At 38.9% G+C, this 115343-nt stretch carries 118 protein-coding genes, 1 tRNA gene, 1 pseudogene and 1 other annotated feature (1 of these 121 only partly in view); of the genes and pseudogenes, 21 read left to right on the forward strand and 99 right to left on the reverse strand.

Annotated features, from left to right (window positions below; all coding sequences use genetic code 11):
- Together IGL24_RS12480 and IGL24_RS12485 are read right to left on the reverse strand one after the other, a co-directional pair.
- Positions 1-875 carry the 5' portion of an ABC transporter substrate-binding protein gene (locus tag IGL24_RS12480; RefSeq protein WP_207700205.1) on the reverse strand. 397 nt of this gene lie to the left of the window's left edge, so the window shows 875 of its 1272 coding nt (coding positions 1-875); it begins with the start codon at positions 873-875; its stop codon lies beyond the left edge, outside the window.
- A gap of 14 nt (positions 876-889) precedes the next feature.
- Positions 890-2395 carry an alpha-N-arabinofuranosidase gene (locus IGL24_RS12485; RefSeq protein WP_429968461.1) on the reverse strand — a complete coding sequence of 502 codons (1506 nt, stop codon included), beginning with the start codon at positions 2393-2395 and terminating at the stop codon, positions 890-892.
- Positions 2396-2599: 204 nt separating this feature from the next.
- On the opposite strand from IGL24_RS12485, the gene IGL24_RS12490 reads away from it, so the two are divergent.
- Entirely contained in the window at positions 2600-3490 is an 891-nt protein-coding gene (locus IGL24_RS12490; protein ID WP_019723205.1) for an ArsR/SmtB family transcription factor, read from the forward strand.
- Between the two features lie 227 nt (positions 3491-3717).
- On the opposite strand, the gene nadE is transcribed toward IGL24_RS12490, so the two are convergent.
- The 3 genes from nadE to IGL24_RS12505 form a co-directional block, all read right to left on the reverse strand.
- Entirely contained in the window at positions 3718-4545 is an 828-nt protein-coding gene (gene nadE / locus IGL24_RS12495; RefSeq protein ID WP_207699787.1) for an ammonia-dependent NAD(+) synthetase, read from the reverse strand.
- A gap of 12 nt (positions 4546-4557) precedes the next feature.
- The gene (locus tag IGL24_RS12500; protein WP_206856884.1) at positions 4558-6030 is read right to left on the reverse strand and encodes a nicotinate phosphoribosyltransferase; all 1473 of its coding nucleotides are present in this window, start codon (positions 6028-6030) and stop codon (positions 4558-4560) included.
- A gap of 264 nt (positions 6031-6294) precedes the next feature.
- Positions 6295-6654 carry a DUF1827 family protein gene (locus tag IGL24_RS12505; RefSeq protein WP_206856885.1) on the reverse strand — a complete coding sequence of 120 codons (360 nt, stop codon included), beginning with the start codon at positions 6652-6654 and terminating at the stop codon, positions 6295-6297.
- Between the two features lie 184 nt (positions 6655-6838).
- Between IGL24_RS12505 and IGL24_RS12510 the strand changes: the two genes are divergently transcribed.
- On the forward strand, positions 6839-7591 hold the full coding sequence (locus tag IGL24_RS12510) for a MerR family transcriptional regulator (RefSeq protein WP_207699788.1): 753 nt from the start codon (positions 6839-6841) through the stop codon (positions 7589-7591).
- A 41-nt stretch (positions 7592-7632) separates the two neighbouring features.
- Here IGL24_RS12510 and IGL24_RS12515 read toward each other — a convergent pair whose 3' ends face one another.
- The 7 genes from IGL24_RS12515 to groES all read right to left on the reverse strand — a co-directional run bounded on the left by IGL24_RS12515 (position 7633) and on the right by groES (position 13884).
- Positions 7633-8553 (reverse strand): LacI family DNA-binding transcriptional regulator, encoded by a 921-nt coding sequence (locus IGL24_RS12515; protein ID WP_207114709.1) that lies wholly within the window; start codon positions 8551-8553, stop codon positions 7633-7635.
- 16 nt (positions 8554-8569) lie between these two features.
- The gene (locus IGL24_RS12520) at positions 8570-8842 is read right to left on the reverse strand and encodes a hypothetical protein (RefSeq protein ID WP_206856888.1); all 273 of its coding nucleotides are present in this window, start codon (positions 8840-8842) and stop codon (positions 8570-8572) included.
- A gap of 72 nt (positions 8843-8914) precedes the next feature.
- On the reverse strand, positions 8915-10321 hold the full coding sequence (locus IGL24_RS12525; protein ID WP_206856890.1) for a PTS sugar transporter subunit IIC: 1407 nt from the start codon (positions 10319-10321) through the stop codon (positions 8915-8917).
- Positions 10322-10801: 480 nt separating this feature from the next.
- Positions 10802-11344 carry a type II TA system antitoxin MqsA family protein gene (locus IGL24_RS12530; RefSeq protein ID WP_207114710.1) on the reverse strand — a complete coding sequence of 181 codons (543 nt, stop codon included), beginning with the start codon at positions 11342-11344 and terminating at the stop codon, positions 10802-10804.
- A 4-nt stretch (positions 11345-11348) separates the two neighbouring features.
- Entirely contained in the window at positions 11349-11720 is a 372-nt protein-coding gene (locus tag IGL24_RS12535; RefSeq protein WP_207114711.1) for a hypothetical protein, read from the reverse strand.
- A gap of 217 nt (positions 11721-11937) precedes the next feature.
- Entirely contained in the window at positions 11938-13563 is a 1626-nt protein-coding gene (groL, locus tag IGL24_RS12540; RefSeq protein WP_206856895.1) for a chaperonin GroEL, read from the reverse strand.
- A 36-nt stretch (positions 13564-13599) separates the two neighbouring features.
- Positions 13600-13884, reverse strand: a complete 285-nt coding sequence (gene groES, locus IGL24_RS12545) for a co-chaperone GroES (RefSeq protein WP_206856896.1) — start codon at positions 13882-13884, stop codon at positions 13600-13602.
- Positions 13885-14694: 810 nt separating this feature from the next.
- Here groES and IGL24_RS12550 point away from each other — a divergent pair.
- On the forward strand, positions 14695-15357 hold the full coding sequence (locus IGL24_RS12550) for a CPBP family intramembrane glutamic endopeptidase (RefSeq protein WP_206856898.1): 663 nt from the start codon (positions 14695-14697) through the stop codon (positions 15355-15357).
- Positions 15358-15463: 106 nt separating this feature from the next.
- Here the strand turns inward: IGL24_RS12550 and IGL24_RS12555 are convergent, their stop codons facing one another.
- From IGL24_RS12555 to IGL24_RS12595, 9 genes are all read right to left on the reverse strand, one after another.
- Entirely contained in the window at positions 15464-16273 is an 810-nt protein-coding gene (locus IGL24_RS12555) for an MBL fold metallo-hydrolase (protein ID WP_206856900.1), read from the reverse strand.
- A 54-nt stretch (positions 16274-16327) separates the two neighbouring features.
- Positions 16328-17200 (reverse strand): two-component system regulatory protein YycI, encoded by an 873-nt coding sequence (locus IGL24_RS12560; RefSeq protein WP_206856902.1) that lies wholly within the window; start codon positions 17198-17200, stop codon positions 16328-16330.
- Position 17201: 1 nt separating this feature from the next.
- Complete coding sequence (locus IGL24_RS12565) at positions 17202-18509, reverse strand: YycH family regulatory protein (RefSeq protein WP_206856903.1); 1308 nt, start codon at positions 18507-18509, stop codon at positions 17202-17204.
- Complete coding sequence (gene walK, locus IGL24_RS12570) at positions 18506-20347, reverse strand: cell wall metabolism sensor histidine kinase WalK (RefSeq protein WP_206856904.1); 1842 nt, start codon at positions 20345-20347, stop codon at positions 18506-18508. Before walK ends, IGL24_RS12565 begins: the two co-directional genes overlap by 4 nt.
- A 4-nt stretch (positions 20348-20351) precedes the next feature.
- On the reverse strand, positions 20352-21056 hold the full coding sequence (gene yycF / locus IGL24_RS12575) for a response regulator YycF (protein WP_207114713.1): 705 nt from the start codon (positions 21054-21056) through the stop codon (positions 20352-20354).
- A 244-nt stretch (positions 21057-21300) separates the two neighbouring features.
- Complete coding sequence (locus tag IGL24_RS12580) at positions 21301-22380, reverse strand: DUF1002 domain-containing protein (protein ID WP_206856906.1); 1080 nt, start codon at positions 22378-22380, stop codon at positions 21301-21303.
- Positions 22381-22631: 251 nt separating this feature from the next.
- A complete protein-coding gene (locus IGL24_RS12585; RefSeq protein WP_206856907.1) occupies positions 22632-23702 on the reverse strand; it encodes a hypothetical protein in 1071 nt (356 codons plus the stop codon).
- A 313-nt stretch (positions 23703-24015) separates the two neighbouring features.
- Positions 24016-24873, reverse strand: coding sequence for a DegV family protein (locus tag IGL24_RS12590; protein ID WP_206856909.1), 858 nt, complete (start codon positions 24871-24873; stop codon positions 24016-24018).
- Complete coding sequence (locus IGL24_RS12595; protein WP_207114714.1) at positions 24863-25438, reverse strand: DUF1836 domain-containing protein; 576 nt, start codon at positions 25436-25438, stop codon at positions 24863-24865. Before IGL24_RS12595 ends, IGL24_RS12590 begins: the two co-directional genes overlap by 11 nt.
- A 375-nt stretch (positions 25439-25813) precedes the next feature.
- Here IGL24_RS12595 and IGL24_RS12600 point away from each other — a divergent pair.
- Positions 25814-25886: transfer RNA gene (locus IGL24_RS12600), tRNA-Lys, on the forward strand.
- A gap of 255 nt (positions 25887-26141) precedes the next feature.
- Here the strand turns inward: IGL24_RS12600 and IGL24_RS12605 are convergent.
- From IGL24_RS12605 to IGL24_RS12830, 46 genes are all read right to left on the reverse strand, one after another.
- Entirely contained in the window at positions 26142-27068 is a 927-nt protein-coding gene (locus IGL24_RS12605) for a peptidoglycan recognition protein family protein (RefSeq protein ID WP_429968462.1), read from the reverse strand.
- An 81-nt stretch (positions 27069-27149) separates the two neighbouring features.
- Entirely contained in the window at positions 27150-27407 is a 258-nt protein-coding gene (locus tag IGL24_RS12610) for a holin (RefSeq protein ID WP_301357384.1), read from the reverse strand.
- A 1-nt stretch (position 27408) separates the two neighbouring features.
- Complete coding sequence (locus IGL24_RS12615) at positions 27409-27642, reverse strand: hypothetical protein (RefSeq protein WP_301357385.1); 234 nt, start codon at positions 27640-27642, stop codon at positions 27409-27411.
- A gap of 11 nt (positions 27643-27653) precedes the next feature.
- Positions 27654-27785: an XkdX family protein gene (locus IGL24_RS12620; protein ID WP_301357376.1), complete on the reverse strand. Its 132-nt coding sequence runs from the start codon at positions 27783-27785 to the stop codon at positions 27654-27656.
- Positions 27778-28092 (reverse strand): hypothetical protein, encoded by a 315-nt coding sequence (locus IGL24_RS12625; protein WP_429968463.1) that lies wholly within the window; start codon positions 28090-28092, stop codon positions 27778-27780. The genes IGL24_RS12620 and IGL24_RS12625 overlap by 8 nt, the downstream gene beginning before the upstream one ends.
- Positions 28093-28097: 5 nt before the next feature.
- Positions 28098-29465 carry a hypothetical protein gene (locus tag IGL24_RS12630; RefSeq protein ID WP_429968464.1) on the reverse strand — a complete coding sequence of 456 codons (1368 nt, stop codon included), beginning with the start codon at positions 29463-29465 and terminating at the stop codon, positions 28098-28100.
- A gap of 13 nt (positions 29466-29478) precedes the next feature.
- Positions 29479-29700: a hypothetical protein gene (locus tag IGL24_RS12635; protein ID WP_207699531.1), complete on the reverse strand. Its 222-nt coding sequence runs from the start codon at positions 29698-29700 to the stop codon at positions 29479-29481.
- Positions 29687-30127: a DUF1617 family protein gene (locus tag IGL24_RS12640; RefSeq protein ID WP_207699530.1), complete on the reverse strand. Its 441-nt coding sequence runs from the start codon at positions 30125-30127 to the stop codon at positions 29687-29689. Before IGL24_RS12640 ends, IGL24_RS12635 begins: the two co-directional genes overlap by 14 nt.
- Positions 30124-33297, reverse strand: coding sequence for a phage tail spike protein (locus tag IGL24_RS12645; protein ID WP_429968465.1), 3174 nt, complete (start codon positions 33295-33297; stop codon positions 30124-30126). The genes IGL24_RS12640 and IGL24_RS12645 overlap by 4 nt, the downstream gene beginning before the upstream one ends.
- Entirely contained in the window at positions 33294-34052 is a 759-nt protein-coding gene (locus IGL24_RS12650; protein ID WP_301359733.1) for a phage tail protein, read from the reverse strand. Before IGL24_RS12650 ends, IGL24_RS12645 begins: the two co-directional genes overlap by 4 nt.
- Entirely contained in the window at positions 34049-38845 is a 4797-nt protein-coding gene (locus IGL24_RS12655) for a tape measure protein (RefSeq protein ID WP_429968466.1), read from the reverse strand. The genes IGL24_RS12650 and IGL24_RS12655 overlap by 4 nt, the downstream gene beginning before the upstream one ends.
- The gene (locus IGL24_RS12660) at positions 38832-39413 is read right to left on the reverse strand and encodes a Gp15 family bacteriophage protein (RefSeq protein ID WP_206855051.1); all 582 of its coding nucleotides are present in this window, start codon (positions 39411-39413) and stop codon (positions 38832-38834) included. Before IGL24_RS12660 ends, IGL24_RS12655 begins: the two co-directional genes overlap by 14 nt.
- Before the next feature lie 4 nt (positions 39414-39417).
- A complete protein-coding gene (locus tag IGL24_RS12665) occupies positions 39418-39798 on the reverse strand; it encodes a hypothetical protein (protein WP_242543245.1) in 381 nt (126 codons plus the stop codon).
- Between the two features lie 54 nt (positions 39799-39852).
- Positions 39853-40371: a phage tail tube protein gene (locus IGL24_RS12670; protein WP_023520360.1), complete on the reverse strand. Its 519-nt coding sequence runs from the start codon at positions 40369-40371 to the stop codon at positions 39853-39855.
- Complete coding sequence (locus IGL24_RS12675; RefSeq protein WP_206855055.1) at positions 40372-40770, reverse strand: minor capsid protein; 399 nt, start codon at positions 40768-40770, stop codon at positions 40372-40374.
- Positions 40770-41135, reverse strand: a complete 366-nt coding sequence (locus IGL24_RS12680; protein WP_206855059.1) for a minor capsid protein — start codon at positions 41133-41135, stop codon at positions 40770-40772. The genes IGL24_RS12675 and IGL24_RS12680 overlap by 1 nt, the downstream gene beginning before the upstream one ends.
- The gene (locus IGL24_RS12685) at positions 41135-41470 is read right to left on the reverse strand and encodes a putative minor capsid protein (protein WP_206855061.1); all 336 of its coding nucleotides are present in this window, start codon (positions 41468-41470) and stop codon (positions 41135-41137) included. Before IGL24_RS12685 ends, IGL24_RS12680 begins: the two co-directional genes overlap by 1 nt.
- The gene (locus tag IGL24_RS12690; protein ID WP_429968467.1) at positions 41467-41922 is read right to left on the reverse strand and encodes a hypothetical protein; all 456 of its coding nucleotides are present in this window, start codon (positions 41920-41922) and stop codon (positions 41467-41469) included. The genes IGL24_RS12685 and IGL24_RS12690 overlap by 4 nt, the downstream gene beginning before the upstream one ends.
- Before the next feature lie 29 nt (positions 41923-41951).
- On the reverse strand, positions 41952-42056 hold the full coding sequence (locus IGL24_RS12695) for a HeH/LEM domain-containing protein (RefSeq protein WP_429968468.1): 105 nt from the start codon (positions 42054-42056) through the stop codon (positions 41952-41954).
- A gap of 68 nt (positions 42057-42124) precedes the next feature.
- On the reverse strand, positions 42125-43108 hold the full coding sequence (locus IGL24_RS12700; RefSeq protein WP_429968469.1) for a major capsid protein: 984 nt from the start codon (positions 43106-43108) through the stop codon (positions 42125-42127).
- A gap of 3 nt (positions 43109-43111) precedes the next feature.
- A complete protein-coding gene (locus tag IGL24_RS12705; RefSeq protein ID WP_429968470.1) occupies positions 43112-43711 on the reverse strand; it encodes a phage scaffolding protein in 600 nt (199 codons plus the stop codon).
- 81 nt (positions 43712-43792) lie between these two features.
- Positions 43793-44941: a phage minor capsid protein gene (locus tag IGL24_RS12710; protein WP_429968471.1), complete on the reverse strand. Its 1149-nt coding sequence runs from the start codon at positions 44939-44941 to the stop codon at positions 43793-43795.
- A 4-nt stretch (positions 44942-44945) separates the two neighbouring features.
- The gene (locus IGL24_RS12715) at positions 44946-46511 is read right to left on the reverse strand and encodes a phage portal protein (protein ID WP_429968472.1); all 1566 of its coding nucleotides are present in this window, start codon (positions 46509-46511) and stop codon (positions 44946-44948) included.
- An 11-nt stretch (positions 46512-46522) separates the two neighbouring features.
- Positions 46523-47830 carry a PBSX family phage terminase large subunit gene (locus IGL24_RS12720; protein WP_429968473.1) on the reverse strand — a complete coding sequence of 436 codons (1308 nt, stop codon included), beginning with the start codon at positions 47828-47830 and terminating at the stop codon, positions 46523-46525.
- Positions 47831-47835: 5 nt separating this feature from the next.
- Positions 47836-48546, reverse strand: coding sequence for a phage terminase small subunit (terS, locus tag IGL24_RS12725; protein WP_206854818.1), 711 nt, complete (start codon positions 48544-48546; stop codon positions 47836-47838).
- A gap of 499 nt (positions 48547-49045) precedes the next feature.
- Positions 49046-49516 carry a hypothetical protein gene (locus IGL24_RS12730; protein ID WP_086316263.1) on the reverse strand — a complete coding sequence of 157 codons (471 nt, stop codon included), beginning with the start codon at positions 49514-49516 and terminating at the stop codon, positions 49046-49048.
- Positions 49517-49671: 155 nt separating this feature from the next.
- Positions 49672-49974: a hypothetical protein gene (locus IGL24_RS12735; protein WP_429968474.1), complete on the reverse strand. Its 303-nt coding sequence runs from the start codon at positions 49972-49974 to the stop codon at positions 49672-49674.
- Positions 49975-50053: 79 nt separating this feature from the next.
- A complete protein-coding gene (locus IGL24_RS12740) occupies positions 50054-50377 on the reverse strand; it encodes a hypothetical protein (RefSeq protein WP_429968475.1) in 324 nt (107 codons plus the stop codon).
- A gap of 44 nt (positions 50378-50421) precedes the next feature.
- Positions 50422-50631, reverse strand: coding sequence for a hypothetical protein (locus tag IGL24_RS12745; RefSeq protein ID WP_429968476.1), 210 nt, complete (start codon positions 50629-50631; stop codon positions 50422-50424).
- Positions 50632-50839: 208 nt separating this feature from the next.
- On the reverse strand, positions 50840-51034 hold the full coding sequence (locus tag IGL24_RS12750) for a hypothetical protein (RefSeq protein WP_429968477.1): 195 nt from the start codon (positions 51032-51034) through the stop codon (positions 50840-50842).
- Positions 51035-51232: 198 nt separating this feature from the next.
- On the reverse strand, positions 51233-51805 hold the full coding sequence (locus IGL24_RS12755; RefSeq protein WP_301357794.1) for a hypothetical protein: 573 nt from the start codon (positions 51803-51805) through the stop codon (positions 51233-51235).
- Positions 51806-51821: 16 nt separating this feature from the next.
- Positions 51822-52082 carry a hypothetical protein gene (locus IGL24_RS12760; protein WP_429968478.1) on the reverse strand — a complete coding sequence of 87 codons (261 nt, stop codon included), beginning with the start codon at positions 52080-52082 and terminating at the stop codon, positions 51822-51824.
- The gene (locus IGL24_RS12765) at positions 52082-52537 is read right to left on the reverse strand and encodes a DUF1064 domain-containing protein (RefSeq protein ID WP_429968480.1); all 456 of its coding nucleotides are present in this window, start codon (positions 52535-52537) and stop codon (positions 52082-52084) included. The genes IGL24_RS12760 and IGL24_RS12765 overlap by 1 nt, the downstream gene beginning before the upstream one ends.
- A 142-nt stretch (positions 52538-52679) precedes the next feature.
- Positions 52680-52922 carry a hypothetical protein gene (locus IGL24_RS12770; RefSeq protein WP_429968481.1) on the reverse strand — a complete coding sequence of 81 codons (243 nt, stop codon included), beginning with the start codon at positions 52920-52922 and terminating at the stop codon, positions 52680-52682.
- Positions 52919-53767 (reverse strand): ATP-binding protein, encoded by an 849-nt coding sequence (locus IGL24_RS12775; RefSeq protein ID WP_429968482.1) that lies wholly within the window; start codon positions 53765-53767, stop codon positions 52919-52921. The genes IGL24_RS12770 and IGL24_RS12775 overlap by 4 nt, the downstream gene beginning before the upstream one ends.
- Entirely contained in the window at positions 53767-54555 is a 789-nt protein-coding gene (locus IGL24_RS12780) for a hypothetical protein (RefSeq protein WP_429968483.1), read from the reverse strand. Before IGL24_RS12780 ends, IGL24_RS12775 begins: the two co-directional genes overlap by 1 nt.
- Before the next feature lie 15 nt (positions 54556-54570).
- Entirely contained in the window at positions 54571-55401 is an 831-nt protein-coding gene (locus IGL24_RS12785) for a PD-(D/E)XK nuclease-like domain-containing protein (protein ID WP_429968484.1), read from the reverse strand.
- On the reverse strand, positions 55364-56386 hold the full coding sequence (locus IGL24_RS12790; protein ID WP_429968485.1) for a recombinase RecT: 1023 nt from the start codon (positions 56384-56386) through the stop codon (positions 55364-55366). The genes IGL24_RS12785 and IGL24_RS12790 overlap by 38 nt, the downstream gene beginning before the upstream one ends.
- A 2-nt stretch (positions 56387-56388) precedes the next feature.
- Entirely contained in the window at positions 56389-56580 is a 192-nt protein-coding gene (locus IGL24_RS12795) for a hypothetical protein (protein ID WP_317742729.1), read from the reverse strand.
- Positions 56573-56926, reverse strand: coding sequence for a hypothetical protein (locus IGL24_RS12800; RefSeq protein WP_317742728.1), 354 nt, complete (start codon positions 56924-56926; stop codon positions 56573-56575). The genes IGL24_RS12795 and IGL24_RS12800 overlap by 8 nt, the downstream gene beginning before the upstream one ends.
- A gap of 11 nt (positions 56927-56937) precedes the next feature.
- On the reverse strand, positions 56938-57162 hold the full coding sequence (locus IGL24_RS12805) for a hypothetical protein (RefSeq protein WP_429968486.1): 225 nt from the start codon (positions 57160-57162) through the stop codon (positions 56938-56940).
- Positions 57159-57494, reverse strand: coding sequence for a hypothetical protein (locus tag IGL24_RS12810; protein ID WP_429968487.1), 336 nt, complete (start codon positions 57492-57494; stop codon positions 57159-57161). The genes IGL24_RS12805 and IGL24_RS12810 overlap by 4 nt, the downstream gene beginning before the upstream one ends.
- 97 nt (positions 57495-57591) lie before the next feature.
- The gene (locus IGL24_RS12815) at positions 57592-57759 is read right to left on the reverse strand and encodes a hypothetical protein (protein ID WP_429968488.1); all 168 of its coding nucleotides are present in this window, start codon (positions 57757-57759) and stop codon (positions 57592-57594) included.
- Positions 57734-57991, reverse strand: coding sequence for a helix-turn-helix domain-containing protein (locus IGL24_RS12820; protein WP_429968489.1), 258 nt, complete (start codon positions 57989-57991; stop codon positions 57734-57736). The genes IGL24_RS12815 and IGL24_RS12820 overlap by 26 nt, the downstream gene beginning before the upstream one ends.
- A gap of 64 nt (positions 57992-58055) precedes the next feature.
- Complete coding sequence (locus tag IGL24_RS12825) at positions 58056-58223, reverse strand: antA/AntB antirepressor family protein (RefSeq protein ID WP_429968517.1); 168 nt, start codon at positions 58221-58223, stop codon at positions 58056-58058.
- Between the two features lie 141 nt (positions 58224-58364).
- Positions 58365-58598 (reverse strand): helix-turn-helix transcriptional regulator, encoded by a 234-nt coding sequence (locus tag IGL24_RS12830; RefSeq protein WP_429968490.1) that lies wholly within the window; start codon positions 58596-58598, stop codon positions 58365-58367.
- A 173-nt stretch (positions 58599-58771) separates the two neighbouring features.
- Here IGL24_RS12830 and IGL24_RS12835 point away from each other — a divergent pair, with 173 nt between their 5' ends.
- From IGL24_RS12835 to IGL24_RS12850, 4 genes are all read left to right on the forward strand, one after another.
- Entirely contained in the window at positions 58772-59611 is an 840-nt protein-coding gene (locus tag IGL24_RS12835; RefSeq protein WP_429968491.1) for an XRE family transcriptional regulator, read from the forward strand.
- A gap of 671 nt (positions 59612-60282) precedes the next feature.
- A complete protein-coding gene (locus tag IGL24_RS12840) occupies positions 60283-61845 on the forward strand; it encodes an SIR2 family protein (RefSeq protein ID WP_429968492.1) in 1563 nt (520 codons plus the stop codon).
- A gap of 338 nt (positions 61846-62183) precedes the next feature.
- Entirely contained in the window at positions 62184-63140 is a 957-nt protein-coding gene (locus tag IGL24_RS12845) for an Abi family protein (RefSeq protein ID WP_429968493.1), read from the forward strand.
- Between the two features lie 108 nt (positions 63141-63248).
- Positions 63249-64460: a tyrosine-type recombinase/integrase gene (locus IGL24_RS12850; RefSeq protein ID WP_429968494.1), complete on the forward strand. Its 1212-nt coding sequence runs from the start codon at positions 63249-63251 to the stop codon at positions 64458-64460.
- Between the two features lie 358 nt (positions 64461-64818).
- Here the strand turns inward: IGL24_RS12850 and IGL24_RS12855 are convergent, their stop codons facing one another.
- A complete protein-coding gene (locus tag IGL24_RS12855) occupies positions 64819-65622 on the reverse strand; it encodes an HAD-IIB family hydrolase (protein WP_207114715.1) in 804 nt (267 codons plus the stop codon).
- Between the two features lie 175 nt (positions 65623-65797).
- Here IGL24_RS12855 and IGL24_RS12860 point away from each other — a divergent pair, with 175 nt between their 5' ends.
- Positions 65798-66796, forward strand: a complete 999-nt coding sequence (locus tag IGL24_RS12860; protein WP_207114716.1) for an ROK family transcriptional regulator — start codon at positions 65798-65800, stop codon at positions 66794-66796.
- A gap of 72 nt (positions 66797-66868) precedes the next feature.
- Here IGL24_RS12860 and IGL24_RS12865 read toward each other — a convergent pair whose 3' ends face one another.
- From IGL24_RS12865 to IGL24_RS12880, 4 genes are all read right to left on the reverse strand, one after another.
- Positions 66869-68599, reverse strand: coding sequence for an ABC transporter permease/substrate binding protein (locus tag IGL24_RS12865; protein ID WP_206856457.1), 1731 nt, complete (start codon positions 68597-68599; stop codon positions 66869-66871).
- On the reverse strand, positions 68592-69785 hold the full coding sequence (locus IGL24_RS12870) for a quaternary amine ABC transporter ATP-binding protein (protein ID WP_207114717.1): 1194 nt from the start codon (positions 69783-69785) through the stop codon (positions 68592-68594). Before IGL24_RS12870 ends, IGL24_RS12865 begins: the two co-directional genes overlap by 8 nt.
- A gap of 196 nt (positions 69786-69981) precedes the next feature.
- Complete coding sequence (locus IGL24_RS12875; RefSeq protein WP_206856463.1) at positions 69982-70617, reverse strand: GntR family transcriptional regulator; 636 nt, start codon at positions 70615-70617, stop codon at positions 69982-69984.
- A gap of 229 nt (positions 70618-70846) precedes the next feature.
- Positions 70847-71662 (reverse strand): GH25 family lysozyme, encoded by an 816-nt coding sequence (locus IGL24_RS12880; RefSeq protein ID WP_207114718.1) that lies wholly within the window; start codon positions 71660-71662, stop codon positions 70847-70849.
- A gap of 640 nt (positions 71663-72302) precedes the next feature.
- Here IGL24_RS12880 and nrdH point away from each other — a divergent pair.
- The 3 genes from nrdH to nrdF all read left to right on the forward strand — a co-directional run bounded on the left by nrdH (position 72303) and on the right by nrdF (position 75886).
- On the forward strand, positions 72303-72527 hold the full coding sequence (nrdH, locus tag IGL24_RS12885) for a glutaredoxin-like protein NrdH (protein WP_010734318.1): 225 nt from the start codon (positions 72303-72305) through the stop codon (positions 72525-72527).
- 182 nt (positions 72528-72709) lie between these two features.
- Positions 72710-74869 (forward strand): class 1b ribonucleoside-diphosphate reductase subunit alpha, encoded by a 2160-nt coding sequence (gene nrdE, locus IGL24_RS12890; RefSeq protein ID WP_206856469.1) that lies wholly within the window; start codon positions 72710-72712, stop codon positions 74867-74869.
- 51 nt (positions 74870-74920) lie between these two features.
- Positions 74921-75886 carry a class 1b ribonucleoside-diphosphate reductase subunit beta gene (gene nrdF / locus IGL24_RS12895; protein ID WP_010734316.1) on the forward strand — a complete coding sequence of 322 codons (966 nt, stop codon included), beginning with the start codon at positions 74921-74923 and terminating at the stop codon, positions 75884-75886.
- 75 nt (positions 75887-75961) lie between these two features.
- Here the strand turns inward: nrdF and IGL24_RS12900 are convergent, their stop codons facing one another.
- The 3 genes from IGL24_RS12900 to IGL24_RS12910 are packed head-to-tail and all read right to left on the reverse strand — an operon-like array spanning position 75962 to position 79484.
- Positions 75962-76996 (reverse strand): NAD(P)H-dependent amine dehydrogenase family protein, encoded by a 1035-nt coding sequence (locus IGL24_RS12900; RefSeq protein WP_207114719.1) that lies wholly within the window; start codon positions 76994-76996, stop codon positions 75962-75964.
- A gap of 29 nt (positions 76997-77025) precedes the next feature.
- The gene (gene ald / locus IGL24_RS12905) at positions 77026-78126 is read right to left on the reverse strand and encodes an alanine dehydrogenase (RefSeq protein ID WP_207114720.1); all 1101 of its coding nucleotides are present in this window, start codon (positions 78124-78126) and stop codon (positions 77026-77028) included.
- Positions 78127-78143: 17 nt separating this feature from the next.
- Entirely contained in the window at positions 78144-79484 is a 1341-nt protein-coding gene (locus IGL24_RS12910) for an aminotransferase class III-fold pyridoxal phosphate-dependent enzyme (protein ID WP_207114721.1), read from the reverse strand.
- A gap of 287 nt (positions 79485-79771) precedes the next feature.
- On the opposite strand from IGL24_RS12910, the gene IGL24_RS12915 reads away from it, so the two are divergent.
- Positions 79772-80800 carry an AEC family transporter gene (locus IGL24_RS12915; RefSeq protein WP_206856477.1) on the forward strand — a complete coding sequence of 343 codons (1029 nt, stop codon included), beginning with the start codon at positions 79772-79774 and terminating at the stop codon, positions 80798-80800.
- 40 nt (positions 80801-80840) lie between these two features.
- Positions 80841-81848: an NAD(P)-dependent oxidoreductase gene (locus IGL24_RS12920; RefSeq protein WP_206856479.1), complete on the forward strand. Its 1008-nt coding sequence runs from the start codon at positions 80841-80843 to the stop codon at positions 81846-81848.
- A 270-nt stretch (positions 81849-82118) separates the two neighbouring features.
- On the opposite strand, the gene IGL24_RS12925 is transcribed toward IGL24_RS12920, so the two are convergent.
- Positions 82119-82751 carry an NAD(P)H-binding protein gene (locus tag IGL24_RS12925; RefSeq protein ID WP_206856481.1) on the reverse strand — a complete coding sequence of 211 codons (633 nt, stop codon included), beginning with the start codon at positions 82749-82751 and terminating at the stop codon, positions 82119-82121.
- 170 nt (positions 82752-82921) lie between these two features.
- Between IGL24_RS12925 and IGL24_RS12930 the strand changes: the two genes are divergently transcribed.
- Positions 82922-83830, forward strand: coding sequence for a cation transporter (locus IGL24_RS12930; RefSeq protein ID WP_206856484.1), 909 nt, complete (start codon positions 82922-82924; stop codon positions 83828-83830).
- A gap of 109 nt (positions 83831-83939) precedes the next feature.
- Here IGL24_RS12930 and IGL24_RS12935 read toward each other — a convergent pair whose 3' ends face one another.
- The 4 genes from IGL24_RS12935 to IGL24_RS12950 form a co-directional block, all read right to left on the reverse strand.
- Positions 83940-86957 (reverse strand): polysaccharide lyase 8 family protein, encoded by a 3018-nt coding sequence (locus IGL24_RS12935; protein WP_207699789.1) that lies wholly within the window; start codon positions 86955-86957, stop codon positions 83940-83942.
- A gap of 140 nt (positions 86958-87097) precedes the next feature.
- The gene (locus IGL24_RS12940) at positions 87098-87898 is read right to left on the reverse strand and encodes a PTS system mannose/fructose/sorbose family transporter subunit IID (RefSeq protein ID WP_206856494.1); all 801 of its coding nucleotides are present in this window, start codon (positions 87896-87898) and stop codon (positions 87098-87100) included.
- Complete coding sequence (locus IGL24_RS12945) at positions 87891-88688, reverse strand: PTS mannose/fructose/sorbose/N-acetylgalactosamine transporter subunit IIC (protein ID WP_207114724.1); 798 nt, start codon at positions 88686-88688, stop codon at positions 87891-87893. Before IGL24_RS12945 ends, IGL24_RS12940 begins: the two co-directional genes overlap by 8 nt.
- A 17-nt stretch (positions 88689-88705) precedes the next feature.
- On the reverse strand, positions 88706-89629 hold the full coding sequence (locus tag IGL24_RS12950; RefSeq protein WP_206856499.1) for a PTS mannose/fructose/sorbose transporter subunit IIAB: 924 nt from the start codon (positions 89627-89629) through the stop codon (positions 88706-88708).
- Between the two features lie 218 nt (positions 89630-89847).
- On the opposite strand from IGL24_RS12950, the gene IGL24_RS12955 reads away from it, so the two are divergent.
- The 3 genes from IGL24_RS12955 (at position 89848) to IGL24_RS12965 (ending at position 93806) form a co-directional block, all read left to right on the forward strand.
- Complete coding sequence (locus IGL24_RS12955; RefSeq protein WP_206856501.1) at positions 89848-90555, forward strand: UTRA domain-containing protein; 708 nt, start codon at positions 89848-89850, stop codon at positions 90553-90555.
- A 284-nt stretch (positions 90556-90839) separates the two neighbouring features.
- Positions 90840-92003: a glycoside hydrolase family 88 protein gene (locus IGL24_RS12960; protein ID WP_207699790.1), complete on the forward strand. Its 1164-nt coding sequence runs from the start codon at positions 90840-90842 to the stop codon at positions 92001-92003.
- A 12-nt stretch (positions 92004-92015) separates the two neighbouring features.
- The gene (locus tag IGL24_RS12965) at positions 92016-93806 is read left to right on the forward strand and encodes a glycoside hydrolase family 35 protein (protein ID WP_207699791.1); all 1791 of its coding nucleotides are present in this window, start codon (positions 92016-92018) and stop codon (positions 93804-93806) included.
- Between the two features lie 68 nt (positions 93807-93874).
- Here the strand turns inward: IGL24_RS12965 and IGL24_RS12970 are convergent, their stop codons facing one another.
- The 7 genes from IGL24_RS12970 to IGL24_RS13000 form a co-directional block, all read right to left on the reverse strand.
- On the reverse strand, positions 93875-95011 hold the full coding sequence (locus IGL24_RS12970) for an AI-2E family transporter (protein WP_207114728.1): 1137 nt from the start codon (positions 95009-95011) through the stop codon (positions 93875-93877).
- A 107-nt stretch (positions 95012-95118) separates the two neighbouring features.
- On the reverse strand, positions 95119-95832 hold the full coding sequence (locus tag IGL24_RS12975) for an MgtC/SapB family protein (RefSeq protein WP_206854823.1): 714 nt from the start codon (positions 95830-95832) through the stop codon (positions 95119-95121).
- Positions 95833-95978: 146 nt separating this feature from the next.
- Entirely contained in the window at positions 95979-96680 is a 702-nt protein-coding gene (gene nagB / locus IGL24_RS12980) for a glucosamine-6-phosphate deaminase (protein ID WP_206854826.1), read from the reverse strand.
- Positions 96681-96873: 193 nt separating this feature from the next.
- Entirely contained in the window at positions 96874-98106 is a 1233-nt protein-coding gene (locus IGL24_RS12985; RefSeq protein WP_207115195.1) for a Fic family protein, read from the reverse strand.
- 184 nt (positions 98107-98290) lie between these two features.
- A complete protein-coding gene (locus IGL24_RS12990) occupies positions 98291-99484 on the reverse strand; it encodes an MFS transporter (protein ID WP_207115196.1) in 1194 nt (397 codons plus the stop codon).
- Positions 99485-99564: 80 nt separating this feature from the next.
- Complete coding sequence (locus tag IGL24_RS12995) at positions 99565-100242, reverse strand: TVP38/TMEM64 family protein (RefSeq protein WP_207115197.1); 678 nt, start codon at positions 100240-100242, stop codon at positions 99565-99567.
- A gap of 198 nt (positions 100243-100440) precedes the next feature.
- The gene (locus tag IGL24_RS13000; protein ID WP_207115198.1) at positions 100441-101436 is read right to left on the reverse strand and encodes an Abi family protein; all 996 of its coding nucleotides are present in this window, start codon (positions 101434-101436) and stop codon (positions 100441-100443) included.
- 192 nt (positions 101437-101628) lie between these two features.
- Between IGL24_RS13000 and IGL24_RS13005 the strand changes: the two are divergent.
- Positions 101629-101812: pseudogene (locus tag IGL24_RS13005) on the forward strand (site-specific integrase); the annotation flags it as partial.
- Between the two features lie 88 nt (positions 101813-101900).
- Here the strand turns inward: IGL24_RS13005 and rplL are convergent.
- The 4 genes from rplL to rplK form a co-directional block, all read right to left on the reverse strand.
- Entirely contained in the window at positions 101901-102269 is a 369-nt protein-coding gene (rplL, locus tag IGL24_RS13010) for a 50S ribosomal protein L7/L12 (protein ID WP_010734285.1), read from the reverse strand.
- Between the two features lie 58 nt (positions 102270-102327).
- Positions 102328-102831, reverse strand: coding sequence for a 50S ribosomal protein L10 (gene rplJ / locus IGL24_RS13015; RefSeq protein ID WP_206854838.1), 504 nt, complete (start codon positions 102829-102831; stop codon positions 102328-102330).
- A gap of 169 nt (positions 102832-103000) precedes the next feature.
- Positions 103001-103126 (reverse strand) — a sequence feature (ribosomal protein L10 leader region).
- 79 nt (positions 103127-103205) lie between these two features.
- On the reverse strand, positions 103206-103895 hold the full coding sequence (gene rplA, locus IGL24_RS13020; protein WP_206854840.1) for a 50S ribosomal protein L1: 690 nt from the start codon (positions 103893-103895) through the stop codon (positions 103206-103208).
- Between the two features lie 104 nt (positions 103896-103999).
- Positions 104000-104422: a 50S ribosomal protein L11 gene (gene rplK, locus IGL24_RS13025; protein ID WP_016624597.1), complete on the reverse strand. Its 423-nt coding sequence runs from the start codon at positions 104420-104422 to the stop codon at positions 104000-104002.
- Positions 104423-104737: 315 nt separating this feature from the next.
- Between rplK and sdaAB the strand changes: the two genes are divergently transcribed.
- Entirely contained in the window at positions 104738-105406 is a 669-nt protein-coding gene (gene sdaAB, locus IGL24_RS13030; protein WP_206854842.1) for an L-serine ammonia-lyase, iron-sulfur-dependent subunit beta, read from the forward strand.
- Between the two features lie 15 nt (positions 105407-105421).
- On the forward strand, positions 105422-106294 hold the full coding sequence (gene sdaAA / locus IGL24_RS13035) for an L-serine ammonia-lyase, iron-sulfur-dependent, subunit alpha (RefSeq protein ID WP_207115199.1): 873 nt from the start codon (positions 105422-105424) through the stop codon (positions 106292-106294).
- Positions 106295-106410: 116 nt separating this feature from the next.
- Here sdaAA and IGL24_RS13040 read toward each other — a convergent pair whose 3' ends face one another.
- From IGL24_RS13040 to nusG, 8 genes are all read right to left on the reverse strand, one after another.
- Positions 106411-107721 carry an amidohydrolase gene (locus tag IGL24_RS13040; protein WP_207115200.1) on the reverse strand — a complete coding sequence of 437 codons (1311 nt, stop codon included), beginning with the start codon at positions 107719-107721 and terminating at the stop codon, positions 106411-106413.
- Entirely contained in the window at positions 107718-109442 is a 1725-nt protein-coding gene (locus IGL24_RS13045; protein ID WP_207699793.1) for an adenine deaminase C-terminal domain-containing protein, read from the reverse strand. The genes IGL24_RS13040 and IGL24_RS13045 overlap by 4 nt, the downstream gene beginning before the upstream one ends.
- Positions 109443-109553: 111 nt before the next feature.
- Positions 109554-110615 (reverse strand): extracellular solute-binding protein, encoded by a 1062-nt coding sequence (locus IGL24_RS13050; RefSeq protein WP_207115202.1) that lies wholly within the window; start codon positions 110613-110615, stop codon positions 109554-109556.
- A gap of 22 nt (positions 110616-110637) precedes the next feature.
- Positions 110638-111678 (reverse strand): ATP-binding cassette domain-containing protein, encoded by a 1041-nt coding sequence (locus IGL24_RS13055; RefSeq protein WP_207699794.1) that lies wholly within the window; start codon positions 111676-111678, stop codon positions 110638-110640.
- Positions 111679-111734: 56 nt separating this feature from the next.
- A complete protein-coding gene (locus tag IGL24_RS13060) occupies positions 111735-112514 on the reverse strand; it encodes an ABC transporter permease (RefSeq protein WP_206854857.1) in 780 nt (259 codons plus the stop codon).
- Positions 112507-113343, reverse strand: a complete 837-nt coding sequence (locus IGL24_RS13065) for an ABC transporter permease (RefSeq protein WP_206854860.1) — start codon at positions 113341-113343, stop codon at positions 112507-112509. Before IGL24_RS13065 ends, IGL24_RS13060 begins: the two co-directional genes overlap by 8 nt.
- Positions 113344-113685: 342 nt before the next feature.
- Positions 113686-114576, reverse strand: coding sequence for an alpha/beta fold hydrolase (locus tag IGL24_RS13070; RefSeq protein WP_207699795.1), 891 nt, complete (start codon positions 114574-114576; stop codon positions 113686-113688).
- Positions 114577-114655: 79 nt separating this feature from the next.
- A complete protein-coding gene (gene nusG, locus IGL24_RS13075; protein WP_034687107.1) occupies positions 114656-115201 on the reverse strand; it encodes a transcription termination/antitermination protein NusG in 546 nt (181 codons plus the stop codon).
- Between the last annotated feature and the right edge of the window lie 142 nt (positions 115202-115343).

A 115343-nucleotide genomic window follows, 5' to 3' on the forward strand; every position in this document is an offset into this window, starting at 1 on the left:
AAGTTCGTCACTCCATAATCGATCTCGTTGGCTTTCAAACCATTATTCAACCACGGTCCATTGATGATGATCGACAACTGCCCAGCATTCATCAAATTATCCATTTCTGCTCCTGAAATCGATTCTGGCCCTGCTTTATCAACGTGGATCATTTTTTGGATTGCTTTTAATGTTTCTAAGTTTTCTGGTGAAGCAAACTCAGATCTTGTATAATCATCGCTGACAAGTTTTCCTCCATTTGCCAACATCCAGTTGTAAAGAGGAGCAGTACCATCTTTGTTGAAAACAAAACCTGAAACATTTTTACTACTATCTGTTAGTTGTGGTGCCATTTCTGTCAATTCTGTCCAAGTCGTTGGTGGTGTCGTTTCATCCATACCTGCTTGTTTAAATAGCTCTTTGTTCCAATACATGTACATCCCTTGTACCTGCATCGGGATGAAGTATTGTTGCTCATCGACCGTCCCTAGATCAATGGCGGTGTCTTGAAAGTCTCCTTTATCCACCCCTTCATATTCCCAGAAATCATCAATAGGTTGCACCGCACCATTTTCAACGTATTGCGCAAAATCAGCGTAATTCAGTGCGACAAAATCTGGCGCTTTTCTTGAAGAAATAGCCGTTGGCAATTTTTCATTCAAGTTCGCCCAAGTCATCACGTCCATCTCGATCTTGATATTTTTGTCATTACTTTCATTAAAATCGTTAACGATCTCTTGCAAGATCTCCCCATCAGAAGCAGTAAATCCATTCCAAAAAGTCAAGGTGACATCTCCTTCTTCGTTACTTTGAGATGAAGCACCGCCACCACAAGCACCTAATATTCCAGTCGCAGCTAACAATAATGAACCAATAATGAATTTTTTTCCTCGCATGTTGAATTTCCTCCTTAATTTTTCGGGGTCAAGCTTGTTCGGATCACATTCCATGATAACGGTTTCAATAAACAGTGAAGCTGATTTTCTTTTCGTTCATACGCCTGAGAGGATACTGGTTTGATTTGCTCATTTCCAGCTTGATTGACCGCTTTGATCTCGTGCCCACTCATCTCTGAAAAGTCGATAACTTCCGCAATCTTTAAGTCAGGAAGATGTAGATCCAAGTGCATCTCCTCTTCTCCACGATTCACCGCAAAGATCACCAACTCATTTTTTTCCTCATTGATCACCGCAATGTTTTCTAAATATGGGACTGCGTCAAATTCACTTGTCGCATACGTATCTACAGTGATTTCAGGTCGTAAAGCCACGCCTTGCCCTAATGTAGCAACTTGCATAAATGGATAATAGATCGTTTGTCGCCAAGTTTCACCATCTTCTTCTGTCATGATAGGTGCAATCACGTTGACAAGCTGTGCCAGGCAAGCAATTTTCACCCGATCGGCATGCTTCAATAAGGTGATCAACAAGCAGCCTAACACCAAGGCATCTTCAAAATTATAGTGGTCTTCTAACAATGGCGGAGCAACTTGCCATGGCTTGACTGTTAAATCATGTTCCGCAGAATGGTACCAAATATTCCATTCATCAAAGGATAGATTGATTTGTTTCTTGCTGTGTTTTTTCGCTTTTATCGCATCACACATCGCGACAACACCTGAGATAAATTGATCCATATCCAGTGAACGAGCTAAGTAGTTTCCAAGATCATCCGTAGGGTTGCCATAATATTGATGCAATGACAGATAATCGATTTGGTCATAGGCTTGATCAAGGACTGTTAATTCCCACTCGCCAAATGTCGGCATTTGACTATTGGAACTGCCACATAAAACCACTTCAATCGACTCATCAACAAGTTTCATGGCTTTCGCCGTTTCTTCTGCCAACCTTCCATACTCTTTTGCTGTCTTATGACCGATTTGCCAAGGCCCATCCATTTCATTTCCTAAACACCAAGTCTTGATCGCAAACGGTTCGATTTGTCCATTCGTTTTTCTTTTCTCACTCCAATAAGTACCACCGGGATAATTGCAATATTCGACTAGATTTCTTGCCGCATCTAAACCACGAGTCCCAAGATTGACCGCCATATTGATCTCTGCACCCACTTCTTGACACCATGCAGCAAATTCATGTACACCGACTTGGTTCGTTTCTAAGGAACGCCATGCAAGGTCTAATCTTTTCGGTCGCCCCTCTACAGGTCCCACACTGTCTTCCCAATTGAAGCCAGAAACAAAATTCCCACCCGGGTAACGAATCAGTGGTACAGATAATTCTTTGACTAGCTCCATGACATCTTGGCGAAATCCTTGATCATTTGCAGTAGGATGATCCGGTTGATAGATCCCCCCATATACTGCACGTCCCATATGTTCAATAAACGAGCCATACAAACGACGATCGATTTCCCCTATCTTTTGCCCACGACTAACTGACATTACAGCATCCATGTATTCCCCTCCTTTAATTCATAAGTGAATCATATCTTTCTTTGAAAGCGTTGTCAATAATAATATTGTTAAATACAAAATTATTATTGTATAATAATTAATATATTTATTAATTATAAATATCTATATTATATTTAACTGCTACAAATTAATATTTATGTTAATATAAAACTAAATAAAAAACCTAAGTACGAGGTGTAAACCATGCAACTACAAATCAACGAAGAATCGTTACCGGTCTATGAAGCATTAGCTAGTAAAACAAGGATAAAAATCATCCAGCTGCTTTCAAAGAATAAAATGAATATCAAAGAGCTCGCTCAAGCACTCGGAATCAGTAGTGCCATTACGACGATGCATGTAAAAAAACTTGAGGAAGCGAACATCATCAAATCTGAGAAAATCGGCCAAAAAAAAATCTCCAGCTTACGTGTCGATAAAATCAACATCACGTTTCCAGAAAAAATCTTCAATGCGTTTGACACAAAAGAAACATCGATCCCTATTGGTCATTACACTCGCTATTCAATCGAGCCGACATGCGGTCTGGCAACGATCCATGATTTTATTGGCAAAGTCGATGAACCACGTTACTTTGCCGATCCCCGTCGAATGGATGCACGGATCTTATGGTTTACAAGCGGGTTCGTAGAATATCAAACTCCGAATTTTTTGAACGAAGAAGATACTTTGGAAATGTTAGAATTATCTGTTGAACTTTCTTCTGAATTTCCATTTTCCAATGACAATTGGCCATCTGATATCACATTTAGCTTAAACGGTGTGGAACTAGGTAACTGGACAAGTCCGGGAGATTTCGCAGACATTCGCGGAAAACACACACCTGACTGGTATCCAGATAACTTAAATCAGTATGGATTGTTGAAAACGATCCGCATCACCAAACATTTGACCAATATCAACGGTGAACCTTTATCTGAAATCACAATCAATGACATCCCAAGAAACGAAGATGTCTGGACTTTCCGCATCGAAGTCAAAGAAGACGCAAAAAACGTCGGCGGCTGCACCTTATTTGGCAAAGGCTTCGGCAACTACGACCAAGATATAAAGATGAAGGTGTATTATAGTTGAGGTTGTGAAAAAAGCGTTTTGACCTGAGCAGTAAGATGGAAAATCAGAAAATAGCTTTCCATATTTTTTGATTTTTCATCTTAATGTTGAAGGTCAGCTTTTTGAACACCGTTTATCTAGGTTGTGAGAAAAGCGTTTTAACCTAATCAATTTCAAAAACAAAAAGAAACCGTGATTCCCTTATTCAACAAAGGATTCACGGTTTATTTGATTTTTTTTCACTTCATTTATTTCCAAAAATCATCAAAGATCGAAATTGGTAAATGACGTTTATGTTGTGTTTTATTCCACCATTGTTCGATCTTTTGTTGCGCATCTGTTGGAATTTCTTTTCCTTCCAAATAGTCGTCGATTTCATCATAAGTGACGCCTAATGCGACTTCATCCGCAACCATTGGCTTGCCGTCTTCTAGGTCAGCCGTTGGGATTTTTGTGTATAAATGTTCTGGTGCATTCAAGACTTTCAATAGCGCTTTGCCTTGGCGTTTATTCAAACGGAACAACGGAAGGATATCTGCTCCGCCATCCCCATATTTTGTAAAGAACCCAGTAATGTTTTCAGCTGCATGGTCGGTACCGATCACAGCCCCTGCACGTTGTCCAGCAACCGCATATTGGGTGATCATACGTTGACGTGCTTTGATGTTTCCTTTATTGAAATCACTGATTTCCACACCTGCTTCAGTCAATGCTTGTGTTTGTGCATCAACTGCAGGTTTGATATTTACACGTAATTGGACGTCTGGTTGGATAAATTCTAACGCAGCTTTCGCATCTTCTTCATCCGCCTGTTCGCCATATGGCAACCGTACAGCGATGAATTGGTAACTGTCATCTTTCGTTTCTTCTCGCATTTCTTCCATCGCCAATTGCGCTAAACGTCCAGCTAAAGTAGAGTCTTGTCCGCCACTGATCCCTAATACTAACGTATTTAAGAAGGGATTTTTCTTCAAATATTCTTTCATAAAATCGATACTGACACGAATTTCATTTTGAGGATCGATGACCGATTTCACGCCTAGTTCTTCAATGATTGCTTGTTGTAAATGATTCATCTTCTCTTCCTCCTATAGTTCACTAGTTAATTGTGTGACGCTTTTTTTCATTCGTTCCATGATTGCCATCTTATGATTCCAGCAATCTGTTGATAAATCCACTGGATATTTTTGTGGATTCAAATCACGTTTGTATTCTTCCCAAAGAGAATCTAGGTTTCCTCTAGTATACTCTTTGATTTCTGCTAAAGTCGGTAAGTCATAGACTCTCTTTCCTTCCACAAAAATATCTTGTAAAATTGGCCGAGCAGTAAAGTCACGAACAGTTTTATTGATAAATGTATGTGTGGGATGGAACATGAAAATCTCTTCTTCTTGACGAGGATCTTCATCCCATAATGTCACATAATCACCTTCTGATTTTCCATCAAAATTACGAGTGATACGCCATACTTGTTTCTTACCGGGTGTGGTTACTTTTTCTGCATTGCTGGATAATTTGATCGTATCGATCATTTCGCCTTCTTCATTTTCAATCGATACTAGCTTGAAGACTGCACCTAATGCAGGTTGGTCATAAGCTGTAATCAGCTTCGTCCCAACGCCCCAAACATCGATTTTTGCTTTTTGCATTTTCAAGTTTAGAATAGTCGCTTCATCTAAGTCATTTGAGGCATAGATTTTCGCTTCTGTAAAACCAGCAGCATCTAGTTGTTCTCTGACTCTTTTTGAGATATACGCCATGTCCCCACTATCGATACGCACTCCTTGGAAGTTGATTTTGTCACCAAGTTCTTTCGCCACACGGATCGCACTAGGAACGCCCGATTTCAAGGTATCGTAGGTATCCACTAGAAAAACACAATCTTTATGCGTCTTTGCATACGCCATAAATGCTTCATAGTCATTCCCATAACTTTGAACAAGAGAATGAGCGTGAGTACCGCTTGCCGGAATCCCGAAAATTTTTCCTGCCCGAACATTACTCGTCGCATCAGCACCACCAATGTAAGCTGCCCGAGTACCCCAAACCGCAGCATCCAATTCTTGCGCACGGCGTGTACCAAACTCTAATAATGGATCATCACCGATCACTGATTTGATACGAGCTGCTTTCGTTGCAATCAACGTTTGAAAGTTTACCATATTCAATAATGCTGTTTCCACTAATTGACAATGGGCTAATGGACCTTCTACTTGGATCAACGGTTCATTCGCAAAAACGAGCTCGCCTTCACGAGCTGAACGAACAGTCGCTTTGAATTTGAATTCACGTAAATATGTCAAAAAGCCTTCTGGATATACATCCATCTCACGAAGATACGCAATATCTGTATCAGTAAATGTCAAATTTTCCAAGTAATCTACTAACCGTTCTAGCCCTGCAAAAACAGCGTAACCATGATTGAATGGCATTTCGCGGAAGTAACATTCAAATACTGCATGTTTATCTGCTCTATCTAGTTCCCAGTATGTCTGCATCATGTTGATCTGGTAAAGATCAGTATGTAGCGTCAAACTGTCATCTGAGTAAGTTGTCGTCATCTTTTTATTGCTCCTCTAAGCCAATTTTCATTTCTTATCTATTATAACAAAAAAATACCCTGGTAAAAGAAATCTTGTTTTATTTTGTATAAAGTAAAGAAATAAGACAGAAGGTTGTGAGAAAAGCGCTTTGACCTGAGTAAAAAGATAAATTTAAAAAAAAGCCAAAATCCCAAAAGATTCTACTATCTTGGGATCTCAGCGCTTTACTTTTTATTGTATTCATTTTTGGGGTTATCTAGTAGCTTAGCCATATTTATTTTGCTAGGCGATCGCAGCAATCGCTTGTTCTACAATGACGATGTCCTTATTCGGTCGCTTGAACTTCACCCCTGCTTGTTCTAATTCTTGCTTGACACCTACATGGATATTGACAGATTCTCGTTCTGTTTTCAGTACTTTTTTGATTGCATAATCAATCTCTTGTTTAGAAATTTTCTTTTTCGTATTGATCATTACTAATTGGACTTGATCGAACGTATCAATCAACAAAATTTGCGTACGATCAAGAGAAAACAGTTTATAAAATCGAATGGCAGAATTTCTAAAAAAGAAATCAACGATTTTAGGATAAAAGGTTTTGATATTCAAGTTGCTTGTTATCGGCGTTTCAATCAATTTCATAGTGATCCTCTTCTCTCTTTTTAGCTTAAAATGAATCGCTTTCATAAATGGTTAAAAAAACAATTCCATTTCCCTCTCTTTTGATAATAGTATAACATATAATCAAGCAGATAAAAAAGACGATTTTTTTCTTGACCTTCTCGTTACGTCAAGGATTATGCTAGTTTTGTCAGGAGGGAAAGCAATGGAATACACAATCAAAAAAATGGCGCAGCTTTCAGGAGTGAGCAGTCGGACACTTCGTTTTTATGATGAAATCGATCTCCTCAAACCAAAACGAATCAACTCAGCAGGTTACCGCATCTATGGTTCTAATGAAATCGACCGCCTGCAACAAATTTTATTTTATCGCTCCTTAGATTTTCCATTGAATCAAATTCGAGAATTGTTAGATGATCCTACGTTCGATCATCAACGTGCACTCATCGATCATCAGAGAAAGCTATTGGAAAAACGAGCAGAAATCGATACTCTCCTGGCAACGGTCCAACAAACATTAGCACAATACGATGGAGGAAAAAAAATGACTGATCAAGAAAAATTTGAAGGCTTTAAAAAACAAAAACTAACAGAAAACGAAACAAATTATGGTGAAGAAATCCGCGAGAAGTACGGAGAAGGAACCATCGATAAAGCAAACGAACAATGGCAAAACATGTCGCAAGAAGTGTATCAAGAGATGCAAGCAGTGGAACAACGATTACTAAGTGATTTAACAACTTACCTGTCTGATAAATCTAATCAGGCACTCGCTAAAGAAATTTTTGACGCACATAAAAAATGGTTATTGTTTAGTTGGCCAACCTATCAAGCAGAAGCGCATAAAGGATTAGGTATACTTTATATCTCTGATGAACGATTCACTGAATACTATGATTCTCGCAGTGGCAAAGGCGCAGCGGAAGCATTGAATGAAATCATCCAAGCAAATGCGTAAAAGAAAAAAGACAAATCTTTTTTGAGATTTGTCTTTTTTTACTAACGTTGAATAAAAGTATACGGAATTTTCACCTGTTTAATTGTGCCATTCAAAAACAAACGAAAAGCGGTTTCACCACATTGTTTCAAATGATGGTCGATCGTCGAAAAATTCAACAGTTCACTGATCAGCATATTTTCCCGACCAACTATGGGAATTTTTTTATTTTGATAACTTTGGAGAATCCCAGCCGCTACCGTATCTGAATTCGTAAAAATACCATCGATTCCTCGTTCTTCAAAAAATTTTCCTGCCTGTTTTCCTTGTTCGGTATCGATGCACTGCCAGTAAACATCCGTCTCGTTAAAATCAGGAAAAATCTCTTTACATAGTTTCAACGTGATTTTCGAATTATAACTTAATCGTCCGGTTCTTCCCAAAGTAACACCTAAGCGTTTGACTCCTTGAGTTTTTAAAAAGGTTAACCCATCAGTAATTGATTGTTTTCGATCAATATAGACACTCATAGCCTCTAACCCTTCGATCTTTTCACAAAAGACGATAGGACCGTATTGTTGATAATCAAGCAACAATTCTAAAGGATTCGCTCTTGATGTGATGATCAATCCGTCAAATGCTTTTGCCGCAAACTCTTCCAAATATTGTTGCTCACGTTTTATTTGATAGTTTGTTGGTAATAACGTCACTTTATACCCTTCGCCAAAAGCGACTTCAATGATTCCACTTAATAGCTGATCAAAGTATGGGTGATTGGTGTATGGTAAAATGACACCGATATTTTTTGTTTTTCCAGAACTTAGTTGTCTGGCATTCGCATTCGGTACATAATTTAATTCTTTGATCACTTTCAAGATCTCTGCTCGCTTTGTCTCATCAACATACGGATGTTGATTGATTACACGAGAGACCGTTGAAACAGAATAGCCTGTTCTTTTGGCTATATCGCGGATGTTTGCCATGACTGCTGTTCGCCACCTATACAAAAAGATTTTCTTGTAGATAGTCTACCACAGCTGGCCCACATTCGAAAAATTGATACAACGTTCCTTGATCGTAAAAACTGATTCGTTGACCGCCCCAATAATCATCCTTGGTCAAGCCAGAAATATCTGCTAAATTGATTTTTCTGATTACTGATCGATTAAGACCTTGAAAACTAGATAACACGAGCATGGAATCTTTAAACTCGACAAATGCGTAGAAACATTGATTCTTTAAGCCTTGTGTTGTTTTGATATAGGTATTCATAAGAAGCCCTCCTTTATTTATGCTTTGAGTATACGGTATGAAACGCGTCTCATAGCAAGGAGTTTGCTTCTTTTATTCTTCTGGTTCACCTAGATTAGGATCTAAGCGGTTAGCAGCCAAGATAAATGGTGCCCAAATTAGTGCAGCCACTAAAAGATTGACGATCGTCAAGACGATTGCGCGCCAATCACCAGCTGTTGCTAAAAACCCACTAATGATCGTCGGCATGACCCAAATCACATTTACTACTACCGGACGAACAAGACCGGCCATTGTCGCAAAGTAAGCAATCGTAGCAGTTGCAAGCGGCGCCAAGATGAATGGAATCATCAACAACGGATTCAATACGACTGGTAGCCCAAACATTACTGGTTCATTGATATTGAACAAACCTGGTGCAATCCCTAATTTACCGACCGTTTTGTAATCTGCTCGTTTTGATAAAAATAAGATCATGACAATCAGTACTAATGTTACACCCGCACCACCAGGCCATACAAATGCTTCAAAAGAACCTGCTACCCATTTGAACGGGATCGGTTCATTATTTTGAAAGGCGTTGGTATTTTCGACCATCGCTGTACCATAAAGAGTCTGTAACACTGGCGACATGATATTTGTTCCATGTAATCCAAAGAACCAAAGAACATGAACCAATAATACGATAATAAAGACTGCCCCATAACCTTGCGACAAGTTCATCAAAGGTTTTTGAATCGCTTCAGAAATCCAGTCGATCAATGGTACGCCTGCTGTTTGTCTAAAGACATAATTGATTGTACCTACAACATATAAAGAAACAACTGCTGGAATAATTGCGGCAAAAGCTCGAGCAACTGCCGGTGGAACTGATTCTGGCATTTTGATAATAATTTTTTTACGCATCAATATCGCAAAAATGATGACAGAAATAAAACCAAAGATCATGGCTGTAAATAGACCAGAACCGCCCATGTATTTTCCAAAGTTGAAATAACCCCATGCGCCCATAGAAAGGGTCTGTCCACCATCGGCACCATCAGCAATCACACCACCTGCTGTAGTGATCATGTCCATCGCATCTTGTGACAATTTTTCTGGTAACGTCAAAACAGCTGTGGCAGCATCAGGTAATCCAATAATAAATGCAACTAATGATACGATACTTCCTGATACAGGGTCCACTTCATATGCTTTTGCTAAGTTTGCACCTAAAGACAGTGCGAATACGACAGCCATGATTGCTAGCGTCCCATTCCAAATCAAACCATTGACGCCAATAACCGGTGTAAAGAAAGTCGTAATGGCGTTTCCTTCTCCTAAATACGTATTAGGAAAGTCACGCATAAACGCATTCAGTAACACAGCAATAGCTCCCGCCATCGTTGCCGGCATGGTTCCGATAAACGCATCACGTAAAGCGACTAGATGCTTTTCCGAACCAATTTTCGTGGCAACTGGCAAGATATATCTCTCCATCCATTCCATTAATTTATTCATCTTAATCCTCCTATAATTCAATCTCTATCAATATGAATGCGCATACATTATAATGATATTACAAATATAGCATAACTTTGTGAAATTCGCTAGAGAAATAACAAAAGAAAAGTGATGAGAAATGAATTTTCTGGCATAGATAATATATGCGAAATAAATAGACAAAAAAACTGACAAATTAAAGCGGCATTCTATCGATTTATTACTTAAAAGATTTGTATTAGCTGATAATTATCCCGCATTTAAAATACCAATCGCTTGTGACTTTATAACGAATAATCACAAAAAAAGATCTATCTATTTTCACACAATAGATAAATCTTTTTTTCTTATTATATCTAAAGATTATTTCTCCAGTGATAATCAGACTCGATTTTAAATTCAAATGAGGAAAAATCCTTGTACAGAGTTTTTGCGAATCATTATAAATCATCTCGTCTATATCACAAGATCCACTGTAGAAACTTGCAAATGAAAAATTTAGATAATCTTTTTCTTTTCGTTTACTTGCTCATACCACTTTTCAGCTTCTTCTCTGTGTTTTACATAGTCATCGGCAATCAAATATTTTAATCTTTCTTCTAACCTTTCAGCTACTTCTTTTTTTAATACATGTTTTCTAGTTCTAACTATCGATTTATAAAACGCATAAGGTTCAGCGACTAATCGGAATAATACATCTTGTTGCTCAGATAGAATTTCACCTTTTTCTAGTCTTGAAATAGTTGCATGACTAATTGCTAAAAGTTTACTGAGATCTCTTTGACTAAGACCATAAGTTTTACGAATTGCCTTTATTTCTTTATAAGTCAATAAACCTTTGATTTCACTATATTTTTCATAATCAGATAAATAATTTAAATCATAATTATCAAATGGTTCAAACATTTCTCCGCACTTATCACACTTATAATATGTGTGTGTATTTTTAAAATCTAATTCTTTTACCGTCGTATACTCTACAAGCGTCGTCCTAGTAAAACTTGAATCAATACCACACGCTTCACAAAAATAATTATTCACTTTACTACACCCCTCTCAAATGATAAATACAAGGCATAGTTGCCTCATGAAAAGAAAGACATTTCATTCCTTTATAAGATTTGATTTTTATGTAAAATTCGATTTCATTTATGTACTTCCCAAACTCCCATATATCCCCTGGTGTTCCATTATAATCACATACTGGACCATTCAAAAAATCTTTGTAAGACAAATTATCGCAAAGATACTCAAAAAAGATGGTTGGTGTCCATCCAAAACTTCTCAAGTAATCAATTTTTTGATTTCTTCTTCTGATGAACTGAAAATTTCCTGCGATATACTCTTTTTTTAATTCTTGTAAGAATTTTTCTACTGTGTACTTTTTCTTAACGAGCATCAAATCAGTATTTACCACTCTGAACCTCCTCCACAAGAGATAATTTGTTATCGTACAGTAACATCTTTTCATATATTAAACCATGCATGGTAATATAAAGCAATCCTAAAACCTAAATTTTTGCCCATAAAGATACCAAATTTGTAATAGCCTTGCTTAGCAAAAAAAATCGACCTATTAGAGTCAAGAGCTGACTCTAGCAGGTCGATATAATATGATGTTTTTACCAGTACTCCTACATCATGCCGCCCATCATTGATGGGTCCATTGCAGGTGCAGCAGGTGCTGCTGGTTCTGGTTTGTCTGCAACAACTGCTTCAGTTGTTAACAGTAATGCAGAAACAGATGCTGCATTTTGTAATGCTGAACGAGTTACTTTTGTTGGGTCTACGATTCCGGCTTCCACCATGTTTACCCATTCACCAGTTGCTGCATTGAATCCTGTTCCTAAATCAACATTTTTCAATTTATCAACGATGACTGATCCTTCATAACCAGCATTTTCAGCAATTTGACGAATTGGTTCTTCTAACGCACGAGTAACGATCTTGATTCCTGTTGCTACGTCGCCTTCTGCTTCGATTGCTGCTACTTTGTTGATCACGTTCACTAATGCTGTACCACCACCAGAGACCATACCTTCTTCAACGGCAGCACGAGTAGCGTTCAACGCGTCCTCAATACGTAGTTTCAATTCTTTTAATTCTGTTTCAGTTGCTGCTCCGACTTTCACGACAGCTACTCCGCCAGCAAGTTTTGCTAAGCGTTCTTGTAATTTTTCACGGTCAAAGTCTGAAGTTGTTTCAGCGATTTGGTTTTTGATCAATTGAACACGTGCATCGATGGCTGTTTTATCGCCTGAACCTTCAACGATCGTTGTGTTGTCTTTATCCACAACTACTTTTGAAGCATTCCCTAAGTTTTCGATTGTTGCATCTTTCAATTCTAGCCCTAAATCATCAGTGATCACTGTTCCACCAGTCAAGACAGCAATATCTTCTAACATTGCTTTACGACGGTCACCAAATCCTGGTGCTTTTACAGCGACAACGTTGAATGTACCACGGATTTTGTTCAATACCAATGTTGGTAAAGCTTCTCCGTCTACATCATCGGCAATGATCAATAAAGGTCGTGATTGTTGTAAGATTTGTTCTAATAAAGGTAAGATATCTTGGATATTTGAAATTTTCTTGTCAGTGATCAACAAGTATGGATTTTCTAAAACAGCTTCCATTTTGTCGTTGTCTGTTACCATATATTGTGATAAGTAACCACGGTCAAATTGCATACCTTCTACGACATCTAATTCTGTTTCGATCCCTTTAGATTCTTCGATTGTGATAACACCGTCGTTGCCGACTTTTTCCATTGCATCTGCAATCAAACGACCTACTTGTTCTGAACCAGAAGAAACAGCCGCAACTTGTGCAATTGCTTCTTTTGAATCAACCACAGTTGAGATGTTGTGTAATTCTTCGACTGCTGATTTAGTTGCTAATTCGATCCCACGACGAATACCTAATGGGTTCGCACCAGCTGTTACGTTTTTCAAGCCTTCACGAACAATTGCTTGTGTCAATACAGTCGCAGTTGTTGTACCGTCACCAGCGATATCATTTGTTTTAGATGCAACTTCTGAGACAAGTTTTGCACCCATGTTTTCAAAATGATCTTCTAATTCGATTTCTTTTGCAATTGTCACACCATCGTTTGTGATCAATGGAGAGCCATATGATTTTTCTAAAACGACATTGCGGCCTTTTGGTCCTAATGTCACTTTTACTGTATCCGCTAATTTATCTACACCACGTAACATTGCTGCACGTGCATCTTCTGCAAATTTCAATTCTTTTGCCATTTTTTCGTCACCTCATCAATTATTTTTGTTTCGTAATTACTCAACAATCGCCATGATATCTTTTCCAGAGACGATCAAATATTCTGTTCCTTCGAATTTCACTTCTGTACCGGCATATTTTTCAAACATTACTTGGTCGCCTGCTTTGACAGCTGTAGGAACTTTTTCACCGTTTTCTAGCAAACGTCCCTCACCCACTGCTACAACTGTTCCAGTTTGAGGTTTCTCTTTCGCTGATGAAGCTAAAACGATTCCTCCAACAGTTTTTTCTTCTTCTTGCGCGACTTCAATGATGACGCGATCACCTAATGGTTTTAACACGATAAATCCCTCCGATAACTCTTTTTTTGAATCCATTAGCACTCTATCACATCGAGTGCTAACCTACATTTTTAATAATACTCATTCTCCTATTCATTTGCAAGCTTTTTAAATCATAGAAAAAAATTTTTTTTACTAGGTTGTGAGAAAGCCGTCCAGCTCCAAGTATTAAGGCAAAACGTGGGAAAATAGCTCCCCATATTTTTTCACGTTTTGACTTAATATTGAAGGAGCTGGCTTTCGAACACCGTTTATCAAGGTTGTGAGAAAAGCGTTTTGACCTGAGCAGTAAGCTGGAAAATCAGAAAATAGCTTTTCATATTTTTTGATTTTTCAGCTTAATGTTGAAGGTCAGCTTTGCGAACACCGTTTATCAAGGTTGTGAAAGAAGCGCTCAGCACTGAGTAATAAGACAGAAAAATCGAAAATGGCTTTTTCATTTTTGATTTTTTTGGCTTATTATTGAAGTGTTGCTTCTTGAACACCGTTTATCACAGGTTGTGAGAAAGCCGTCCAGCTCCAAGTATTAAGGCAGAACGCGGGAAAATAGCTTCTCATATTTTTTCAAGTTTTGACTTACTATTGAAGGAGCTGGCTTGGGAACACTGCTGATCAAACTTTTAAAAAACCGATCAGTACTATCTAATCAGAGAAATAATCCGATATGGTATAATGAAAAATAGATAAAGTTTAGTAACATATATTTTCATTGAATCACTAAAGTTCGACGAAAAGTTACTTCACCTATATTTAATTCGAGCAAGGAAGATGACTACACTTGGTTATCCACTTGTCTCAAGGAGGTTTTTTATGTCATTAAAAAAATACAGCTTTTTTAGCATTTTTTGTTACGGTCTAGTATTTGTTTCACCTTTGCTTTTGACATCGGTTGGACTTGTCAATTCAACATCGGGTTTGATCAATGCAACAACGATCACCTATATTTTGGGTGCAGTGATTCTATGGTTCTTATACTACAAGCATAAAGAACCGATTGATATCGAAGCAAAAGTACCTGTCGCTTCTCGCTCAAAAATCTTCCTATATGGAATCATCGGCATCTTTATTGCTCTGATTTTACAAAGTATCGCTGTGATGATCGAGAGTTTCTTTTTTGGAGAAGTGTCTCCATCTGAAAATACGCAAAATATCATTCAATTGATTTTAGACACCCCTGCTTTTATTATCGCCACTACGATAGCAGGACCAATCATGGAAGAATTTGTGTTCCGTCGGAGTATCCTTGGAATCGTCGGCCATTATACAAACTTTTGGGTAGGTGCGGGTGTCAGCTCATTCCTTTTTGCCTTGGCACATAATGATGGGCATTTATTGGTCTACTTCTTTTTAGGATTTTTCTTTAGTTTACAATATCGTTCGACTGGTCGAATCTGGACGCCAATGATCACACACATTGGTATGAACACTTTAGTTGTCTTCGTTCAGCTGGCGATACAAAGAGGTTTGATCTAAGTAACTCTACAAAAACAAAAAAAGCGGTAGATCCGAAATTTCCTTAAAATTTTCGGATCTACCGCTTTTTGTATAGGCGCTGATATTTACCGTTACAGCCTCTTGATTAAATGGAGAATAATTCTGTTGCAGCATCTGGATCCGTATCATACACATCGAAATCGTATCCAACGCCCAGATCTTTTTCTTTAAGAATATTTTCCATCGTCAGATGAGCCAATTCTTTCATATTGTTTTCTTTACTTAAATGTCCTAGATAGATACGTTTTGTACGATCTCCAATGACATCTGTCATGACTAGTGCGCCGTCTTCATTGGATAAATGACCACGATCACCTAAAATACGTTGTTTCAAGTTCCATGGATAAGGACCCATGCGCAACATTTCTAAGTCATGATTGCTTTCCATCAAATAGCCATCGGCATTTTCAATGATTCCTCGCATATGATCACTACAGTAACCTGTATCCGTCAACATCACAAACGAACGATTCTCTTTATGGAAGCGATAGAATTGTGGTGAAGCTGCATCATGAGACACCCCGAAACTTTCGATATCTAAATCACCAAATGTTTGGACTTTTCCCATCTGAAACAGATGCTTTTGTTCGATTGGAACATTCCCGATCATCGGTGCCATGGCTTCCCATGTTTTTTCATTTGCATAGATATCTAAATGGTACTTACGAGCCAAAACACCTACACCGTGGATATGATCCCGATGTTCATGCGTAACAAGGATACCGTCTAATTGATCCGGTGTCCGTCCGATCTGTGCCATCAAGGAAGTAATTTTTTTCCCACTCAGTCCTGCATCTACTAAGAGTCGCTTTTTGTCACTCTCGATGTATAATGAGTTTCCTGAACTCCCACTTGCAAGGATACTGATTTTAAAAGCTGTATTTCCTTCAGCCATTTTACTACTACTTCCCTTCTTACTTTGTAAACTTTTTTCATTATACCTACTTTTTTAATGATCTTCCACCTTTGGGATCGCATTATTTGTAATAATCGTATTACTGAACGCATTGACCGTTTCGATCTGATACGTTTTATCCGGGGTTTCAATTGCGACATACCATACTGGGACATACACATTTTTCTCACGTACTTTCAAAATACGAGAGTAAGCCAACTGACGCCAAAGAATTTTAGAACCTCGGGAGATTTTATTATTTACATACAATGTATTGATAGCTTCTTCTTCTGTATGTAATTCTGTTTTTTCCCGCAATTGTTCAATACTCGATAAGTGGGTTTGTGTAAACTTTGAAATACGATACTCATCCCCCTTTTTTTCGAGCGAGAAAATGATCTTCGCTGTATCATCATAAAATGGTAGCCCTTCATAGGTTTGACTTGCCGTGATTTCAGGAGAATCACCTTCTAACACAGAAAAATTTTTCATGTAAATATACTCGCTGCCAAATAAAACATCTTCTTCATTATCCAAAAAGTCATTGAGTGAGCTCGCCATACGATCTGGATCAAGTGCGTTACTTTCCCCTTCAGAGTCCGTTAATGTTTTAGTCAATATATTATCGTTGATCGAAACCCCACTCTCTAAAAGGCCACGTCGATTGTTTTCTTGACGATGCTTAAATAATGCTTGACTGAGTTCTGTTTCTTCTGCACTTAAATAGTATCCTTGTTTACTTTCTGAAGAAAAATCTCCAGTATAGGTAATATCATCATTTGCTAAACGCTTTTGGATCGTTTCAGTCTGATCCGATCGTATAACTGTATGCTCTTGATTGATTGCTTCATGATAGCTGCTAAACAAAAAGACATTCAATCCTAAAAAGGCGACGAAGAAAATCCATTCAATTTTTTTGAAATCCATATTACTCAGCCTCCTTCTCAGGTAACTTGGCTAACAATTCATTCGCAGAATGCCATTCTCCTTGATATTTCACATACCATTCTGGGAAGAGATCAACGACGCGATTGGTTTCCTCGATATTTTGCCATGTATAACCAACGATGATCAGCTCGATTTTCGATTCTTCCGCTCCTTTATCAATCAGTTCTTGATAGACTTCATCCGTGCTAGGCAACTCGACTTCTTCATCTGAAGGGATAGGAACTTGAATGGTATTTAAGCTTGTTTGGATACTTACTTGGTTACTCGCTTGCTCATTACCGATTTCGATCCCGACTTTCCCTTTGCTGTCTGAACCAAAAACAGGGAAACCTTCCACAAAAATACGATAATCGATTTGATTCTTATTGCGATCGAAATAACGAACATTTCCTAAAGCTCCGCCTAATTTGCTGACATAAGGAAAACTATCCGTAAAAATATTGTTAGGTTCTTCAGTCGTCGGCAACTCACCTCTAAAATCAACGATTTGATTCTCAGAATGGATCGTCATCGTTTCATTGCCATCATAAAAGATCAATTCAGTACTTTCATCATTATTTTTTACCTCATCTGCCTGAGAAAAGAAGGCATTTCGAAAGACCGTATACGGTTGCTGAGATAAAATATAACTGTATTTTTTCAATTTCATTGGTTCTTTAATGCTGTGCTGTGTTTCGATATTTGTTGGTGTGTTGAAGACAGGTGTCCAGTTGACATCCGAAGAATTTAAATCATGTTCTACCACATTCCAATCCATTGATAGACTAGCTTCATAAATCGTTTGTTGATCATAATCGATAAAACTGACTTTGTCTCCTTTTTCATCAAACTGGACACTCGTAAAGTAGACATCTTCGTTTTGAACTTCTCCTAGATCAATGTTCAATCCAAATGCTTTGACATAGCCGCTCAGCAGATATGGAGCATTGTATGAGAATTCGATTCCTTCATTGAGTGCCTTCTTCTGATCGAACTTTTCTTGATCTGCTTCCACGACTTCTGTCAACTTGCCGAAACGTGCGCCTTCGATCAATCCATGGATTCTAGAAATCAAGTTCTCGCTATTCGTTTCTTTCGCTGTCTCTTTTTGGAACCAAGTGAGGTGTAAAGGCAGATAAATTTCTGATGCTTTACGATAGCTTTGTGATTCAACCACTTGTGAAGTGGTCTCCTCCAAGTTGATTGAGGTTTTCCCAGCTGGACTTAGCCAAATCGCATAAGAGAAATATAAGCTTAATGCAACCATCAAGATCAAACCAATTCGTATAAATTTTTCAGAAATCTTCATTCCCACCATTCCTCCTCATACGGTTCATAAGGTAAAGAAATATAGAAGGTTGAACCTTGTCCCTCCTTACTTTCTGCCCAGATTGCGCCACGATGTGCTTTCACTACTTCACGAGAGATCGCTAAACCGAGTCCTGTTCCGCCTTGTGCTCTAGCTCTTGCTTTGTCCACTCGATAAAAACGCTCAAATACACGGTTCAAATCTTTTTTCGGAATACCGAGCCCTTGGTCCGTAATACTTAAAATCACATTGTTATGGGTTTCAAGTAAGCGACAGGTAATGGCGCCTCCATCAGGTGAATATTTGATCGCATTGTTCATGATATTGTCGATGACCTGGATGATTTTATCCGTATCGATCTCGACCCAAAGATCTCGTTGAGTGAACTCTCGACGGATCGTATAATTCTTCTCTTGATTCCCTACCATCATATCAAAACGATCTAACACAAAATTGACGAGTTCATTAAAGTTCACATACTCTAATTGTAACTGGGTATTCCCTGTATCCATACGAGAGAGATTCAGCAAATCGTTGATCATACGGATCATACGGTCGGTTTCATCCAAGGTCACTTTCAAGAAGTTCGGTGCGACTTCTTCGTCCTTCCAAGCGCCCTCACTTAGTGCCTCGATGTAGCTACGCATACTAGTTAATGGCGTACGCAATTCATGCGAGACATTTGAAACGAATTCTCGACGTTCCCGTTCCGTTTTCTCTTGTTCTGTAACGTCATGTAACACTGCAACTAACCCACTGATAAAACCAGATTCTCGTCGGATCATCGAAAAATCGACACGTAAGATCATTTGGTCTGCTTCTCGCGCTCCTGTCGAGCGATCTAAGATCATTTCATTCGGGTCTTCTAAAAGCTTACGTAGCGTGTATTCTTCTTCGATCGCTAATAGTGTCAAGATGGATTGACCGATTGCTTCTTCCTTTTTCAAATCTAATAATGAGACAGCCATATCATTGATCGTAATGATTTTCCCACGACGATCGGTTGCGATAACACCATCCGTCATATGTGACAAGACGCTATCAAGACGATTTCGTTCGGCTTCCATGGTGTCTTGCGCTTCTTCGATCCGTTCTGCTAACTGGTTGAACGTTTCAGCGAGTTGCCCTAATTCATCTTGTCCGTGGACTTTTACCTTGCGGCTATAGTCACCACGAGCAATGCGGATCGCTTGTTCACGCATTTCCCCAATCGGTTGCGTGATCGAACGCGCAACCAAGACAGAAACGATCATTGAAATGAATGCGGCGATCAATGAAGCAGTGAAAAAAATCAACGCTGTATTAGTGATCTCTGAATATTTTTGTTCAATATCACTTTTGACGTAAAGAGCCCCGATAACGGCGTCGCCGGTCGGGGACAAAATGGGTTGGATATTGATATTTACTCGTTTTCCATCGTCGTCTAAGGCGACATATCGTTTGGTTGTAAAATCATTGATATCGACATAGTCATTCTTTTTGCCGACCGAGCCTTGTTCACTGACTTCTGTCGTTGCACGAATGATCCCTCTTTCATCCACGACACGAATCTCGATAATATCGCTTGAGGCACTGGTCTCAATAAAACGTTTGATATTCGTATTGGCGTCATCGATACCTGCGCTGTCATTTCCTTTACGGTTCAGCTCCGGACTGATCGTTGTCGCTAACGTTTCTACTGTTTGGTTCATATCTTTGATAAAGGTATTGATCGTTGAACGTTCCAATCCCCTGATAAAATACGCTCCAATGATTTCAATTGAGATCAGTAAAATCAAAATAAATGTGATCGCTATTTTGAAGTTTACTGATCGAAAAAAACGGACTTTTCCTTTCATCCAATTACTCCTGTTCTTGATTACGCAAGTAGTATCCTACGCCTCGGCGTGTAACTAAATAGCTAGGATGACTTGGATTGTCCTCGATTTTTTCACGTAAACGACGAACGGTCACGTCTACTGTACGGACATCTCCAAAATAATCATATCCCCAAACGGTCTGTAACAAATGCTCCCGTGTCATTACTTGACCAATGTGTTTTGCCAAATAAAATAGAAGTTCAAACTCGCGATGAGTCAATTCGATCGTTTCGCCACGTTTTGTCACCATATAGGCATCGGGATGGATCGTCAAATCACCAATGACCAATTCAGAAGGAGTTACTTCTTCTACTTCTTTGGCAGCAGAAGCCCCACGTCGAAGGTTTGCTTTCACCCGAGCCACTAATTCCCGATTAGAAAATGGTTTGGTCACATAATCGTCTGCTCCAAGTTCTAAACCTAGAACTTTGTCAATCTCAGAATCCTTCGCTGTCACCATGATGATCGGCATGTCAAACGTTTTTCGCACTTCACGAGCCACTTCTAAGCCATCCATTTTTGGCAACATCAAATCTAAGACGATCAAATCAGGTTCCACCTCAGCTACCTTTGCTAAAGCTTCTTCCCCATCATACGCTGTATAAACATCATAGCCTTCTTTTGCTAAATTAAATTTGACGATATCCGAAATCGGTTTTTCGTCGTCGACAACTAGTATTTTTTTCATAAAGAGCCACCTCTTAGTTAGTATTGTCATTCTGTTCCATTATACCGCATTTCTTATCAGGTTTCATCTTTCTTAAAAAATAGCACGTTATTAATAAAAATCTCCTGACAGAAAACATGGATGCGGATAAAAATAAACCGCTAACTCGTTAAAGTTTTAGCGGTTTATTTATGTTTCTGTTATCCATGATCCACATAAGACAGATCAAAATAGTTGTTTCATTCGGGGCAAGATATCCCTTCAATTATTGGGAGTTGCCAGAAAACATGCCAGTGATCGAATCCCATATCCCACTAAAGAATCCTTTGATATTCTCCCAAAGACCTTTTGATCTTTCTTCAATTTGTTTGCGTGCCTCAGTTAAGTCTAATTCTTTCACGAAGTCTTCAAAAATGTTTTTATCTTTCATCTCGCTCATCAATGAAGTGATTTCAGTGACTTGATCGCTTGTCATGACATCTTCTAATCCATTATCTTTCAGTGCTTTTTCAACTGTCGTTTGAATATCTGCTTGTGTCAATTCTTTTCCATCAGCAGTTTTAGCCGCCAATTCTTCTTTTGCTTGCTCTTGTGCTTTGTTTAACGCTTCGTCAGAATAGCCGTCTTTATCTTTGTTTTCTTCTGTGATAGAAGATAAAACATCCATTTCATTTTGAGCGACAGATACTCTATCCTGATTGATGATCCCACCAGATTCTTCAACGATCTTATACACGCCTGCTAAAGCTCCTGAGCCATCGATCGGCACTGCGGATGCGACCGTCAATTTCGCATCAGTGATCCCAGCTGTCAACGCTGCATTTTGATATTGCGCAGCAGTGATTCGTGTGATATTTTCTGGTGTCGCGATATCGACAGTGATTCCTTCACCTTCAGAAAGTGTCTGCATACGGACAGAGCTATAAACTGCCCAGTCTGCGGTAAATCCACCATCAGGGATATAGGTCATTAAATCTGTACCAGATGTCTTATAAATCGGCGTCTCACCTTTGATCCCTAGTTTGTCTAATGTATAAGTTTCTTGTTCTTTCGTTAACGCATTACCGATTGCTACTGCATTGATCTGCAAACGTTCACTCGAACTACTTGATGTTGATGATTCAGAAGAATCAGTAGCAACTGTCGAGTCAACAGTTCCTGAAATCGGGACAATGCTTTGTGTTGTACCTGTCTCAGAAGAGTCCGTTGCGACTGCCGGGTCAACAGTTCCTGAAATTGGAACAATGCTTTGTGTTGTCGCCGTTTCTTCTGCTAATACGATTGGTGTCGCTAGTAAAACTTGGCTTGAGACCAAGAGAGTGGCAATTATTTTTGTTTTTTTCATACATAACCTCCATGTAGCTGTTTTCTGTTTTAAACATTGTACTATAAGGTCTATAAGATAACCTACGCCTCAAGGCTGATTTGAAAAGAATCTTATACTATCTTTTAATATTACTGGTGTTTTTTAACCATTATAACCTTTTTAGCCTTTCTTTCATCGTTCATAAAAAAAGCCCAACCTCCGACTATTTTCGAATGTTGGGCTTTGGACCTCGCCTTCTAGGCTTTTTTTTACTTTTGTATCATTTGATTTTAGTAGCGTAATTGCAATAGGATCGGCGATTGATTTTCTAACACTTTCGATTCAACGAAAATAACTTCTCCTCCGTATCGCATTACTTCGTAAATGATCTCATTCACGATATCTTCGACATAGCCTTCGTCGGTTGAGGAGATATCTAATAATTTGACTTGATGATCGACAATCACTGCCTCTTGGTAGTAATCGTGGTCAACGATCAATTTTTGTCCTTTTCCTTTGATTACTTGTCTATAGATATTGGCTACATCTCGCTCTAAACGTCCTTGATTTTCCATTCCTGCTAAAGTGTACAACAACGTTTCTTTTTGATGACGAATATATTCTTGGATCACCTGATTTGCTTGCTCTCCTATTGCCAACTCATTTTCGCCGCTATCAGCGGTAAAGTTTCCATAGATTTCCCCAACGATCAGTTCATCTTTATGGCAAATCTGCTTATACGCAGCAATATTTTCAGTTGTTCCAGCTAAAATGATTGGCCGTGGCGTACGATTCAAATAAGGTTGCAACTCAGAATCGATCCATTTAAAGAACTCTTTTTTGTAATTCGTTTGTACGCTTCCCATTGAGTTCAATACACGGTCTTTTGTCCAATAGCCTTTATTCCTGATTGGGAAATGCGCATCTTTCACTTCTTGTACTAAAATATGATCGACATATTCTAGTAGACGTGAACAATCCATCCCAATCGTCAACACATAATAGTGATTCATTTTACTTTCGCTTCTTAAGATTTCTTTTGTATGGAAATACTCATCGATAACGTATTGACTCTCCAACACAAATGGTACTTCGATTTGTTCATTGATACTTGGCGAAACAAAATAGACAATACTTCCTCTTTTATGCGTAGGTTGAAAGTCTTCTAGCAATTGATCAATTTTATTAATCATTGTTTTCGCCGCTGTTCCTGCCATTTCTTCCAACTCTAAAATAATCTGTTTTACAAGATTTTTTAACACTAGTTTATATTTTTCAGCACTTTTCTCGTCATTTGGCATCCCTAACATGATCGTCACCGCCGGATTTTCCCTGTGAGCACTTAATTCTACATAATTCATTTTGAAACTCCTTCTTTCTACCTATAAATAAACTGACATAGTGATCAATCGATATGATTCGTATTTCTATGTCTACTTTAATGATATTGGTTAGAGCGATTCTAAGGTCAAGCTACTTTTGAAGAATTTATCATTTGAATCCAAAATTAAGTTTGCCTATAAAAATACCGCCCTCTAGAAATTAGATGCTGATCTAACTTCTAAAGAGCGGGTCTTCATTTGCAATTCTTTTAGTATTCTTTTATTTTTTATCTCTAGTTGTGAACGATAAAAAATAAATCTATTCTTTGACGATTACTTGTCGTTGGTCATCCTATGCTTCAAGTATTTGGATACCGATACCCAATAGACCTGGACCAGTGTGGACGACTAATGCCGGTGAGATTTGTCCAAAATAAATCTCTTGGACATTTGGAAATTCACGTTCAAAACGTGCCTTCATTTCGATTGCTTCTTCTTCTGCATCACCATGTGCAACCGCTAAGTTAAAGACTTTCGCATCTCCGACTACTTCTTTCACATAGGACATCGTTTTCTCTAAACTTTTCTTTCTTCCACGTGCTTTACCTACTGTATAATAGATACCTTCTTCATTACAAGAGATGATTGGGTTCAATTTTAGAGCATTTCCCAAAATTGAAGCAACTAAACCAATACGTCCACCTTTTTGTAGGTATTCAAGTGTTGCTACGTTGAAGAAGACTTTCGTACGTTCTGCTAATGCAACTAATTCATCGATCAGTGTTTCCCATTCCATGCCTTCTTCGATCCATTTCGCGGCTTGGATTGCTGTGAATCCAGCACCGATACCAATATTTTTTGTATCTAACACATGCGTTTGTAGTCCTTCTTGTTCTTGTGCAACAAGACGAACGACATTGTTCGTTCCACTTAAACCACTTGAGATAGTGATTGCGAGTACTTTATCGTAACCATCATCTTTGATTTGATCAAAAATTTTGGTGATTGATTCTCCATCGGGTAAAGATGTGCCTGGAATTTCTTCAGGTAAACGCTTATAAATTTCTTCAGGAGTGATGTCAACTTTATCTGTATATTCTCTATCTTTATAGATGATTTTCAAAGGAATCACATAAATATTGTACATATCAATGATTTCTTGTGGCACATCTGTTCCTGAATCTACTAAAATTGCAATTTTATTCTTCATTTTCTTTCTCCTTTTTTGCCTCTTGTAAATATTCGCTTTCCAGGCTGATGGTTTTTTCCGCTAGTAGCTTCATTGCAAAAGAAATCGTCGCTGAACGAACAGCAACATATTCTAATGGAATTTCTTTATTTAATAATTGTTCATGTTGTTTTCCTTGGGCTAATTGACTAACCATTCGTATCGCATTTTCTTGCTCATCACAAAAAAGATTGTACGCTTCTCGTATCCCAATCGTTTTCCCTTGGAATAAAATCCCTTCTTTAATCTCGGGGATCGTTAAGATTTGTTTGAGCGTCGTGATCGCAATCAAAAATGCCACATGTTGTTTACTGTATTTTTTTTTGACTGGCGCCGGTATCATCCCTAACTTCACATAGTTATTCACCATGGATGAAGTCAGCAAAGGATGTTTTTCTCCTTGGATCACTGGTGAGAGATAGCGATCTACCAATGTTTTCACTTGGTCCATATAAAGCTCTAGGTCGGGAAGCTCTTCCCAATGAGGTAATCGAAAGGATTCGAGATTCTCTCCCCAATCGACTAACTGCTGTCGCATTTTTTCCATTATGAAAGCTCCTTTAATGTTCTCATTAATATCTTATCAAAGTTTCAAAAAACATGCAATCTAGTTTCTTTGACTAGATTATTTAATAACAAGAACTTTCGTTTTTTATAAACGTTAAACAGCTGATATATTAGTTATTTTAAATACAAAAAAGACCCGCCGTAAAACGGCGGGAAAGGAGTAAAAAATGAAAAAGTGTTATGGGTTGTTCCTCTGCAAGAACTTTGTTGGTTGGGATAGTTTTATCTTAGCGGTTATTTATGAATAAACTATGAATGAATTTCTAGGAAGTAGTAAAGTTTTGACGTATTTTTATTATTCGCTTCTTGCAATTTAAAATACTTAGTGCTACTATAATTAAGTACTTTTTCATATGGGCCGTTAGCTCAGTTGGTAGAGCAGCTGACTCTTAATCAGCGGGTCGCGGGTTCGAGCCCCTCACGGCCCATTGGGTGCCAAACCCACGTCACCAGTACACTCTTGGCTACTTCGGTAGTTTGGAAAAGAGTGTGCGTGGTGGCATTTTTTTGTGCTCGGGTATGTTTTTCGGGTATACAACACTAATTTTCATTTATTAGATAACAAGACGATTGAATACGATTCTTTCTGATGAAGAAATGAAATATCGATATTTCATTGAAGTAGATACACAGTTTACGAATTAATTATGATTATGTATTTCCCCTCATAAAGAGGGGCTTTTTTATCGCTTAGGAATAGTCAAAACATACTCTGGAAAACGAATATCCACTGTTTGTCCATTGATTGTATTTCCGTTCGGGTCGTTTGTTCGTCGCAACATCGGAAAGACTCTTTTTCCTGCAAATTTACGGATATCTAGTGTGCCATCCAAACCAAATCGCAGGCCACTAGGTAATCCATATGCTGCATTCACATCATCTCTGATAATACCGGCTGATTTACAACGCCCAATTTCAACATCCGGATTGTCGGCATCCATCCAGAAGACATATCCTTGATTTAAATACGCTGCACCATTGATTGGCACTAACCAAGCACCAATTCGAAAAATACCAAGAGATAGCTCATTAAACACTTCTAACTTCCCTACATAATTACCAACGGTTTTTGGTGGGCTCGCTAAGATAATTTGATCATGTGTCTGCGGTTGATTCTGAACAGTATTTACATTATTGGTCTGATTCACTCGATTTCGAATCGTACCTAGTCTTGAGTACAAGAATGGTCCTGGGCAAACAGTAGCGGCGCCTGGGGCATCTCTATGACCAATGACTGCAACTTTTTTCCCAAGTCGTTTCTCGATATCCTGAATTAAACGGACTAACGAATCGATAGTCTTCTCCGACACTTGCCAATTTGGCGCTCCTGTCGTGTTTGTGCACTCGATCCCAATGGAATAATTATTCGCCTGATTAGCGTGCCAAGCGATCTTATTTTCATCAATGTATGCTCGAATTGTCCCATCTGGACCAATACCATAGTGTGCGGAAGCTTCGACATTTCGCCAGATTTCAGGCATGCTGTTAAAATTTGTCCCCGCTTGATGATGGACCACGACCGTTGTAATTTGTGCATTGGTTCGAGTGCCAGACCATTTTGTTCCAAAGTTTTCAAACTGATATCTTGTTGCTAAACTTGAAATTCCCATCGTAAATTCCTCCAATTTTCTAATAAAAAAGAGTAACCGTTTGGCTACTCTTTTTCTTTATTTATCATTTTTCTTGTTAAGTTATTCATCTAAATGGATGACACTGTTTCCTAAATCAAATAATCCACCAGCGGCTAATCCTGAAACAGCTCCAGCCCATGCGTAGATCGCTAAATCTTGTGGTGCTAGAGTCACTGCGTATAGCACGCCTAACAAAATACCCGCAATCACATTGATCAAGGGTAAGAGTTTGTAATCCTTCATTTGTGTTTTGATTAACCCTGTGACACCGACGACTAGTGGTGTAATAATACTTGAAGCAGCTAAGATTTCAGTCATTTTATTTTCTCTCCTTTCCAATTTGCTTAAAAATAGATCTGATTTGTTCTTCGATAATTGAAAGCCGATTGCTAGATTCTGTCTGATTTTTTTTAAGTTCCTTGATGGTCTCATTCAATTCACTTAGTGTGTGATCCATTTTCGTGAACATCGCATAAAATTTTGCAATACCAAAAATCAATGTAAAAGCCAGTGAAACAATTGCGATCCACTCAGCTATGGTTAATGCCTCCATAAGTCACCTACCTAATCCTCATTCTCTAAAATTATCTTTGACTGTTCCTCTGTGATCGCACCAAGTGCCAGAAACTGATGAACATCATCATCTGTCATCCATCCACGATTGTACCAATCTTGAATTGTCTCAAAATTAAGCATGTTCTTGCCCTCCTTGAGTCAGTTCTCTTACTTGTTGTGACAGTTGAAGATTTTGTAACGTCAGCTGTACCACCGATCGCCCTAAGGAATCTGCTGTTTCTTGCAGCTCTTCGACTTCTTCTGGTGTGGCAGCACTCACCACGTTCCATCGTTGACGATTAAAATCAAAACCAATAACCACCACGTGTGTATCAATAGGTGGTGCGACTTCCGTGTAGGGATGGTATACGGTGCGATCTTCAGGTGTGTATAATGGCCGTAGATCCTGTAAATTCCTTGTGTCATAAATTGCTTTATGTCCGTCCATGGTTTTCATCCTCCTAGATCAGTTATTCGTTGCGCCAACTGATTCATTTTTTCATTTTGTTTCTTTTCTCTTAGTGCAATAGCTTCTCTAGTAAACTCAAATCGTGAATAACGTGCAGGTGTTGTGAATCGCTGCAATGCATACGCATGATACTGAGGGAATGCGTTCACTGGATCTAGTGCTTCTGGGGTTGTGTAAACTCCCTGTGCACGAAAATCATTTACAAACGTCTCTTCAATTTTCAAATCATAAATATCAATTACGTCACCTGCTTTTAGTACACCAGCTGGGAAAAGTACTTGTAGAATGTTGCTGTTGTTGGCATGGAACATTTGATAAGCCGTCTCAAAATAGCCGGTTTGAAGATCGTAATTGTTATAGTTCAGACGAAAACCATTACTCGTACTAGTCGTCCCTGCAAATCTTGTAGGCACTTGATCAGCCGTCAAGCATTCACCATTTAAAAACAAAAAACCAGTATGCGTTCGATGTTGGCGTGTCCCATTAGCCTCCATAAACCGATTACCAGCAACAGACATTGTTGTAAGGCCACCAGGCAGCGTTCGTTGGATGTGACGACCATCATTACTCCTTACAAACCCTGCTGTGGTCAATGTTCCATCCCATAAATTTTTTCTAGGATAGACAGTCGTGAATCGATCCGTCCCATCCTCTGACCATGACCAAGCTTCGCTAATATTCAGTCCTCGCTTCAAAGTCTCTAATTGTTGTTGGGCTTCTCTTATTTCCTTGTTCATAGGATCCAGTTGATCCGCAATTTGTTGCTTTAATTCCTGAGAAATTTCTTGCGCCAGCTGATCTACATCAAAGGAATCAATGGCCAACTCTATGTTTCGAATCCTCTCTTCGAATTCAATAAGATCGTGATCGATCCCCGAGGCTTGTTCTAGAACGAGGTTTCGTAGATCCTCAAATCTTTTAACATAAAACTGCGCCATTTCTTCCAAGTCTTGGTCTAACCAAGACTCTTGGAACTCAGTACTAAATGCCGGATAGTCTAACGATTGACCATTGGAAAATTCCACAAAGACGTAAATCACTACGTCCCCTGTATAGGCATAGATATCATTTGGCAACATCACATTTACTTTTCCAGCTGCGGGATCCACAATTTTGATTGAGCCGTCATCACTTTCAAAAATGACTGACTGTCCTGCAGTCACGAAGTCAAAGCCCAAAATGACATTGGCTTCCGATAGGTCCAAAGGCTCCCCATTAAACTGAAAGTTGATCGTCTTTTTTGCGACACGTTGGTCATAACTGAAGAATTCTGTATTGGTCGTTATAGGAGAAGAACGTTTTTCCGCCGTTTTGTTTAACGTGATCTCACTGGTTACGTAGAGATTTTCCATCGTTCGTCCTCCTTCAAACTTTGTCTTCTAACGCCCACAGTTCTTTCAAAAATTCTTGAATTCCTTCACGGCAAGTTTTTTTGTTTTTTTGGTATAACTCAGGATCTTGAATACTGATACTAGATGAGGTTGAAACGTCTTGATCTCCATCAATCGACGCAGAGAGGTAGACAACCATTTTTTCATCGATCATGACCTGTCCTGCAAATGTGCTGCTTGTTTTAGTCGTTAACATGTTGATTCTCCTCCTTTTCAAATTCATCCATTAGCCGGTCACAAATTTCTGCATCTTCACCAGATAATACACCTTCATAATTGGCTAATGTTTCGCCAAATGCTTCAATTAGTTTGGCATTTACTCCGCCATCAATGACAACTACCTCTGCCAATAAAATATTCATTTCTTTGACATATTCTTGTCTAGTTTCTTTTTTTAACTCATAGCCTGTTTGTGTTTCATTGAGAATCAGCTTTCCTGAAGCGTCTTTTTGTCCATATTTTTCAAAAAGCTCCATCTGTGATTCATGCAGTTCCTTTGCAGCATCTAATAGCGCATTTTTAAGTTTTGAACGTTGCCGATTTTTCCTTGTCCCTTCAATTTTCATATTCGTTAAAAAGCGTATTGCTGCGTTTAGTTCTTCATTTTTAAGAGTAATTCTCATGCTGTTTTCCCCATTCTTTGTTCTAATTTTTGAATGCGTCGTTCCTGGTCCTCAACAATCGCAATCAATTCTTGATTCGTTTTCGTATTCAGATTTACCTGTTTGTTCATGTCGATTCTCAAATAATGATCATCCTCTTCGATAGGTGCTTGAAGAAACGGAACATCTTGTGCAATCATTCCGAACTGCTTCCCACTCGGAATATTGACCTTGGAACTCTGATTTCGATAACCCTGTTTCCACTCAAAATCAACCATGTGAATCCGTTTTGTTTCTTGAATGCCATTGACGATCGTATCTTCGATATTTTCTTTAAGACGGATATCAGATTGATTGGTGATCGACCAACCATTCATGTTCAAATTACCAAACATTTGAATGATCCCACTATTTGCTCTGATTTCAAGAAGGATTATTCCTCCTGTATTTGTTCCGCGCCCTAGAATTAAGCTTGCGCTGTTTCTAGCATGATAGGCAACACAAGGGTTTCCAGCAGAAGTTGTACTTCGTTCAAACCCACCAATATTCGAAGTTGCAGTATTGTAGAATTGTAAAGAAGTACCAGTCAGTTCCATAAAGCGGATATTCGCAGATCGATTAAAGGTCAAGGTGGTTGGTGTCAAACGCAAGGTGTTTCCCATTGAGTTGAACCCTACTTGAATGGCATTAGTAGCTAACTTATCTGCCGAAACAGCTCGTGCTGCAATCGTCGTGGCTGTGACTGCACCTGCTGCAAGTTTGGCGGTTGTTACCGATCCACTGGCCAATTTATCCGCAGTAATTGTGCTACCGGTAATGTGACGAGCGATAATGGCATTTGAAGCAATCCGATCAGCAGTGATGGCATTTGTGGCTATTTGGTTTGCAGTTATTGTATTCGCTGCAATCTGAGCGGCTGTGATCGTGTTTGCTGCAATCTTTGCAGCTGTGACAGCTTCAGCATCTAACTTCACTGTTGTCACTGCATTAGAAGCAATTTTCACTGCAGTGATAGCTCCGGAAGAAATCTCTGTTGCTGTAATTGTTCCAGCAAAGATATGGCTTCCTCGAATGGTATCTGCCGCAATCTGTGTCCCTGTGATCGTTCCTGCCGCAATTTCCGTTGCTGTGATGGTTCGTGCGGCAATCTCATTCGCAGTGACCGCATTCGTGGATATGTGCCTTGTGATAATCGCATTGGTCGCAATCTCGTTCGCAGTGATTGTTTGAGCGTTGATTTCTCTGGCTGTGATTGTATTTATGGCTAAATCATTCCCGACAATACTCCCTGCTCTAATTTGTGTGGTGGTGATAGTTCCAGCAACAATCGACAAGGCTTGGATCGTGTTTGCTCGAATCTTGCCACCATCAATCTCGACTGTGTCCTGCCACTGCCAATCAGAAAGAAGATCCTCAACCTCTCGAATATCAGACATTGCATCATCGATTCGCTTTTGTGCATCAAGGAAATTTTGTTCGGCGGACTTCAAGCGATCATCCAGTAGAGGTAACGAAATATTGTTCAATTCATTCAAAGCTAGCTCGTTGTCAATCAGTTTCTGCTCAAGTCCCGGCAACTTAACGGTGGTGAGTATGTCCATTTCAACTTCAAGCTCTTTTAACCGGCCTTCAAGATCCGGCAAAATGTTCTGCTTTAAATCATAAAGAAGCTGATCGTTCTCTGTCAGACGTTCATCCAGTTCCGGAAGAATCCGATCATTTAAATCGTCCAAGATTCCTTCTAGTTCATCTAGTTCCTTCGTATTGGCAGTCTGCCCAAAAACTTCCTCGCTGAAGTTGCCAGCGACACCGTGGTGATTAACTGCCCGAACACGGTAGTACCATTGCAATTTGGTTTCTGTTCCATGGGTATAGGCATTCACATTTGTAGTCCCCAACAGATTGCTTGGTCCCGGAATAAACCCTTTTTCTTGAGAGCCGTAAATTTCATATTCTCGAACGGTCAGTCCCTGCATATCCCAATGCAGAAGAACTTGGCTAAAACCACCATAAGCAACAAGATTTGTAATTGTGCCAGGTCTAACGTTGGCTATGTTTCCAGGGCCAATAATGGGGGGGCGATTGATCTGTTCCTCATGATCGCGATCCTGTTCTTTTTGATTGGACCCCAATGTCGCTCTTGAATCGCCAATCTCAATCGATTCGTATTTATCTAACAGCACGTTCCAAACCGTCTGATTGATCTTCGCATTGACGTTGACACCTAGCTTGTTAAAAGCCACGGTGACGGTGTCATACAGCTCCAATTGCTCGAGCAGCCGATGTTGTTCCTCACCAGTCGCACTGTACAGATCCGCAAACTTCACTTTCAGATTTACACGAGGCAACCCGACCTGATTGCTAGAAATATAGTACTGAGCGAACTGGCGTAACTCTGCGACCGTTTGAGGATTACGGCTACTGAGATCCACTGTCTGTACCCGACGTTCCGGAAACTTGTCGACATGAGAACTATCTAGAATGACTTCCGGAAGAACTAACTCACTGGCACCTTCTTCATTTGCTCGAGCATAAGGTCGAATTGATGTGTAGGTACTTTCGATTGATTCTTCTTGCACGAGATCCACCAAGTTCTTGCCATAAGCTATGACAACACCGGTGTCTCTTCCACCATTTCGCATCAAACGAATTTCGTTGTTGTCGAAAATATATTCACCGTTGTAATTTTGAAGTATCGAACCTTCCTTTCCGCCCAAGGCATCGGCGGCACTTTCGAAATGGCCAACTTCGGAAAAGTCCATCGCGGTGACCGTCGTCAGATCCGTAAACACGCTAAAATCACGCTGAGGAACTAAAAGAGCGCGCCACTGATTCAACGCTTCTTGCGCCGAAATGGCGGTGTGCTTCTGTCCTTTGTTTAGTGCTGTTTTTTCGGTTAAAAGTGAAATATGATCACATTTAATAGAAATAATGCCGTGTTGAGGTTTAGTAATCTTAGTGATTTCAAATCGTTGTCGCTTCGATCGAGTACCCGGACCAACATCAACTACTACTTTCTTCCCTTTTTTCAACTGAGAAAATAACTGTCCGTTGATTGGATAATTAAAGGTTAGATATGGAAATTGATTTCTATGTCTTACAGCCAATACGCTGCTTGCTTCATTCAATAACCCTAGACCGAGCGTGCTGTAATCGTTATTCGATTCATTGTAAAGAATTGGCACACTCATATCGCAATCGACCTCCATCTTGGTGTAATTGTTACCTGTGTGATTTGTGTAGTGAATGAAATGGTATTAGTTCCTGGTCGCAGCTGCGGAACATGGTACCCATCGTTTTGCATCAAGATCGCACTTGATATATTGACTGTGCCATCACGATACGCTGTCCCTAACTCACTATCGATCGTAATCATGCCAGCACCGGCAGCTCTCAGAATTCGAAACTGCCGACCATTGATGGTCAGGGACGCATCTGCCGTCCCACTGTATCGAAATTGGATTATCGGCAGTGATGGAATCGATTCAGGATTGTCTAGTGTACGTCCGGATAAAACGGAAACAGCTGTTTGACCATCCAACCGATACATTACTGGCTTGCACTGAAAAGGCAACGCTAAGTCAAAATGATCACGCCAGCGATCGAGAATTCGAACTTGCGAATGAAAGATGCCTTCGTAGAAGTATTCCGAATCCTCAGAAAAAAGAAGCCGACTGTATCGCTTTGGTTCCTTCAGCCAGTGCGTAATTTCTCTGACTTGCTGGAAAAGCGACTTGTCTGCTTCTTTCCTTAATTCCATCGGAAATGTTTTGATGATATCTTTTTCTCGTTCATTGTCGTAAATGATTGCCCCTTGTCGACCATCGACCTCATCAAATCGCAAATCTGATTCAGGAATCGTCAACTCCATCTCATTCAGGAGATAGAGGTTCTTGTCAATCGACTTATGGCCATTAAATTCAAAATAGGGTTGTACAGCTTTCACTCTAATCTCCTCCTCATTTCATCTGCCGTGTGTTCTGCGAGTAATTCCGACAATTCAGCAATATCTAATTTGTCATTGATTGTAATCTCATCAAAATGAATATCGATATGCGGTGTATTATGGATCGTTTGGGTGGTGGTTTTTGTCTCGCTCTTAACTGCTGGTAACGACAATCCAAACCCAGCATTACCGGCAATCGCCACCGACTCAGCTTGAATATTCGGCAAGACAAGCTGGGCACCTAAATCCTCAATGGCATCTAACGCTAAATGCTTGAATCGCTCAATCCCTTCACCAACTCCGGCAGGGATCCACCGTCCCACATCCATCTCCATCACTTTGGATGGTGAATTGATATCTAAAGCTCGTTGCATCGTTTGTGCCACTTGATTAGCGATGGAAGCTGCAGTGCTAAGAACTTGAGCTTGCCCGGCAATTAATCCATTGTTTAAACCGATCATAGAGTTTTGACCAATGCGATAAAACTGATCAGGTAGATGATTCATTTGATTAGGCATCTGTTGTGCACCCTCACGGATAATGTCATTTGCACCCTGCATCCCATCACGATAGGCCTGATTTGATTCACGCATAGCTGCTGTGGCAATCTTAGGAAGACTTTGTAAAGTTTTATCTATTTCCTTAGTCAGTTTTTCAAAAACTTCCTGCATTTTTTTAGATCCCTCATTGGACGCTCTGACCATCTCTTCCGTCATTTTATTGATTTCAGAAACTGCCTGAGGAGCGGCATCAGCTATACCTTGACTTGTGCCTTTACCTACCTTTTCTCCATGTTTTTGGTATTCTTGTTGATTCATGTGTGTGGAAATTTCATTCCCTGGTACTAGTGCAATTTCTTTTGCTGCTTTTTGGACAGCTCCTTGACTATCCGTTATTCCTTTGGCAGATCCGGCACCAACATCTTGACCATTTTTATTGTAGTTACTAGCAGTCATTTCGTTGTTTAAAATATTTTCTGGAACCATCGCAATCTCTTTTGCTGCAGATTCTACTTGTGGTTTTCCTTCACGTACACCTTGACTTGTGCCTTCACCAACAGGATGCCCCAGAGAAATATATTTATCGATCCCCACGGTTTCTCTAATCGTTTGTTCCGGAACATTAGCTACTTCTTTAGAAGCTTCTTCTACTGAAGTAATATTATCTAAAATTCCTTGTCCAAATTTTGTTGGTGGTGCTACACCCATTGCGGCGTAGTCCGTTTGTTCTAGGTGAGGGCCCATCACTCTCTCTGGCGTTTGAGCAACTTCCTTTGCTGCTTCCTCTACTTTGGGGGTTGCTTCTACCATCCCATCCCCAATTTCTTCGACAGGTTGACGTCCCCACTGTGCAAAGTCTTGCCCCTCTGTTCCTCTGCGTAAAGATGCCTCACTTTTTTCTGGAACTAATCCAAACTTTTCAGAAACAGTCTCCGTTTCTTCACCAACAATATTTGCCATACTCGCCATCGCTTGCTTCATCGTCGCATCCGCAGTCCCATTTAAATCACTAATGTGCTGTTGTGCTGTTTCTGGTAATTTACCTAATTCAAGATCTAAATTTTCAACAAACCACGCCGATTGTTCAGCTGACATTTTTGGTAGGTCCTCCATATGAAGACCCATTTGTTCCAGAAGGCTTTTTGTATGTTCTCCACCTAACTCCGCTAATGAACCAAGATTCAGTCCCATCTCATCAACCATTTGCTGTGTTTGAAGCGCACCCGCCGGACCTAGCTTTTCAAGTTGCATAATAATGCCATCATCTACACCGGCCTTCGCCAAAATGGCAACATTGGTCGACCACGTTCTCATAGCTTCAGCATTTTTTTGTAGATTTTCCTTCATTTGATCCAAGCTTATCGCTTCTTGTTGTTCAATCTGCTTAAAAGCATTTCCTGATTCTTCTACCAGCTTTTTGTACATGCTATTCATAGATTCCAAGGCAGCTTGTTGTGCATCAGATAGAACATTCCATGAAGTAATCATCTGTGAATTAGCTTCTGAGACTGTCTCTGCGACTGCTCGTCTTTTCTCTTGCTCCTCCGCGTACAATTGATTTCGTTCGGATTGATTTTCAACAAGTAAACCTTGAAGTTCATCTTCCTTCTGGGATAGTCCTTCCAGTGATTCTTTGACTTTTTTCTTTCCATCAACGCCAGATTCTGAGGCTTCTTGCTCCAATCTCATACGTTCTTTGGCTACTTCAGTTAATGAGGATTCAATGTCTGCAGCTTCTTGATTCAACGTCTTTTGTCGTTCGGTTAGCCGATTGACTTCTTCCATTCCTTTAGAAGCTTCAATCCGTTTGTTTATTTCTTCTGTGGTTGCATTAAGCAGGCCTGTTTCTTCGTCGTAAGAGAGATTTAGACCAGTCACTGAATTATTCAGTTCATCAACTGTATCAGCCATCAATTTTTTATCCGCAGCCGATTTATCTTCAATTGCTGAAAGCCTTTGTAATTCAGCTGCTAGATCCTTGTTTCTTTCTGTATTCGACTCGATCACTTTAGCTTGTGATTCAAATTCTTTTGCACTGGACTGGGTTGACTTTTCTACGCTATCAAGATCGCCTTTTAATCCATCTAATTCACTAGCTAATTCTTTGGCTTTTTTACGAGCTGCAAAGAAATCTATGCCCATTTTTGCGGCCGCAACTCCAGCTAAACCAAGTGCAACCGCAGTGCCTGCGACCACAGGATTTAACAGAATACTAGCAGCCGCTAATGCTTTCTTCGCTACTGCAGAAGCACCAGCAGCAATCGCATAGGTTTTTTGGGCAGCTGCTGCCCCTTTTAGTGAAGCTGCATTGGAAATGTTTGCTGCGACAACCGCTTTAGTGGTGGTGGCGTTCTGTAAGTTGAGACTGATTCCCAGTTTTGTAGCAACTGCATCAACTTTTTTAGCCATCGTCGCACCAGAAGTTGCACCGGTCAGGTATTTCAACATCTGAACATAAGATGCTGTAGCAACTGCTGCTTTCTGTACAATCAGTAGTCCACCAAATGCAGTTCCTAATCCGATAATTACAGGCGCTGCCGTCACAGCTGCGTCTTTCACAGCAATAACCCCACCAGCCATCATATCAATAGCCGAAACAACCGGAGGGATGACACCAGCGATACTATTCAACGCCCCTTCAAAAGTTTTACCAAACCCTTGAATATTTTCTTTCATTGAGCCAAAGCGAGTTTTGCCAAATGCCTCGTCCATAGATGCGATAATGTTTGCTGTTCCTCGACTTGTTGCAGTAGCCATATTGGCAAACGACCCTGCCCAAGTATCCCCAGCTTGTTGAGCCATCCCAGAAACCGAGGTGAATTCATTCCCACCATCACGCATCGCCTGTTCAACCGTATCAAAAAACTCATTGGCACTAATTTCGCCATCACGCAACGCATCTCGAATACTCTGCATACTCATGCCAGTTGCATCTTCATAGATTTTCCAAGGATCAACACCACGACGGACCATCCGATCCATTTGAGCCATGTTTACGGTACCGGTGGCTCGCATCTGGATCATGGCATCCATCACATTATCCATTGTTTCTGCAGCGCCATCACCATACATGGCAACTGCATCACCCCAGATTTGATAACTTTTCGTCGATTGTTCTAATGAACCATTTTGCATAACTAAACGTTGAACGGTCTGTGCCGCACTATCAAGCATGTAGTTTGTACCAACAACGACATCTCGAACGCCTTCCATCCCTGCAGCGGCTTCTTCTGAGCTACCAGTTAATCGAGTCATCGTATTTTCAAAGTTATTCAAAGTATCAATACGACCAAATGCACCATCTAATGAACCTTTAGCCATCGTTAGTGCTGTAGTTGCTCCTTTTGTGATCAACATCGCTGCGCTTAATTTCCCAACACTACCAGTTAACAGATTGGCACTAGGATTAGGCTTCTCAAAAGAATCACCTAACTTACTCCCAGTGGTATCTGCGTACTCTTGTAGGGCCAATAAATGCCCCTTCATAGCATCAACGGCAGATCCTAATGCACTTGATCCATGTTTGGCTCCGGCTTCAATACTTTCTGAAATGCTTTTCCCGGCTTTGGTAGCAGACAGTTCCACAGGCGGTACCATTTTCGAAGCTGTTTTCCCAATACTTTCCGTGGCATTATTGGCTTGTTTAGCGCCAGATTCAAACGATTCAGCAATTGCTCGACCTGATTTGTTAGAAAAACTCTCCACACTATTTAGTAACGAACTTCCTGATTTACCAACGCTATCAAGAGCTGCAATTGATGATTTCGCTCCGGAATCAAAATTTTCAGCAATGCTTTTCCCGGCTTTTGTGGCTGATAAATCGACTTGCGGTACCATTTGATTCACAGATTTCGTAATAGAATCTGTAGAAGTTTCAGAATCCTTAGCAGCACTTAGAAAAGTTTCACTAATACTACGCCCCATTGTTGGTGCAGAAGATTCCACAGAAGAAACCAAGCTTGTGACTGATTTAACGACACTTTCATTGGCCTGATTGGCATCCTTGGCACCTGTATCAAAGTTATCACCGATTGACTTACCAGCTTTAGCTGTTGCAGATTCGGTCGTCTTTCCTAAACCTGATACGGTCTTTTCGACAGAATCTACTGCTTGATTTGCCGATTTTGCTCCTGATTCAGTATTCGCACCCATGTCAGACCCGACTTTTTTCATGACATCATCGGCATTTTTACCCAGTCTGGAAAAGCCTTGTTCGACCGTGTCAATTTCTTTCGTGACCTGTTTGCCGTTGACGATTATGTCGATCGTTACCTTACCATCACTTCGACTCATCTTCTTCACCTTCTTTCGGTAGTGCATAGAGTTTCTTCAATTTTCTTAGTTCATCTTTTGCTTCTTTATTTCCTTTTCCTGTTGGCATTTTCCTCGTCCTTATCGACACGATCTGTCTAAACCTAGTTTCATCTGGTAATCCTCCAAACAAGGCAATAAACTTCTCCCATCGCATCTTCCCTCGTTCCTCAAATAGATCGATACCGTATGATTGATAAAATGCTGCGTAAATATTTGGCGCATCATAATCAAAAGAAAAATGCTGGTCCGCAATCTCTTTCATTTTTGGTTTTAATTGGTTGCCCTTCTTGTCATAACGTGGCTTTGGTTTTTCCCAAATATCAAAAGTTTCCAAGATTGATAAAAAAATCGTATTTTGTGTTTCAATGTCATACAAAAACGAAACACCTAATAAAAGCTGTAAACCCAGAACAATTTTTTCTGGTTCCGTCAAAATCGGATCCTTTAACAAGTCAAAAAGACGTAGCACCGTATCGAAAGAAAGATCGATCGGATAACTAACGCCTTCGATTTCCACCGTGTCTTCTAATCGATACTGTAGTTTCATTGCTCTATCCTTCTAAGTAACGCTGCATTTTATCGAAGAATTGTTTTTTTCGTCCGCCAAGCTCTTCTCCTACTGCGGAACAAATCTCCATGTAGTACTCAGAGATCAATGTGTAGTCAGGCGAAAGCTTAAACAACTTGTTAAATGCGCCATCTCCTAAAAGCTGATCCATCACTTTTTCTAATTCTTCATGCGCCTTCCTGTCAGCTGTTTCCGGTTTGATCATCTCTTTTTCCAGTTTTTCAGTGATCTTTGCAGACTTTGTCGCATAATTTGAAACTAATTTCCAAAAGGCTTCTGCTCCTTTTTCGGATGTATCAATATAAAATGTGTGTTCGCCAATCTCAATTGGTAGTTGTGTTTTTTTCACTTGGATTTTTACCATGTTTGTTTCCTCCATTCGTTGGTATATAAAAAAGAGAAGCGATAATCGCTCCTCTTACTTAGTCTCTTCTTTCTTGTTTGCTTTAGTGTTTGTTGGTGCAGAATTCAAAGACACATCTGCGTTATTACCACCGGATCCCGGAACACCTTCCGTCGGTGTTGCATCGAAGGTAATTGTACAAGAAAAATCTTCCGTTGCATCCGCTGCACCAGATCCAGCCACAATGTCCGTCACTGTCGCATGTCCAGTCCATTGTTTTGTCTTGTCAGCACTGACAACACGATGCCAAACTTTACGACCAATGCCGGTTTTATACTTCATGTCTGCAATAATTTTTTGTGCTTTATCTTCAGAATCATAGTCACCAGATACGTTATAAGCTCCAGATACACTATTGACCATGTTTGTTTTCACGCCGTTGTAGTAAGCTTTTTCCTCTGTTGTTTCCGTTGTCGCATCAGAAATGTCTTCAATTCCATCTGCCAATTCTACCCACGCAGCTTCTGTTGGTGGTGTAGCGATATTCGTAAATGGCGCAATAAAATGACCACGTTCACTGTTTACATTTTTCATTTAGTCTTCACTCTCCTGTGGTTTATTTTTAAAATAGAGTTTTGCTTGGACGACTAATCGATAATAGAAGAACTTTTTATCGTCTTGACCAAGCAAAAAGGGTTCATTGGAAATTGTCAAAGCCATGAATTGATAAGAACCATCTTCAGATGGGATAGATTTCACATTTTCTAAAATCTCAGAAAGCTGATAGATGACACGGTCGCCAGAAAAGTTTTGGGTCTTGAACCGAAATTCAAACGGCAATTCCTTGACCTTGTCCCCATTCATGTACGATTTGACTGTTCGGCCTCCCGGTAGTGGTACCAACCGAATTGACTCCTCCTGATCGATGGCTTGGATAATCACCGGCACATCGATTTTACTGGCTACTTCCTGTAGCCGATCTATAAAATCCATTATAGTTTCGCTCCAATCTTAAATGCCTGTAACCAATCACTCATGAATAAGGGTTTCGCTGCTTCATCCCAAAATGGACCGGTTCCGGGCTGCTTATTGACAAATGGGATCCATACACCAGTTACTGGATGCTTTCGGCCGCCATAATACTGCGGACCTGCATATGGCGCATCAAATATCAGCTGACTTCCCCGACCAGATACTTGGCCAGTGTCACGCAAATGCATCGTGTCCCATGGCACCACATTTTCGTTCATGGTTTGTAGCATCCGGTTGGCCATGTTCAACTGACCAAGCCCCAAGTTATCTTCACTAAGCTTTGATCGGACACCACCTAGATCAATGTCAATCTTGATCCCACTCATCAGACCACCTCAATTTCATAGCCGAAAGGATCAGGTGAATCAGCATTCAGCGGTACAACTTTTGCGATAGTGTAATGTTTGCCAAAGATCTCAATTTGGTCTGCAACTGAAAATTCTGGTAATGGTCCAGTGTATTTCTTCACCATAGAAATCAATGCATTGGGCGTTTGTACTTTCCCATCGACATCCCTCGGCTCAAACTTGACTGTGTCATCAAAGCGGACATGCTCAATGACAAGCTCATCCTCAAGAATAGGCTCACCTCTTGGGGTTACACCAATTTTCTTCCGATAGATCATTGCATGAGGGAAAAAACGTTTTGGTGGCATTCTCATCGACTCACCCCACGATATAACAGGCCTGTGCCAGATAACTGCAGCATAGCGTCCCCAGAAAGCAGAGATACTTCGTTTGTCGATGACGAACCACCTTTACCTTTAGAAACGCTCATCCGCCCAATGGACCAACTATCAGGCTCTTGCATTCCAAACGTTGTAGTGGCCTCAGCCTCATGCATGTACTCAATCTGGTAAGCAACAGCCAACTTAAAGGCATTGCGGCGCATCGGAATATCTAATTCAAGATCGTTGCGTTGATAGAACCGTCTCGTTTGGATGTCCAACAATGCACTGGCTTTTCTCAGAAGCTTTCGGAAGTCTTTTTCAGTCAGTTCCGTGTCACGATCCACGAGTCGCTTGTACTCTTTAAGAGACAAGTAGCCACATGGCTCGATGCTTTCCTGATCGTCAAAGATTTCATTCAACGGCTTACGTCTTATTCGTTCCACGGTTTCACCTCCATGAAAAAAGAGAGTGGTTATTCACTCTCTTTTAACAACTTAATTAATTCTGATTTTTTGACAGTAGATAGATACTCGATTCCGAGGCGATCCAACTCGGCTTTAAGCTCATCGACCTTCATATCATCGATAACCAACGACTGACCCTCTACCTCATTTTCATCAGGCTCCCCCGGTCCTTCAGGGGGCGTTACTTTGACAATACGTGCTGGATACCGATGATACCGATTTGTTTGTCTTCATAAACTTTTTTCCAGTTAGTTGGATCAGATAAATCGTTGTTTGTAGGCGTAATTTCACCTTCTTCACGCTCGGTATTTGTAAACTTGACACCATAAGGATGCATCGTAAATGCTCGACGAGTATAGACTTCGTCATTTCCTTTATTTGCGACCCGAGCTGTTTCAAACGTCGTTAGCTTGCTTGGGTTCCCTGTATTACGACCAATTGATCCAGAAGCAAATAAATAAGAAGTATAAACTTTCGTAGCTCCTGATCCTTGTGATGGAACACCATCGTCAACAACTACTCGATACCCTAAGTAAGTTGGAATGTTGACTTCGCCGCGCGCATTCGGGATAAATGCAATCAGGTTTTGCTTTTGCAATGTTGTATAAACAGCTGAATGCATAACGATCATACTTAATCGATCAGCCGAATCACCTAAAAGTTGTTTCGCATCTAAGACCAACTCAGGTGAGATGCCTTCTGTAGGTTTTGCCAATAAGTGAGTACTTGCCAATGCGCCATTTTCTGCAAACAAGCCATTCAAAACGGAAATAAGAACTGCTTGTTCTCGACGCATCCACCAAGAAGCAATTTTTCCCATTAAAGCCCCCAGAGGGTCATCTCCAGAAACAACAGCTGCCAACTCATTCACTGACCATCCACGACCACGATACATAACTGCCGCAATATCTGCAGATGCAGTGATTTTTCCTGTTTTAAGCGCCTTATCGCCATCACCTAATGTTTCTTCTTCACCATCAAGATCATTCCAGAAAGGCATATTTACCAATAATCCCCCAGCTGTAATATTCGCAGCAACAGTAGGATCTGCTACAGCAACACCTGACTGGATAATTGCTGATTTTTCTTCAGTAAAATTGTTCATGTAGGCATTGAAGACTTCCGGGGTTACAACGTCCAATAATTTTGTAATTTCATTTGCCATGTTCTATTTCTCTCCTTCTTGTTGTTTTTGTAGATATTCTGTCAGATTAAAGTTCTCTGACTTCATTTCTTGTTTCATTGACGTACTGCCATTTTTAGATGGTCCTCCGGCATTACCTGACGAAACAAAGTCGGGATCGTTGTTTCCTGAATCGTCTTGAAACAAGAAAGATTTTTGTTCCTTCAATGTTTTGACTTGTTCTTCAAAGCCTTGTAGCTTGCCATCGGCAACTTTGATCGTGTCACGGTCTAATAAACCAAGAACGATAGCCTCGTCTTGTGCTCCTGCTTCTTTGAGGGCTAATTGAATTGCGAAGTCTTTTTGCTGATCAGCTAATTGCTTTTCAGAATTTGCTTTTGACTCGTCAAATTTGGCTTGTAAATCCGCAAATTGCTGCTCAAGTTCTTTGTTGCCTTTTGCAGACTCTTTCAACGTGTCCAATTCCGATTGATTGTCCTTCAACTCCTGCTTGGCACTGTCGCGCTCACTTTCAGCGGTAGCTACTTGCGCATTCAGTTGCGTCACAGTCTTTCCGTGCAGCGCCATTACGCTTTTTGCGGTTTCTTCATCAATACCTAAATTGATCAGTTCTTCTTTCTTCATTTCTGGTTCCTCCTAAGAATTTTTTGAGTGGCAACTACCACTGTGAGTCCGTCTTTTTGAGACATCCGTGCAGGTCTGGTATTACGAATAAACTTGTTCTCTCGAATAATCTCGACGCAACAATTGATCATGTTCATTGATAAATGATCTCAACGATGCTTGTCGCCGTCTGATCAGTTGTTTGAAGTGTTGGATATCTTCTTTGTTGTCGATCGTTGTTGCAGCATCCAATTGCCGTTTGGCACGACGAATAGCGACTTCCATGCGGCGTTGCTTGGCAACTAGGTCCGCATTGTCAATCGCTTGTTTTGGATCATATTGATTCATATGGACGTCAAGATTCGGATCATAGATTTGGATATACAATCGATGCCGGCAATTAATTCCTTGGGTTCCATCAGGCTCACCATAGCCATGATCATAGATTGACGAAATATGCCTCAACTCTTCTAGTGCATCCTCTGTGCGGACAAGCAAGACCCACCCACCTTGGATATGCGCACAGTGTGGTCGTGCAGCCATATGGCTACTCATTAAGGCAGTGACAATGCCATGCTCGAGCCCTCGCTTAAGTCGCAGATCCTGATAGACTCTGTGAGTTGTGGCTTTCAAAACCATCCGGACGTAACGCTCAAGGCTCCATTCACGCCCTGCCTTATCGACAAAAGTCGTCATCACCCCTTTTTCCACCATCGCATAGATCGATTCCCTGAGCGCTTGCTGTGGCGTTTTAGCGCCGCCAATGATTTTGGCCACAGTATCGTTAAGGACTTGCTGATACATCTTAGCCAGTGGATTATTCGGGTAATTGGTGTCGATCAGCGTTTGGTTGACATGATTGTCTAGATCTCGCCATTGCTGATTAAGATATGACTCTATCACATTGTCGATCTCCGTTCGTGGTGGCGGTTCTTTTCCGGTTTGTTTAGACAAATTCTTGTCCAGATCCGAAACAACTTCAAATCCCATATCCACGATGATCTTACGTAGCTGATCATAGGAATACTGACTTGTTTCACTAACTACCTGCTGCAGTGATTGTTGATTCAACAAATTTAGTTGCTGCATCTTTTCAAGCTTCCATCGAAATGCATTATCTTCTGTGAGTGGCGTTCTAGTTGGCTTGTTTAACTGACGGACAAGGAGCTTCATAATCTCGTCTTCCATCGCCATATAAGCATCTTGAACGTAAGAAGCTTCAATCTCTAATTGCTTTGGCGTAATTGTCATTCAATCACTCCTCGTATTCATCGATTCCTGTTGTTGGCAGATCACTCCTAGTCATCATATTGAATTCGTCCTTCAAGGCTTCGGCATAAAGACGTTTGGCTACATCTTCCGGCATGTCCTTCGTTTTGGCCAACACATACCACCCCGGTATGATGCCAGCGTTTCTCAAACGCAGGAATTGATTTACTTCGGCATCCTTATTCAGGAAAACACCGTCATCTAAGTCAACGCCAATGATCTCAGCTGCAGGTATTTCTCCGGTATAGACTTTTTGGCCAGTAGCATTTTTAACGTTGGTTCCCAGCTCACAAATCGAGATAATCAGCTCTTGAATGAACTTTCGCAGCTCCTTCTCATGCATGTTGCGTGATTGGTAGGTCTGTGAGTTCTCACTGACCACCTCCGTAGCTGTTTTTGTACTACGGATCCCTTCACCGTTAAAAGTAAACGTGCCAGTAGAAAGACCAGTCTCCATCTCCAACGTACGCAAATGATGATTGATAGCTGCAACGTATTCGGTCGTTCTAATGTCCGATGTCAGGTCCTTGATGGTCATATCATCCATCTTGCTACCGGGCACTGGCACAAAGACATCTTCATCGTCATCAAAGAATTCAGTGATTTCGTTCTTCCGATGATCAACCTTGCCTTTCATCAGCATCTCACTGACTGCAATTCGACGTCTACCACGCTTGATTTCCATGTTGAACTCGTCAAATGTTAAATTCAGGCGGTCCAGTGTGTTTTTCGAGTTATCATAAACCCCTAATCCTAATGGACTATATGGATGGATGTTGTTAAATCCTGCAGGTTTTAAATAGGCAAATTGTGGTCGTGACATGTTGTAAAAAACAGCACGTTCGGCCATCTCAGGATAGAGCTTACTTAGTTTGATCTGCTTACCTAGAATATCCGGTGACTCGCTCTCATACAGTTCGTTACTGACAACATAGTTACCGTTCTTCCACTCATGGAATTCTAGCTTGGTGTAGTAGTAAGTCGTATCTCCTACTGTTTCAGTAGTCCGGAATGGGATTGCGCACTCACTAATCTTGTTCGTATTGCTTCGTAATGGATAGAATGCATCAGCAAGTGCCCAAGAAAACTCAATTTCTTGTGAATCCTTATTGAAGTATGGCCGAACAGCTAATCCACCTAACGCCATTGCAGGCTCTAAGTATCGGCTGAGGTTCTTCTTGAAATCGTTATGCTCAAGAACATGTTGGATCCAGTCATTTAAAGGATTCGCAATTTCTTTGCCGTTTTCGTCCTTCACTTCACCGACAAGGATCTCCGCCTGCTCGTTGAACAAAACCTTTGCATATTCTGCAGCCACCTTCTTGGCCATGTTGACCGTAGAAAACCGTCGGGTCTTCTGGTTCTGCTTGCTATTGGTGTAATTGATGATGCCGTACTCGCCACGATAATATCGAAAACTCTCAGCGATACGCTCAAACTCTTTCGGATCTGCATCGATCTTAGGATGATCAAATACAGATTGAAACTCTTGCTTATTGATAAGAGCCGCCCCCTTTCCTAACCATTTTTTTATATTGTCTACGATCCTCAAATGCTCACCTCCTAAACCATCAACTCTAATTCTTTGGCATTATCAATGCAGAAGTACTGGAAAGCATCGCAAGTGTGGTCATCTTCTTTGACAACTTCTTGGATGCCTTTAGCGACCTTTTTCTCATCCCAGCGGTATTTTTTATGCTCTTCGACAAAAATTTTGTTGTTCTCGTTGTCGACATAAAAGAAACGCCCTTGGGAAAATAGGTTCGTTGCATAGTCGATCATGGCTTCTTTTTTTAATTTAGCCACTGGGTTCCACCTGATTTCATGATCATAGTAGTACTGATTTCTCAAAGCGCCCTCAGCGCCATCGATCGTTAGGTTTACAATCGGCGCATTATTGCACACTGGCATCTTAGACGTGCGATCAATAAACTTGTACAAGATACGAGATAGCTGTGTAGGTGCTAACTTGTCGACCTTACCTGCAGGTGAATAGTAATAGGTATCCAGTAGAATGACATTCCCTTTCTGGGTCAGTCCTAAACACAAACAAGTCGTTGCAGAATTGATGTGCCCACCATCAAGGGCATAAAAAAGAGCCACGATATAATCGTCGCTTGGTACTTCATCCAATGGATTAAAATTATGGATATTATAAACGTTATCGCCAAGACCCACAGGTTCACCAAGGTAAAGGTAGCGATAATAATCGTAGTCATTTTCTTTGATGCGATTGATCATCTTGAGCATCTGATCAGTAACAAAGCCCAAGGTGTCATTTAAGTAACTAGAATGATGAACTAAATAATCCGGATCAGTCTCTTTTTCCTCTACCCACTCATTGATCCACTCATAGGGATTGCGTGGTGGATTATAAGACCAATAAAATCGAACAAAATCCGCATCTTCATGCTTTTGCCGCATAAAGGTCGTATTGGACTGATCAAACTCTTCCGCACTCTTAAACTCAGCTGCTTCCTCGTACCATACGGCAATGATATCGTTAATATCGTTTGATTTGAGCTTTTGGAAGTCATCTTGACCATAGAAATAAATCGTACTTCCAGTCTTGCGATGGACAATTTTGAAAGGACTGACCGTGGTGTCAAACCGTTTAAATATGAAAAATTTTTTCAATGCCCACTGCATCTTATTGAATACAGAATCGCGAATTGTGTTACTTACCTTACGAATAACAACGATATTTGCTTTCTTCCCTGAATTAAGATAAGGAATCCAAAGCCAAACTAACAACAAGGCAATCACGGAAGACTTAAACGAGTTACGACCACCCTTCAAAATATTATAGGGTTTTTCTGCCTCCCAAACCGGTTGAAAGTGCCGATTGATTTGTTTAAACTTTTTAAACATCTTACTCACTCATCATCACCCCAAGAATCCACGATGATAATTGGTTCATCGTCAGAATCACCTGCTTCTGGTGTGGTTGCTTTGAGTTTAGCAATCTGCGCATCCATGAGATCCAGTTTTCTGCGGCGTTCGTCTTGTTCATCAGCTAATGAGACAAACTGCTTAATAAGGTTCGACAAGGTCATCATTGCTCTTGATTGGGACTTTAAGAAATTCGCTTGTTTGTCCCATGCATATTGGACCTGCATCGTAGAACTGCTGCCACCGTCACCAGACGTCCATCCTGATTCTTCCTTAGAAAGATCATCCCGATCTGTCACAAACATGATCTCCTGCGCTCGTATAATAGCAGCGTATTGGATCATGATGTTGTTCCAAAGGATATCTGCCGGATCACTGTCTATAAGCTCCTGTGCAATCTCTAAGGATTCCTTAGGTATGATCTTGGCAAATAGGCCATGCTTGAAGGCATTTTTGTTTCCTTTCGGTGGTGCCCCTCCGCTATTGCCTGTCGCATTTTTATTGCTACGTTGTCCTCCCGGTGCGTCCGTTGCGTTGCGATGCGTTGCAACATTTCCTGTTTCGTTGCGTTGCCAATCTTCTCGATTCTTCCGGCTTCGGACAGTAGAAGGACTAAGATCATATTTTTCAGCTAGCGCCTTCAAACTTATATCTTCATTCTCGTATTCCTGTCTGATTTTATTCCATGCGATCAATTCATCTCACCACCTCGCTTATCGTGTTTGTTTTGTGGGTTTATGCCTTACGCATAGACCGATAAAAAGACTCTGTAACGTCCAAGTTTATTTCGTACATTCGAAGGGAAGGGCTAGTATATATAGTTCTAAACGGAAAATACGATTTGATCAAACGTTGTAAAAACAATTGCCGCTTGTATTGCTTGCGCGTCTTTATCTTGTATTTTCTGATCATCCATCTTACTTCATCCTCACAAAGCTTTTCCATTGATTTCCTCCAAAACAAAAAGACAGCACGAGCGAATTCTGAAATGAGATGATCCACCTCTTTCAAAAAATTGTGCTGTCTTTCTAGTCAAGTTAAGAAGAATAAGCGACGAGGGGACTATGCCCCCTTTCGATTTTTGGATTGTTGTGAGTAGTCCAAAACCAGCTCTCCGTTTCTTCTACGCTATTACTATAACCCGTTTAAATCAAGAAATATACACAGGCTTTGAGGTCGCATTTTGTGGCAATGTCAAAACAAGCTCAACTGATCTTGGTCTGCTGAATAGTAGTCCATTTCTTCTTGCTTCTTCAAGCGTTCCTCTCGCCGTGATTCATACTCATCAACAAATGACAATGTCTTTCGAATCTCAGTATGCCGCTTTCTTATATAAGATACACTGTAGCCTGTCTCATCTGATATATCGTAAACATCCATGTCATCGATATACTTTAACTTTACAATCTGATTGTCTGCTCCACTGAACGAGTCAATCAATTCCATCAGTTCAATTTTATCTTTTTCGAGCAGTTCCAGTTCATCCTCTATGATTCTGATGCTTTCTTCCAACGATGATGATCTTGAATTTTTTTCAAGGCGCACGTTTGCCAAGTCACCGTTGACCCATCGATCTAATTCCAACCTACTCTTGTTAAGATTCCATTTCATGAAGAGAATTTGCTCTTCTAGGTCTTGATAATTTTTAAGCCACTGAAATCTCACAAACGCCACCCCTTTTATGGTAAAATAATCATGTCAGTGGTCACTTACCCTCAGGGGAGTGGCTTTTTTTATTTCTTTTTTGCGGTTCCGTTCGCCTCTGCTTTTTGCTGGAGCCGACGTTTTTTCTTTTTCACTTTGGATTTTGTCTTTCCCATTTAAAATTTCTCTCCTAACTCCAATTTGTTTTCTAGCGTGCTAGTGATCGTTTCTAGCGCTTTTTTATATTCCTTGACTGTTTGTATATCTGTACCTTCTGCAAGCACGTAGTCACGCTGTATGGCTACGAGAGCTTTCATTAGGTTGCTGTAATGCCCCACAAGTCCTTGCGACTCTCTTTGCGTGCCGTCTTTATCAGTATTCATCAAAATCGATTCCTGATCGTTTCGTCGTACTTTGTTTACAGTGACTTGGTTTGCATCACTAATGATTCGATAATCAAGAACTTTCATGTTCAGCATCGTGCTGACCTCCTATTGTCATATTTTTACGAAATAGGCAAAGTATTAACATTGCACATGTTGATATAATATTTTTCAGCTATTTCGTCGGATTGCCGACTGGCGGTTCTATCAAAGTTTGGTTTTCATGGCTAATATGGGTCTCGTCTCCATATTTTTGGTAGACTGCCACTTCTTCTTCGCTAAGGAATCTAGCCACCATTTTTCGAAATGCGAAGCCACCTGTTACTGCACCTTTTCCTGTCAATTTTGGTTGCTTTTTCCATATAGGTGGGAGTGAAAAATACATTCCGCAATTCTTGACGAGATAGTCCACAGCTTCCTTCCCTGAATTGTGTATTACTACATCTCTCACTCCACCATGCATCAAATCATGATAGTAAGTTATTGCTTTCTTTGCCAATTTATCCTTCTCCCTTCAGTTGGTTATTTTGGTGGATAGTGGAATTACTCAAGGTCTTCATTCTCAAAAACTCTCTTATGGCAATCATCACAATACCACCATTTACCTTCAGTAACTCTTACGCTGTCATACATAGATCCGTTTTCTACTTCTATTGTGTTGCTTGCAAAATAATGTGAAGGACCACTCATGTAATCCTTGCGGTAAAATACCACTCCGCCACAATGCGGGCACTCATTAATTGGTAAATCCACTTGTATAACCTCCTTCAAATTCTTCTCTCTTCTCCACCTTCTAAATAAATGATCCCAGTTTTCTTATTGAGACTTACACTTTCAACCGCTTGATTGCTCCCTCTTTCATATCCGGCATCCTAATAGGTCTTTTCGTAATAACCCACGGTTGATACTAAAACTTCCGCTTCTGGATTAAATTGCAGAATTGGTACTTATTCTTTTGCTTTCATTTGTTAGCCTCCTTAGTAGTCAAAATCATCGGTTCTGGCATAATTTGATCATCTTTCAAAAATTCATTTGAGTAATGCTTTCTTAGTTTTTTATTATTGGTAAATGTTTTCAGCAACCACTGACTCGCTTCGCTTTTGTTCTTGCCAGTGAAATAAATTTTTCCAGTTTGTATTCCTGCAACTTGAATCATCCTGTTCACCTCAAATCATTTTTTAGTTGATTAAATGGATCAGTAACAAGCTGACATCAATAATCTTTTGATCCGTTATTTCAGCGACTACACTGGGTTTCACTCCTTGAGAAAAGAGCAAGCGGGCTTGCTCTATCTCTTCATCAGTCCACGTGAATTTTGCATTCTCAAGGATGATGTTGTATTCTCTCAAGCGCATTATTCTTCAGGAAAAATGATGTCATCTTTTGATTTGGACCAGCTATCCGCAAATGGTGCAAAATGTTGGCGAGCTAATTCTATTTGATCGATTAAAGCAGTCTCAGACAATTCATGATCAGCAGCAATTTCATTCATGCTGTCACCGTCTTCTAAACGAATTAGAACGTCTCTGATATTCACAGTTACATTTTCAGGCAGTTGAAGTGTTGTCGCCTTTTTGATAAATTCATCGATCGTTTCTTTTGAAACAAGAATTTTCACGTTTTCAACTTCTTCTACATCGTCACCCACATCCAGAGAAGTTTGTTCTTCTTTTTTGATTTCAGTTGTACCGTCTGCATGAACAACATACTCAATGTTCGGTTTCTTCGTTTGCTTGTTTACTGGCACACTGTATTCGATTGTTTCTGGTTGAATGACAACAGTCACAGTCGAGCCTAAAAACTCTGTCAGGTTTTCTGTACTTCCTCTAAGAGATCCATTGCTGACAACTAGTAGCACTTCTGTATTTCCATTTGATTTGGATGTTACTTTCTTTAATTCAGGTCTGAAATTTACTTGTTTTGTCATTTTATTTTTCCTCCAATTATTTAACTAAAATTTTTGTCCATGTTTCTCTTTCCTTGATGAATTGACGAATCATAGTTACATCCCGATCAGCAACTGTCACGCTGTCCTTTCTCCCATGATTCCGTCTGTGGAGAAGAATATTTTTCTTGCTTTTATTTTTAAAAGCTCGTAACACTTCCCACTCATTTTTTGGCTGTTCAATGCGATAACCTTTTGCTTGAAGCCATACCATCAATTCTGGTAAATCATTCATTTCTAACAACGTTCGAACTGCCATTACCTTTCCTCCACCATTTTTTTCTTTCTACGTTCAGATTGTCTTTTCCGTTGCTGTCTTGCCGATTCAAAACAATCGACTTCGATAAACTTATTTATTTTCGAGTCAAACTTTGCAAAGATGACTGGAAAACCGTAGCGATGTGCAAACATCTTCATTTTCAACATGGAGATTGCATCTTGATAACCTTTGACATCGACGACTTTTTTTACTTGACCATTTTCATAGATTACAAAATCGGCTCTATAATGGATTGGCGCAATCTTACGTCCATTACATAGAAATCCTTCTTGAAGCAACACATTCTCCTGCATCGAGCAATAAGTTTCTGATAGGGGCATAAAACTCATACCGTTTCGTTTTAACTTCATGTAATAACGTGCTTCTGCTTTTGAATCAAACATGATACCGTCTACTTCGTGTTTTTTGTTTCCGTATTTGCTTCTTGTTGCCATTGGCTATGCTCCTTTTTTAATCTGGCGATGCGGTCTTTCACTTTCTCACCATTCCTATTACAGGCTGGACAAGGTTCGCAAGTTGACCAACCAAGCGATGTCTTGTACCAAATCATCAGTTCATCATTACATCTTAAACAAGTCATTTTGCACCTCTCATCCAATCTTGATTGTTTTTCTTTGGTGTCACTTTTTTCTGAGCAACTACGACTTTAGTTTTTGCATGCTTCCGCTCACGCTTAATTGTCTTGAATATTTCGCCACCACATGTTCTCGCAACTAGTTCAGCAGCTTCGTAGCTCTCGTGGTGATGTGCATGCTCTGCTGAAATGACACCTTTTCCATTTTTGTCTAAGTAACACATTTTCTTTACTACAAATGTCACACTGGATTCCTCCTCTTGTCCTCGGTATTTTTGAATACTGCAATGTTGCCTTTCGTCCCATTCATCACACGAGAGAATACACGCTCGCCGTAGGCATGTTTTAATTGTTTCGACGATAAATTAGTTGTGAAGATGGTAGCTTTGCTTAAACGAGCTTCTGTGAGCGATGTAAGCACATCGACATCATAAGAAGTTGCTTGATTGTTTTCTTCCATTCGTCCAAGTTCAGCCCCTAAATCGTCAATCACGACAAAATCAGATTTTTTTATTTCAGCCATCAATGAACCTGTGATCGCTTTTCTTGCTTCTGGATCATTCATCGCAAACTTTAATTGCTCGAGTAGCTCTCGATAGCTGATAAACGAACAAGATATTTTGTAATTTGATTTTTTCATCACTTCTTGAATAACCGCAGCACCTAAGTGTGTTTTACCCGAACCTGGTCTACCGGTTATCACTGCATGAATTGTGCTACTGTCTACAATTTTTGTAGCCCATTCTTGAGCCATCTGTTTCGCTTGCAAAGTTTCAGCATCAACAGTTTTGTAATTATCGAAATTAAAGGTCCAAATGGCATCGTCCGTAATCATTGAGCTATTCAACATTCGATTGATTGCATCTTTCTTTCTAGCTTCATTTGCTTTCAAAATGGCTTGTTTCTGATTCTTCGAAACCATTTCCCGATAGCCACAAGATTTGTTAATGCAAGTTGGGCCGCATCGATCTGTGCCATCTTTGTTCTTCGCTTTCCATACATATAAGGAATCACTGCAGTTGGGGCATTTGGATTCTGTGATAGTTAGTCCACCATATTGCGCTGCCATTGCGCTTAGTTTTTTATCCATTACCATTCCTCACCTGTTTCTGGTAAATCTTCCGTTGCAATTGTTTGTTGCTTTCGTTTGTCTTTTTGAGCCGTCATCTTGTCAAAATGTTTCCGAAGACTAGTGGGTGACTGAACCACAGTGGACCAAAACTCATGGCTAGTTGACCAAACAATCATGTCTTGAACTTCTTTTCCGGTCCGTTTATCTGATTCAATAGTCAAACGAATTGTATTTGCCCATTTATCCAAATCAGGTTCTTTGATGTTTTGATTTTTTCGAATGAGTTTTAATAAAAGAATCGCTAATTTTTTATTTGGATCATCGTCTGCATACACTCGTGACTTTCGAGTGTTGCGAGGACTATTATTATTATTCTTTACATTCTTATCATTCTTTACATTCTTGTTAGTTGTTAGTTGACTGTTAGTCGTTTGTTGGTTGACGGTTACTTCCTTTGTTAGATCATTTTCTTTTGATTGATAAATCTCCCAATTGACAATGGTTATAAGCCTATTTTGCTTTGTTGATTCATTTGTTAGAAATTCATATTTTTCGAATCTCTTTAGCGCAGTCCTGACATTCTGCATTGAGATGCCTTTACCACATTTCTTTCGAATGCTTTCAAGCGAGGTGACGAATTGACCTGGATTTGCTTTGTAAGGCTCTCCTTGCCATTCCCACTCTCGTTCTTCGTGATTAGCCATTGAAAGAAGAGTAATCAAGATCACTTTTTGTTCAGGTGTAGACTCTTGCCAAATCGGTTTTGCGAGTAGTTGGCGATAAAGCTTTATCCATCCTCCGGTCATTTTTTCACCACCGCTCTATAAATCGTCCATGCTGGTGAATTCAGTAATTGAAAGGTTACCTCTGCAATACTCACATGTGCCGCAAGGTGTCGGCCTTTCTTCGCCATTTTTCACTTTGACAATTCTTTCAATATTTTCTTTTAGCATGATTAGCTCGTAGCTCATCTTATCTTGATCAATCGTTATCAACTTTGCCTCACTAGGCGTTTGCTTCGATACCGCAGCGATGATTGGCATGAACATCTTTCCGTATTGCTGTAAAAGAAGCTCTTGATAGATTGCCATTTGAAGCGCATATCCAAAGTTGACGATAAACGTTTCTCTTGATCCGTAATTTTCATTCCACTTGCGTTCATGCATATCCTTCGTTGTTTTGATATCAACGAAATACCCTTCTTCGACATTCAGACAATCGATTTTTCCTTTCCATGTCGCCCCAAATAATTCGCCAGTTACAATTGTTTCTTTATCGCCTTGATAAATATTTATGAACGCTTCTTCTTGTTTCAATCGCTCAATCATTTGTTCGGCGATCTGGAAATCTTTTAATAGTCCAAAAGGCTTGCGACTAGAAAACATCTTTGATTTATTTTCTTCTTTGAATGCTTCGTGTACCTCTTTTGATTCAAAATACGAATGCACGTAATTCCCAACTAGCAAAGCTTTAGGATCAGATATCGGTTGCCAATCGCCTTTGAGTTTTGCTAATGCCGCCGCTTCACAGTTTATGAATGATTTGTACTGAGAAGTCGACATATGGTGCCAATCCGCTTCGTTGGAATAATAGTTATCTTCAGTGAGTAAAAAATTAGAAAGGGTAGTCGTCGTCATCGAATTCAGGGCCATCGTCTACACCTTCCTCACGTCCGAAATTTGGAACATCTAATAATTCTTCTTGAATTGGTTCGTTAACTTCTTTTTCTATGATTTGAAGAGCTTGTTCGATTTCTGGATGACCAGGTACGTTCGCAATACGAGTATTTTCATCTTGGAAATCGGCAGGGATCACGACGTCTTCTGCTTCTCTTTGAATTGGTTCAACCTTTTTGTTAGAGAATAGCTTCTCTTCAAGCGCTACAACTTGTTTTGGCTGTGGTGTAACATCTTTACGTTCATCATCAAACTCGTTTTCTAAAGTGTCTTTTGCTGCTTGAACTATTAAATCATTGTCGTTACTTGTGTTGATCAATGATTTAGCTGCTCGATTGATTACCGTTCGTTTAGCCATTTCCTCCGGAAATTCCTTTTGAGGTCCTGAACCTTTCATTTTGGATTTCGTCCAACTTTGATCGATTTGTTTTTTGGTCATGACTGTCGTAATTTCTTTGCCATTCGCTAACTTGATAACTACATAAGCCGCAACAATTTCATTGTCTAAATTCTCAAACTTCGTTTCGTGTTTAGTGACAACCATGTTTGGTCCATTCATGCCAACCTGAAAATCATCACCTTGTCGCACTACTACAGGCGTAATATCAGCTCCGCCAGTCACACGGTCAAGAACTGCCATCGTTCCAAAATACGAACGCATCAGCTGAACCTTGTTTCCATATTTGATGAAATAGCATTGTTTTTTCGCCGGAGATAATCCTTGAATGACCATATCTAGAAGTGCATTAGAAATCGATGTTTTCATTTCCTGATTAGTTGCCGCCATCTGTAACAGATTTCCGCCTGTATTATTTGTCAGTTCGAAAAAAGCACTCTTCAAAGCATTTTGTGGACTATATCCTGGTGGCATTTCTAAACCTTGCTCTCGAAGCCTTTCTAGGTTTCCAATCACCTGTTCATCTAGTGAGCGTTGTGTTGTTTGTGTTAAATCATTAGCCATATTTATTTCCCTCCCAGTACAATTTTTGGAAAATGTTGTTGAACGTATTCCAGAATATCCTCTTCTTGTACATAGCCATCTTCAGTTAAATAGCAGACATCGCCTTGATGCAAAGGATTGTCTTGCCAATCTGTGGCTACTGGCTTAGCTGTTAATGGTTGTTGCCTTGCACCTAATGAATCAAAATCATTCATATTTTTCACCAGAGTAATAGATCATTTTTCTTAGATCATTTTCAAGTTCTTCAATACGTTTCTCCACTGATTCGATAACAATCTTCCTTATTTCTTCTTGAATATCTTTGATGCCTAAGTCACCTTCAAGCTGAACTTTGTGCCATCTACTTTGCATTTCACCTTGAAAAAAAGATCTTCCTAAATATTGTGTTGGAATACCGACTTCAATATCAGTCATCAGCTCATTGAGGTTGTTCAGTGCTGGCGACTTAAAACTGATAAGTAGGTCTTCTGCTTCGTTGATTTGATCAATAATATGCTCCATTTTTAAAATTTGTTTTTTGGCTACGTCCTTAGCACTCATTTACTTACCTCCTAAAATTCCCAAAATAGTTTCAACGTGTCATTGTCTTGTTCAATGCTAGATACACCCTCTGTTTCTAATGCTGCTAAAAATGAAGGTGTTAGCCCTTTTGAACGAACCGTGCAACTCGTTTGACCATAACTTGCAGCAGTCAAAATCTTTTCTTGGATATCTTGTTGAGCTTTGTCCATCATTGCTTCAAAAATATCATCGCCTAAACCTTTTACTGAGATCATTTGCGGACACCTCTTATTTCTTTAGCTAGTTCCTCGAAAAAGCCTATAAAGTCATCAAATATTTTTTCTGCATCCTCGTCAGTCATTTCTTGTTCAATGCCGAATTTCTCACAAATATTTCGATGTCCCGGACAATCGCAATCGCTCTGTTGCAGTACTTTTTCCATTTGTTCGTATTGTTCTAGAACTCCTATACCTGTCAACAATTCGTGACCGCCTTGGGCGATAGCTATGTTTCCTTCTGAATCTACGATGCTTAGTGACATACCTGCATTTTCTGTTTTTAGCTCATCTACTAACTCTTTAATTAAATTTTTGATTTTTTCATTCATTATGATAAACTCTCCTTGTAATTAGTATTTTTCAGGACACGATCATGCTTGCCGGCGGTCGTGTCTTTTTTTAGTGTGTGCATCAAATCATCACTTTCTATAAAATGGCAAAAACAACTGACAATAAAATGATGTTTAAAACTAAACTGATATAGCAAAGTGCTTGTAGCTGACGAACTTTGTAAATTGGTTCTTTGTGCTCAGCAATTGATGCAAGCAGCATTTTGCTACTCGAACGCTCAATGATTGGTTTTCTTATTTGCATAATTGACTTCCCTTCCATTCAAATATCTAAACAACGCTATACTGCTAAATCGCCACTCTCTTCCAACTTTTGCTGCAGGAACTTTTCCTAGCTCAGCATCTTTAGTTAGTGTTCTTGTGGTAGTTTTCAAGTATGCAGCAGCTTCTTTGGTATCCCAGATTTCATTTTTTATCTCAGCCTCTGCTAAAGAAGCTTTGAGATCTGCGATGTTTACTAAAGTTAGATGTTCCATCGGTTAACCTCCTATCTGAACTACTTTTCTTTCCAGACTCCATACTTAATGGAGAAGTCCTTCACTACAGACAAATAGACATGTCGAATTTCATAGTATGAACAGTAATTTTCCTTGATCCTCCAAACTCTGTATCGTCATGTACATTTTTGGTAATCACGGTAAAATCAACGTTCTCAGCGAATCCATATTCTATAATTCGTTCAAGCCATTTTTTGTATGGTGTTGCCACCTCTAAAAAGTCATGCAACTCTCTACCGCTTACCAATTGGTCATTGTTCTCGTTGTTGTTACTTCGATTAATTTTTTCATTTGTTCACTCATTCTAAAAACGAATAAAATAGTTTATTTTTCAGTTATTTTAATTTATTTTTTATGTTTTCTTTCTAAAATAACTAGTAAACTCGTTTTTAGTTCCAAAAAAAATATCAGATGTATTAACGTAATAAATACTCGGGATCATCTGTACATATTTTTGTTTCATTTTATTTGAATCCTTCTCCCAACTAGCTAAAGTTTGATAATTCACACCGAATTTCTCAGCAGCTTCTTTTTGAGATAGGCCAGCTAACACTCGGGCCGCTTCTAGTGAGATTCTTTTACTCAAATCATAACCCCCCTTTCGTTAACTAAATGATAAACGAGTTTACTCGTTTTGTAAAGATTTAAATTCGTTTTTTTAATTAAAAAACGAGGTTATTTAAATGTTTACTCATTGAAAAAAACGAGAATATTCGTTATAATCGCATTAATACCAATATCGAAAGGAGTTAATAATTCATGGGAAGACCAACATTAAATAACTTCGAAAAAAAATTACGTGAAGATATATCAAACAATCTTAAAAGAATTACTAAAGGTAAGACTCAGGCACAAATTTCTGAAATTACCGGAATTCCAACTTCTACAATTTCTGGGTATTTTGCAAAAAGATCAACAATCAAAGAAGAGAATTTAATTAAAATTGCCAAGGCATTTAACGTTGATAAATCAGATATTGATCCAAGATATTCGAGAGAATACAATTATTTAAATTTAAAAAAAGAGGTGCTTGACGGATTACAAGAGAACAACGAAAATTTTGTCTCTGAAAAATTTGAAGAGTTAGCCAAAAAAGCAAATGAAACAGGGATGAACTTGACCCGAACCAAGACGGACAGAGGAAAAATCATGTCAATTCTTTCGAGTGATATCCAAGAGTACAACTTTTTTGATACATCAGTTGCTGCGGGAGTTCCCACTTCTGTAGAAGCGTTTGATAAAGATTATATTGAACAAATTGCAATTCCTGACTGCGCTATGGGCAAGTACGCTGGATACCAAGAAATTTTCTTTACAAAAATAAACGGAGATTCAATGAATAATGTAATACCAAACGGTTCGTTGATAGCCGTTAAAAAAATAAATAGTTGTGAAGAGTTAAAGGACGAGGATATAGTTGTTTTTAGCAATGATAATGAGTTCTCTGTCAAAAGATACATTAACGATGAACAGAATAAGCGAATAATCTTCAGACCGGATTCAGATAACATCTCATTTACTGATATTGTAGTGAATTATGAAGACACAAAAACTTTGCAAATTTATGGAAAAGTTGTTGTTTATATTGTTCATATGTAGTAAAGAAAAAAAGCCCGTGCAGCAACACGGACTAAAGATCTCATTTCTAAGATCCTACAAATAAATCATATCATAGAAATGAGAGTTAAAAACATGGACTTGGAGAAAGAACGAATTAAAGTAAATTGTAATTTTTGTAAGAAAGATTTCATTTTAACTTTCCACACAAATCAGTGTCCTAATTGCAGAGGAAAGTTTCCTCCTGAAGAGATACATCAAATTTTTTACAACCATGAATCAAGATTAGTGAACTCTAAACTATATCAAGCTGGAGAAAAAATACAGAAATCTGGTGAACGTATAGGACAAACCGGAAATTTTATTTCTCAAGTTGGTTGTTTTATATTTATGTTGCCAATAGGGTTATTATGTTTATGGTTCCTGATAACAATGTTTAAATAAAAAACACGCCCCACCGACCAAAGTAATAGCTAATTGCCGATTTAGAAAATAATTTGATATATTCATCTAAATGGAGTCGATGAGTCTGACTCAAGAATGCTCTTTCTAAATTTTCGATCCCAATCGGTGGGAAGGTTTTTACCCTCAAAATAGCAGAACATATATTGAGTCACTAGTTTAAACTTCATTCCATAACACAATGGAAAATTTATGCAAAGAAAAACCCTTAATATAAAAAAGTGCTATGTGCACTGAGAGGAAGTTATTATATGGATAATTTTTTATCTCCTTTTTTAAGTAAAGCTGATTCAATGCCCTTTCTTTTTCTTGGATCTGGCTTTTCAAGAAGATATCTTAATATTCCTACGTGGTTATCCCTTCTTGAATATATTGCAGATTTAACTTATCAAAATAAAACTGGATTTCAAAAAGCAAAAAGACAGGCTGCAAAAAAATTCAATATAGAAACTGAATACAACAGTTACATGACTTACCTATGTGATATTATTTCAGATGATCTTGATGAAGTATGGTACGACGAGGATAGATTCAAAGAAAATAGAGAAAAATATTGGAGTCTAATTGAAGAAAAAGGTACACCTCCTATAAAAATCGAGATCACTACTTATTTAGAATCTTTCACAAAATTTCTTCCTGGATTAGATCATGAGATAGAGGCTCTAAAAAAAATAACACCCAGTTCTATCGCAGGTATAATTACTACCAACTACGATAATTTGCAAGAAGATCTATTTGATTATGAAGTTTATTCTTCTCAAGAAGAGTTATTATTCCATACAAAATATGATTTAGGAGAAATATATAAGATTCATGGAAGCATGTCTGATCCGAATTCTATTTTAATTAATACTAAAGATTATGATTTAATTGCAAAGAAACATAAATATATTGCCGCAAAATTACTAACAATATTTGTCGAACATCCAATTTTTTTTATTGGATATTCTATAGGTGACGAAGATATTCGTCAAATTCTAAATGATATCCAAGCTTGTTTATCTCAAGAGCAATTGAAAGAAATTGAAGATCGACTATTTTATATAGTTTGGGATCCTGAAGTAGAAACTTATATCGACTCAACATATACCATTTCGTTTGATAATGGTCGTTCAATAACTATCAAAAAAATTGCAATTAATGATTATTCTCTTCTATATAAAGCTTTAGGTAAAAATAAAGCCAAATATCCTATAAAAATGCTACGTTATGTCAAAGAAGATATGTATAACATCGTTCTAACGAATGACCCAAAAAATCGGATGATGCTGTCATTACCAGATAGAGAGCTTTCTTCAGAGGAGTTATCTGAAATAGAATTTTATTATGGATTCGGGATGATGGAAAGAGCGAAGAATGGTTATCGTTTGATTACTCCAGACGAGATTTTTAGGGATACTGTTTTTAATGACGGTAACTACGAATCAACATTATTTGTTCAAGAGACTTTACCCTATGCACTATTAAAAACATCAGGCTATCTACCTATCAGAAAATATACTTCTCAAATTGAAGAGACATTAATACCTACAATTGTTAAGAATAATATAGATAGATTTAATGATATCAGTAAATTCTTATCTCGAAAATACAATTTGGAAAAGAAGAAATCTCCTAAAGATATGACAGTAAGAGATGCTTTGAAAGGACCTAAAAATGATCGAATGAAAAACCTCTCCTTAGTTCATTACAGAAAAGAAAATATCGAAGAACTTGGGGATTACTTAAGGAAAACTTTAAATAAAGATAATTTCAAAACTAATGGAGAACTCCGAAGGTTAATTCGAATTTATGACTTCATAAAATACAAATAAAAAAGAGCAAACCATGGAACAATAACACCAACAAAAAGATGTTACCTACCAAGAGGTCGGCTCAAACGGGATATGAGAAGTTAATGTTTAACTCATAAATATTATAACTTACATCAACAATTTTTCAAATCAATATCTAAAAAAAATAGAAATACACACACGCCCCACCGACCAAAACGAGAGCGTGTCCTACAAGATCACAAAAAAGTTACACTTTTTTTGCAAATCAGTTGATTTATTAAATAAAACCCTATAGAATGAAATTAAGAGATAAGTGTTGGAATCTCTACGGGGACCAACGCGAAAACCTTCATTCTATATGGATGGAGGTTTTTTTGTTGAAAAATTTCGAAAATTTGCATAAGCAATTAACAATACTAAACAGCCGTGGAGTTATTATTCCAAATTACCAAAAAGCTAAACAATATCTACTTACAAACAATTATTACAACATAATTAATGGATATAGTAAATATTTTATGAGCAATCAAAATAATTATTTGCCAGGTACTACTTTTGACGAAATAACTCATTTATATTATTTTGACAAAGAGATTAAGCACGCTCTTTTCCGCGCAATTACTGAGGCAGAAAACCATATCAAAAGCATTTTGTCATATCGTTTTGCAGAGGTTTATAATAATAAGCCATATGCGTACCTTGATATTAATTGTTATGATAATTCAAAAACTTTAGAGTTAGGATGGTTAATCTCAAGGTTAACGAAAATCATTAATTCCAATAAGAAGAGTAAAAAAAATAATTCTATAAAGCATTATATAAAAAAACATAATGACGTACCCATATGGGTTCTTATAGATTATCTTGATTTTGGAGAAATGAATACCTTAATTAAAAATCTACCAGTTTTTTTACAAAACAACATAGCAAAAAATATCTGCAGTTTCGTATCAGAAAATATTCATATGACAGCCCCTTTTACGCCTGAAATAATGATATCTTTTACAGAAAATATCAGACAGATACGTAATATTTGCGCCCATAATAACAGATTATTAGATTCTAAATGTAAATCCGATATTAAATATTATCCAGATTTACATTCTATATATGGAATTTCCAAAAATTCCCAAAGAAACAATACTTACAACGTCTTTCTTTGTCTGCAGTGCTTTCTCAGTAAACTACAATACGCTCAATTGCACAATACTATCAGAAAAAGAATTTTGACTTTGGATAACAGACTGAATACTATCAGTATTAATACTATTTTAAAAAGTTTGGGTTTCCCAGACAATTGGCATATAAATACACCAACTCTAAAACAAAACTAAAAAAACACGCCCTCTCCCCTGCAAAGTTTGAGTGACGTGAGATATTAAACCTATACAATAGGCTTCTTTACGTGTCTATTGTATCAGAGAAAGCGAGCTGATTCAATTATGTCAGAAGTAACAGGATACTTAGAGCAAATAGACAACGAAACATATAGACTTAGAGCCGTATTGGGATATAAGCCAGACGGATCAGCAAAAAGAAAAAGTAAAACTATAAAAGCTAATAGTAAAAGATCCGCATACAAAGAACTAAATATTTGGTTAGAACAATTCGAAGGTGTGAATGATGATTCATTAGATTTATTCAATATCACATTTGGTGAATTTTACAGACAAATATGGTTAAAGGAAGCTGAAAAAAATTTAGAGCCAAAATCTTATCATAATTATAAGCGCATGATTGAAAATAGATTTCTTGATAAATTTGACTTTATCCCTCTAATTGATATCAAGCCATACATGATAAAACAAATTGTTGTTAACGCTCAAAGAATAAACACAAAAGAGCCAGGAAGAAATTCCGACAAGCCTATATCGAGAAATACAAAGCTTCGTATGCTCTATGCTGTTAATAACTTATTTTTGATAGCTAAAAATGAATATGGTGTAATCAAAGAAAATCCAATAGAAAATGTAAAAATCCCAAAAGAAAAAGGTATTAAAAAAAATATTGAAGAACCTTATTCGGAAGAAGAAATTCATGCAATGCTAAAAGCAGCATTTGAGGAAAGTATAGAAATCAAAACTTTAATTGTTCTAGCATTTATTACAGGAGCAAGACAAGGGGAAATTGCAGCTTTAGAAGAAAAAGATATTGACTTTGACAAACAAGAAATAAGATTTCATCAGCGGATATCAGAAGTAGATGGAAAATCAGATATTCGGTTGCTGCCAGGCTTAAAAAATGATGATGATGAAAAAATAGTAACCGGCCCTGCCTATTTATTTGATATGCTAGATGAATTAATCAAAGAGAATAAAAAGATTCGTTGGAAATTAAACGTAAAGAAATTAAACCACTATTTTATATTCGACACAAAACAAGATGGAACTTTACCACGGGGAAGTTATCTGTATAAGAAGTTCAAACGATTCACCAAACGCCACAGTTTACGCCACATCCGTTTTCATGACATCAGGCATACATCTGCTACCTATTTACTTAGTGATCCTAATATGACCCCAAAAGAGCTTCAAAAACGATTAGGTCATAGAGATTTTAACACGACGATGAATGTGTATGGCCATGTCTTACGAAAAGAAAAAGATGTAGCGACTACTGCATTTGAAAATTTGTTAAAAGAAGACATTAAATAACTTAAAAAAATTATTTTCTCGGGTATAAACTCGGGCAGGATATATAAAAAGTTGTAAAAATCTACGGAATATAAGGTTTTTAAAATGCTGTAAGTTCGCACATCTTCTTTTAAAATACAATAAAATAACGAACTCTTAATCAGCGGGTCGCGGGTTCGAGCCCCTCACGGCCCATTGGGTGCCAAACCCACGTCACCAGTACACTCTTGGCTACTACGGTAGTTTGGAAAAGAGTGTGCGTGGTGGCATTTTTTTGTGCTCGGGCATACTCTTGATTTCCCTATAATTTGAATAAAAAAGAGCCTTCTTCCAATTAAATGGTTGAAGGCTCTTTCTCCAAAATCAAACAAACTGGTTTTCACGCTTGTAAGGCAATCATTTTTTTGATCGTATGGAGCACCGCATTTTCGTCATTTGATTTTGTTACAAATTGTGCAACTTCTTTGATTTGCTCAAAGGCATTGCTCATCGCAAAGCTGTAAGCTGCGCGTTCTAATAATTCGATATCATTTAGGCCGTCACCAAATGCCATTGTTTCTTCTGGTGTGACGTTTAGGATCTTTTGTAATTCTGCTACTGTTGTTCCTTTATGGACATTATAATTTGAGATGTCGATCCAAGCAGCTTCTGAAGCAACGATATAGGCTTGTTGTTTAAATTCTTCTAACTGTTTGACATGTTCAAAACATTTTTTTTGCGGATCAAACACGGTGATTTTTACAAAGTCTTCTGTTATTTCTTTTAGACTTTCAACCGTCTTGACCCTGGCATAGGAGCGACGAACCACTTTGGCTTCTTCTTCAGGTACGGTATTTTTGATGATTGCTGCACTTGGTGTGCAAGCGATGATCGTGTATTCATCAGAGATTTCCTCTAGTTTTTGAAGGATTTCAGTTCCGACTTTATTTGGTAATAAAGATTCGTAAACATATTCATCTTGGTGCTTGATTCGAGTAGCGCTATCGCCGAGAATCCATAAATCCTGGGAAAGCTCAGGTCCGAATAACTCTTCGACACGTTCACATTGTTTTCCTGTGCATGGTGCAAAAAATATTTGTTGTTCGTCCATAAGCGCTTTCACTTCTGTGTATAATTTTTTATCAAATTCCCCTTTACTATTTAAAAACGTGCCATCTAAGTCTGTTAAGATCAATTTAATCATATGTGATCCTCCTTAACGCTTTAATTAAGTTCCTTTATTAAGTTTATCAATTAATAAGATTACGTCAAGTATTAAATGAATAAAATACTCAAATATGCCTATTTTAGCTATAGATTTACATTTAGATGGGCATCCGATATACTTAATTAAATGTCTTAATAAAGGATAATGAATGATGACAACTAAGAAAAATCTAATACGGCAAACCAATTTAAATCGCGTACTTTCCTTGCTTTATCAACATCAAAAGCTATATTCATCCGAAATCGTTGAAGCAACAAAGATTAGTATGGTGACGATCAATTCTTTAGTGAAGGAGTTGGTGGATGATGGCTTTTTATTTGAACATCCTAACAAACCAAGAGAAATCGGGCGTCCGGCAACACAATATGAATTCAATTATGATAGAAAGCATTCATTGCTGTTTGTTTTTCGAGAAAAAAACAAACAATTATATGTAGATATTTTTACGATTGACTTAAAAGGTGAACGATTGGCAAAACAAACACGCCCTTTTTTTGATGTCTCTCCTTCTGCCTTTCAGTTGCTGATTGCTAATCATCTAAAGAGCGCATCAACGATTGCCTCTCTTGGATTTTCGATTCCTGCTAAAATTTCAGAGGGAATAATCACTTCTAGTTGGTATGAAAAAATGGATCATTGGCCGATTCATCAGTTGATTGAGGAAGTAACTGATCTTCCTTATCATATTCAAAATGATGCCCACCTTTTTACGATCGGTCATTGTCTTTTAAAACAACTGCCATTGTCTGAAACGATCGTTGGCATCTACTATCCACAAAATAGCATGCCGGGTGTCACATTGCTTGCCAAGTCCTCTTTGATCGAAGGCCATGACTCGCTTGCTGGCGAAGCGAAATATTTTCCGATGTTCTTAGATCAAGGAAGTCCTGAAACGCCTGGCGAACTAGCTGAAAATCTTTCTTCTTTGATTGCTACGTATAATGCGTTGATTGCCCCAGATAAATTCGTCTTGGCAATTGACACAGATATCAAGCCTCTTGTAGAGGAATCTTTAGCACAAAACCTTTATTTAGCAAAACAACCTAATTCTCCTCTATTTATCTATCTGGATGATTTAGAGACCAGTATCGTTTTAGGTCTTCACTGGCTGATTTATCACCATACGCCTTTTGACCTTGCTTGCTATTGATAATTTTCATACAAAAAACGGCTTTTCCGAAACCAACGATGTGTTTCGAAAAAGCCGTTTATTATCGTGTACTTAGTTTTTCCAACTAGCAACTTTTTCTTGGTTCTTATCGATCCATTCTCTGGCTGCTTGTTGTGGGTCTTTGCCGTTGTTGATTTCCAACATGACTTCTTCCATATCTTTTTCTGTCCAGTTGAATTTATCCAACACAGCGTATGCTTCTGGTTGATCTTCTTTCAAGCCTTGGCGAACGATCGTGTGGATCTCTTCCGCATCTCCCATGGCATTCTTTGGATCTTCTAGATATTTCAAGTCATACTTCGCAAACATCCAGTGTGGTGTCCAACCAGTAAAGACGATTGGTTCTTGATTTTTGATTGCTTGTCCTAAAGCAACCGTCATCGCACCTGAAGAAGAGGTCTCAACTGTCCAACCGTCCAGATTAGGATATTGGGCAATCGTATTTTCTGCTGCATTCACGACACCTGCACCAGGTTCGATACCTGTGATTTTCTTACCTGCTTCATCGGTTAGATCTGCAATCGAATTTACGTCCATGTATGCTGGAACAGCTAATCCGACTTTAGCGCCTTTCAAGTTTGCACCTAGATCATCAACTTGATCTTTGTATTGTTCATATTGAGAACCATGCGTTTTAGGTAGCCAAGCGGCAACCATCCCATCTGATTCTCCTTTTGCGACAGATTCCCACATGATCGAGTTATCTAAAGGCGTCACTTTTACATCATAGCCCATCTCTTTTAAGACTTCTGCTACAACATTCGTTGAAGCTACCTCTGTATCCCATTCCACGTAAGAAAGATTGATCGTGTTTGTGTCTTTGGTTGAAGAAGTAAAACTTCCGACACCGATTGCACCTAGTAAAACTACTACGACTGCACCGATGATCAGTCCTTGACGCTTTTTATTTTTTTGTTTCGAAGTACTTGCTGCTTTTTGATCATTTGGTTGATTCAAATGTTGTGTAAAACGGTCAATGATGATGGCCAAGATAACTAATGCTACCCCATTGACGAAACCATTTCCGACTTGTGCACGTTGTAGAGCGGAAAGAACGCCCCGACCTAAACCAGGTGCTCCGATCATTGAAGCAATCACGACCATTGAAAGAGAAAGCATGGTTGTTTGGTTGATCCCTGCCATGATCGTTCCTTTTGCTAGAGGCAATTCCAGCTTCACTAACTTTTGCCAACTCGTACTACCAAATGAATCAGAAGCTTCGACTAACTCTCTTGGCACTTGGCGAATCCCTAAGTTTGTAAAACGAACAGTTGGTGGTAATGCAAAGATCACAGAAGCAAATACCCCTGGAACCATTCCGATTCCGAAGAAGGCAACTGCTGGGATCAAGTAGACAAAACCTGGCATTGTTTGCATAAAGTCAAGGATCGGTTTAATGATTCCTTGTGCTTTATCATTTTTCGCCATCAAAATACCCAGTGGCACACCAATGATGATCGAGATCACACTAGACAGTAAAACTAATGTGACGGTGTTCATCAAATCTGTCCATAGCCCTTGATTATAGATGAACCATAACCCAATCAAAGTAAATAATGTCAACCCAGGACGTTTTTTTGAAATAAAGAATGCTGCAACTGTCATTAAAAGAATAAATAGTGGTGCTGGTATCACTAATAAAAGATTCGTGATAGCTGTCATCACTGCTTGACCAATCGTTTGTAGGAATGAAAACAGTCCTGCGAACGTTGTGGTCAACCAATCAGTGATCGTTTCGACCCAGTCAGCGACGGGTACCTGATAGTTTAATAGATTATTCATGTTCGCTCACCTCACTTGTTTCTGCTAACGCTTCGATCACGCTACCTCGGATAACAACGCCTTTTAATTTACCGTTGTCAACCACAGCTAATGGTGTTGGCGAATCATAAATAATATTGAAGATATCACTAACAAGCATATCTTTGCCGATCACTGTAACATTTTCATCAAGGAAATCGATTAGTGGACGTTTTTGACGTCTTGCTTCTAATGCTTGATCTGCTGTAATGATCCCTTTCAAGTTGCGTTTCTTATCGACAGCCATCAACATGCTGACTTCTTCATTACGCATACGTGTCAACGCAACGTTTGGTCCATCTGATTCAATATTTGTTGTTAATGCTGGTACCATGATGTTTTGAGCTGTCAAGACTTTCGAACGGTCCACTTCTTCAACGAATTCTCTCACGTAATCATTGGCTGGATTTGTCAGTATTTCTTCTCCAGTACCGATTTGCATGATTTCGCCATCTTTCATCAACGCAATGCGGTCCCCGATACGCAACGCTTCATTTAAATCATGTGTGATGAAGATAATCGTTTTTTGTACATTTGATTGTAGTTCTAACAATTCATCTTGCATTTCCCGACGAATCAACGGATCAAGTGCTGAAAAAGCTTCGTCCATCAAGAGGATCTCTGGATCATTTGCCAATGCACGGGCTAACCCCACACGTTGTTGCATCCCCCCAGATAATTGACTAGGGTATTGATCTTTAAAGGTTAGCAAACTTGAGTTTTCTAACGCTTTTTCTGCTTTTTCTTGACGTTCTTCTTTAGGAATACCACGAACTTCAAGACCGTATTCTGTGTTTTCTAAAATCGTTCGATGAGGGAAGAGACCGAAGTTTTGGAAAACCATATTGATTTTGTGACGGCGAACTTCGCGCAGTTCTTCTTTACTCAATTTCGAGATGTCTTCTCCGTCAATCAAGATGTTTCCTGATGTCGGCTCGATCAAGCGATTCAATAAACGGATCAAGGTTGATTTCCCACTCCCTGAAAGTCCCATAATTACGAATATCTCGCCTTCTTGTACATCAAAACTTGCTTCATATACACCGACAGTGGCGCCGGTCTTTTGTAAAATCTCTGTTTTCGGTTGATGCTTTTTCATCATTTCCAAAGCAGCTTGTGTTCGTTTACCAAATATTTTCGTTAAGTTTTTGACTTCTACTTTTACCAAACAAATTCTCCTTTGTATGTAAATTCATTTTTCTTTCTGAAAAAAGTGACCACACTACGATAACACCATGTAGTCACTTTGTCAAAATTGAAGTATCTCCATTATTAATCAGCATACACAAAAAAATGGCCAATCCCTTATCACTATAGGGATTGACCAAAATTAGAATAAAATGAGAATTTTTTTATAGGTACGCTCACTGCCCATCTGGGTAAAAAAAGTTTGTCATTCGTTGCAACGTGTACTCGTTCCCAATAAAGTGGACAGTATCTCCTGCTGAGAATTTAGCATATGGACCAGGCGAGACTAATAGCTCTTGCTCATGGGAGATCGCAATAACTGTGGCACCAGTTGCTTGCCAAATATTCAATTCACTGATTGATTGATCTAAGTGAGCCGCTTCTTCTGTCAACGCAAGTTCAAAAGGAAGAAGTGGGTTCATCTTATGTATTCGCTTCGTTTGACTCACGAGTTGATCTAACAGTTGCGAAAAATGGTTCAATTCTTCTTGTTGTTTCTTCACACTTTCCATGATTTCTGCTTTCGTTTCTTGGATCGATTGCACATCTTGGTATTGCAACAAGAAATCCTTTGCTTTTTCTTTAGAAGCTACAAATGCACCACTCCCATGGCGCACTTCCATGATACCCAGATCGACCAGAACATTGATTGCTTTACGAGTCGTTTCCGGCGAAGCGTTATATGTGCTTGCTAAAGTTGATCTTGCATGGATCTTCTCACCGATCTGATAGCGATTTTCGACGATTCGTTCAGCTAAATCAACGGCGATCTGTTGATAACGTGGGCGCACCACCTTGGTTTTTTCGCTCATTTTATCCCCCTCTTTCACCTACTTGTCAGCTAACATCTTACTATGGTATTTGTAAAGAAGCAAAAGTAAACTGGTTTTATTTTTTTCTTCTATCGTAAAAAATCCTGTATTTATAGTTGATTCACCGAATGAGCTCATGCATATCACTCACGACAAAAATAAAGCAGCAGCTACGAAAATCCACAGATCTTCGTAGCTGCCGCTTTGTTCCTTATGCTAAAAACTAAGCTTAACTTGTAAATTTTTTTAAATAATCACTACTTACATCAAAATATCTGGTAGGAAATTCTGGGAAATAAAGATCACTTGCCCACTGCCAAGCTGCTGTATCCGTATGCAATGGATTTTTATCAGAAGGATCATATGGCCATTGCGCAACCCAACAGTTCTCTTTTCCGAGACGTGTCATATCTAGTTTATTTTCGGTAAACCAAGAAGCACTGGAATAGTGGACAACTTGTTGATAACCGCCTTGTTGGATCATTTTTTGGAAGATCAGCGCATTGTCTGTTGCTTTCTCCACATTCATTTTTGGATTTTCACTATCGTTGACAACAACAGTTGAGGCTGGCAGATGCAGTTCTTTCATATAATCCAATAAAAATTGTGCTTCGGCTTTGGTATCTGCTTCTTCATTGAACCATGCATAATGATAGACACTCACTTTTAACCCTGCTGCAACTGCCGCAGCGATCTGTTCAGGAGCCAGCGGATTTTTGTACGAGTCTGCTTCAGTCAATTTCACGACTACACCTTTGATGCCGTAGTTTTTCATCGTTTGGAACTCTTCGACAGTAATCGGACCATTGTTAGAAGAAATATCAATAAAATCTTTGGCTGGTCTTCCCGGTTCTGCTGCTGATATGCCGGAGTCATCCGTCACAGTCCGCGTGCTTAGTTCTGGAAGTTGACTACTACCTAGTACATGTTGATTTTTTTCAGTGATCGTTGGCTTGATCGCAAGTGAAGTGGCATGTGCTGTTCCTCCGGTAAAAACCAATAAAGTAAAACAAATAACACCTATCCATTTGATCATTGTACCCATCTTGAATCGCTTCCTTTTATTGAATTTTCAAAGCATCAACAAGACGTCCTGTTGGCTCTATTTAACCAAAAACCTAGTGATAAAAAAACAAATAACATGACAATTTAATAATTTTTAATCATAACATCGTTATTAAAAAAATATCGCCCGTTACGGTTCATTCAAATGATGCTTTGACTACTATATATAGTATGTGCTTTTACGATTTCTACTATTTTTTTATTCTAAATTCCAAGTTGATCCTTTCAAACACTCTTCTACTATTTTGCCTTTTGTGAAATAATTTCTATAAAAAAATGTATAAACTTTTTGCTTTTTTAAGTTTTGACACTATTTATTCTGCTTGTTTTTACTGTCATCTTGCATATTTTTTTCATTTGTGATTTTTCGATCGAACATTCATTTATTAATAAGATATGGTTAAAAAAATATTTTTTAACGGAGTTTTCCACAAGCTTTTCTGTATTAATACAAGCTGATTTGCACGAGATACTTGTTTTCATTGTTTTTCAAAAACCACAAAACATAGTATTCCACAATATCCACAACACAAGATGTAGTGTTTGTTGATTGACTTTTTTACTAATAGATTTATACTATTGATTATAGAGAAAACACATGGACAAGGAGGCAAACAATAATGAACGTAAAAATCTTTTCTAAAAATAATTGTATGCAATGTAAAATGGTGAAACGCTTTTTAGCTGAAAATAAAATCGACTTTGAAGAAGTAAATATCGACGAGCAACCTGAAGCAATCTCATGGTTAAAAGACCAAGGATTCCAAAGTGTTCCGGTCATCACTTCTGACGCAGCAACTGTCATCGGCTTCAGACCAGACCAACTACGTCACTTAGCTAGCTAAGAATAATTCAAACAGTTGTCAAATAGATCGAGGATCAACTTGATCCTTCCACTACCTTGGATTTGATGGACTTACGGTGTTTGACCGTAACCTCCCCAAATCCTTTTTTACAGCAGTGAATACCACTATATGTTGTGGTCAAACACGTATCATCAAAATTATAAAGAAGGTTGGGCGTATGTATGAGTCTTAAAAATTTAAAAGATGTCAGCTACTTTAAGCTGAACAATGAAATCAATCGACCAGTCAACGGGCAAATCCCTTTAAATAAAGATAAAGAAGCTTTAGCTGCTTTTTTTGAAGAAAATGTCAAACCAAATACCATGACTTTTCCGACAGTGATCGACAAAATCAAGTATTTGATCGACAATCAGTATTTAGAAGCTGAATTTGTTCAATTATATAGTAGTGAATTTATTGAAAAACTTTATCAATTCCTATTCGAACAAAACTTTACATTCAAATCATTCATGGCGGCATATAAGTTTTATTCCCAATATGCCTTAAAAACAAATGATGGTTCTGCTTACTTAGAATCTTATGAAGATCGTGTAGCGTTCAACGCATTGTACTTTGCGAATGGTGATGAAGAACTAGCTTTGGCTTTAGCTGACGAAATGATCCATCAACGTTACCAACCGGCAACTCCTTCATTCTTGAATGCTGGACGTAAACGTCGTGGTGAATTGGTTTCTTGTTTCTTGACTCAAGTAACGGATGACATGAATTCGATTGGTCGCTCGATCAACTCAGCCTTACAACTTTCACGAATCGGTGGCGGTGTGGGGATCACTCTTTCGAACTTGCGTGAAGCCGGCGCTCCGATCAAAGGCTACGAAGGTGCAGCCAGCGGTGTTGTTCCAGTAATGAAGTTGTTTGAAGACAGCTTTAGTTACTCGAACCAACTAGGTCAACGTCAAGGTGCAGGTGTCGTTTACTTAAATGTCTTCCATCCTGATATCATGATGTTCCTTTCAGCTAAAAAAGAAAATGCGGACGAAAAAATCCGTGTAAAAACTTTATCTCTTGGCGTGATCGTTCCAGATAAATTTTATGAATTGACGCGTAAAAACCAAGAAATGTATCTATTCAGCCCATACAGTGTCGAAAAAGAATACGGCGTACCGTTTTCTTACGTGGATATCACTGCGGAATATGACAACTTAGTGGCAAACCCAAATATCCGCAAACAAAAAATCAAAGCGCGTGATCTAGAAAACGAGATCTCTAAATTACAACAAGAATCTGGTTATCCATATATCATCAATATCGATACAGCAAATCGTGAAAATCCTGTAGATGGTAAAATCATCATGAGTAACTTATGTTCTGAGATTTTACAAGTACAGACACCTTCTGTCATCAATGGCAAACAAGAATACGAAGAGTTGGGAACAGATATCTCATGTAACTTAGGTTCGACAAACATCGTCAACTTGATGGAAAGTCCTGACTTTGGTCGTTCTGTCCGCACGATGACTCGTGCTTTGACTTATATCACTGATGCTTCAGATATCGATGTCGTTCCTCCAATCCAAAACGGGAACAAGTTGAATCATACGATCGGACTTGGTGCAATGGGACTTCACACTTACTTTGCTAAAGAACAAATGGAGTATGGTTCTGAAGATTCGCTTGATTTCACGAATGTCTATTTCATGTTGTTGAATTACTGGACACTTGTTGAAAGTAACAATATCGCACGTGAAAGAAAACAAGTCTTCCATAACTTTGAAAAATCAGCTTATGCAGATGGTACGTATTTTGATAAATATGTGACTGGCGAATTCCAGCCAAAATCGGAAAGAGTCGCTGCTTTGTTTGAAGGGATCTTTATTCCTACTGCGCAAGACTGGGAAAACTTGAAGCAAGCAATCATGAAAGATGGCTTGTATCACCAAAATCGTTTAGCGGTAGCGCCTAATGGTTCTATTTCTTATATCAATGATACGAGCGCAAGTATCCACCCAATCACTCGTATGATCGAAGAACGTCAAGAAAAGAAAATTGGTAAGATCTATTACCCAGCACCATATCTATCAAATGAAACGATCCCATATTATACTTCTGCTTATGATATGGATATGCGTAAAGTGATCGATATTTATGCAACAGCACAAAAACATGTGGATCAAGGTATGAGTATGACGTTGTTTATGCGTTCAGAAATCCCAGAAGGTTTATATGAATGGAAAGACACGACAAAACAATCCACACGTGACCTGAATATTTTAAGACACTATGCTTTCCACAAAGGAATCAAATCGATTTATTATGTACGTACATTTACAGATGACGCAGAAGAAATCGGCAGCAATCAATGTGAAAGCTGTGTGATCTAATTTCACTTAGTGTTCGGAACCGTTACTGGATTTTAATAAAGGAGCATTCTCATGTCAGAAACTTATTATGCAGCGATAAACTGGAATGAAATTGAAGATATCATCGATAAATCGACTTGGGAGAAATTAACCGAGCAATTTTGGTTAGATACACGTATCCCTTTGTCAAATGACTTAGACGACTGGCGTACGCTTTCTCAATTAGAAAAAGATACAGTCGGTCACGTATTTGGTGGGCTGACTTTACTTGATACAGTCCAATCAGAAAGCGGTATGGATCAATTGCGCAAAGATGTCCGCACGCCTCATGAAGAAGCAGTATTGAACAATATCCAATTTATGGAGTCTGTCCATGCGAAAAGTTACTCTTCGATCTTTAGTACATTGAATACAAAAAAAGAAATCGAAGAAATCTTTGAGTGGACGAATACGAATCCTTATCTACAGAAAAAAGCAGAGCGTATCAATGAGATCTATAAAAACGGTACGCCTTTAGAGAAAAAAATCGCGAGTGTCTTTTTAGAAACTTTCTTATTTTACTCAGGATTCTATACCCCACTTTATTATTTAGGGAATAATAAATTAGCCAACGTAGCAGAGATCATCAAGTTGATCATTCGTGATGAATCTGTCCATGGCACATATATTGGGTACAAATTCCAATTAGGATATAACGAATTACCTGAGGAAGAACAAGAAACATTAAAAGATTGGATGTACAATCTTTTATATGAATTATACGAAAATGAAGAGCGCTATACGGAAGAACTGTATGACCCAATCGGTTGGACAGAAGAAGTGAAAACTTTCTTACGCTATAATGCGAACAAAGCATTGATGAATTTAGGAATGGACCCACTATTTCCTGATACAGCAAACGATGTCAACCCAATCGTTATGAACGGGATCTCTACTGGAACAAGTAACCATGATTTCTTCTCACAAGTCGGAAATGGCTACCTATTAGGTAATGTCGAAGCGATGAAAGATGAAGATTACTTGATTGGTTTAGACTAAACAAAAAAGAGCTTGGATATAAAATCCTCGCTCTTTTTTTGTTTCTTTTTCTTTAACTGACAAACGTAGTTCTTCTTATTTATTATCCAAATAAAGATGTGCTGGGTAAGTCATATATTGAACAGGTGCCAATTGATCGATCGTGACATAACCTGCGGCAGAGTTGATCACCGTTGGTATGCGGTTGATCAACGTTGCACACGTATGTTTTGGTGTATCTGGTTTTGTTACTTCAAATTGCATACTTGGTGTTCCTTCGATCGACCAAGTACATAGATCGCCTTCGCCTGCTTGATACACTTTTCCAGTACAACCGACTTCAACGATTGGTCCTTGGATCGTTTCAACAGTCGCAACAGCAGACATCCCGATTGCTTCCCCTGCTTTGATCGTACGTTCCATTGTTTTCGATGGAATATCTTTATCTAAAACAATTGGGACATTCTTTTGAGAAATGCGTTTGATCGACCAATTCATTTTCGAACAGATTGCTTCTGCCGTCATCCAAGAATAAGAAGGTAAATCTGTTGCGTTCGCAATTTCTTTTGCAAATTTCTCTTGATCATAGCCTACCCCATGGGCTTCAGCTAACGCTTTACCATAGTGTTCGACATCATAACTAACTTCACCACTGATTTTTTGGACATCATTCATTCCAGCAGCCATCAACGCTGGGAACAATACCCAGTAAATATCTTGCATTCCTGTACCTGAAATTGTGACGTTGTTGGCTTTTGCGATTTTATCTAGATGGTTAGTTTCTGCAACAGAAGTCGTCCAAGGATACAAGGCTTCTTCGCTAATCGTTAAAACATTGACGCCATAGGTTAAAGGAATCTCTAAACTTGGCATGAAGTCTTTGATATAACTAGCAATCGTTACTAAAGCGACATCTGCATCACAATTTTGAAATACTTCGTGGGGATCGTTAGAGATTTTCACTCCTAAAGCTTGGTCATATCCTAAATATAGCCCTAGATCCTGACCGATTGCTTCGGGGCGATTGTCAACCGCTCCAACGATTTCAATTCCTTTTGCCATGGCATATTTGATAATCTCTTTCGACATTTTTCCACAGCCGACTTGTACCATACGAATCTTTTTGTGCATTTCATTTCCCTCACATTTCTTTAAAATCTTTAAATTAATTCACGAACATCAGCAACTGTTCGCTCAAACACTTCGCCTACTTCAAGGCAGGTCAATTTCCCGTCTAGTGTGCTGATACCCGGTATCAGTTCTGGATAGGTTTGGATCACGTCAGTCAGTGATTGAGAGGCTAGTCCTTTGATATATCTCATCGTGACATTCGTCAAAGCAAGCGTAGATGTTTGTGGCACTAATCCTGGCATATTTGCTACAGAGTAATGGATCACGCCATGTTTGACGAAAGTTGGTTCTTCATGAGTGGTTGGATAGCTTGTTTCAAAACAGCCACCCTGGTCAATTGCAATATCAACCAAGACTGTTCCTTCTTTCATCTGCTTCACTAATTGTTCGGTGATAAGATGTGGTGCTTTTTTACCTGGCAATAAAACTGAACCAATCACGATATCGCTCGTTAACGCCATTTTTTCAATATTCGCTGGGCTTGAATAGAGGGTTTTAACTTGTCCGTTGAACATTTCAGATAGTTCACGTAAGCGATCGACATTGATATCTAAGATCGTCACATCTGCCCCTAATCCGTGCAAGTAATGCGCCGCACTCACACCAGCGATCCCACCGCCTAAAATGGCTGCTTGAATCGGTGAAACGCCGGTTACACCTGAAATCAATTTCCCACTTTGCTTCGCTAATATCTCAGCACCTAATAGACCACCTAAACGACCAGCGACTTCACTCATTGGTGCGAGTAATGGGAATGCTCCGTTTTTCGTTACCATTTCATACGCAATCGCGGTTGTCCCAGACTTGATCAATGCTTCAGTCAATTCAAGATTTGCGGCTAGATGCAAGTACGTAAATAAAATCAAATCTTTTCTAAAGTATTGATATTCTGATGTTAGTGGTTCTTTGACCTTGACGACGATTTCTGCCGACCAGACTGTTTGTGGATTCGCTTTGATTTGAGCGCCAGCTTCGCGGTATTGTTCATCTGTAAAGCCTGAGCCTTCCCCTGCACGTTCTTCCACATAAACGATATGACCTGCTGTTACTAACTCTTTGACTCCTGCAGGTGTTAAACCTACACGTTTCTCTGAATTTTTGATTTCTTTTGGTACGCCAATGATTGTCATATTGATCCTCCTTTAAATTATTGTTGCTTTTGCCACTCCTCAAATCCCATATGGATCGCATCAAATAGTTGATCTGCGTTTTCTTTTGAGAATGTCAACGATGGTGAAATGATAATCGTTTGTAATTCATCACGTAGCAAGACACCTGCATTAATAGCATAATCAGCAACGGCTTGTACATTCTTTGATGTTTGTTCCACATCATATTTCCCTGTATTCTCAAAATCGATGGCGATCATCAAGCCTTTTCCACGCACATCACTGATACAGTCGTATTTTCCTTCAAGTGCTTTTAGACGTTCCAATAAATAAGCACCGACTTCACGTGCATTCATAACTAAATTTTCTTCTTCAACGATCCGCAAAGCTTCTAATGCAGCCACGCAGCCTAGTGGATGTCCACCATACGTATGACCATGGATGATAACATTTGCTCCGTTAGTTGCTGATTCGATGCCTTCAACGATTCGCTTGTTGAACACAGCCGCTCCTAATGGGACATAACCGGAAGACAAGCCTTTTGCTAAAATCATGGCATCTGGCTTGATACCCCAGCCGCGACTTCCGAATAGATGACCCGAACGGCCAAATCCTGTCACCACTTCATCTGCAATCAATAAAATATCATGGTTGTCACAGACCTCACGTAAAGCTGGCCAGTAAGAACTTGGTGGAACGATGATGCCTCCAGCACCTTGGATCGGTTCAGCAATAAATGCAGCAATATTATCTGCGCCAACTTGCTCGATCGTATCAACTAATTCAGCGATACATAATTTTGTCAATTCTTCTGGATCTTGGCAATTCCATTTGTTTTTCTTCAAATGCGGGGAAGAAACACGTACACAATCTTGTAGACCAGGACCGATAAATTCCCGGTAGATCGGGTTGCCTCCTACCGATGTTCCACCATAATGCATCCCATGATAGGCTTTTTCCAAGGAAAGAAAGACTTTCTTATTTGGTTTACCCACCGCTTGCCAGTATTGTCTTGTGATTTTCAAAGCAGTATCTACTGAATCACTTCCTCCAGAAGTAAAGAATACTTTCGCCATCTCTTCTTCTTGCGTCATTTGGATGATTTTTTCTGCCAAGTCATATGCCTTTGGATGGGCAATATTCGTAAACAATTGATAATAAGATAATTTTTCCATTTGCTCAGAAATCGCTCGGTTCATTTCAGGGCGATTATGACCAACGTTCATACACCATAATCCACCAACGCCATCAAGTAATTTTCTTCCCGTATCATCATAGATAAAATTTCCGTCTCCACGTTCGATAACGATCGTTTCCTCTTCACTTGCTCTTGTATCAGTCATAGGATGCCAAAAATACTTTTTCTTTCGATTGTTCATAATACTCTCTCCTTTTTAGTCTTTCATGTTTACAAGTTAAGACTAAAGGGTAGAACAACTCTAAGGTCAATCTTTTTTTGATATTTTTTTAAAAACGTTTACATTCAAAAGAAGAAAAAAAAGTACTTATATAGAAGAAAAAATACTTTTGTAATTTTATTTATAAATCGTATTGACCTTAGAACCATTCTACCCTCTAGCATGTGGTTGAGGGGGATTGGTAAACATGCACAGCCATTGTAAATAAACTAATTAAAACATTCACAAAATCGAGGAGGAAAAATTAAATGTCACTATCAGAAACATTAAGCAATGTCATTAACATGGAAATCATCAGTGCGATCACTTCCACACTGTTTATCATATTACTAGGGTATTTTTTAAGAAAGCGTGAGGTTTTCTCATCAGATGTCGGGAAGACCTTATCGAAAGTTGTCTTAACTGTCGCTATCCCTGCACTAGCTTTCAATTCGTTTATGCAGGATTTAAATGATGAAGTATTGAATCAAGGAATCAACATTTTGATACTTGGGATATTAGTCCACGTTTTCTTGATTTTTCTAAGTAAATTCTTCTTTTTCAGATATGCACCAAATAAAGAAGATACGTTGCGCGTACTCTCTATTTTCGGATCGACAACGTTTTTCGGGATTCCTGTCGTTGGCGCTGTCTTTGGTGCAGAAGGAATTTTATATGCATCGATATTTAATATCGGCTACCGCATCTTCTTATACTCTTATGCTTATCTAAAAATGAGCGGATTGAAGATGGCACGCAAGAATATTCGAGAAATGATTTTGAATCCCATCGTGTTGGCTACTTTTATCGGGTTATTTATTTGGCTCTTCCAAGATAGCTTACCACAGATTGCTCAGTCTAGCTCTGAATCTGTTGCCTTTTTAAGAATAGATCAGACGTTACCGTGGTTATTTAAACCTTTGACGTTCCTTTCTAGTCTAGCTTCTCCACTTGCTTGGTTGGCAATCGGGATCACATTAGGCGATCTGCCATTCGGAAAAACCCTCAGCAGTCAAACCTCTTGGTACTATTCATTCATCAAAGTCGTTGTTTTCCCACTTGTGATTTTACTTTCACTCTTATTGCTCAACGCAATGAATATTTTACCGGTAAATTCGGTTGGTTTGAGTACGATGATCATTATGATGGCTACACCTGCCGCAACAGTTGCAGTCGCTTATGCGATCAACTTTGAGAAAGAAGCTGTTCTTGCTTCAAATGCCTCGTTGCTTTCGACACTCTTCTCAATCGTCTTGATCCCCATCTGGATCATTGTCTTAAACTTGATTGGAAATTAAAGCACATTATATAATTAATTGAACGAAAGGAAATTTTACTATGAAAAATTTAAACGTTGTATGTTATGGTGTTCGCCCTGCTGAAAGATCCCTCTTTCAGCAGTTGAACGTTCACGGATTCAACTTGAAACTAGTAGAAGATTTATTAAATGAGACAAACTACACAGAAGCAAAAGGCATGGATGCCGTCATCGTTCGAGGAAACTGTTTAGCAAATCGCATAAATATCGAACGCTTTGCCCAATTTGGCATCAAGTTCTTACTCACACGTACAGTTGGGACAAATCACGTGGATGTAATAGCAGCGAAAGAACACGGTATGCAAGTAGCATATGTGCCATTCTATTCACCAAACGCAATTGCTGAATTATCTGTTACTTTAGCGATGATGCTTTTACGCAGAACGACCCACACTACCAATAAAACAGCTTCTTATAATTTTACGATCGATCGCTTTATGTTCAGTAAAGAAGTCCGAAATTGTACAGTTGGGATCATTGGTGTTGGCAACATCGGTTTAACAGAAGCAAAACTTTTTAAAGGTTTAGGCGCAACGGTGATCGGCAACGACCTGTATCCAAGTGAAGAAGCAAAAGCATTCATCGAATTTAAGTCGCTTGATGAATTACTGGCAGAAAGTGATATCGTCAGTATCCATATCCCTTACATCCCCGGTAAAAATGAACGCTTCATTAATAAGCAGTTCATCGACAAAATGAAGGATGATGCGATTTTGATCAATACTGCTAGAGGGGAATTACAGGATAATCAAGCAATCCTTGATGCGTTGACGAGCAAAAAATTATCTGGGTTTGGCACAGATGTCTTGCCTAATGAAGCGCTGATTTTCAACAAAAATTTTGATGAAGATCCATTATTGATCGATGCAACAGCTAAAGCGCTGATCGATATGTATCCGCGAGTGATCGTTACACCACATATCGGTTCTAATACTGATGAAGCAGTATCTAATATGGTCGAAACAAGTTTTGACAACCTTTATAAAATGTTCAATCAATTAGACTGTGCCAACACACTGTCCGTTTAAACTGGAATGTCTATAGCAAAGAACTAGCTACCCTGAAGTTCTGTAAGAATTATCCAGCTCGGATAAATAAGCGTGAAAACCAAAAATCATTCAAATTTTTGGGCTTTCGCGCTTATTTTTGGAGGTATGAGCTAACTAATGTCATCACCTCTTTTCTTTATCGATGTGTGAGAGAATAAAGCAAGATCCCCAAAAATTTGAAGAACGATTTCTGGGGATCCTGCCTTATTATTCAAAGTTAAACATTTTTGTCAATCTCAATTGATTTTTTTACTCTGTTTTTTCTCCTTTTGCTGTCAATGCAATGGAGTCATACATATGGGTAGTTGGTTCATTGATCAAAGTTGCCAGGTATTTTCCTACAGTTTTGCGACTAATTTCACCAATAAAGCTCATGCCATTGCGATTCTCGATGCGAATATCTTCAATGATCTCTTTATCGGTTAGCCAATTGGGGCGGATAATGGTAAAATCTAGATTGCTGTTCTCAAGCAGATCTGCTGCAATACGTTGATCACCTAGGTAAGTGTCGGGATCGCGATAATCACCTAACTCTGAAATAGCTTCTTCATCATTGAAGTCAACTTCACCGTAAATCCCAAGTGTTGCCATCCAATACACACGTTTGATCTTATTCTGATTCATCGCTTCGATCACATTTTTAGCTAAAGGCACCATATTATATGGGCCCAAACAAGAATAGACGATATCAATGCCTTTCATTGCATGGACTAAATCTTCTAGATTCATCGCATCACCAATGATGCTTCTCTCTTTATCAAATACTTTATCCGGATTTCTCAAGAATAAAGTCAAGTTCACATTCGGATCATTTTTTAAAAACTCATAGCTATATTTAGCAATTGGTGCCGATGCACCAAGAATCAATACGTTCTTTTTCAATTTATTCCACCTCTAATTTAATTTTTTAACTTGTACAACGGTCCTCCTTTGGTAAGATGAGTTAAGTGTAAGGCTTAGAACGACTCTAACCGCAAGTATTTATTCGAATTTTTTATTATAATGAGTATTATTCTCAAAAAAGCAGTTATTCCAGAAAGGATTTTATCTATATGAAAAATACGCAAAAAATCAAAAAACTATTGACCGCCTCCACCATCGCTGGGACGATTTATGGTCTCTTGGCGCTACTCACCGGTTTGATGGTCAATTACAACGTCCTCTTGCTTGATGGGGTCTACACGATGGTCGGTGCATTGATGTCCCTGATTGCTTTATATATTGCTAAGTTTATCCAGACACAAGATTTTGAACGCTTTCCTTTTGGTAAGGAATCTCTGATGCCTTTAGTTGTTTTTATCCAATACAGTGTCATCTTATTGATTTCTTCCTATGGTCTGATTGAGTCTTTTTTCAGTTTGATTTATGCAGACACTTACGTTGATCTATCGATCGGCTTGCCCTTTTCCTTATTTGGGATGTTCTTTAGTTTTGCTTTTTATGTTTATTTGAAAAAAAATCCAATCAACCATTCCTTTTATAAAGTGGAATTGGAACAATGGCGCTTCGGGTTTCTGTTTAGTTTAGGGGTAGTGGTTTCCATCATTGTCTCCGGACTACTCGCAAAAACATCTTATATTGCAATCGCACAACTGATCGACCCTGTGATCTCCATTGGTATTACCATTTTTTATATTTATCTTTCAGTCACTGAAATCAAAAATGCAACATTAGAGCTTACTTATGCACCGCCGAAGTATGAGTTACGCGAAAAAATACTAGTATTAGTTGATAAGATATTGAAAGACATTCAGATTGAAACGTCAGTTTTACGAATCGCAAAAGTAGGCGATCAAGTCATTCTTGAATTGGATATCGTGATTTTACCCGATAGTGCGATGGACAGTATCCGTGCGCAAGATCGTCTACGAGAAGAACTCAATCAGAAAGTAACAGAAGGGTTTTCTGAGTATTCTTTATGGCTGAATATCAACTTTATCGGTGACCTCAAGTGGGCTTAAAATAAGAACTTCTTTACAAAAAAACAGAAACTCCTCCAATTAGAAAACGATTGGGGAGTTTCTGTTTTTTCAATTGATTTGCGTGTCGCTATGATCCAGAAAGATTGCTTTATTTAACAATTATCTCTTTACTTTCAAATTGACCGAAGTCGATGATGAATGTGTTGGCTTGACGATCATAGACAACTCCGTCACTCATCGAAACGACGTCAGTAAAGTCACTTGGTAAGCTAAGGGTTACTGCTTCCGTTTGTTGGGTTGGATTAGCAATCGTATAAACCGTTTGTTCTGCCTTTGTCTGTTTCAACAAAGAAATTGGTTTATTCGTTTTGATCCCGGCAATTTCTCCTCCCTGCTCTTGCCAAAAATTGATGCCTAAATAACCAGCTGTTTGAACTTCTACCGCTTGGATATCTCTGGTGTTTTGTAAAATAGCAATCGGTTGTTTTGCTACGTAAGCTTCTAAGTCCGCTTGAGTTGTTCCTGGCAACATCACGTAAGCATAATCTGCCTCTTTTGGTTGCTGTCCATGGTTGATCGAAAACGTACGATATTCACCAGTATATTGCGTGTCACTAGGAAATGCTTCATTGATTTCTCGATACGTTCCGGTACGTGTTTCGCTGATCACATCCACTGTTTCTTTTTGTGGGAAATAATAGCCGATCGATGCGTGTTGCTGGTCTGATTCTAGCAGCAGCCAAGATGTCTCCGTCGTTTGTTGTGACTGTTCGATCATTCCCTTATCCGAAAGTACTTGATAGGAGTATGAGTCATTTAGTAAACGATTATCGACGATTGTTTCGATTGAAGCAGTTGTGTCTCCCGTGATACCAGCTCCTAAGGCAATGATTTGCCCATCCAATGTAAACCATGACTTCTTCCCTTGGACATTCATCGGTAAGAGCGTGCCGTTATTCTTTGTTCCTGCTTTATTAAGCGCCATACCGACCACGCCTTGATTTTCAGCCGCTGCACCGCCTACCCAGGTTTCATTTGAGGTCACTGTCGTAAATGCTGACACTTCATCTGCTAAAGGAACTGTATCAACTGTCGTACCAGGTAAACGATAAGGATCGACTGTCGGCCAATAACTTGGACCGAATTGGACTTGGTCATCATTATAAAGATAAACCATCCCATCTGAAGTATGCCAACCACGTTGATTCTCCAGATTCCCTGCTTCAAATGAAGAGATTCTCTTCGAATACATACTTAATCCTAGATGATAATTCTTTGTACGTTGCACAAAGCGATCCATGGCATGATACATCTTCGTTCCGATAAATGGCAATTGATCACCCATGATCGTTGCATTATCCAATAGTTTCGTCGTCATCATCAAATCATTGTAATCTCTTGTATTCGTTAAATAATAATCTGGATTACCTAACATCCAATATTTCACTGCTTCTCTTAATGCTTTTTGCTGGGTTTCAGGCGCAAATCTCGCCACGATCAACAAATTGTACATCGTAGTAGAACCATAACCATTTTTTGTCGCAGATGCCGCACGGGAAATCGAGCGACCATTTACTAAAGGCAACATTTCACCTTGATACACTAAAGGGATAAATGCAGCTTGTACGTTATCAACAAAAGATTTCACCTGATCTGCTGCTAAAGTATAGCGTGATTCTTTGACGATCGATAAAATCTGTCCTACGCCTTTGACTAATACATTCCCATAAGAACCTGTATAAGGGATCGTTTCATGTTGAATAAATGAACCATCTTGATAAAATCCATCGCCATGTGTTACTAGTTTGAAGACATCAGTAATACTTGCAACTGCTTGTGTGACTTTCGCCGGATCATTTTGTAAAAGACCGAGTCCCAAAACTGTCTGTGCCAAATCCGTTCGATTCGCACCTGTAGTTGAAAAGTTAGGAATAAAATCCAGTGCTACAAAGTTTTCTTGAGGCTTCGTGTAGAGTTGTTTGAATGGATCTGGTACATACTTACTCAATATACTTGTATACTGTTGAAGCTTCTCTGCTGGTACTTCTTCATCCAGAACCATCAAAATCGATACAAATTTTTGAGCGACACCGATCTGCCAGTCCCACCAATTCCCATGATATTTTGTGCCGTCATAGCCTTTTTTCGAAATCATAAAATCGATCCCTGCTTGGATCACTTCACTGATGGTTTTATCTTGATAAAAACTTGTGCCTTTCGTTCCGTACGCTAATGCTAATTTTTGAAGTTTTGTAAATTGTGTCGTTAAATCTGCCGAAGCGGTATTCCCAGATTCTAATGGCCATAAATAGGTGCGTTCAGCTTCTTTGTTCATGGTATTATAAAGTTTTTCTGCTTCAGTTGATAAAGTGCTTACATAATTAGCAATCGCTGGATTCGATAGATCAGTCGTTGTTGACACGAGTTGCTCTTTCCAGTTTGCTTTCATTGTTTGGAATTCTTCTGTTGGCTCTTCCACTTGTAGGCTGTTGACTTCTCCGCTACGCATAGAATAGATCGTTAATTTGCTTTCATTTCCGAATAAACGAATCCCTGAATACCCTGACCAATCCCCATTGATCGTTGTCCCATCAGGATAAACGACTTCTTGGGTTTCATAGAGTAAACGATCATTCAAATATGCTCGGATCGAGGTTCCTTCATATCTAAGCAGCAACTTATAGGTCTGTCCAGAAATCAGTGTCGGACCTTTGATCGATGTCACCCATTTCCCACCAGGCTGTCCCAACTGCCATTCACCCTCACGCATATAGGCGAAAGATTGCCAGTTCGATGTTGCTTGGTGATCGCCACGAAAGACTAGGCCAAAATTGGTTTGTCCTTCATATAAAAATGTGTATTCTAAATCGCCTGAATTGCGAACACCAGCATCTAATAACAGCGAGACGGACTCAAATTGTTGATTGATTTTCTGATTTGCGATCTGCAATCCATTCCCATTGGCATGTTTCTCTGCTTTGCCAACGATATCTTGCCAATTGCCTAATTGCTGTGAAAAATTGGATTCATAGCTTGCTGATTTCACATTTTTTTGTACTTCAGTTTGTATTCCTTCTGCACTTACTTGTTGATTGTTCCCCAACCCGATACCAATTAATAAACTACACCCTAATGTAACTGCTAATTTAGCTGACCAACTCTTCATTTTTCTCTCCTTTTTGGTTATTAAGTATACTTTTGAAGCAAAAAAGATCTGCAAGAAAGGCGCATTCTTATTACGAACGATTCTTTCTTGCAGATCTGATTACGACCTTACGAGTACTTCATTCATTTTTTACAGATCGTTTAAGCTAAAATTCCAGCTGCGCTTAATGCAATCGAAAGAATCAAAATGATCCAGATCACACGTGTAGAGTTCAATTTCTTCTGCCCTAACATCCAGTAAGTCAATAAGACTAATAAAACTGGTACTAATGAAGGTAAGATGGCATCTAGTGTATCTTGAACAACCAACTCTACGCCGTTTTGTTTGTAAACGAAAGGAACCGTTGCTTTGATGACAGAAGGAATCAACGCACCAATAACAGTGATCCCTAAAACAGTTGCGGCATTCGTGAATGCAGTTAGTTTATTTTTTAATGTCGTAACTAATTTTACTCCTTGTTTATACCCAAGTGGCAATAACGCTGCTCGACCAAAGAGTAACGCAATATTTGCGATGATCCAAATCACACAGCCAACGACTGATCCGCTTTGCGCCAACGTACCAGCAATCGAACCAAAAATCGTTCCCCAAATGACGTGGAATAATGAATCGCCTACCCCTGCGAGTGAACCCATCAACGCTGTTTTCAACGCCACGATTGTATCTTTTGCTTTGTATCCATCCTCTTCTTCGATCGCCACGTCGATCCCCATGATCAAGTTCCCGAAAATCGCATTCGTATTGAAAAATTGATTGTGGGTATTCATCATATCTTGTAACTGTGATTTGTCGTCGCCATAGAATTTTTTCAAGACAGGTAAGATCCCGTATAGGTACCCTGTACTCATCATACGTTCATAGTTCCAGTTCAATTGGCTTCCTAGGATATAACGCCAACTGATAACATTCAATTCTTTTTTCGTTAACTTTTGATTACTCATCGCCATCAAAACCTCCTTCAAGTGTTCCAGTCGTTGCTACTGTTTGAGCAACTGCTTCTTTTTCGTTATCACGTTTGAATACTAACATTGCAGCAATGACACCGATGATCGAAATACCAAGCATTGGTACTTGTAAATAAGCGGATAAGAAGAAACCTAAAAGCAAGTATGGAATATATTGTTTCGCTGGTAAATAATGCAATAGGATAGCTACCCCGACAACTGGTAGTACGCCACCTGCTGTACGTAATCCGTTCATCAACCATTCAGGTGTATTTTCGGTGATCGTAGATACTGCCGCATCACCGACTAATAACATCAGCAAGATCGGGATCGCTCGAGAAAGCCCCCATAGGAATGAGCCAGATAATACTAAACGTGGAATGCTATTGATACGCATATCTTCAATCGCACGATCCACACGATGGAGTAAAAAGACATTACAGAAACGTGCAACAACATCCAGCTGTAGCATTAGTAGTGATACTGGTACTGCTAGACCGATACCGTACTCGGCACCTTTGCCAGAAATCACAGCAAAAACCGTTCCTAAGACAGCACCTGTAAAGAAGTCAGGTACAGAAGCGCCACCAAAAGCCGCGATCCCTAACCGCATCAATTGAAGGGTTCCCCCTACCATCAATCCAGTTTCTAAATCTCCCATGATCATACCGGCGATCATTCCCGCAATTGCTGGTTGTGTCAACGTATTTGAAATAAGTGAATCATTGATTGCAATAAAAGCATAAACTGTAATAAGAATAATTTGATACATGGCTAAATGTTGCATGATTATTTCCTCCTAAATCACTTTCTTAGTTTTTCCATAAAATCGACGACTGGATCATTTGGCACTAATTGAGCAGTCACTTTTACATCTTTGGCGGCGATTGCTTCAAACACTGCCTCTTCTTCTTTCATAACTTTGATGCTTTTCGTGATTTCTCTTGCACCTTCTTTATGACTCATGTTTCCTACGTTGATTGCTGCTAGCTCGCCGCCCGCTTCTAAGTACCGTAAAACATCTGTCGGGTTTTTAAAAAGTAGAAATATACGTTGTTTTCCATATTTGCCAGATTGAATGTTTTTTGCTGCTGCAGCGATCGTTAACACGGATAGGCGCATAGATGTAGGCGCTGCCATTCTTAATGAAGATTTTTGCAACGAATCCATTGCTGCCTCATCATTGATCACGATGATCCGTTGTGTATTCAAACTCGTAGACCAAATCCCTGCCACTTGTCCATGGATCAAGCGTTCATCGATCCGCACATTGACAATATTCGCTTTGCCTTTAAATTCTTTGTATTGATCCAAGTCTTCCTCTGCCGCTTTTGTTTCTTCCGCCTCAGTTGCGATCATCTTATTTTTGACATCAACGATACCGCCGCGTGCCAGGTCGATCAACGCTTCCGAAGTGGCTTGTGGATTAAGCGTCGCTTCCATAACTAAAGGTAACGACATCCCCGCAATGATCGTCACTTCTTCATCCTCTAAATAATGTCTCAGTGCAGTGTTACATGGGGTGCCACCTAATAGATCCGCAATAATCAAGGTCGATCCGTTAAGGGCTTTCATTTTCTCTGTTAATTCAGCTTCAAATTGTAAATTATCGCCATCTGGTCTTAAAGAAAGCGTATGGACATGTTCTTGCACGCCTACGATCATCTCTAAACTGGCTTTGACTCCTTCGGCCATGCTGCCATGACTGACCAATAAGATATTTCTCATCTCTCTTCCCCCTTAAATAAACATCTCAGCTACTTAACATGTTAGCTATTGATTACGTACACTATATCACATATCAACTGAAACGTAAACCTAACATCTTAACATATTATATTTTTTTTCTAAGAAAATTTTGTTCGAGAATAAATACGTTGCCACAAATAAGTTAACATGTTATGGTATGATTAATTGGATACCGCTAAAAAAGGAGGTTTTATTTGGTGATTCCTAAATATGAACAAATTAAGCAAGAATTATTAGCTGAAATCAAAAACCATCTATTTGTTCCTGGAGATAAGTTCTACTCAGAAGCAGATATCAAGAAAAAATATTCTGTCAGCTCGATCACCGCCGTAAAAGCATTGAACGAACTAACAACAGCTGGCTATCTCTATCGTGTGCAAGGAAAAGGGACCTTTGTGTCAAAATCAAAAGTCTCTCAATCCGTCAAATTCTCTGATATCGAATTACACTCATTAGATAAAGAAAAGGTGAATGTCGTTTCAATCGAAGAAGCGCAGGAACCTGAAATCTTAGAGGAACTAGGATTACCTAAAAACGGTTCTTATTATCGCATCAAACGAGTACGGTATTTTGATGATATCCCTTTCCTTGTGCATATCACTCATCTGCCAAAACGTTTGGTCAAGGAACCTATCAATAAAGACTTAGCTCATTACTCAAGCATTTATGAAAGGGTGAGAAAAGATTTCGGCATCGATCTCTTCTCGCTTTCTTCTGTCGAAACAAATGAGATCGTCTTTCCCGATGATCCTGAGTTATTGAATTTGTTGAAATTAAGCTTTCGCGAACCAGTCGTCAAACAAGTCAAGCATTCTTACCTTGCTGACCGCAGCGTAGCCGAATATATCATTAGCTACAAACACTGGAAATATTTCAAAACAAAAATCGAAGTAGAAGCAGAATAATCAAGGCTAAGCCTTGGTCCTCTTGTTTCCTCTCGACTTAAATAGACGATGGACTATCACTGTTTTTTTAACAACACTAGAAGGAATCAACGAAATCGTTCTCAGAGCTTTTTCGTCGATTCCTTCTTACTCTTTTTATACTATAAAATTCATCTCTTTTAAAAATTATTAGTTATTTATATGGTAAGTTTTATGTTTTTTTCATTTTGCCATTCGCTTTTTCTGATTATTTAGGTTATACTAGTTTAAAGTTAATATGTTAACAAATTAAGAGGAGTGGTATGATGGGACTACAACAAACAAAAGATTCCCTTATTTCCCTAAGTAAGTCTATCGACGACACCTGGCTATCGAATCAAATCGATTGGTGTTGCCAAAAAATCGAACATAATATGACTCGCTACGAACTCGATTTCCCGTCGGCTTGTGCAACAAATGGTATCTACAGGATCAAACCTAACGATGACTGGACGAATGGCTTTTGGACAGGCATGCTGTGGTTAGCTTATGAATGGACGGGCAAGGAAAAATTCCTTGTGCGTGCAATGGAAAACATCCATAGTTTTAAAGATCGTTTAACGACACATCACGTATTAGATCATCACGATATCGGATTCTTATATAGTTTATCTGCTGGCGCAGGGTATCGCTTAACCGAGAGCTTATTATGCAAGGAAGAACTACTGCAAGCCGCAGACGTTTTACTGGCACGATTTCAAGAAAAAGGGCAGTTCATTCAAGCATGGGGTGCCTACGGTGATCCGAAAGAATATCGTTTGATCATTGATTCATTGATCAACTTGCCTTTATTATTCCAAGCTTCTGAAATCTCAGGGAACGATCTTTATCGTGAAACAGCTAAGAAACATTACGAAACAGTATTGCGCACAGTGGTCAGAGAAAACGCAACAACTTTCCACACGTATTATTTTGACCCTTTAACTGGCAACCCTACTCACGGCGCTACACATCAAGGAAATAGCGATAACTCGATTTGGGCTCGTGGACAAAGCTGGGCTGTACTTGGTATTCCTTTAAATGAAAGTTACTTGAAATCTTCGGCTCTTCCTGCGAACTACGAAGCAATCGTCGATGTCTTTTTAACTCATTTGCCAAATGATCTTGTTCCTTATTGGGATTTTGATTTCAATGACGAGCAGCCTTCTGACAAAGACAGTTCCGCTTTAGCGATCACCGCCTGTGGCTTATTGGAAGCCGCAAAAATGGAAGCGTATCCTCACGCGGAAGCACTAGCCAAAGGCATGGTCTATCAATTAGGCGAACACTACTCCTCACAGTCAGAACCTGATAATGAAGGCTTATTACTACATGGTGTCTATGCACATGCAGAAGGAAAAGGAATCGATGAACCAAATCTTTGGGGCGACTATTTCTATTTAGAAGCCTTGATGCGTTTAGCAAAACCTTCGTGGAAAAAATATTGGTAAGGAGAACCCAACATGCAAACTTTTGAAATAAAAGAAGACTTTCTTTTAGATGGTCAGCCAATCAAATTGATCAGTGGCGCGATTCACTATTTCCGTCTTCCCCGCTCACAATGGGAAGATAGCTTGTATAACTTGAAAGCTTTAGGAGCAAACACCGTCGAAACCTACGTTCCTTGGAATATTCATGAGCCAAAAGAAGGACAATTCGACTTCGAAGGAATGAACGATTTTACTGTTTTTGTTGAACTAGCTCAACAACTCGGCTTGATGGTCATTTTACGCCCTTCTGTATATATTTGTGCAGAATGGGAATTTGGCGGTCTACCCGCTTGGTTATTAAAGGAACCAGGAATCCGTTTACGTTCGACTGATGAACGATTCATGGCAAAAGTCAAAAATTACTATGATGTGTTACTACCGAAAATCGTTCCTTTACAAATCACAAACGGTGGACCTGTCATCATGTTCCAAATCGAAAATGAATATGGTTCGTACGGAATGGAAAAAGCGTATCTTCGTGAAACGAAAAAACTACTGGAAAATGCAGGGATCACTGTTCCGCTATTTACTTCCGATGGCGCTTGGAACGAAGTATTGGACGCTGGAACTTTGATTGAAGATGATGTGTTCGTCACTGGTAATTTTGGTAGTCATTCAAAGGAGAACAGCGCGGTATTACAAGCCTTTTTTGATAAACATGGAAAAAAATGGCCATTGATGTGTATGGAATATTGGGATGGTTGGTTCAACCGTTGGGGTGAGCCGATCATCAAGCGAGAAGCGCAGGATCTAGCTAATGAAGTCAAAGATATGTTGGAAGTTGGTTCATTGAATCTGTATATGTTCCATGGAGGTACCAATTTTGGGTTTAATAATGGCTGTTCCGCTCGTGGAAATACCGATTTGCCACAATTGACTAGCTACGACTACGATGCGTTACTCACTGAAGCTGGTGAGCCTACAGAAAAATATTATGCTGTCCAAAAAGCAATCAAAGAAGTTTGCCCAGACGTTTGGCAATCAGAGCCACGAAAAAAAAGATTAGATTCTCTTGGAAGTTATCCAGTGGATGCAAGTGTTTCATTATTCAAAACAAAAGAACAACTAACAAAACCTGTACCTGCTGCCTATCCTTTAACGATGGAGCAAGTCAGTAATGGGTATGGCTACGTCTTATATTCCTTAGCACTGAAAAACTATCACCATGAAAATAAAGTTCGGATCATCGAAGCAAGTGATCGAGTTTCTGTTTATGTGGACGAAACCTATCAATTGACACAAGACCAAACAACGATCGGTGAAGAGTTCATGATCCAAGGAAAGACAGAAAACGAAGAAATTCAATTAGATGCCTTAGTAGAAAATCATGGAAGAGTCAATTATGGCTCAAAATTGAATAATCCGACCCAAACCAAAGGGATCCGTGGTGGAATCATGCAAGATATCCATTTCCATCAAGGGTATCTTCACTATCCTTTACCACTAACAGCCGACCAACTTCAGTTGATCGACTATCAAGCTGGTAAAAATCCGGCTCATCCTTCGTTTTACCAAGTAACATTTGACGTAAAAGAGCCTGTGGATACGTATATTGATTGTTCCGCCTATGGTAAAGGAGTAGTTTTTGTCAACGGGATCAATCTTGGTCGCTATTGGAACCGCGGACCGATCTATTCGCTTTATTGTCCAAAAGATTTTCTTAATCAAGGAAAAAATGAAGTAGTGATTTTCGAAACAGAAGGCGTTGAGATCCACTCATTGGATTTTCTGGCAGAACCGAAAGTTGAACAAAGCGATAAATAAAGAAAAGCAAAAAAGACGAGGATCATCATCCTAACCATTGGATGATCCTCGTCTTTTTTTACTATCAGTTACTCATGTTCTAATTCAATTTTCTTCGGTTGCTCTTCTTCTGGCACTTGTTCGAATTTGCGTAATAAGTAAATCTTACGGATATTCAATACTAGCGTTTTGATTACCGCATACACAGGGATACAAATCAACATTCCCATGATTCCAGCAACACTTCCAGCACCAATCAATACCAAGATGATCGTGAGCGGATGGATGTTCATCGTTTTTCCAAATAGTAACGGTTTGATCACATTTCCATCCAATTGTTGAATCACGAGAATAGACAGTGCCATATAAAGTGCTTGGAATGGTGAAACAAACAAGCCGACAATAATGGCTGGTACTGCGCCGATAAAAGGGCCAACATACGGGATGATGTTCGTGATCCCGCAAATAACTGCCAACAGCAAACTATAAGGTTGCTTGAAGATCGTCATCGCAATAAAACTCATGACGCCAATGATCACCGCATCAACGATCGTACTGCTGATATAAGCGGACAATGTCTCATTCAACTCTCTCACCGTTTGTCGCAACTCTCCTCGTATTGCTTGTGGAAAGAACGGGGATAACGCATCAATGAATTTATGTCCATCTTTGAACATAAATAACAAAATAAACGGTACGGTAAACAACAAAATGAAAAATTGCATCATAAAGGAAAAGATTCTTGAAACACTACCTGTCAGACTAACTAACAGAATATTGAACAAGTTACTTAACGATAAATTTGCAGAAGCAAACTGTTCTTCCAGATTCAATGAGCGAAATTCTTCTCGTTGCATGATATCAGTCAACCAACGACTGGTTTCATCAGCATACGCAGGGATGCTCCTAGTCAATTGCACCGCTTGATCTGCCAACTGTGGTAAGACGTTCATGATTGTCAAAAAGACGACCACTAATAAAACGATCAACGTCAGGATATAGCCCAACACTCGAGGAACTCGATGTTTTTCTAAAAACAAGACAACTGGATTAAACATGTAATAAAAAAATCCAGCAATAATCAATGGCATGATGATTGCAGATGCCATTCTTAGGATAGGGTGAAACACATTTGGCATACGTAAAATAAAGAAAACGCCAATAATCGTTAAGACTAATTCCACTGTCCAAAACAATAATTTTGACTCTTTGAACCTTGAATACATAGATATCCTCCAAATTTCATTCTTACAGATACTTCTATTTTATCATTTATCCATCGATAAAGCGCTATTTTTCCATTAATTTCTTGTTATTTAAAAAAAGTGATTACTCACTTTGTCAGACTAACCAGATGTAATTTGGTGATATTTTTATAGGTGGATAATTCCTCGATCACTTCTGCATAAGTCAAACCTTTTGGTAAATCGATCGTATAAACATTTTTATAAATACGGTAATCATCAATAAATTTTACATCAAAATTGACATCCTCGATCGTGATGTTTCTTTTCTCAAAGTATTCATTCAGAAAATCCTTTGTTTCTTTTCGATGAATAAATTGGATGACTAATTTTTTTGTTGTTGGTACGTGGATGATTCGTTTCACCACAGTCAACGCAAAGACGATGCCCACAAAACTAATGAGTGCGATCGCATAAAAGCCCATGCCAATCGCGATCCCCAAGCCTGCAATTGCCCAAAGAGATGCTGCAGTCGTTAAGCCGGTCACTGATTGTTTCGTGACAATGATCGTACCTGCTCCTAAAAAGCCGACGCCACTAACAACTTGTGCGATCAGACGTGCTTCATCTGAACGGAGGGTCCCTACTAATTCAGGATACTCTAACGCATTTCTCAACGCACCACTGGCAATTTCAACTTGGATCAACGCAATGATACAAGCACCCATACAAACTAAAATATGTGTACGCATCCCTGCTGGTCGATTTTTATATTGACGTTCAAAACCAATTGCTCCGCCAAACAGCAATGCAATACTTAATCGTATAATAATTTCTGGTATCGATAAAACCATATCTTCCATAACTATCCCCTCCCCTTATCAAATATAGCACGAGTAAAAAAAACAAACAAAATATAACTATTTGTTTATTGATCAAATAAAAAAACAGCCACTGTGGCGAATCATCTGATTTGTATCAGATGATTCCCAGTGACTGCTGTCTTTTTTTATAATTTGCTTGCTGCTTCTTCGTCAATAATGACTACGACATCTGCATGATTTTGCAAAGCACTTGCCGGCATCTCTGTTGTAACCGGTCCGTTGATCATCCCTTTGATCGCTTCTGCTTTATTTTCTCCATACGCCATCAAGACGATTTTTTTGCTGTTTAAAATTGAACCAATCCCCATAGAAACGGCTTTTGTTGGTACATCTTCTACTTTGTCAAAGAATCGTTTGTTCGCATTGATCGTTGATTCTGTTAAATCGACAACGCTTGTTTTTCCATCAAATGGCGCGCCAGGTTCATTAAACCCGATGTGGCCGTTTTGACCGATTCCTAAGATTTGGATATCGATTGGATGTTCTTCAATGATTCGATCGTATGATTGGCAAGCCTCAACTAAATCAGCTGCTTTTCCATCAGGTACAAACGTTTCTTTGAATGGCTTTTTGTCGAATAATTCAACATTCATAAAATGGCGGTAGCTTTGATCATCTGATCCGCCTAATCCTACATATTCATCCAAGTTAACAGAAGTCATGTTACTGAAATCCATGTCGCTTGAAGTCATTTCTTTATATAAAGTGATTGGCGTGCTTCCTGTTGCTAAACCTAGAACTTTCGCACCATTTTCCATTCCATTTTTAATTATCTCAAAAGCTTTTTTTCCGCCTTCTTCAGCATTTTTCACACGAATGATTTCCATAACGATTACTCCTTTTATTTTGGTATAGCCCAATTATAGCATCTTTATTTCAAAATGACAATATCTGTATAGACCAAATAGAGAAAAAATATTTATTACACGAGTAATTAGCATTATTTCCCTTACTATAATAATTACCTGATAATTTGAAAATTAATAGTAGATAAATAAAACTGATCACATAATCTTCTAGTTAAGAGAATGACTCTAGCTGGTCTTGAAATTCTGTTGAAAGAATATGGATCGATGGTTTCTTTTTTATCTGTACAACTAGTTTTTTTTCGATTAAATTTTGACTGATTTGTTTTAGTTTAGGATAAGATATGTTAAGGTGCTTTCTTAATTCTATATCCGTAATATATTCATTTACCTCATTATATAAATGACCTTGAATCAGTACAAATAGTACTTCAACCGTATCTTTGTCTTTCAAATCTAATTTATTAAGGACATTAACTGCATTATCTAATTTAGCTTTTGCTGTCTGTAACTCTTCGATTACTTTTGTTTGTCCATTAATAATCAATTGATACATATTTTGGACAAACAAAGTCAAATCCGCTTTATTTCTCGGATTTGAAACTTCTGCAAATAACTTTCCATAAGTTTTTTTGTCATGTGTGATCGCATTTGAAATTGTGATTCCTGTTAAAAAATCTAATTTTCTAGAAAGATAATTTGAAATTAAAAATCTTCCCATCCGACCATTACCATCGTAGAAAGGATGAATATACTCAAAATAGTAATGTGTAATCACGCATTTTAATAAAAAAGGAATATCTTTCCTGTTCATAAATAAAACGAGATTATTTAAATCTCTTATTATTGTTTCCTCATTAGGATTACCTTGATGAACTCGTTTATCCTCAGATCCTATATAGACTACTTCCTTTCTGAATAACTGACCATCTGGTTGATCCTCTTCTGGAATATCTTTACTAAATAATTCATCGTATATATTTCTTATTTTCACAATATCGTGAATTTCTTCATACCCAGATTCACCCAAGTTCATGTACATATTTACTATTCCTTTAAATCTAACTATTTCATCACTATTTCTTTTCCTAATTGCTGTTCCGATTTCTTTTCTTGTACTTCGCACACCTTCAATATCATTTGTTGACTTTATTTCATCAATAATTTGAGAATTAAAAATATTTCTCTGGATAATTGGGGGAAGCATACTAATATATCTTTCAATTTCTGATGAATTTTTTTGAATTTTTTCTTTCAGGTTTTCATGTTCTAATAATGGTATGTAAAACAACTCATAACTTTCTGTTGTAATCCGCTGCTGCCGATCAAAAGGATGGATATTAAGTCCAGTCTTAAAAGTGGAAAAAAAGTTAAACCTAAGCTGATATTCTTCCTCAAACTTATTTCTATTTTCATAAAAAGTAATTTTTAATGGTTTATAGCTCATTTTTATCACTTCTCCCTCAATCTATTTTAATAAAAATAGCATTTATTAAAATAGATTGCAATATTGGTTTAGTAATCTACATATAAATTCATAATTATGCTAAAAAAAAATACCAACTAAACAAAGGGTTGGTCCTCTACTTTAGTTGGTATTCTAGATTTATTATACCGATCTTATTCTATCTCTATCTTCTTTTATTAGGATAGACAACTGCTTGAAAGCAAAAAGCACACAACTGAAAAACCAATCCTGTAACAGTTACTCCTGTCCAACCATAATGTTGCCACATCACTGAACCTAATAAAGAACCTGTCGCTCCGCCAATAAAATACATAAACATAAAAATCGTGTTGTTTCGATTGCTCGTTGCTTCCCCAAGTCCTTGCACTCTACTTTGATTCGCTACTTGTCCAAACTGATTGCCGACATCTAACAATATGATTGCAACTAATAAAACAGCGATATAATCACCAGCAATGAATAGGGCAAGAAAACTGATCGTCTGCATCACTAAGCCCATTCCAACGATTCTTCTTTCAGAGTATGAATCTGCCAATCGACCGACGATTGGTGCAGCTACCGCACCAGATAAGCCAAAAATCGCCAAGATTCCTGCTTCAAAGGTTCCCCAACCATAAGCTGGACTACTGATATAAAAAATCAAGGTCGACCAAAAAAGCGAAAACGTACCAAACATAAAAAAGCCATTGATCGCTGCTTCACGTAACAATCGTTGATGTTTGACAAGCTTCGGTAAGCTTTTTAACGATTCAAGATAAGACACTGTTGATTCTTTTTCTAACGTCCCTTGTGTTCTCGGCAGTTTTAAATAGAGTAAAAAAGTCAACGCTGCGACTAGGAAAAGCGCAAACAGATAAACACTACGCCATGAGAACCAACTAGCAAGTAATCCCGAGACTGTTCGAGAAAGCAAGATTCCCATCAGTAAACCACTCAGTAAGACGCCCATCGTTTTTCCTCGTGCAGCTGGTCCAGCAAGTACCGCTCCATAAGGAATAATGATTTGCGGTACGATCGACAATAGCCCGATCAAGAAAGATGCAACCGCAAATAAAGCAAAGTTTGGTGCAAAGAAAGCGGCTAACAAAGATAGCGCAGATAACCCTGCCATACGAATGATCAATTTAGGTCGATCCACGACATCTCCCAGTGGAACTAAAAATAATAAACCTAAAGCATAGCCAAGTTGAGTCAGCATGGTCAATAAACCGACAGCACTCGTACTGACTGACAAATTCGCCGCTACTTTAGTGCCAATCGGTTGGATGTAGTACATATTGGCAACGACTACCCCACAGGTGATCGCTAATAATAAAATCAATGATTTCGAAAGCGGTGTTTGCTTATTTGTTTCCATCAGATTCCCCCATTTCCTTTCTTAGTTTACAACTTCTAAGAATAATTGAAAACAGGAAGGCTTAAATAAAATAGTATAAGTTATTTAACAGCGTGTTTTCTACGATCTCGATAGATAATAATCACTAAAACAGTTAAAACTAACACACTAGCTACCAACAGAATCGCTTTTATATGTTTCCCATGAAACAATGCTTCTCCGCCACACGCGTATAAAAGTGAGGATGGTACGACACCAATAAGGATCGACAAGACTAACTCACGAATCGAAAGATTTAAAGATGTGGCGGCAAAATTAACCACGGAAGATGGGATCACCGGCACCATATAACCGATCATCACACCTATTTTTGGATGTTTCATCCGTCTGATTGCTTTGACCCAACGATTCTCTTTTTTGCTATGGTCCACAAAAGATACATGTTGCATCAAGGCGATTGATAGTATATTTCCAAGTGCATTGCCTGATACGTTGATCGCTGTTCCTAGCAATGGTCCATAACTTAAACCGACGAGTACGCCAATCACAGAAGTTGGAATACCGGGAACCGCGCACATCAAACTGATCAGCACAACCAAAATGATTGCTGCTGTAACCCCATGAGAACGGATCTCCGTCATCCACTCTTTCCGACTTGCTTGTGGATCGAGCAATAAATGGATATCTGTTCGATATTGTAAATAAAGATGATAACCAACAAACAGAATCAACAGTAAACCTATCCCAATCAATGTATAGCGAATATGTTGCTTTTTCATAACGACTTCTCCTTCTACTTAGTCATACTCATTGTTAGTTTATCATTATATAAAAAAAGTGTTAACCTCTTGAGGTTAACACCTTTATAATAAAATTATTTAAGCATTTCAGAATAAATCCTTCCACGCCCAACGTTCCAACACGTTGTTTCTACATATTTTATGTTATCGCTATACATATGTATTGTCAAGAGAAAATCACTCGATTTTGTATGAATTAAGCAACATCCTTAATAAACGGAAAAAATAATAGATATCATTATCCTTAGGTAAATAATCAAATCGATCGATACTTCTGATAGTTAAATTTAATAATTCTTTATGACGAAATTTTCTAGTCCCTATACCTTTAACAAAAAAATCATGTGCATAAAGAACTGCTACAATATCATGAACTTTTACACATCTATAAAAAGCTTCGCCTATCTTGGCTTTTTTACAATAATCACTAATAATCCTATTTGGATGTTCTAATTCATTTCTACTTAAATAAAATAGTAATGGATTATTGTGAGCACAACTATTTCTAATTCTTTTTACAGCGTGTATGATTCCACTCATGCGTCGGATTTCAAATTCAGTTATAGAATATTTTTTAAAATAAAATTCAAATAATCTAGTAAATTCACCAAAACTCATTACCTCTACAAGAACCCAAATTGAAAGGGAATCTTTATGTGCTTCGTATAATTTCCTTTGATAATGACTTTTCTCTTTAATTTTATGTAAAATTTTTTCTCTGTTCATCTCGTAAGAAGTTGTTAAAGTAGAGTGAAAAAATTTATTAACTATCTTATACCCATCTTCATTTAGATTTTCAGTGATATGTGTTATTAGGAAAGTTTTCATCGCATGCTCAATATCTAAAGTTGCTGTTAAAAGTATATATCTTAATTGCATATCCACACTCGCTAAATCTGTTAGATAGCTAAATTCTAAATTTACATATTTGCCATCTGCATCTCTTTTAAAATTTCGCCTATACACAGTCAATTTATAATAGTAATTTAAGTTGCTTAGAATTTTCTTAGCCTCACTCTTATTCATTATATTAAATCCTATCCCCTTTAAAACTAACTCATCTATAAGGTCCTCAAAAGATGCTTTAGGATGTCTTAGTATTGCTTCATTCTTTCCCTTCTCTTCTAATGCTTCTTTAACAGTAAATAATTTTTGTTTGACTTTATCATCCATCATTGATTTCCTTTCTCCATGAAAATAGATGTAGTTATAGATAAATTTTTCACTGAGTACTTAAAAGAAGTATATCATTATAGATCAACTATTAAAAATAAATCTAGAGTATCTACTTAACTTTCAAAAAAATTTGCTATTTTGAAATTATATCAACTTTTCCTAAATACGTATCCTACTGAAAAATAAATAAATTCAAAAGATAATAATATTCATGGATTTGGTCATACTCATTGTAGTCTGTTATTTGCAGCTGCTTTATCTTTAAAAGAGGGACAAGAACTTCTTCGCCATTCAGATATTCATACAACAATGAATATTTACACCCATGCAATCAAAAAACAAAAAACAATCCGCCGATAAATTCGCACAATAGATTAAGTTTCTAGAAGTATGGTCAAAAAAATAAAAAACACCGAAATCCTCTCATATCAAGGATTCCGGTGCATAATAATTAATGAAAATTATTTAACTGTTACAGAAGCGCCAACTTCTTCAAGTTTAGCTTTTAATTCTTCAGCTTCTTCTTTAGAAACGCCTTCTTTAACTGGTGCAGGAGCGCCGTCAACTACTGCTTTAGCTTCTTTCAAGCCTAAGCCAGTTGCTTCACGAACTGCTTTGATAACTTTAACTTTTTGGTCTCCAGCTGCAGTTAATTCTACAGTGAATTCAGTTTGTTCTTCAGCAGCAGCACCGCCACCAGCAGCAACTGCAGCTACAGGAGCAGCAGCAGATACGCCAAATTCTTCTTCAATAGCTTTAACTAGGTCGTTAAGTTCTAGGATAGTTGCTTCTTTTAACTCAGCAACGATGTTTTCAATGTTCAATGCCATTTTTGTTTCCTCCATTTTAAATGTTCTTTTTTTATTTATTGATCATGCTATGCGGCGATTAAGCTGCATCTCCATCTTCTTTTTCTGCGACTGCGTTGATAGCGTAAGCCACGTTGCGGACTGGCGCTTGTAGTACAGATAGCAACATAGATAGAAGTCCTTCGCGGTTTGGCAATTTTGCCAATGCCGTGATTTCTTCCAATGAAGATACTTTACCTTCGATGATACCGCCTTTGATTTCTAATGCTTTTGCTTCTTTAGCAAATTCGTCCATGATTTTCGCTGGTGCTACTACGTCTTCGTTACTGAATGCAACGGCTGTAGGTCCAGTGAAAACTTCGTCCATGCCATCTAGGCCTGCTTTTTTAGCTGCACGTGAAAGGATAGAGTTTTTGATAACTTTCATTTCAACGTTCGCTTCACGAAGTTGTTTACGTAAGCGTGTTACTTCATCAACAGTTAATCCACGGTAGTCAACTACGACTACAGAAGCTGCTTCTGTAAATTTTGCACTTACTTCATCAACGATTGCTGCTTTTTTTGCGATAATTGCTTCACTCATTTTTGAGTTTCACCTCCTGAATTTTGATGGAAGAGTTTCTTACGATTGAATCATTTGTGCCTCATCTAATCACTACGTTCTTAGTGATTCAGCTCGCTTGCCTCGAAAGGACACTCCTTTCGCTCCACTCAACGAGTATTGTTCATCATCTAATCACTTCGTTCTTAGTGATTCACAACAAAAAACTCTATGCCACCGTAGACATAGAGGGACTATTGAATATATTCAATAAACGTCCTCGGTAGGAAATTAAGGCTAAGCCACCTACTGTCTTCGGTACAAGTTAATTATTAACCTCAACTAGCTTAGCACGCTAAACTAGTTGAGTCAAGAATTATTTTTCAGTTGGATCAATCAACGTCCTAATCGATGGATTAGAAAGAAGCTTGGTCTACATGGATACCAGGTCCAAATGTTGTTGTTACAGTAATGTTTTTCATGTATTGACCTTTAGCTGCTGATGGTTTAGCTTTCACTAATACATCATGGATCGCAGCAAAGTTTTCAACTAATTTTTCGTTGTCGAAAGAAACTTTACCGATTGGTACATGGATGTTTCCAGCTTTGTCAACGCGGTAAGTTACTTTACCAGCTTTTACTTCGTTTACAGCTTTTGTTACGTCCATTGTTACAGTACCAGTTTTAGGGTTTGGCATTAAGCCTTTAGGTCCTAATACACGTCCTAGACGACCTACAGTAGCCATCATATCAGGTGTTGCAACAACTACGTCAAAGTCAAACCATCCATTTTGGATTTTTTGAACCATGTCGTCGTCACCAACGAAGTCTGCACCAGCTGCTTCAGCTTCTTTTGCTTTGTCTCCTTTAGCAAATACTAAAACAGTTTGTGTTTTACCAGTTCCGTTTGGTAATACAACAGCTCCACGGATTTGTTGGTCTGCTTTTTTAGGGTCTACGTTTAGACGGTATGCAACTTCAACTGTTGCATCAAATTTAGCAATGTTTGTTTCTTTTGCTAATGCTACTGCTTCAGCAACAGAATAAACTTTACTTGAATCAACTTTTTTCAATGCTTCTTGCATTTTTTTGCTCTTTTTAGCCATTTTGGTTCCTCCTTGATTGTGGTTATAACGGTTGTACCTCCCACGTGTTCCGTATCTTTCAATACAGAGCCAACTGAGAAGCTACTTTCTTAGGGTGCAGAAGATTATTCTACAGTGATCCCCATGCTTCGTGCAGTTCCTTCAACCATGCGCATTGCTGCTTCAACGTTAGCTGCGTTTAGGTCTTCCATTTTTAATTCAGCGATTTCTTTTACTTGATCGCTAGAAACTTTAGCAACTTTAGTTTTGTTTGGTTCGCCTGAACCTTTTTCGATTTTCGCTGCTTTTTTCAATAATACTGCAGCTGGTGGTGTTTTTGTAACGAATGTGAATGAACGATCTTCGTATACAGAAATCACAACTGGAATGATCAAACCTGCTTGATCAGCTGTACGAGCATTGAATTCTTTTGTGAATCCCATGATGTTGATACCCGCTTGACCTAGCGCAGGACCTACTGGGGGAGCTGGAGTTGCTTTACCTGCAGGGATTTGCAATTTAACGATTTTTTCTACTTTCTTTGCCACGAGACATACCTCCTTAAGTCCGTGATGTGGTTAATTGGAGATGCATATTTCTCCTCCCACGCACTGTCAGTTGATCCTAAAATCAATCGACATATCATGTACATAACGAATGCACACTGATACAGTATAGCAAATTTTTCTTTTTTTTCAACATTTTTTTCTAATTATTTTCAGCTTCCTCCAAATAAAAGCTAAATTTCTCGTTAAAACATGTATAAAAGTCTTTATAAATCGCTTATTTATGCTAAACTTACGCCTGTATGAAGCGAATATATACGAAAATAACCAAGTCTTCTATTCTAATGAGGTGAAATAATGAAAGAATTAAAGTACAGAAGTGTATTTGATATTATCGGCCCTGTAATGATTGGGCCAAGCAGCTCGCATACCGCTGGGGCTGCAAGGATCGGAAAGATCGTTCGAAGTATTTTTGGTGAGCAACCAGATTCTGTTGACATCTACCTTTATGAGTCTTTTGCAAAAACGTATCGTGGACATGGCACCGATATTGCCTTGGTCGGCGGGTTGTTAGGTATGGAACCAGATGATTCTCGTTTAGCTGACTCTTTGAAATTAGCACATGAAGCTGGCATGGAAGTTTTGTTTGTGCCGAAAAATGAGAAAGCGGATCATCCCAATTCGGTCAAAATGTTGCTAAAAAAAGGGAATCGAAAATTGTCTGTGACAGGTATCTCCATTGGCGGAGGCAATATCCAGATCTCTGAATTGAATGGTTTCAAGATTTCATTAAGCATGGGAACGCCAACTTTGATCATCGTTCACCAAGATGTTCCTGGAATGATCGCTAAAGTGACGAATATTCTTTCAGAAACCAACACCAACATTGGAACAATGACGGTTACCCGTGAATCAAAAGGGGAAAATGCCATCATGATCATTGAAGTAGATGATCGCCAAGTAGAAGACACAGTAAAAAAACTGAAGCAATTGCCAAATATTGACAGTGTCAATTATTTCGAGTAAAGGAGCAGACGAGGTATGTTTTTATCAATTGAAGAATTAGTCCAACAAGCACAACACTACCCTAGCGTTGCTGAATTGATGATTGCGATCGAAATGGAGATGAATGGCCGTTCTCGTGAACAGATCATTTCCATCATGGAAAAAAATCTAGCGGTAATGGAACAGTCGATTGCAGAAGGCAATGAAGGAGTGACCTCCGTTACAGGGATCACGGGTGGTGACGCAAAGAAAATGGACGACTACCTTTCTCATGATGATTTTCTGAGCGGCGAAACGATTTTGACAGCCGTCCGTAATGCGATTGCGGTGAATGAAGTCAACGCAAAAATGGGGTTGATCTGTGCAACCCCTACTGCCGGTAGTGCTGGGGTCGTTCCTGGTGTCTTGATGGCCGTACGTGATCGTTTGCAATTAACACACGAACAGCAACTCGACTTTTTGTTTACAGCTGGTGCTTTTGGCTTAGTCATCGCAAACAATGCGTCGATCAGTGGAGCTGAAGGCGGTTGTCAAGCAGAAGTCGGTTCTGCGAGTGCGATGGCTTCCGCTGCCTTAGTTTGTGCGAAAAACGGTACGCCTCATCAAGCGGCTCAAGCGGTGGCGATCACATTGAAAAATATGATGGGCTTGATCTGTGATCCTGTTGCCGGGCTTGTAGAAGTGCCTTGCGTGAAACGAAATGCTTTAGGTTCGTCACAAGCTTTCATTTCAGCTGATATGGCTTTAGCTGGCATCGAAAGCGTGATCCCACCTGATGAAGTGGTGGCTGCCATGTATCAAGTGGGTCGACAAATGCCTTCTATTTTTAAAGAAACCGCAGAAGGTGGACTGGCAGTGACCCCTACAGCGAAACGATTAACGAAAGAAATCTTAGAAAGACAAGTATAGTCATCCTTTTTCTGCAAGTTGGAACAAAGACTGCACAACAAGTTTTTTATCTCCTAAAGACATGCCGAATAACCATGGGAGCAGATTTGCTTTTCCCATGGTCATTCGGTTTCTTTTTACATTCTCTGCTTTGCTTCAAAAACAAATTGCTCCATCTGTTCATAAAGGTTTGCTTTGATTTTTTTTAAGTCGTGATGGACCAATTGATGATCACGTACGAGCTGTTTCCCATCCACCCATACATGTGCCACGTTGGAAGCATTCGCTGAGTAAACTAACGCAGAATAAGGATCAAAAATCGGAAACATGTTCACAGACTGTGTTTCAACGATAATAAAATCGGCTTTATTCCCTACGGCAAGCTGGCCAGTTTCTTTAAAGTCCAGCAATTCTGCCCCTCCTCTTGTTGCTAAGCGGACGATTTCCTTCGCTGGAAAAAGTGCGCGATCTTTTTCAAAGGTTTTATGGAAATTAGCAAATAGCTTCATTTGCGTAAAGAGATCTAACGTATTGCCACTACTTGGGCCGTCTGTACCTAAACCGACAGTCAAGCCAGCAGAAAGCATTTCTTTTACTGGCGCTACCCCTTTAGCCGACTTTGTATTCGCGCCGATGCAATGGGCAATACCGACTTTCTCTCCTGCTGCAGCAACTAAAGCAATATCTGCTTCTGTCATATGGATACAGTGTGCCATGATCAATGGTCGTTCCATAAAACCCAGTTCTTTCAATAGCTCAAAAGGCGTTTGTTGATAACGTTCCGCCAATTCTTTCATTTCGTAATCCATTTCTGCGACATGTAAAGTGATCGGCACATCGAATCGTTTACTCAATTCAACTGTCTGTTTCAATCCTTCATACGTATTGGTATTCGGCGCATGTGGCGCAAGAGCTGGCGTGATCAACGGATGCCCTTGCCATTTCGGCAGGAACGTTTCACTGTAGGTCAACCCGCCAGATGGCTCTGGATTATCACAGACAGGCATATCAATGATCGTTTCGCCAAGGACCGCACGAATCTTAAACTGATCGCACACTTGCGCGACTTGATCTTCAAAATAGTACATATCACAAAAACCAGTCACACCACTAAGTAACATTTCACTGATTGCATAAGCGGTGCTTGCTGCCACTAGCTCTGGCGTCATGTAAGCTTCTAATGGAAACAAGAAACGGCGCAACCGATCTGGGACATCATCACCTAAAGATCGAAAAGGAATCATGCCAGCATGCGTATGTGTATTCACGAACCCTGGCAATAAGATACCACCCTCTCCATCAATTACTTCTTCCGCAGAGGCGATCCCTTCTTGCCATATGCCCAACTCAAGTACACGGTTTTCTTCTATTAACAGATAACCATTTTTATATTCAGTCAGTTGATCATCCATTGTTAGGATATGAACATTTTTTATCAAGGTTCTCATAATAGAACCCCATCTTCTGGGAAAATCAATGGATAAAATTCTTGTGTTTTCGTATTCATCATCCCTTTATCAGTCATTTTGATTGCAGGCGAAACTGGCAATGACAATGTAGAAAACGACATGATCTCATTCATATTTTTGTAGCCTAGATTTTGCATTTCTCTACGCACAGATTTCAAATCTTGTCCTAACTCTTCAATCGGCGCTTGCGAAACGATACCGCCGATCGGCAGAGGGCAGGTCGCTGCTAATTCCCCATCATTGACTACCACATAGCCCCCTTGTAATTCCAACAATTTTTGCTGCGCCAACAGAATGTCTTGAGCGTTATTCCCCATCAACATCACGTTATGATGATCATGCGCCCAAGTTGTCGCAATACTCCCTGGTTTTGAAATAGGTTCTTCCATCAAAGCATAAGCAACGTTGCCGTTTTTTCCATAGCGCTCCATGACGATCAACAAGGCGCAGTCCGAATTTTCCCAATCGAGATACCCTTCTTTGACCGGAATTTCCTTCGTGATTCGTTCCGTAAATGTTCCAATCTCATGTTTCCGAATGACATTACAACGGATACTTGGCAACTCTGTTTTGACCGCTAAGCGGAGATCGTCTAACGAAAGTTGTTTACAATGAACTGTTTGACTATATGAATCAGGAAACTGTTCGATTTTTTCTGGATAACGGATCGTGTCACCTTTCTGGTAGACTTCTTTTCCCGATTTAAAGACCGCAGAAATAGAGAATGACGTTAAATCATCTAACAGAATAAAATCAGCCAATCGACCCGGACCGATCAATCCACGATCATTCAACCCCATTCTGCGAGCTGGCGTAAAAGTTGTCATATAGATTGCTTGCTCAATCGGTAGGCCTGCCTCCACTGCTTTTTTCAGATTTTCATTTAAATGCCCAGTTAGCAGATCGTCCGCCATCACATCATCTGTGATGATACACGCATAGTCATAGTACTCATTTTCTGTGATCACCGCCATGTTTTCTGGTGTGATCGATTTGTTTTGAAATTGGATGAACATGCCGTTCTCAATTTTTTCTGCTAAAGACTCTGGAAACTGATGCGTATGATCGGAAGAAATCCCACTATACATAAACGCGGCCAATTCTTCTTCGTAAATTTTAGGGCAATGGCCTTCCAATGGCATCGTTGGTCGTTTTTCTTTACATAGATCAATGATTTGGCGGATCAATGATGTTGGTTCATGTGCAATACCATGGAAGTTCATTGCTTCTCCTAAACAGATCACTTTTGGATTGTCTAACAGTTTTTCTGTTTCAGCTAACCCGATGATTCCTCCAGTTGTTTCTAGTTCCGGTGTGGTGGAAGGAACAGATGACGGAATCGCATGGAAAATATCAAGCTCCGTTTCGGCATTCATGAATTCAGTCAGGCCCTCAAGCCCAAAAACATTTGCCATCTCATGCGCATCCGCAATCACCGTCGTCACACCAAACGGCAAAACAGCTTTTGAAAAAATGCTTGGCGTAGTCATCGAACTTTCAATGTGCATATGGCTGTCGATCAAACCAGGAATCATGTATTTGCCTCGTCCATCTATTTCTTGAAGAATCTCCAAGTGACGAATATCCTTTGCTGTAACGTAATAAAACTTTTCACCACTGACAGTGACATGTTTCTTTTCAAAACATTGTTTGGCTGTGTTGAATACTTGAGCATCTCTAATCAGTAAGTCAATCTTCACCTTTGTCTTCCTCTCTTTTATTCCCGTTAGACAAGAATAGGGGGTTGTGCGCTTTCGTCACAACCACCCCAATGTGTATTTTTTCAATGATTTCCGTTGTTAGGAAACTGTTTATTGGTTGATCAAACGATTCCAGCGATCGATCCAATCAGTCATTTGACTATTAACGAAATCAAAGTCGATATTTTTTGCACGATCAGCAACTGCGCCATAAGTCATATTGCCAGCTTCTTCTTCACTTAATTCGACTTTATCATTTGTCGGTGCTTCATTTAATGAAAGTGCTTTTGTTTTTTGTGATTCTTCACTAATTCTGTAGTTGATGAATGAGTATGCTAGTTCTTTATTCGCTGCTTCTTTTGGAATGTTGATCGTATTGTAGTTTGCGTATGTGCCACTTTCAGGAACAACGTATTCGATCGTATCGGAGTCTCCTTTGACAATATCATAAGCAAAATCCATGACGATTGCAGCTTCGATTTCTCCTGCTTGGAACATGTTTGCTAAGTCAGAAGATCGTGCATAGGTCTTAACGATGTTTGGTTTCAATTCTTCTAAAGCTTCAAATGCTGCTTCACCATTGTCATCTTCGATCGCTACACCTGCATGATCACTTGCAATGTACATCATCAATGGGCCAGCAGTTGTTGTAATTTCAGGAATCGAGATTTTTCCTTCTAATGCAGCATCCCAAAGGTCTGACCAGCTAGTAATTTCTTTACCGACTTTTTCTCTGTCGTAAACGATACCCACACTGTTGACCGCAATCGGCACACCCGCACCACTATCAAAGACTTCCTTCGCACCTTCAGTCAAATCTGCTAAATTCGGGATTTTTGATTCATCTAGTTTTTCAAATAATTCTTGAGAAGCACCATCCGCTGAATTTGCTTGTGCTAACTCAATCACATCAATTCCTCTAGGATTGCTGATTAGTTTGTTGAAGCGATCGCCACTGTTCCCTAGATCCATCGTGATTTTCGCATCAAATTCTTTTTCAAAAGGATCCATGACATCGCTTTTCACGATATCTTCGCTTAATCCAAATGTCGATACAACTAAATCTTTTGACTCTTTTGCTTCTGAAGAATTGGTTTCAGATCCTCCTCCGCAAGCTGTTAATACAAACATACTTGCTAAAACTACTGAACTTACTAGAAAGCCTCTTTTCACTTCTTTTTCCCCTTTTCTTTACTTATTTATCTTCCAAAAGAACGATTTTATCTTTTGGGAAATGCAGGTCGATTTGATCTCCTGCTTGGTAAATTTGTTTATCCGTACCGTTTACTAAGAATTTGCCTAAATCTGTCGCTACTTCATACTGGTAACTTTTCCCTAGAAATGTTCTGACTTTCACTTCACCTTTTACAAGATTATGTGTCGCATCAGAAGCAATTTCGATATCTTCGGGACGGATCGTCGCTACCAATCGCTCCGCTACTGGTTGTTCATAAGGTGTTTCAATGACATTTCCGGCAGCTTGATAGCGAATACCTTCGATCTGCTCAACTGGAAAGAAATTTTCAAAGCCGATAAAATGTGCAACAAAGCGTGTTTTGGGATGGCGATAGATCATTTCAGGTGTATCATATTGCTCGATTACACCATTATTCATGACCGCTACTTTATCAGAAATAGAGAAACACTCTTCTTGATCGTGGGTCACAAAAACTGTGGTAATACCAAGTTGCTGTTGGATACGTTTGATCTCGATCCGCATTTGGACACGTAGTTTCGCATCTAAATTACTTAATGGTTCGTCTAACAATAGTAACTTAGGTTCAATAACCAATGCTCGGGCTAAGGCCACTCGTTGGCGTTGTCCACCTGAGAGTTGTTTCGGGTAACGATCACCTAACTGTTCTAAGCCACAGATCGCTAACATATCTGCTACTTTCTTCGCAATATCTGCTTTGTTTTCTTTACGCAATTTCAAACCGAAAGCAACATTTTCAGCAATTGTTAAATGAGGAAACAACGCATAGCTTTGAAATACCATACCAAAATTGCGTTTATGCACAGGAACTTTCACTAGTTCTTGATCTTCCAGAACAAAAGAGCCATCATTTGGTGAAATCAAGCCGGCAATCACACGTAGCGTCGTTGTTTTCCCGCAACCACTAGGACCTAATAAAGATACTAGCTCTCCTTTTTCCATTGAAATCGATAAATCTTCTAATATATTTTGTTTTCCGTCATAGCTCACACGGATGTTGTTCAAATTTACAAAACTCACGGTTCTCCCCCTCATAATTTCCAGTCATTCTCAAGTATTCTTCGATTCCTTCACATTTAAGCGATCGAAGCTAAACCTAACGTTTTCTCAATAATAAACATCAAGAAAACTGTTAATACCATGATCATCACTGAAATCGCCGACACAGTCGGATCATACGTATATTCAATGTAGCTCAATAATGAAGTAGGCAACATCGTTACTCCAGGTCCAGATAAAAACATCGAAACTGGTACATTATTGAATGAGTTTACAAAAGCCAACATAAAAGCAGCAAATATTCCAGAGGAAACATTTGGTAAAACGACTTGCATAAATGCGCGTGTTTTGGTGCATCCTAGTGTCCACGCAACTTCTTCAATCGAAAAATCTAACTGCTCCATACTTGAACCGACCACCCGAATGATATACGGTAAGCTGATCAAAAAATGGCCAATCAATAAAGCTTGGATCACCGGTAGATTAAACTTGATCACGATGTATTGGAACAAGGAGTAGCCGACGACTATTCCCGGAATCATCGTTGGTGATAAAAAGAAATTTTTAAATAATTGTTTGCTTTTCATGTGGTAACGAGAAAGGGCATAAGAAGTTGGCACACCGACTAGTAAAGCTAACAAAGTCGCACCTACCCCAATACTTAAACTCAATTTAAAGCTGTTCATGAATGTTTCAGAACTTAGTGCTTTTGTGTACCATTCTAATGAAAATCCATCAATAGGAAATTGTATCGTTGATGATTGACCGAAAGAAGTCACAACAATAATCACTAATGGTAAAAATAAAAACGCAAAAACTAATACTGCGATGATCGTCATCCCTTTTTGCTTACGCATGATTCATTTCCCTCCGATCCAAACGTGCAGCAATCATATTCAAGCCTTTATTCACAATCAAGGTAGTCACGATCATGATCAATGCAATGACACTGGCTGAAGTCCAATCACCTAAAGTCGATGCTTTCTGGTATAAGAAAGTCGCCATCATCATATTTTGGTTTCCACCTAAAAGTTGCGGTGTCGTGTAAGCAGTCAATGTTCCTGTGAACACTAAAATACTGCCAACGATCACGCCAGGGATACAAAGTGGCATCACGATTTTGTAGAACGTTTTAAACGGACTTGCCCCTAATGTTTCAGCAGCCTCAAGTGTTTCTTTCTCAATATTTTCCATCACACCTACAAGTGTCATGACCATGGTAGGTAAGAATAAATAAACAGAACCGATAATAATTGCAAACTCTGTGTATAGTAAGGCGATGGGTTGTTCGATCAGTCCGATTCGCATCAAGAAATTATTGATCACTCCTGATCTTCCAAGAATATTGATCCAGGCAAAACTGCGGATAACTGAATTCGTCAATAATGGAAACATCGTCATCGCCATCAATAGGCTTTTCCACTTTTTCCCCACACCTGCAATAAAATAGGCAGTTGGAATTCCTAAAACGGCAGAAATCAACGTCACGATCGCCGAAACGCGAATCGTTCGAAGAAAGATCCTCAAATTGAAATCATCTGTCAGAAAACTAGTATAAGCACTCAGACTAGCTCCTGCTTCAGTAAAAATGGTTGGCCATATAATATTGACCAGTGGCAAAATCATAAAAAATAATAGTAAGATCGTTCCAGGTGCAATGATCAAATACGGAACATTCTTCTTCATTTCTCTCCCCCTCATTCGTGTTCTGTCTCATTATAAGAAAAAATACGAACATTTTCAAGAAAACTTTGTAATTTATTCAGAAAAAACACTAGTTATATGAAATAAATCCTGAAAATCCTGTATTTATCCGTTTTATACAGGTACACTTTTGAGAGTTTTATTGGATTTTTGTAATCTAACTCTATTTATTAAACGATTATTTATCAAATATGCGATTTAACTATCAAAAGTGTTGAGAAATACATCGCAATCGAAACTAAAAAATAAGCAAATGAAAAAGCAAAAAGAGCAATTAACGAACATTCATTTAAAAACGTTCGTTAATTGCTCTTTTTATCGCGATCAGATATTCCATAAAAACTGGCTAACTTCTCGATCCACTTCTTCATTTTCATGAAGCATACTATGTGAAGCCCCTTCGCCTTCTTCGACCTTTTCCGTTACAGGATTTCCATGCTGTTTCAATAAAGCATTAACCGCTAATGCACTATTTAACGGAACCGTTCCGTCACTTAGGTCCGTTTCACTCAACTGCCCTGCAAGCAATAAAAATTGTGTATCACTAGGGAGATTTCCTATCAATGATTGATAGTCTTGATACCGCGAAGACACTACAGCCGGTCCATTTTCGAGTAGCTCCGCCAACCCCTGACCGCTATCATCCACGAAATCATTGAAGGGCGCACCTAACGCTACAAACTTTTGGACTTGCGGTAAAGCTTGCTCTTGTCCATAAGTGACCAGATAGCGCAGTCCACTGACACCGCCCATAGAATGTCCAACAATGTTAACTTTGTCGATTTGGTAAGTTGTCTGCAAATAAACCAGACAAGCACGAATCCATTCCGTTTGATTCCATTCATTATTTTCATTATCTTCAAAAAGCACTTGGACCATTGGATTCGTTGCTTGTTTTGATAATGCACCTTGCGCTTGTACGTTTCCATTGACATCCACAGTCAAAACGATTTCTTGCTGCCCTTTGTTTTCCGTCTCTAAACGCTCCAGCATTCCTTTAAATGAATTGACTGTTCCTTTATACCCATGAATAAAAAGCGTCGGTACCGTCGCTTTTTCTACTGACTCTACTTGACTTGTCGTTGTTGTTTCAGTGGATGTAGTTTCTTTTGAGGTTGTGTTTTCTTGCGTTTGACACCCCGCTAGGAACAGCAACACAAACAACACCACACCACTCAACACGAGATTGATGTTTCCTTTATTACGTTGCACCATTTCACTCACTCCTTTCGTACAAGACAAAAAGAGCTGAGATGACTAGGCATCCCAACTCCTCCATTATCCTGATCACTGTTTAGTCGATCTTGTCTACTTGATCAAAATCAAGCTCTGTACTTGTTTCACGACCGAACATGTCAATGTTTACTTTTAGTTTTTCTTTTTCTTCATCGACTTCTGTCACTTGCCCTTCTAAACCAGCAAATGCACCTTCGATGATTTTCACAACTTCGCCAACTTCTACTTCAAGTTCGTTTTGACGTAAACTCATGCCGATCGAACGTAAGATATGATTGACTTCTTCTGGTAATAAAGGTGCTGGCTTGCTTCCTGCACCGTGAGAACCAACAAAACCAGTAACGCCAGGTGTGTTACGGACAACATACCATGAAGCATCTGACATGATCATTTCTACTAAGACATAACCAGGGAATGTTTTATGAACGATTTCTTTTTCTTTCCCATTTTTTACTTCAGTTTCTGTTTCTTCAGGAACAACGACACGGAAAATAAAATCAGCCATTTTCATACTTTGCGCACGTGACTCGATATTTGCTTTTACTTTGTTTTCGTATCCAGAGTATGTATGTAATACATACCAATTTTTTTCAAAAGATTCCATTGAAGGTTCCTCATTTCATTTGTAAAATAAAAAAACCTCAGTTCCCCGAAGTTTTTCCTCTACTTGATTATAGCACCGTTTGTTGGTTTTTACTAGTAGCTTATTTTTTGCTCCAATACGATCCGTAAAACGTTATTTATTC

This window comes from Enterococcus sp. DIV2371, from assembly GCF_050498525.1.
GTDB classification, from domain to species: Bacteria; Bacillota; Bacilli; order Lactobacillales; family Enterococcaceae; genus Enterococcus_B; species Enterococcus_B mangumiae.

What these genes read in the sequence shown, in the direction of transcription:
- IGL24_RS12485 (WP_429968461.1), bottom strand. Translation starts at nt 2,395, where the DNA reads ATGGATGCTGTAATGTCAGTTAGTCGTGGGCAAAAGATAGGGGAAATC.
- IGL24_RS12490 (WP_019723205.1), top strand. Translation starts at nt 2,600, where the DNA reads ATGCAACTACAAATCAACGAAGAATCGTTACCGGTCTATGAAGCATTA.
- nadE (WP_207699787.1), bottom strand. Translation starts at nt 4,545, where the DNA reads ATGAATCATTTACAACAAGCAATCATTGAAGAACTAGGCGTGAAATCG.
- IGL24_RS12500 (WP_206856884.1), bottom strand. Translation starts at nt 6,030, where the DNA reads ATGACGACAACTTACTCAGATGACAGTTTGACGCTACATACTGATCTT.
- IGL24_RS12505 (WP_206856885.1), bottom strand. Translation starts at nt 6,654, where the DNA reads ATGAAATTGATTGAAACGCCGATAACAAGCAACTTGAATATCAAAACC.
- IGL24_RS12510 (WP_207699788.1), top strand. Translation starts at nt 6,839, where the DNA reads ATGGAATACACAATCAAAAAAATGGCGCAGCTTTCAGGAGTGAGCAGT.
- IGL24_RS12515 (WP_207114709.1), bottom strand. Translation starts at nt 8,553, where the DNA reads ATGGCAAACATCCGCGATATAGCCAAAAGAACAGGCTATTCTGTTTCA.
- IGL24_RS12520 (WP_206856888.1), bottom strand. Translation starts at nt 8,842, where the DNA reads ATGAATACCTATATCAAAACAACACAAGGCTTAAAGAATCAATGTTTC.
- IGL24_RS12525 (WP_206856890.1), bottom strand. Translation starts at nt 10,321, where the DNA reads ATGAATAAATTAATGGAATGGATGGAGAGATATATCTTGCCAGTTGCC.
- groL (WP_206856895.1), bottom strand. Translation starts at nt 13,563, where the DNA reads ATGGCAAAAGAATTGAAATTTGCAGAAGATGCACGTGCAGCAATGTTA.
- IGL24_RS12550 (WP_206856898.1), top strand. Translation starts at nt 14,695, where the DNA reads ATGTCATTAAAAAAATACAGCTTTTTTAGCATTTTTTGTTACGGTCTA.
- IGL24_RS12555 (WP_206856900.1), bottom strand. Translation starts at nt 16,273, where the DNA reads ATGGCTGAAGGAAATACAGCTTTTAAAATCAGTATCCTTGCAAGTGGG.
- IGL24_RS12560 (WP_206856902.1), bottom strand. Translation starts at nt 17,200, where the DNA reads ATGGATTTCAAAAAAATTGAATGGATTTTCTTCGTCGCCTTTTTAGGA.
- IGL24_RS12565 (WP_206856903.1), bottom strand. Translation starts at nt 18,509, where the DNA reads ATGAAGATTTCTGAAAAATTTATACGAATTGGTTTGATCTTGATGGTT.
- walK (WP_206856904.1), bottom strand. Translation starts at nt 20,347, where the DNA reads ATGAAAGGAAAAGTCCGTTTTTTTCGATCAGTAAACTTCAAAATAGCG.
- yycF (WP_207114713.1), bottom strand. Translation starts at nt 21,056, where the DNA reads ATGAAAAAAATACTAGTTGTCGACGACGAAAAACCGATTTCGGATATC.
- IGL24_RS12580 (WP_206856906.1), bottom strand. Translation starts at nt 22,380, where the DNA reads ATGAAAAAAACAAAAATAATTGCCACTCTCTTGGTCTCAAGCCAAGTT.
- IGL24_RS12585 (WP_206856907.1), bottom strand. Translation starts at nt 23,702, where the DNA reads ATGAATTATGTAGAATTAAGTGCTCACAGGGAAAATCCGGCGGTGACG.
- IGL24_RS12590 (WP_206856909.1), bottom strand. Translation starts at nt 24,873, where the DNA reads ATGAAGAATAAAATTGCAATTTTAGTAGATTCAGGAACAGATGTGCCA.
- IGL24_RS12595 (WP_207114714.1), bottom strand. Translation starts at nt 25,438, where the DNA reads ATGGAAAAAATGCGACAGCAGTTAGTCGATTGGGGAGAGAATCTCGAA.
- IGL24_RS12605 (WP_429968462.1), bottom strand. Translation starts at nt 27,068, where the DNA reads ATGGGAATTTCAAGTTTAGCAACAAGATATCAGTTTGAAAACTTTGGA.
- IGL24_RS12610 (WP_301357384.1), bottom strand. Translation starts at nt 27,407, where the DNA reads ATGACTGAAATCTTAGCTGCTTCAAGTATTATTACACCACTAGTCGTC.
- IGL24_RS12615 (WP_301357385.1), bottom strand. Translation starts at nt 27,642, where the DNA reads ATGGAGGCATTAACCATAGCTGAGTGGATCGCAATTGTTTCACTGGCT.
- IGL24_RS12620 (WP_301357376.1), bottom strand. Translation starts at nt 27,785, where the DNA reads ATGCTTAATTTTGAGACAATTCAAGATTGGTACAATCGTGGATGGATG.
- IGL24_RS12625 (WP_429968463.1), bottom strand. Translation starts at nt 28,092, where the DNA reads ATGGACGGACATAAAGCAATTTATGACACAAGGAATTTACAGGATCTA.
- IGL24_RS12630 (WP_429968464.1), bottom strand. Translation starts at nt 29,465, where the DNA reads ATGGAAAATCTCTACGTAACCAGTGAGATCACGTTAAACAAAACGGCG.
- IGL24_RS12635 (WP_207699531.1), bottom strand. Translation starts at nt 29,700, where the DNA reads ATGTTAACGACTAAAACAAGCAGCACATTTGCAGGACAGGTCATGATC.
- IGL24_RS12640 (WP_207699530.1), bottom strand. Translation starts at nt 30,127, where the DNA reads ATGAGAATTACTCTTAAAAATGAAGAACTAAACGCAGCAATACGCTTT.
- IGL24_RS12645 (WP_429968465.1), bottom strand. Translation starts at nt 33,297, where the DNA reads ATGAGTGTGCCAATTCTTTACAATGAATCGAATAACGATTACAGCACG.
- IGL24_RS12655 (WP_429968466.1), bottom strand. Translation starts at nt 38,845, where the DNA reads ATGAGTCGAAGTGATGGTAAGGTAACGATCGACATAATCGTCAACGGC.
- IGL24_RS12660 (WP_206855051.1), bottom strand. Translation starts at nt 39,413, where the DNA reads ATGAAACTACAGTATCGATTAGAAGACACGGTGGAAATCGAAGGCGTT.
- IGL24_RS12665 (WP_242543245.1), bottom strand. Translation starts at nt 39,798, where the DNA reads ATGGTAAAAATCCAAGTGAAAAAAACACAACTACCAATTGAGATTGGC.
- IGL24_RS12670 (WP_023520360.1), bottom strand. Translation starts at nt 40,371, where the DNA reads ATGAAAAATGTAAACAGTGAACGTGGTCATTTTATTGCGCCATTTACG.
- IGL24_RS12675 (WP_206855055.1), bottom strand. Translation starts at nt 40,770, where the DNA reads ATGGATTTTATAGATCGGCTACAGGAAGTAGCCAGTAAAATCGATGTG.
- IGL24_RS12680 (WP_206855059.1), bottom strand. Translation starts at nt 41,135, where the DNA reads ATGAGTGGGATCAAGATTGACATTGATCTAGGTGGTGTCCGATCAAAG.
- IGL24_RS12685 (WP_206855061.1), bottom strand. Translation starts at nt 41,470, where the DNA reads ATGAGAATGCCACCAAAACGTTTTTTCCCTCATGCAATGATCTATCGG.
- IGL24_RS12695 (WP_429968468.1), bottom strand. Translation starts at nt 42,056, where the DNA reads ATGAAGGTCGATGAGCTTAAAGCCGAGTTGGATCGCCTCGGAATCGAG.
- IGL24_RS12700 (WP_429968469.1), bottom strand. Translation starts at nt 43,108, where the DNA reads ATGGCAAATGAAATTACAAAATTATTGGACGTTGTAACCCCGGAAGTC.
- IGL24_RS12705 (WP_429968470.1), bottom strand. Translation starts at nt 43,711, where the DNA reads ATGAAGAAAGAAGAACTGATCAATTTAGGTATTGATGAAGAAACCGCA.
- IGL24_RS12710 (WP_429968471.1), bottom strand. Translation starts at nt 44,941, where the DNA reads ATGACAATTACGCCAAAGCAATTAGAGATTGAAGCTTCTTACGTTCAA.
- IGL24_RS12720 (WP_429968473.1), bottom strand. Translation starts at nt 47,830, where the DNA reads ATGTTTAAAAAGTTTAAACAAATCAATCGGCACTTTCAACCGGTTTGG.
- IGL24_RS12735 (WP_429968474.1), bottom strand. Translation starts at nt 49,974, where the DNA reads ATGCTGAACATGAAAGTTCTTGATTATCGAATCATTAGTGATGCAAAC.
- IGL24_RS12750 (WP_429968477.1), bottom strand. Translation starts at nt 51,034, where the DNA reads ATGATTCAAGTTGCAGGAATACAAACTGGAAAAATTTATTTCACTGGC.
- IGL24_RS12755 (WP_301357794.1), bottom strand. Translation starts at nt 51,805, where the DNA reads ATGACAAAACAAGTAAATTTCAGACCTGAATTAAAGAAAGTAACATCC.
- IGL24_RS12760 (WP_429968478.1), bottom strand. Translation starts at nt 52,082, where the DNA reads ATGGCAGTTCGAACGTTGTTAGAAATGAATGATTTACCAGAATTGATG.
- IGL24_RS12765 (WP_429968480.1), bottom strand. Translation starts at nt 52,537, where the DNA reads ATGGCAACAAGAAGCAAATACGGAAACAAAAAACACGAAGTAGACGGT.
- IGL24_RS12775 (WP_429968482.1), bottom strand. Translation starts at nt 53,767, where the DNA reads ATGGATAAAAAACTAAGCGCAATGGCAGCGCAATATGGTGGACTAACT.
- IGL24_RS12780 (WP_429968483.1), bottom strand. Translation starts at nt 54,555, where the DNA reads ATGACCGGAGGATGGATAAAGCTTTATCGCCAACTACTCGCAAAACCG.
- IGL24_RS12785 (WP_429968484.1), bottom strand. Translation starts at nt 55,401, where the DNA reads ATGGCCCTGAATTCGATGACGACGACTACCCTTTCTAATTTTTTACTC.
- IGL24_RS12790 (WP_429968485.1), bottom strand. Translation starts at nt 56,386, where the DNA reads ATGGCTAATGATTTAACACAAACAACACAACGCTCACTAGATGAACAG.
- IGL24_RS12795 (WP_317742729.1), bottom strand. Translation starts at nt 56,580, where the DNA reads ATGAATGATTTTGATTCATTAGGTGCAAGGCAACAACCATTAACAGCT.
- IGL24_RS12800 (WP_317742728.1), bottom strand. Translation starts at nt 56,926, where the DNA reads ATGAGTGCTAAGGACGTAGCCAAAAAACAAATTTTAAAAATGGAGCAT.
- IGL24_RS12805 (WP_429968486.1), bottom strand. Translation starts at nt 57,162, where the DNA reads ATGATCTCAGTAAAAGGTTTAGGCGATGATATTTTTGAAGCAATGATG.
- IGL24_RS12810 (WP_429968487.1), bottom strand. Translation starts at nt 57,494, where the DNA reads ATGAATGAAAAAATCAAAAATTTAATTAAAGAGTTAGTAGATGAGCTA.
- IGL24_RS12815 (WP_429968488.1), bottom strand. Translation starts at nt 57,759, where the DNA reads ATGCAAATAAGAAAACCAATCATTGAGCGTTCGAGTAGCAAAATGCTG.
- IGL24_RS12820 (WP_429968489.1), bottom strand. Translation starts at nt 57,991, where the DNA reads ATGGAACATCTAACTTTAGTAAACATCGCAGATCTCAAAGCTTCTTTA.
- IGL24_RS12835 (WP_429968491.1), top strand. Translation starts at nt 58,772, where the DNA reads ATGGGAAGACCAACATTAAATAACTTCGAAAAAAAATTACGTGAAGAT.
- IGL24_RS12840 (WP_429968492.1), top strand. Translation starts at nt 60,283, where the DNA reads ATGGATAATTTTTTATCTCCTTTTTTAAGTAAAGCTGATTCAATGCCC.
- IGL24_RS12850 (WP_429968494.1), top strand. Translation starts at nt 63,249, where the DNA reads ATGTCAGAAGTAACAGGATACTTAGAGCAAATAGACAACGAAACATAT.
- IGL24_RS12855 (WP_207114715.1), bottom strand. Translation starts at nt 65,622, where the DNA reads ATGATTAAATTGATCTTAACAGACTTAGATGGCACGTTTTTAAATAGT.
- IGL24_RS12860 (WP_207114716.1), top strand. Translation starts at nt 65,798, where the DNA reads ATGACAACTAAGAAAAATCTAATACGGCAAACCAATTTAAATCGCGTA.
- IGL24_RS12865 (WP_206856457.1), bottom strand. Translation starts at nt 68,599, where the DNA reads ATGAATAATCTATTAAACTATCAGGTACCCGTCGCTGACTGGGTCGAA.
- IGL24_RS12875 (WP_206856463.1), bottom strand. Translation starts at nt 70,617, where the DNA reads ATGAGCGAAAAAACCAAGGTGGTGCGCCCACGTTATCAACAGATCGCC.
- IGL24_RS12880 (WP_207114718.1), bottom strand. Translation starts at nt 71,662, where the DNA reads ATGGGTACAATGATCAAATGGATAGGTGTTATTTGTTTTACTTTATTG.
- nrdH (WP_010734318.1), top strand. Translation starts at nt 72,303, where the DNA reads ATGAACGTAAAAATCTTTTCTAAAAATAATTGTATGCAATGTAAAATG.
- nrdE (WP_206856469.1), top strand. Translation starts at nt 72,710, where the DNA reads ATGAGTCTTAAAAATTTAAAAGATGTCAGCTACTTTAAGCTGAACAAT.
- nrdF (WP_010734316.1), top strand. Translation starts at nt 74,921, where the DNA reads ATGTCAGAAACTTATTATGCAGCGATAAACTGGAATGAAATTGAAGAT.
- IGL24_RS12900 (WP_207114719.1), bottom strand. Translation starts at nt 76,996, where the DNA reads ATGCACAAAAAGATTCGTATGGTACAAGTCGGCTGTGGAAAAATGTCG.
- ald (WP_207114720.1), bottom strand. Translation starts at nt 78,126, where the DNA reads ATGACAATCATTGGCGTACCAAAAGAAATCAAAAATTCAGAGAAACGT.
- IGL24_RS12910 (WP_207114721.1), bottom strand. Translation starts at nt 79,484, where the DNA reads ATGAACAATCGAAAGAAAAAGTATTTTTGGCATCCTATGACTGATACA.
- IGL24_RS12915 (WP_206856477.1), top strand. Translation starts at nt 79,772, where the DNA reads ATGTCACTATCAGAAACATTAAGCAATGTCATTAACATGGAAATCATC.
- IGL24_RS12920 (WP_206856479.1), top strand. Translation starts at nt 80,841, where the DNA reads ATGAAAAATTTAAACGTTGTATGTTATGGTGTTCGCCCTGCTGAAAGA.
- IGL24_RS12930 (WP_206856484.1), top strand. Translation starts at nt 82,922, where the DNA reads ATGAAAAATACGCAAAAAATCAAAAAACTATTGACCGCCTCCACCATC.
- IGL24_RS12935 (WP_207699789.1), bottom strand. Translation starts at nt 86,957, where the DNA reads ATGAAGAGTTGGTCAGCTAAATTAGCAGTTACATTAGGGTGTAGTTTA.
- IGL24_RS12940 (WP_206856494.1), bottom strand. Translation starts at nt 87,898, where the DNA reads ATGAGTAATCAAAAGTTAACGAAAAAAGAATTGAATGTTATCAGTTGG.
- IGL24_RS12945 (WP_207114724.1), bottom strand. Translation starts at nt 88,688, where the DNA reads ATGCAACATTTAGCCATGTATCAAATTATTCTTATTACAGTTTATGCT.
- IGL24_RS12950 (WP_206856499.1), bottom strand. Translation starts at nt 89,629, where the DNA reads ATGAGAAATATCTTATTGGTCAGTCATGGCAGCATGGCCGAAGGAGTC.
- IGL24_RS12960 (WP_207699790.1), top strand. Translation starts at nt 90,840, where the DNA reads ATGGGACTACAACAAACAAAAGATTCCCTTATTTCCCTAAGTAAGTCT.
- IGL24_RS12965 (WP_207699791.1), top strand. Translation starts at nt 92,016, where the DNA reads ATGCAAACTTTTGAAATAAAAGAAGACTTTCTTTTAGATGGTCAGCCA.
- IGL24_RS12970 (WP_207114728.1), bottom strand. Translation starts at nt 95,011, where the DNA reads ATGTATTCAAGGTTCAAAGAGTCAAAATTATTGTTTTGGACAGTGGAA.
- IGL24_RS12975 (WP_206854823.1), bottom strand. Translation starts at nt 95,832, where the DNA reads ATGGAAGATATGGTTTTATCGATACCAGAAATTATTATACGATTAAGT.
- nagB (WP_206854826.1), bottom strand. Translation starts at nt 96,680, where the DNA reads ATGGAAATCATTCGTGTGAAAAATGCTGAAGAAGGCGGAAAAAAAGCT.
- IGL24_RS12985 (WP_207115195.1), bottom strand. Translation starts at nt 98,106, where the DNA reads ATGAGCTATAAACCATTAAAAATTACTTTTTATGAAAATAGAAATAAG.
- IGL24_RS12990 (WP_207115196.1), bottom strand. Translation starts at nt 99,484, where the DNA reads ATGGAAACAAATAAGCAAACACCGCTTTCGAAATCATTGATTTTATTA.
- IGL24_RS12995 (WP_207115197.1), bottom strand. Translation starts at nt 100,242, where the DNA reads ATGAAAAAGCAACATATTCGCTATACATTGATTGGGATAGGTTTACTG.
- IGL24_RS13000 (WP_207115198.1), bottom strand. Translation starts at nt 101,436, where the DNA reads ATGGATGATAAAGTCAAACAAAAATTATTTACTGTTAAAGAAGCATTA.
- rplL (WP_010734285.1), bottom strand. Translation starts at nt 102,269, where the DNA reads ATGGCATTGAACATTGAAAACATCGTTGCTGAGTTAAAAGAAGCAACT.
- rplJ (WP_206854838.1), bottom strand. Translation starts at nt 102,831, where the DNA reads ATGAGTGAAGCAATTATCGCAAAAAAAGCAGCAATCGTTGATGAAGTA.
- rplA (WP_206854840.1), bottom strand. Translation starts at nt 103,895, where the DNA reads ATGGCTAAAAAGAGCAAAAAAATGCAAGAAGCATTGAAAAAAGTTGAT.
- sdaAB (WP_206854842.1), top strand. Translation starts at nt 104,738, where the DNA reads ATGAAAGAATTAAAGTACAGAAGTGTATTTGATATTATCGGCCCTGTA.
- sdaAA (WP_207115199.1), top strand. Translation starts at nt 105,422, where the DNA reads ATGTTTTTATCAATTGAAGAATTAGTCCAACAAGCACAACACTACCCT.
- IGL24_RS13040 (WP_207115200.1), bottom strand. Translation starts at nt 107,721, where the DNA reads ATGAGAACCTTGATAAAAAATGTTCATATCCTAACAATGGATGATCAA.
- IGL24_RS13060 (WP_206854857.1), bottom strand. Translation starts at nt 112,514, where the DNA reads ATGCGTAAGCAAAAAGGGATGACGATCATCGCAGTATTAGTTTTTGCG.
- IGL24_RS13065 (WP_206854860.1), bottom strand. Translation starts at nt 113,343, where the DNA reads ATGAAGAAGAATGTTCCGTATTTGATCATTGCACCTGGAACGATCTTA.
- IGL24_RS13070 (WP_207699795.1), bottom strand. Translation starts at nt 114,576, where the DNA reads ATGGTGCAACGTAATAAAGGAAACATCAATCTCGTGTTGAGTGGTGTG.
- nusG (WP_034687107.1), bottom strand. Translation starts at nt 115,201, where the DNA reads ATGGAATCTTTTGAAAAAAATTGGTATGTATTACATACATACTCTGGA.